Annotated in this window: 80 protein-coding genes, 1 tRNA gene and 1 pseudogene (1 of these 82 running past the window's edge); 48 read left to right on the forward strand and 34 right to left on the reverse strand. The window is 38.8% G+C overall.

Annotated features, from left to right (window positions below; genetic code table 11):
• Positions 1-375 precede the first annotated feature (375 nt).
• From AC2SLP_RS04405 to argJ, 6 genes are all read left to right on the forward strand, one after another.
• Positions 376-2,448: a mechanosensitive ion channel family protein gene (locus AC2SLP_RS04405; RefSeq protein ID WP_486535426.1), complete on the forward strand. Its 2,073-nt coding sequence runs from the start codon at positions 376-378 to the stop codon at positions 2,446-2,448.
• Positions 2,449-2,762: 314 nt separating this feature from the next.
• Positions 2,763-4,235 (forward strand): IMP dehydrogenase, encoded by a 1,473-nt coding sequence (guaB, locus tag AC2SLP_RS04410; protein WP_486535427.1) that lies wholly within the window; start codon positions 2,763-2,765, stop codon positions 4,233-4,235.
• 374 nt (positions 4,236-4,609) lie between these two features.
• Positions 4,610-5,965: a phosphoglucosamine mutase gene (glmM, locus tag AC2SLP_RS04415; protein ID WP_486535428.1), complete on the forward strand. Its 1,356-nt coding sequence runs from the start codon at positions 4,610-4,612 to the stop codon at positions 5,963-5,965.
• Positions 5,966-6,062: 97 nt separating this feature from the next.
• A complete protein-coding gene (gene pdxH / locus AC2SLP_RS04420; RefSeq protein WP_486535429.1) occupies positions 6,063-6,704 on the forward strand; it encodes a pyridoxamine 5'-phosphate oxidase in 642 nt (213 codons plus the stop codon).
• Positions 6,705-6,951: 247 nt separating this feature from the next.
• A complete protein-coding gene (gene xthA, locus AC2SLP_RS04425; RefSeq protein WP_486535430.1) occupies positions 6,952-7,776 on the forward strand; it encodes an exodeoxyribonuclease III in 825 nt (274 codons plus the stop codon).
• Between the two features lie 107 nt (positions 7,777-7,883).
• A complete protein-coding gene (gene argJ / locus AC2SLP_RS04430) occupies positions 7,884-9,173 on the forward strand; it encodes a bifunctional glutamate N-acetyltransferase/amino-acid acetyltransferase ArgJ (protein WP_486535431.1) in 1,290 nt (429 codons plus the stop codon).
• Between the two features lie 202 nt (positions 9,174-9,375).
• On the opposite strand, the gene AC2SLP_RS04435 is transcribed toward argJ, so the two are convergent.
• The 3 genes from AC2SLP_RS04435 to AC2SLP_RS04445 all read right to left on the reverse strand — a co-directional run bounded on the left by AC2SLP_RS04435 (position 9,376) and on the right by AC2SLP_RS04445 (position 11,772).
• Positions 9,376-10,323, reverse strand: coding sequence for an alpha/beta fold hydrolase (locus AC2SLP_RS04435; protein ID WP_486535432.1), 948 nt, complete (start codon positions 10,321-10,323; stop codon positions 9,376-9,378).
• 237 nt (positions 10,324-10,560) lie between these two features.
• The gene (locus AC2SLP_RS04440; RefSeq protein WP_486535433.1) at positions 10,561-11,526 is read right to left on the reverse strand and encodes an alpha/beta fold hydrolase; all 966 of its coding nucleotides are present in this window, start codon (positions 11,524-11,526) and stop codon (positions 10,561-10,563) included.
• A gap of 81 nt (positions 11,527-11,607) precedes the next feature.
• Positions 11,608-11,772 (reverse strand): rubredoxin, encoded by a 165-nt coding sequence (locus AC2SLP_RS04445; protein ID WP_486535434.1) that lies wholly within the window; start codon positions 11,770-11,772, stop codon positions 11,608-11,610.
• 340 nt (positions 11,773-12,112) lie between these two features.
• Here AC2SLP_RS04445 and AC2SLP_RS04450 point away from each other — a divergent pair, with 340 nt between their 5' ends.
• Complete coding sequence (locus AC2SLP_RS04450) at positions 12,113-12,646, forward strand: adenine phosphoribosyltransferase (RefSeq protein WP_486535435.1); 534 nt, start codon at positions 12,113-12,115, stop codon at positions 12,644-12,646.
• A 272-nt stretch (positions 12,647-12,918) separates the two neighbouring features.
• On the opposite strand, the gene AC2SLP_RS04455 is transcribed toward AC2SLP_RS04450, so the two are convergent.
• Entirely contained in the window at positions 12,919-13,866 is a 948-nt protein-coding gene (locus AC2SLP_RS04455) for a transaldolase (protein ID WP_486535436.1), read from the reverse strand.
• A 292-nt stretch (positions 13,867-14,158) separates the two neighbouring features.
• Here AC2SLP_RS04455 and pheA point away from each other — a divergent pair, with 292 nt between their 5' ends.
• The 6 genes from pheA to AC2SLP_RS04485 all read left to right on the forward strand — a co-directional run bounded on the left by pheA (position 14,159) and on the right by AC2SLP_RS04485 (position 21,715).
• Positions 14,159-15,379: a prephenate dehydratase gene (gene pheA / locus AC2SLP_RS04460; RefSeq protein ID WP_486535437.1), complete on the forward strand. Its 1,221-nt coding sequence runs from the start codon at positions 14,159-14,161 to the stop codon at positions 15,377-15,379.
• A 118-nt stretch (positions 15,380-15,497) separates the two neighbouring features.
• A complete protein-coding gene (gene hisC, locus AC2SLP_RS04465) occupies positions 15,498-16,601 on the forward strand; it encodes a histidinol-phosphate transaminase (RefSeq protein ID WP_486535438.1) in 1,104 nt (367 codons plus the stop codon).
• A gap of 174 nt (positions 16,602-16,775) precedes the next feature.
• Entirely contained in the window at positions 16,776-19,070 is a 2,295-nt protein-coding gene (locus AC2SLP_RS04470; protein WP_486535439.1) for a bifunctional prephenate dehydrogenase/3-phosphoshikimate 1-carboxyvinyltransferase, read from the forward strand.
• Positions 19,071-19,377: 307 nt separating this feature from the next.
• Complete coding sequence (gene rarD / locus AC2SLP_RS04475; protein WP_486535536.1) at positions 19,378-20,304, forward strand: EamA family transporter RarD; 927 nt, start codon at positions 19,378-19,380, stop codon at positions 20,302-20,304.
• 136 nt (positions 20,305-20,440) lie between these two features.
• On the forward strand, positions 20,441-20,818 hold the full coding sequence (gene folB / locus AC2SLP_RS04480) for a dihydroneopterin aldolase (protein ID WP_486535440.1): 378 nt from the start codon (positions 20,441-20,443) through the stop codon (positions 20,816-20,818).
• A 261-nt stretch (positions 20,819-21,079) separates the two neighbouring features.
• Positions 21,080-21,715, forward strand: coding sequence for a hypothetical protein (locus tag AC2SLP_RS04485; protein ID WP_486535441.1), 636 nt, complete (start codon positions 21,080-21,082; stop codon positions 21,713-21,715).
• Positions 21,716-21,790: 75 nt separating this feature from the next.
• Here the strand turns inward: AC2SLP_RS04485 and cysE are convergent, their stop codons facing one another.
• The 3 genes from cysE to AC2SLP_RS04500 form a co-directional block, all read right to left on the reverse strand.
• The gene (cysE, locus tag AC2SLP_RS04490; RefSeq protein WP_486535442.1) at positions 21,791-22,714 is read right to left on the reverse strand and encodes a serine O-acetyltransferase; all 924 of its coding nucleotides are present in this window, start codon (positions 22,712-22,714) and stop codon (positions 21,791-21,793) included.
• A 152-nt stretch (positions 22,715-22,866) separates the two neighbouring features.
• The gene (locus AC2SLP_RS04495) at positions 22,867-23,766 is read right to left on the reverse strand and encodes an RNA methyltransferase (protein WP_486535443.1); all 900 of its coding nucleotides are present in this window, start codon (positions 23,764-23,766) and stop codon (positions 22,867-22,869) included.
• Between the two features lie 124 nt (positions 23,767-23,890).
• Positions 23,891-24,775: a LysR substrate-binding domain-containing protein gene (locus AC2SLP_RS04500; RefSeq protein WP_486535444.1), complete on the reverse strand. Its 885-nt coding sequence runs from the start codon at positions 24,773-24,775 to the stop codon at positions 23,891-23,893.
• Positions 24,776-25,263: 488 nt separating this feature from the next.
• Here AC2SLP_RS04500 and AC2SLP_RS04505 point away from each other — a divergent pair, with 488 nt between their 5' ends.
• From AC2SLP_RS04505 to AC2SLP_RS04530, 6 genes are all read left to right on the forward strand, one after another.
• Positions 25,264-25,746: a RidA family protein gene (locus tag AC2SLP_RS04505; RefSeq protein ID WP_486535445.1), complete on the forward strand. Its 483-nt coding sequence runs from the start codon at positions 25,264-25,266 to the stop codon at positions 25,744-25,746.
• A 174-nt stretch (positions 25,747-25,920) separates the two neighbouring features.
• A complete protein-coding gene (locus tag AC2SLP_RS04510) occupies positions 25,921-27,375 on the forward strand; it encodes an aldehyde dehydrogenase family protein (RefSeq protein WP_486535446.1) in 1,455 nt (484 codons plus the stop codon).
• 54 nt (positions 27,376-27,429) lie between these two features.
• On the forward strand, positions 27,430-28,452 hold the full coding sequence (locus tag AC2SLP_RS04515; protein WP_486535447.1) for a membrane dipeptidase: 1,023 nt from the start codon (positions 27,430-27,432) through the stop codon (positions 28,450-28,452).
• A gap of 117 nt (positions 28,453-28,569) precedes the next feature.
• Positions 28,570-30,387 carry a BCCT family transporter gene (locus tag AC2SLP_RS04520; RefSeq protein ID WP_486535448.1) on the forward strand — a complete coding sequence of 606 codons (1,818 nt, stop codon included), beginning with the start codon at positions 28,570-28,572 and terminating at the stop codon, positions 30,385-30,387.
• Positions 30,388-30,460: 73 nt separating this feature from the next.
• Complete coding sequence (locus AC2SLP_RS04525; RefSeq protein ID WP_486535449.1) at positions 30,461-32,314, forward strand: hypothetical protein; 1,854 nt, start codon at positions 30,461-30,463, stop codon at positions 32,312-32,314.
• A 97-nt stretch (positions 32,315-32,411) separates the two neighbouring features.
• Complete coding sequence (locus AC2SLP_RS04530) at positions 32,412-33,200, forward strand: DUF3726 domain-containing protein (protein ID WP_486535450.1); 789 nt, start codon at positions 32,412-32,414, stop codon at positions 33,198-33,200.
• Positions 33,201-33,260: 60 nt separating this feature from the next.
• Here AC2SLP_RS04530 and dnaE read toward each other — a convergent pair whose 3' ends face one another.
• Together dnaE and AC2SLP_RS04540 are read right to left on the reverse strand one after the other, a co-directional pair.
• Complete coding sequence (gene dnaE, locus AC2SLP_RS04535; RefSeq protein WP_486535451.1) at positions 33,261-36,956, reverse strand: DNA polymerase III subunit alpha; 3,696 nt, start codon at positions 36,954-36,956, stop codon at positions 33,261-33,263.
• A 396-nt stretch (positions 36,957-37,352) separates the two neighbouring features.
• Positions 37,353-37,428, reverse strand: a tRNA-Arg gene (locus AC2SLP_RS04540).
• Positions 37,429-37,911: 483 nt separating this feature from the next.
• On the opposite strand from AC2SLP_RS04540, the gene AC2SLP_RS04545 reads away from it, so the two are divergent.
• The 4 genes from AC2SLP_RS04545 (at position 37,912) to recD (ending at position 50,477) form a co-directional block, all read left to right on the forward strand.
• The gene (locus AC2SLP_RS04545; protein ID WP_486535452.1) at positions 37,912-38,091 is read left to right on the forward strand and encodes a hypothetical protein; all 180 of its coding nucleotides are present in this window, start codon (positions 37,912-37,914) and stop codon (positions 38,089-38,091) included.
• A gap of 251 nt (positions 38,092-38,342) precedes the next feature.
• On the forward strand, positions 38,343-43,130 hold the full coding sequence (locus tag AC2SLP_RS04550) for an exodeoxyribonuclease V subunit gamma (RefSeq protein ID WP_486535453.1): 4,788 nt from the start codon (positions 38,343-38,345) through the stop codon (positions 43,128-43,130).
• Positions 43,131-43,231: 101 nt separating this feature from the next.
• Complete coding sequence (locus AC2SLP_RS04555; protein WP_486535537.1) at positions 43,232-47,815, forward strand: UvrD-helicase domain-containing protein; 4,584 nt, start codon at positions 43,232-43,234, stop codon at positions 47,813-47,815.
• 232 nt (positions 47,816-48,047) lie between these two features.
• Positions 48,048-50,477, forward strand: a complete 2,430-nt coding sequence (gene recD / locus AC2SLP_RS04560) for an exodeoxyribonuclease V subunit alpha (protein ID WP_486535454.1) — start codon at positions 48,048-48,050, stop codon at positions 50,475-50,477.
• A gap of 171 nt (positions 50,478-50,648) precedes the next feature.
• Here the strand turns inward: recD and AC2SLP_RS04565 are convergent, their stop codons facing one another.
• Positions 50,649-51,215, reverse strand: coding sequence for a hypoxanthine-guanine phosphoribosyltransferase (locus tag AC2SLP_RS04565; RefSeq protein ID WP_486535455.1), 567 nt, complete (start codon positions 51,213-51,215; stop codon positions 50,649-50,651).
• A gap of 108 nt (positions 51,216-51,323) precedes the next feature.
• A complete protein-coding gene (locus AC2SLP_RS04570; RefSeq protein ID WP_486535456.1) occupies positions 51,324-51,989 on the reverse strand; it encodes a hypothetical protein in 666 nt (221 codons plus the stop codon).
• A 313-nt stretch (positions 51,990-52,302) separates the two neighbouring features.
• Here AC2SLP_RS04570 and AC2SLP_RS04575 point away from each other — a divergent pair, with 313 nt between their 5' ends.
• Positions 52,303-54,174: a hypothetical protein gene (locus tag AC2SLP_RS04575; protein ID WP_486535457.1), complete on the forward strand. Its 1,872-nt coding sequence runs from the start codon at positions 52,303-52,305 to the stop codon at positions 54,172-54,174.
• A 26-nt stretch (positions 54,175-54,200) separates the two neighbouring features.
• Positions 54,201-55,886, forward strand: a complete 1,686-nt coding sequence (locus AC2SLP_RS04580) for a hypothetical protein (protein ID WP_486535458.1) — start codon at positions 54,201-54,203, stop codon at positions 55,884-55,886.
• Positions 55,887-56,021: 135 nt separating this feature from the next.
• Here AC2SLP_RS04580 and AC2SLP_RS04585 read toward each other — a convergent pair whose 3' ends face one another.
• The 3 genes from AC2SLP_RS04585 to AC2SLP_RS04595 all read right to left on the reverse strand — a co-directional run bounded on the left by AC2SLP_RS04585 (position 56,022) and on the right by AC2SLP_RS04595 (position 60,056).
• Positions 56,022-57,788 carry a DUF3482 domain-containing protein gene (locus tag AC2SLP_RS04585; RefSeq protein ID WP_486535459.1) on the reverse strand — a complete coding sequence of 589 codons (1,767 nt, stop codon included), beginning with the start codon at positions 57,786-57,788 and terminating at the stop codon, positions 56,022-56,024.
• Positions 57,789-57,857: 69 nt separating this feature from the next.
• Entirely contained in the window at positions 57,858-59,219 is a 1,362-nt protein-coding gene (locus AC2SLP_RS04590) for a DUF2868 domain-containing protein (protein ID WP_486535460.1), read from the reverse strand.
• A gap of 78 nt (positions 59,220-59,297) precedes the next feature.
• Positions 59,298-60,056 carry a GNAT family N-acetyltransferase gene (locus AC2SLP_RS04595; RefSeq protein ID WP_486535461.1) on the reverse strand — a complete coding sequence of 253 codons (759 nt, stop codon included), beginning with the start codon at positions 60,054-60,056 and terminating at the stop codon, positions 59,298-59,300.
• A gap of 303 nt (positions 60,057-60,359) precedes the next feature.
• Between AC2SLP_RS04595 and dsdA the strand changes: the two genes are divergently transcribed.
• From dsdA to umuC, 3 genes are all read left to right on the forward strand, one after another.
• Positions 60,360-61,625: a D-serine ammonia-lyase gene (dsdA, locus tag AC2SLP_RS04600; RefSeq protein ID WP_486535538.1), complete on the forward strand. Its 1,266-nt coding sequence runs from the start codon at positions 60,360-60,362 to the stop codon at positions 61,623-61,625.
• 181 nt (positions 61,626-61,806) lie between these two features.
• The gene (umuD, locus tag AC2SLP_RS04605; protein ID WP_486535462.1) at positions 61,807-62,265 is read left to right on the forward strand and encodes a translesion error-prone DNA polymerase V autoproteolytic subunit; all 459 of its coding nucleotides are present in this window, start codon (positions 61,807-61,809) and stop codon (positions 62,263-62,265) included.
• A 209-nt stretch (positions 62,266-62,474) separates the two neighbouring features.
• Entirely contained in the window at positions 62,475-63,821 is a 1,347-nt protein-coding gene (umuC, locus tag AC2SLP_RS04610) for a translesion error-prone DNA polymerase V subunit UmuC (protein ID WP_486535463.1), read from the forward strand.
• A gap of 381 nt (positions 63,822-64,202) precedes the next feature.
• Here umuC and prpF read toward each other — a convergent pair whose 3' ends face one another.
• The 11 genes from prpF to AC2SLP_RS04665 all read right to left on the reverse strand — a co-directional run bounded on the left by prpF (position 64,203) and on the right by AC2SLP_RS04665 (position 76,437).
• Positions 64,203-65,450 carry a 2-methylaconitate cis-trans isomerase PrpF gene (gene prpF, locus AC2SLP_RS04615; RefSeq protein WP_486535464.1) on the reverse strand — a complete coding sequence of 416 codons (1,248 nt, stop codon included), beginning with the start codon at positions 65,448-65,450 and terminating at the stop codon, positions 64,203-64,205.
• Positions 65,451-65,563: 113 nt separating this feature from the next.
• Positions 65,564-65,824 carry a Txe/YoeB family addiction module toxin gene (locus AC2SLP_RS04620; protein WP_486535465.1) on the reverse strand — a complete coding sequence of 87 codons (261 nt, stop codon included), beginning with the start codon at positions 65,822-65,824 and terminating at the stop codon, positions 65,564-65,566.
• 9 nt (positions 65,825-65,833) lie between these two features.
• Positions 65,834-66,136 (reverse strand): type II toxin-antitoxin system Phd/YefM family antitoxin, encoded by a 303-nt coding sequence (locus AC2SLP_RS04625; RefSeq protein ID WP_486535466.1) that lies wholly within the window; start codon positions 66,134-66,136, stop codon positions 65,834-65,836.
• Positions 66,137-66,443: 307 nt separating this feature from the next.
• The gene (gene acnD / locus AC2SLP_RS04630) at positions 66,444-69,092 is read right to left on the reverse strand and encodes a Fe/S-dependent 2-methylisocitrate dehydratase AcnD (RefSeq protein ID WP_486535539.1); all 2,649 of its coding nucleotides are present in this window, start codon (positions 69,090-69,092) and stop codon (positions 66,444-66,446) included.
• A gap of 163 nt (positions 69,093-69,255) precedes the next feature.
• Entirely contained in the window at positions 69,256-69,543 is a 288-nt protein-coding gene (locus AC2SLP_RS04635; RefSeq protein ID WP_486535467.1) for a hypothetical protein, read from the reverse strand.
• A 21-nt stretch (positions 69,544-69,564) separates the two neighbouring features.
• Positions 69,565-70,695 (reverse strand): bifunctional 2-methylcitrate synthase/citrate synthase, encoded by a 1,131-nt coding sequence (gene prpC / locus AC2SLP_RS04640; RefSeq protein WP_486535468.1) that lies wholly within the window; start codon positions 70,693-70,695, stop codon positions 69,565-69,567.
• A gap of 129 nt (positions 70,696-70,824) precedes the next feature.
• The gene (locus AC2SLP_RS04645; protein WP_486535469.1) at positions 70,825-71,424 is read right to left on the reverse strand and encodes a DUF2059 domain-containing protein; all 600 of its coding nucleotides are present in this window, start codon (positions 71,422-71,424) and stop codon (positions 70,825-70,827) included.
• 156 nt (positions 71,425-71,580) lie between these two features.
• Positions 71,581-72,471 (reverse strand): methylisocitrate lyase, encoded by an 891-nt coding sequence (gene prpB, locus AC2SLP_RS04650; protein ID WP_486535470.1) that lies wholly within the window; start codon positions 72,469-72,471, stop codon positions 71,581-71,583.
• A gap of 330 nt (positions 72,472-72,801) precedes the next feature.
• Positions 72,802-73,827, reverse strand: a complete 1,026-nt coding sequence (locus tag AC2SLP_RS04655; protein WP_486535471.1) for a LysR family transcriptional regulator — start codon at positions 73,825-73,827, stop codon at positions 72,802-72,804.
• A 217-nt stretch (positions 73,828-74,044) separates the two neighbouring features.
• Complete coding sequence (locus AC2SLP_RS04660) at positions 74,045-74,731, reverse strand: hypothetical protein (protein ID WP_486535472.1); 687 nt, start codon at positions 74,729-74,731, stop codon at positions 74,045-74,047.
• A 452-nt stretch (positions 74,732-75,183) separates the two neighbouring features.
• Positions 75,184-76,437, reverse strand: coding sequence for an NRAMP family divalent metal transporter (locus AC2SLP_RS04665; RefSeq protein WP_486535473.1), 1,254 nt, complete (start codon positions 76,435-76,437; stop codon positions 75,184-75,186).
• A gap of 638 nt (positions 76,438-77,075) precedes the next feature.
• On the opposite strand from AC2SLP_RS04665, the gene AC2SLP_RS04670 reads away from it, so the two are divergent.
• Positions 77,076-78,050: a hypothetical protein gene (locus AC2SLP_RS04670; RefSeq protein ID WP_486535474.1), complete on the forward strand. Its 975-nt coding sequence runs from the start codon at positions 77,076-77,078 to the stop codon at positions 78,048-78,050.
• Positions 78,051-78,159: 109 nt separating this feature from the next.
• Here the strand turns inward: AC2SLP_RS04670 and AC2SLP_RS04675 are convergent, their stop codons facing one another.
• Positions 78,160-78,738, reverse strand: a complete 579-nt coding sequence (locus AC2SLP_RS04675; protein WP_486535540.1) for a TetR/AcrR family transcriptional regulator — start codon at positions 78,736-78,738, stop codon at positions 78,160-78,162.
• A 268-nt stretch (positions 78,739-79,006) separates the two neighbouring features.
• On the opposite strand from AC2SLP_RS04675, the gene AC2SLP_RS04680 reads away from it, so the two are divergent.
• The 8 genes and pseudogenes from AC2SLP_RS04680 to AC2SLP_RS04715 all read left to right on the forward strand — a co-directional run bounded on the left by AC2SLP_RS04680 (position 79,007) and on the right by AC2SLP_RS04715 (position 91,213).
• Positions 79,007-80,158, forward strand: coding sequence for an acyl-CoA dehydrogenase family protein (locus AC2SLP_RS04680; RefSeq protein ID WP_486535475.1), 1,152 nt, complete (start codon positions 79,007-79,009; stop codon positions 80,156-80,158).
• A gap of 191 nt (positions 80,159-80,349) precedes the next feature.
• Positions 80,350-81,558 (forward strand): acetyl-CoA C-acetyltransferase, encoded by a 1,209-nt coding sequence (locus AC2SLP_RS04685; RefSeq protein ID WP_486535476.1) that lies wholly within the window; start codon positions 80,350-80,352, stop codon positions 81,556-81,558.
• Positions 81,559-81,655: 97 nt separating this feature from the next.
• The gene (locus AC2SLP_RS04690) at positions 81,656-83,827 is read left to right on the forward strand and encodes a 3-hydroxyacyl-CoA dehydrogenase NAD-binding domain-containing protein (protein ID WP_486535477.1); all 2,172 of its coding nucleotides are present in this window, start codon (positions 81,656-81,658) and stop codon (positions 83,825-83,827) included.
• Positions 83,820-84,881, forward strand: a complete 1,062-nt coding sequence (locus tag AC2SLP_RS04695) for a CaiB/BaiF CoA transferase family protein (RefSeq protein WP_486535478.1) — start codon at positions 83,820-83,822, stop codon at positions 84,879-84,881. The genes AC2SLP_RS04690 and AC2SLP_RS04695 overlap by 8 nt, the downstream gene beginning before the upstream one ends.
• 196 nt (positions 84,882-85,077) lie before the next feature.
• Entirely contained in the window at positions 85,078-86,772 is a 1,695-nt protein-coding gene (locus AC2SLP_RS04700; protein WP_486535479.1) for an AMP-binding protein, read from the forward strand.
• Between the two features lie 439 nt (positions 86,773-87,211).
• Complete coding sequence (locus AC2SLP_RS04705) at positions 87,212-88,897, forward strand: AMP-binding protein (RefSeq protein ID WP_486535480.1); 1,686 nt, start codon at positions 87,212-87,214, stop codon at positions 88,895-88,897.
• A 110-nt stretch (positions 88,898-89,007) separates the two neighbouring features.
• Entirely contained in the window at positions 89,008-90,204 is a 1,197-nt protein-coding gene (locus AC2SLP_RS04710) for an OmpP1/FadL family transporter (RefSeq protein ID WP_486535481.1), read from the forward strand.
• A 308-nt stretch (positions 90,205-90,512) separates the two neighbouring features.
• Positions 90,513-91,213: pseudogene (locus tag AC2SLP_RS04715) on the forward strand (DarT1-associated NADAR antitoxin family protein).
• A 68-nt stretch (positions 91,214-91,281) separates the two neighbouring features.
• On the opposite strand, the gene guaD reads toward AC2SLP_RS04715, so the two are convergent.
• From guaD to xdhA, 4 genes are all read right to left on the reverse strand, one after another.
• The gene (guaD, locus tag AC2SLP_RS04720) at positions 91,282-92,682 is read right to left on the reverse strand and encodes a guanine deaminase (protein WP_486535482.1); all 1,401 of its coding nucleotides are present in this window, start codon (positions 92,680-92,682) and stop codon (positions 91,282-91,284) included.
• A gap of 131 nt (positions 92,683-92,813) precedes the next feature.
• The gene (locus AC2SLP_RS04725; protein WP_486535483.1) at positions 92,814-93,791 is read right to left on the reverse strand and encodes an XdhC family protein; all 978 of its coding nucleotides are present in this window, start codon (positions 93,789-93,791) and stop codon (positions 92,814-92,816) included.
• Between the two features lie 138 nt (positions 93,792-93,929).
• Positions 93,930-96,608: a xanthine dehydrogenase molybdopterin binding subunit gene (xdhB, locus tag AC2SLP_RS04730; protein ID WP_486535484.1), complete on the reverse strand. Its 2,679-nt coding sequence runs from the start codon at positions 96,606-96,608 to the stop codon at positions 93,930-93,932.
• A gap of 70 nt (positions 96,609-96,678) precedes the next feature.
• Complete coding sequence (xdhA, locus tag AC2SLP_RS04735) at positions 96,679-98,241, reverse strand: xanthine dehydrogenase small subunit (protein WP_486535485.1); 1,563 nt, start codon at positions 98,239-98,241, stop codon at positions 96,679-96,681.
• Positions 98,242-98,526: 285 nt separating this feature from the next.
• On the opposite strand from xdhA, the gene AC2SLP_RS04740 reads away from it, so the two are divergent.
• The gene (locus AC2SLP_RS04740) at positions 98,527-99,822 is read left to right on the forward strand and encodes an NCS2 family permease (protein WP_486535486.1); all 1,296 of its coding nucleotides are present in this window, start codon (positions 98,527-98,529) and stop codon (positions 99,820-99,822) included.
• A 618-nt stretch (positions 99,823-100,440) separates the two neighbouring features.
• On the opposite strand, the gene AC2SLP_RS04745 is transcribed toward AC2SLP_RS04740, so the two are convergent.
• Positions 100,441-101,907 carry an aminotransferase-like domain-containing protein gene (locus AC2SLP_RS04745; protein ID WP_486535487.1) on the reverse strand — a complete coding sequence of 489 codons (1,467 nt, stop codon included), beginning with the start codon at positions 101,905-101,907 and terminating at the stop codon, positions 100,441-100,443.
• Between the two features lie 431 nt (positions 101,908-102,338).
• Here AC2SLP_RS04745 and AC2SLP_RS04750 point away from each other — a divergent pair, with 431 nt between their 5' ends.
• Both AC2SLP_RS04750 and AC2SLP_RS04755 read left to right on the forward strand, forming a co-directional pair.
• Positions 102,339-102,998 (forward strand): LysE family translocator, encoded by a 660-nt coding sequence (locus AC2SLP_RS04750; protein ID WP_486535488.1) that lies wholly within the window; start codon positions 102,339-102,341, stop codon positions 102,996-102,998.
• 509 nt (positions 102,999-103,507) lie between these two features.
• A complete protein-coding gene (locus AC2SLP_RS04755; RefSeq protein WP_486535489.1) occupies positions 103,508-103,999 on the forward strand; it encodes a hypothetical protein in 492 nt (163 codons plus the stop codon).
• A gap of 108 nt (positions 104,000-104,107) precedes the next feature.
• Here the strand turns inward: AC2SLP_RS04755 and AC2SLP_RS04760 are convergent, their stop codons facing one another.
• A complete protein-coding gene (locus AC2SLP_RS04760) occupies positions 104,108-104,863 on the reverse strand; it encodes a M90 family metallopeptidase (protein WP_486535490.1) in 756 nt (251 codons plus the stop codon).
• A 74-nt stretch (positions 104,864-104,937) separates the two neighbouring features.
• Positions 104,938-106,200, reverse strand: a complete 1,263-nt coding sequence (locus AC2SLP_RS04765) for a DUF819 family protein (protein WP_486535491.1) — start codon at positions 106,198-106,200, stop codon at positions 104,938-104,940.
• A 235-nt stretch (positions 106,201-106,435) separates the two neighbouring features.
• On the opposite strand from AC2SLP_RS04765, the gene AC2SLP_RS04770 reads away from it, so the two are divergent.
• The gene (locus AC2SLP_RS04770; protein ID WP_486535492.1) at positions 106,436-107,851 is read left to right on the forward strand and encodes a uracil-xanthine permease family protein; all 1,416 of its coding nucleotides are present in this window, start codon (positions 106,436-106,438) and stop codon (positions 107,849-107,851) included.
• 63 nt (positions 107,852-107,914) lie between these two features.
• Here AC2SLP_RS04770 and AC2SLP_RS04775 read toward each other — a convergent pair whose 3' ends face one another.
• Entirely contained in the window at positions 107,915-108,562 is a 648-nt protein-coding gene (locus tag AC2SLP_RS04775; protein ID WP_486535493.1) for a TetR family transcriptional regulator C-terminal domain-containing protein, read from the reverse strand.
• Between the two features lie 218 nt (positions 108,563-108,780).
• Between AC2SLP_RS04775 and uraD the strand changes: the two genes are divergently transcribed.
• The 7 genes from uraD to alc form a co-directional block, all read left to right on the forward strand.
• The gene (gene uraD / locus AC2SLP_RS04780) at positions 108,781-109,305 is read left to right on the forward strand and encodes a 2-oxo-4-hydroxy-4-carboxy-5-ureidoimidazoline decarboxylase (protein ID WP_486535494.1); all 525 of its coding nucleotides are present in this window, start codon (positions 108,781-108,783) and stop codon (positions 109,303-109,305) included.
• Between the two features lie 53 nt (positions 109,306-109,358).
• Positions 109,359-109,742: a hydroxyisourate hydrolase gene (uraH, locus tag AC2SLP_RS04785; protein ID WP_486535495.1), complete on the forward strand. Its 384-nt coding sequence runs from the start codon at positions 109,359-109,361 to the stop codon at positions 109,740-109,742.
• An 86-nt stretch (positions 109,743-109,828) separates the two neighbouring features.
• Positions 109,829-111,172, forward strand: a complete 1,344-nt coding sequence (locus tag AC2SLP_RS04790) for a urate hydroxylase PuuD (RefSeq protein ID WP_486535496.1) — start codon at positions 109,829-109,831, stop codon at positions 111,170-111,172.
• 538 nt (positions 111,173-111,710) lie between these two features.
• Positions 111,711-112,388 (forward strand): GntR family transcriptional regulator, encoded by a 678-nt coding sequence (locus AC2SLP_RS04795; RefSeq protein WP_486535497.1) that lies wholly within the window; start codon positions 111,711-111,713, stop codon positions 112,386-112,388.
• Between the two features lie 99 nt (positions 112,389-112,487).
• Positions 112,488-113,918 (forward strand): NCS1 family nucleobase:cation symporter-1, encoded by a 1,431-nt coding sequence (locus AC2SLP_RS04800; protein ID WP_486535498.1) that lies wholly within the window; start codon positions 112,488-112,490, stop codon positions 113,916-113,918.
• Positions 113,919-114,059: 141 nt separating this feature from the next.
• Entirely contained in the window at positions 114,060-115,079 is a 1,020-nt protein-coding gene (gene puuE, locus AC2SLP_RS04805; protein ID WP_486535499.1) for an allantoinase PuuE, read from the forward strand.
• A gap of 68 nt (positions 115,080-115,147) precedes the next feature.
• Positions 115,148-115,343 carry the beginning of an allantoicase gene (gene alc, locus AC2SLP_RS04810; RefSeq protein WP_486535500.1) on the forward strand. 896 nt of this gene lie beyond the right edge of the window, so 196 of the gene's 1,092 nt are visible here — the first part of the coding sequence; it begins with the start codon at positions 115,148-115,150; the stop codon falls past the right edge of the window.

The raw sequence follows: 115,343 nt of genomic DNA on the forward strand, positions 1-115,343 counted from the left end.
TGTCTTCAAAGCTGCCAACGTGTTTGGCCATTTGTTCGGCTAGTTTTTTTAGTTCTGTTTGTTTTGTCATTGCTTATTCTCCTTTACTATGGATTATAAGCAGTTACACAAAGTTTGGGAAAGTCTCACAGACTCAAGTTTAGCCCGTCTCTTAAATGAACGGGCTTTTTTAATACGTATTCATAACAGTATATAAATCAAAATCTTGCTTTAATTCTTTATACTATTCAAATATAACCATAAGAATAATACTATTTATAGTTAGCTGCTTAGAGCGTATCTTCAATTGATACACCACTATATATTTAAAGATATAAAAATATCAAACCCAATAAATCTTATCAAATAATGATAATTGAATTGAAATAGGACGCTATGAATAACTGTACTGACCCAAAATTATCACCATGCAATTTAACCACAATAAAGTCGTCAAACATTACTTTATGGTTGAGGGTTCGACAAGTCTTTATTCTAGCTCTATTAATTCTTACAAGCTTGTGTTTATCATTAATATCCCCAACGTGTTTAGCATCTGATAGTAAGCTCTTTAGTTCTGGTAACAGTTCTGATAACAGTTCTAATAATAGTTTTAATAACAATGCAGACAACAATGAAGACACTAATGCAGACAATAATTCACAAGCGGCTCAATCCAAGTCAAATACGCCTCAAAAACAAAATTCAATCGATGAGGCTAGTCAAGGAGACGTTAAAGACGAACCTGAAAATATAATAGACTTCGTTGAAGATCAGTTTACAGATGATTCTAAAGAAGAAGAGTTCAAGGAAACAAAGCGTTTACAAGCGAATACCGAGCTTATTGGAGAAGAACAGGGCTACTATATGGTTGCAACCTTAAACGCTGGATTACCCGAATTAGTACCGCCGCCGAATCTTGAGACGCCGCTATCAACACTAGAGTTCTTTAGTACAACGACAGCCAACAAAGATTTCGCATTAGCATCATATGCCCTTAATCTAAACTCAATAGCTGAGGGTGAGCAAAAAAATGTGGCAGCCGATCTTGCCAAAAAGCTTGACTATCTATTGGTTGAAAAAGACCTCTATGTCTATGATAAATTCCCTGACCGTATTGATGGAATGATTGAGCCATCTTTAGGCAGTCAAAACCCTATTCAAGGCATTCCCAGACGTTCTCTTAAGTTGGGTTCTATAGATTATCGTGAGCGCAAAGTTTCTTTATATTTAGAACGCGTGAAAGTTGAAGATAAAGCACCAGTTTGGGTGTTTTCATCGCAAACAGTTATGAATATTGAGTCGCTTTACGCCATTCATAAGCCTGCAAAATTTGAACGGTATTTTCCCGAATGGATGAAAGCTAAAGTGTTTGGCTTAAGCATTTGGGAACTTATCGCGCTGCTTATTTTTATGATAATCACCATAGGTATTGGCCTCATCGTCAGCCGAATTGTCTCAAAGTTAGTGTATAGCTACTCAGATAAAGCAAAAGACTTAAGTTCTAAAAAGACCTTATCTCTACAAAGTAAAGGACTCACCGATCTTATTTCCAAAATTACAGTACCACTGACTATTTTAGTCAGTTTTTCTTTAATGTTCGCTTTAGTCACCGGAAGCTTACCTAAAGTTGAACCTATTGCCACATCTACGAAACCAATCATGTGGTTTGGATTGGTATTCAGCGGCTTATGGCTAGGTATCCGAACCATTAACTTCTTTGCTAATAGATATACCGATTTTAAAATTGATACCTTGTCTGAGGATCAATTTAGTACGCAGCGTGAACGAATGACGTACGTTTCTATATTTAGACGTATATTTATTTTCGTGATGGTACTCGGTAGTATTTGGATTGGGTTGGCAGAATTTGCCGATTTAGAAGGACTCGGCAAGACCTTACTGACTTCGGCAGGTATCGCAGGTGTGATTATTGGTATTGCAGCACAGCCGACACTAGGCAACATTGTTGCTGGTTTCCAAGTTGCTGTCACTCAGCCTGTGCGTATTGGCGATACCGTTATGATGGATGGTATATGGAGTGAGGTCGAGGACTTAAGATACACCTATGCGGTTTTAAAAACATGGGATGAAAGACGGTTGATCGTCCCAATGCGCCATTTAGTCAACGAGACTATAGAGAACTGGTCTCATACCAATACCAGTCAATCCAATGCGGTTTACCTTTATGTTGATTATGGGGCTGACTTTGATAGTTTAGAGAATAAATTTGTTGAGCTTGCTAATGAGCACGAGCTTTGGGATGAAGAAGTTACACCTGTGATGCAAGTAACGGCCGTCTCTGAAGATACCGTTACGGTACGGTGTAAGGTGAGCTCTGACTCTCCCTTAAATGCTTGGATACTGGGATGTGATATACGAAAAAGTATGCTTGAATATCTTAGTCAGGAACAACCACTTGATATTCCTACAGAGCGAGTTACGTTAACACCTAGAGGCCCTGCGTAAAAGAGTCTACAACAACTTTACCCTATTCTATAACCTGTATTAAATAAGTTGCTGTTATAACTCTAATATTCTAGATCGGTTGATTTAGATATCGGTTGATTTAGATATAGTCAGCGAAATACTAAACGGTTACAGCATTAACTTAGCTCGTCTTATTATAGTAGTACTTGTTATAGTTGTACTTGTTATAGTTGTACTTGCACTCGGTTGCCTTGTAACCATTGTATATTTCTTTGACTATAGAATAATTAACGCCTAAAATCGACATATTTTTGATATAATAAGCTGCTTATAATTATAGCCATGAGGTTTGTATGTTGCGAATCGTAGATGATGCCCTAACGTTTGATGATGTTTTACTGTTACCTGCATATTCAGATGTGTTACCAAAAACAGCGTCTTTATCAACGCGTTTAACACAAGATATTGATATAAATCTGCCAATCATATCTGCAGCAATGGATACGGTAACTGAATCAGAGATGGCCATTACGATGGCTCAACTAGGCGGAATGGGCATTGTTCATAAAAATATGGACATAGACCGCCAAGCCATGCAAGTTCGACGAGTTAAAAAGTTCGAAGCGGGTACTGTTGTTGATCCAATTACCGTAACGCCCGACATCAGTGTGGGTGAATTGCTACGTATTACGACCGAAAATAATATATCAGGTGTGCCTGTTGTAGAAACAGGAAGCGGTCAAGTAGTAGGTATTGTTACGCATCGCGATGTTAGGTTTGAGACCAATCACAATCAGCCTGTTAGTAACGTGATGACACCTCAAGATAAATTGGTAACAGTTAAAGAAGGCGAAAATAACGAAAATATCAAAAAGTTATTGCATGAGCACCGTATTGAAAAAGTATTGGTTGTTGACGACAATTTTGCCTTAAAAGGAATGATTACTGTCAATGACTTTAATAAAGCTGAAAACAACCCCAATGCGTGTAAAGATTCGCAGGGTCGTTTACGAGTAGGCGCTGCGGTGGGTACTGGCGCTGATACCGAAGCACGAGTAGAAGCATTGGTAGAAGCTGAAGTTGACGTTATCGTGGTAGATACGGCACATGGTCACTCTAAAGGGGTTATTGATAAAGTAGCTTGGGTTAAAAAGAACTACCCACATATTCAAGTCATCGGTGGTAACATTGCAACGGGTGACGCCGCTTTAGCGCTTAGAGATGCGGGTGCTAATGCTGTTAAAGTGGGTATTGGGCCAGGTTCTATTTGTACCACCCGTATTATCGCAGGTATTGGTGTTCCACAAATTTCTGCTATCGATAATGTCGCATCCGCTCTAAAAGACACCATTCCATTGATCGCTGATGGCGGTATACGTTACTCTGGTGATATGGCAAAGGCGATTGCCGCTGGCGCGTCATGCATTATGGTAGGGTCTTTGCTGGCAGGTACGGAAGAAGCGCCTGGTGAAGTAGAGCTGTTTCAAGGTAGATATTATAAAGCTTATCGTGGTATGGGCAGCTTAGGAGCTATGTCTGGATCAAATGGCTCGTCAGATCGATATTTCCAAGATGCTAAAGATGGGGTTGAAAAACTCGTTCCAGAAGGTATTGAAGGACGTGTCCCTTACAAAGGCCCGGTTAATGGCATCGTCAATCAACTCGTTGGTGGATTACGCTCTTCGATGGGTTATACAGGGTCTTCAAATATTAAAGAGATGCGAACTAAGCCTCAGTTCATTCGAGTGACTTCTGCAGGTATGAAAGAATCTCATGTTCATGATGTGCAAATCACTAAAGAAGCGCCCAATTACCGTGTTTCTTAAGTTCTAAAACTTTAAAATAGATTATTGAACCCAAGAATAAGCGTTTCTATACGTTATATTCATATCTTTGATTTTTGATATGATTTAGTATGGTATTACTTAATTTTAAATTTAGATAAATTTAAGTATTTTCTTTATTATATTCATTTTAATATATATACTTTATATCGACCAAAAGATAATATCTTTTGGTCTTTTTTATAGAGTATAGTTGTAGTCATAAAGAAAATTTACAGCGTAACCCTATTTAAGCCTACCCTAAGAGTAAGTACGCTTGGTTAATACTATTTAAATTGATTAACCATGACTCTATAAAATTTTGAATATGGCATAACACCAAAAATAAATTGATTAAGCACTATTGTGAGGACGATATGAGTTATTTTGGCACGGATGGCATTCGCGGTCTATTTGGTAAGTTTCCAATAACACCAGATTTTATCTTAAAGCTTGGATACGTTACCGGCCAAGTATTGGTTGAGAATAACAATAACCCAAACAAAAAGCCAAGCGTGATTATAGGCAAAGATACGCGTTTATCGGGTTATGTCATTGAAGCGGCATTACAAGCAGGCTTTAACTCAGCAGGTGTAGATGTACATATGGTTGGCCCTTTACCAACTCCTGCTATTGCTCACTTGACCCGCAGCTTTCATGCTGATGCAGGTGTCGTGATATCAGCCTCACACAATCCTTATTACGATAATGGCATCAAATTCTTTTCAGCTGATGGGCGTAAGCTTAGTGATGAAATGCAAGATGCTATAAATCAAAAGCTTGTGGGTATAGTTGAAGGTCATGCCAACTACGAATTAGATGATTCGTCAAACCTGGGAAAGCACCATCGAATTAATGACGCTAAGGGTCGTTATATCGAATATTGTAAAGGAAGTTTTCCATATCTATATGATCTATCCGATTTAAAAATCGTGATTGATTGCGCTAACGGGTCTGGCTATAGTGTTGGTCCAAGAGTCCTAAAAGAGCTAGGGGCTGATGTTATTCCAATACATAACAAACCTAATGGTATAAACATTAATGACAACTGTGGATCCACACATCCCGAATCTTTACAACAAGCGGTACTAGAGCATAAGGCCGACGTTGGTATTGCTTTGGATGGTGATGGCGACCGCATTATTATGGTAGATGCAAATGGTGAATTGATAAATGGCGATGGCATTTTATACATTCTAGCTACTAAAGCTGAGACTAAGGCTCAAGGGGTAGTTGGCACTAAAATGACGAACATGGGGTTACAACTTGCCCTACAAGCTGAGAAAATCCCTCTAGAGCGTTCAGATGTTGGTGATCGATATGTGATGCAAGGATTAGATTACAAAGGTTGGATCTTGGGCGGCGAACCCTCAGGTCATATCTTATGCCTAGATCAGAGCCGAACAGGAGACGCCATAATTGCGGGCATGCAAGTCTTAGGCATCATGGTTAAAACCAAAAAAAGCTTGAGTGAGCTAACCAATGGCTTTAAATTATTGCCCCAGTGCTTAGTGAATGTACGCTTAGAAGAGATGCGCAATCCTTATGATTTCCCTGAACTTGTTCGTATATTTGATGATACAACCCAGTCTATTGAAGGTCGCGGAAGAATTTTAATTCGCCAATCTGGCACAGAACCACTTATACGCGTCATGGTGGAGCTTGATAATGAGGATGAGTGTCATAAATTGGCTCAGCGTTTAGCAGAAGATGTAAAGCGAGTCATGGCTTAGTATAAAATACTTTACTAAAGTATTAGAATGAACATTCAAAGTGCATATGTTATAAGCAGACTCAGTATCATAAATTTGACTCAATTTAAGGATCATTATGGATTTATCTAATCAAAGACAATCTTATGATAAAGGTGTATTAAGCGAAGATAGCATACCTTCAAGTCCTATTGAACTATTAAAATCTTGGTTAAAAGAAGCCATTGACGATGATGTCACCGAACCTTATGCGATGAGTTTAGCAACTTGTGGAAACGATATGATGCCAGGCGTAAGGACGGTTTTATTACGTCAAATTACGAATGATAGTATCATATTTTATACCAATTATTTGAGTCATAAGGGCGTAGATATCGAACAAAACCCGAATGCTGAGTGTTTGTTTTATTGGTATGCGATGCAGCGACAAGTACGTGTGCGGGGTAATATTAGAAAAATCAGCCGAGAACAAACTGAAGCCTATTTTCAAAAAAGACCTTATGAAAGCCAGATAGGTGCTTGGGTCAGTCAGCCTCAAAGTGAAGAGGTTGCAAGTAGACAAGTAATTGATAATAAGTTTATAGAATTAAAACGTAAATACCCAGAAGGAACACAAGTGCCAACACCAGATTTCTGGGGCGGGTATGAAATTATTATAGATGAAGCGGAATTCTGGCAAGGCGGCGCAAATCGACTGCATGATAGAATCCTGTATTCAAATCGCGACACTAATTGGTCTACAGTAAGGTTATTGCCCTAATAAATTCGTTTTTATTTATTAGAGTTTTGTTTATACGTTCAGTTTTATAATGTCATTTATAGTCAAAGAACTTTAAAGTAGTCACAAGGCAACCGAGTGCAAGTACTACTTGGGTAGGCTTAACGAGGTTAACACCGTGACTCTTTATAAGTTCGCCGACTATAGCGGACTAAGTATTAGATTATCAACTTATCAATAAATTTTATATTAATATCATTTAAATAATAAATTTAGGAAATTAACATCTATGACACGTTTTGTTAGCTTTAATATTAATGGAATAAGAGCACGCCAGCACCAGCTTGAAGCCGTACGAGATATTATTGACCCAGATGTTATGGGACTTCAAGAAACAAAGGTTCATGATGAGCAATTTCCACTCAAAGCGGTAGAGTCTCTTGGGTATCACATCGAGTACTTTGGACAAAAAGCGCATTATGGTGTGGCTATGGTGTCAAAAGTAAAACCAATCTTTGTACATAAGGGCTTTCCAGAAGACCTAGAAGAATCGCAAAAACGCTTTATACATTGTCGTTATGAATTCGATGGTCACGAAGTTGATGTATTAAATGGTTATTTTCCTCAAGGTGAAAGCCGCAATCATCCTATCAAATTTCCTATGAAAAGAGAATATTACGCTTCTTTGAACCGATATATTGATGCGCTACATACAGAGGGGCGTAGTATCATATTAATGGGAGATATGAATATTGCCCCTGAAGATACCGACATAGGTATTGGCGAAATAAATGCAAAACGCTGGTTAAAAAATGGTAAAACCTCATTTCTGCCAGAAGAGCGTGAATGGTATCGTGAACTTATGAGCCGTGAGCTGTACGATACGTACCGTCTGTTTTATCCTGATTCGAATGAAAAGTTTAGCTGGTTTGATTATCGTAGCCGAGGATTCGATGATGACCCAAAGCGAGGTCTAAGAATCGACCACATCTTGTGCACAAAAGATATCAAACACAAATGCACCGATGCGGGTATCAGTTACGAGCTAAGAGCCATGGAAAAGCCATCGGACCATGCACCGATATGGGCATCGTTTGATTTCAAAAGCATTTAGCTATACGTTCGTTTAAGTTTATTTTGATTTAATATTATGTTTATTAAACTTTTGAGAATATGTTTATTTAACTCTTGATACATTTTAGATTATATATAAGGACTGCTATGCCTGTAGGTAATATTGCTCCACCAGATAAGATACACCCAATCAATGGTATTAGCCTGGGTGTCACCGCCGCTGGCGTACGATACAAAGATCGTAATGATCTGGTCGTATTTAAGCTTAGTCAGTCCACCAAAACTTCCTGTGTGACTACCACCAATCAATGCTGTGCTGCACCGGTTATCGTATTGCGTGAACACCTACAGTCATTAATGAGTGGACATCACTTACCGCGCTATCTGCTAATAAATACGGGTAACGCCAATGCTGCAACTGGTGAAGAGGGTTATAATCGCGCTATAAAAACCTGCCAGGCTTTAGCGAATAAAACCGATGTTAAGGTCCACCAAGTCCTTCCTTTTTCCACAGGTGTTATTGGTGAGGTAATTAATAGTGATGCGATCATTGAAGGTTTAGATGATTGTATAGCTAACTTGTCTGAAGATAATTGGTTAACCGCTGCAGATGGTATACGTACTACGGATACAGTTTCTAAAATTGCGAGTACACAAGTGGCGGTGAATAGCTCAATTAATAGCTCAGCCGACAATACAACTAATAATTCAACTGATCATGCAACGCTGTACAATATTACTGGCATCTCTAAAGGGGCAGGTATGATTCGGCCTAATATGGCGACAATGCTTGCTTATGTGGCCACTGATGCAACGGTATCGCAATTGGTACTCGATGAGATGCTAATGTCACTTACCAAACAGTCTTTTAACCGCATAACCATAGATGGTGATACGTCAACCAATGATTGCTGCGTGCTTATGGCAACTGGAGACGACAGTTCACAACTGATTGATTCTGACCAGCATCCTCATTATCAAGCGTTGTACGAAGGTTTAAAAGAGATATTTGTACGTTTGGCGACTTTAATCGTCCGTGATGGCGAAGGGGCGACTAAGTTCATAACGGTCACGGTTACGGGTGGACGTACAGTAGAAGACTGTTGTGATGTGGCGTATGCCGTGGCACATTCTCCGTTAGTTAAAACTGCTTTTTTTGCCAGTGATCCTAATTGGGGGCGTATCATCGCTGCAATAGGATATTCAGGTGCCAACGATATCGATCCTAATAAAGTGAGTGTTGCTATTGAAGACGTTGCAATTTGTACGCGTGGTCAACTTGATCAAGACTACAACGAAGAACGCGGGCAAGCTGTAATGAGCCGACCAGAGATTAAGCTTTCTATTGATTTAGGGGTGGGAGAGGCGACTGATACGGTTTATACCTGTGATTTATCTCATGAGTATATAAGTATAAACGCTGATTACCGAAGCTAACGTTGGCTGTTTTGAAATAGATTTATAATAAATTTAAATATTAAGCGTCTTTGATTTTAAACACTTATCAAACACTAATAAGCCTCTAAACCCATATTATTTATTCAATAATATAGTTTTAGAGGCTTATATTTTTATAGATAAAAGTTGTATGGTGATTAGTTTTATAGAAATAGGTTTTTGATTTAGACACAGCATACTGCTACTCTAATTTTGTAACGCACCCTTTATTAAAATGTTCAGCAAATTCATCGGCCAGATATCGAGCCAGCGTGTGTGGAATATCATGTCCTAAATCTGGTATTAACTTTAAAGACGCTTGCGGTATGGTTTTGGCTAAGCTATGCCCATGCGCAACAGGTAGCAGTCTGTCTTTTAATCCATGTACTATCAAAGTAGGCTGGGTGATTTTACGATCTATATCAACCAATGAACCCGTGGCAAGTATCGCTAAAAGTTGACGCTGTACCCCTTTTGGGTAAAAACGTCGCTCATAGAGTAGTGTGGTTTTGTTCAGTACGCGCTTTTCATCAAAATATTGCGGTGACCCAATAACCCGTTGTAGTTGTAACGCGTTATCTATAATTTCTTTATCGTCTTTACTATCTGATACGGGTTTGAGTAAAGCATTTAAAGCATCTAACTTCGGTAAGGGTAATAGAGGTTTATTATTGCTGGTGGCAAGTAACCCCAGTTTTAAGACCCTCTTTGGATATCTTGATGCTATGATTTGAGCGATCATTCCACCCATCGACATACCTATAATATGACAACGTCCTATTTCTAAAGCATGCATCAATTGATTAACGTCTTCTGCCATATCATATAGGGTGTAGGGTATGTTGTCCGATTCTAATTTGTAAGGTATGCCTAACTTAAATTTTGAAAATAAAGCTAATTTTTTTGACAGTTGTTTATATTCTTTGGTTAGTTTGTTCTTATGTTTTATTTTGCTCGATTTACCTATATCTCTATTATCAAATCTTATTACTTGAAAGCCATTGTGAATTAACCGCTCACAAAACACATTCGACCAAACTAAGGATTGAGCGCCAAGCCCCATAATGAGTAATATAATTGGATCATTTTCATTACCACCGCGCTCTAAATAAAACTTATATTTGGGGGTTCTTATTTTATATGCCTTCATAAAATGAGCATATTTAGATGGTTTTGATTTAATGCAATAAAGCGAATTTGAATCGGACATCATTTAAACCTAGTCTTATATGCATGAGTGAGGTTTTGGATACGTTATGGTTGTATAAGACTAGATGAATACAATGTCAGTTTCGTGACATTTAGACTGTTGACACAAGCGGTTAAAATATACAGTTAAATATACATAACTATAAGTAAATACTAATACAAGAGATGTACGATACGCTTAATGCTTTTGCAGCATGTGTTTTTTAAGTTCATTTACGATAAAAGGTTGAAAATATTCTGGTAAATCATGAGACATCCCTTTTATGAGCTTAAATCTTGCATTAGGAATGTCTTTTGCAACTGCTTTACCATGCGAGGGTGGTAACAGCCCATCATGACTGCCATGTAATACTAATGTTGGTGCTTGAATCTGTTTGCTATAAGTCTGAATAGATCCTGTCATTAGGATTGCTTTTAATTGCTGCACAGATCCTCGGGGGTAAAAGGAGCGTTTGTAACGCAGACGTGCCACATCTTCTACCGCTTTTTCATCAATATGACCTTGTGATCCTATGATTTTAATGAACCATTTACCGTGATTAACGATGTCTTCTTCAGCATAGCTATCTGGCCTTTTGATCAGCGTATACAATTGCTTAGGGCGGGGTGGTGCCAACAATGGCTTATTATTGGTGGAAAATATCAAAGCTAAGTGGCTCACCAGCTCGGGATATTTCGCCGCTAATATTTGAGAAATTATTCCTCCCATCGATGCGCCTAATACGTTCACTTTCTGATAACCAAGGGCTTTAATCAATCCTGCGGTGTCTTCTGCCATATCATGAATGGTATAGGCAACTGGCGTTTTGGTATTATCTAAACCGAATTGCAATTTAAACATGGCCGAAATCGTATTCACATTGGGTAAATCACTACGCTTTATTTTAGTAGAAAGACCTATATCTCTATTGTCAAAGCGTATTACGTAGAAACCTGCATCAATCAAACGCTTGATAAAATTCTCTGGCCAGAAGATCAGCTGAGAGGCTAATCCCATGACTAATAATAAAGGGGGGTTATCAGGATTGCCGCCAACTTCTACGCACAGTTCAATATCTTCAGACACAGGAATAATGGCTTGTTGCATGAGTGAAGATAAGGGTGAAGGGTACCACTCAAACTTTGATTGTTTGTGCGCTTGCATGATAACGTCCTTTTATAAATATTATTAACTACATCTTTTATATATTTTTACTACATTTAATACTCTCTATTTATCAATAGATTAGAGCTCTACCATTTCAAATTCAAGTTTGCTTACACCACAATCGGGGCAAGTCCAATCATCTGGGATGTCATCCCATTTGGTACCTGGTAAGATGCCATCTTCAGGGCTGCCTAAGGCTTCATCATATATCCAACCACAAATAATGCATTCCCACTTTTTCATTTAATACCTCTTGTTTATTGTACTTAAATTTTCGATGTACTTAACCATTGAATCGTACTAAAACTATGGCGTCGATTATAGCAAATTCTTTTAAATTAAAATTGAAGAATGTCACAACAGTGCCAGATAGTCAAAGAAGTCTGAAATGATTACAAGTCAACTGAGTGCAAATATTATTTATGTAGTTAGACTCTGCAAAGCTCATTTCAACTTAACGAAGCTCATATAGCCTTAATTAGGCTCATATAAGCCTAGAAGGTTAGCGCCGCAACCGATTATTAGTTCGCTGACTATAGTTGTGTGTTAAAATAAACGTTATTTTATTTAGCTGGAAACCCGTATGAACAACCAAGCACGAGCTTCTACAACCTCTCATCCTTTATGGAACGCTATACGTACCGTTCCAGACTTTCCAAAGCCTGGCATTGATTTTTACGACATTACGCCTTTATTACTTGGGCATATTAACGAAGTCATAGATGCGATGTTAGACGCACTGCCTGATGGCCTACTTGATGAGGTGGATTATTTAGTGGCGATTGAAGCACGTGGTTTTGTCTTTGCAAGTTTGCTTGCAGGTCGTTTAGGTAAAGGCATGATATTATTACGTAAGCCAGGTAAACTGCCGCCGCCAGTCGCTAATAAAGCTTACTCTTTAGAGTATGGTAAAGATACGTTAGAGATACAGTCTGATTTATCTGAATCAAATGTACTGCTGGTAGATGACATTTTGGCAACAGGGGGTACTTTAAAAACGGCCTATCAATTATGTATCGACGCAGGTCATATCGTTGCTGGTGTGCTCGTATTATTAGACCTGACGGAATTACATGATAAATTTCCTGTTCCTATCTATACGGTACTAGAAGGCTAATGGTTGGAGCATTTTCTATAAAGAAATTATTCATGGTTCATATATCCGTTGTACGTAAAATAATGACTTAGTTATAGCCTCAAAAATAACCAAAAAAAACTCTACCAAACGGTAGAGTTTTTATTGATTAATTCGTTAAGACAAGTATTAGTAGTTATATAAAGTATGAGCATTTATGGCAAATATTAGTCGTTATGACAGCTACTATACGAACGGTTAAAGCAAGTGCCATGTACTAAGGGCGCATCCTAGCAATGCGTCTTGGTATAAAGCTATCTATTGAGTTGCTTAAGGGCTTTGGCCAATTCATCTCGAGCTGATATAAAACCATCGATACCTTGAGGCAGAAGCGCTTGAGTGATGCTATCTTTTTCATACGCGTCGTTAAAATCACGAGCATCTAGACTTACTTTCGGCATTGGTGCGCTTTGCATATTAGGAGATAGTTGTTGGGTAACTTCAGTATCAAGCTGTGCAAGCTCATCAAGAAGATTAGGCGCTATGGTAAGCAGATCACACCCTGCCAGCGCTAAGATTTGATCAATACTGCGAAAGCTTGCGCCCATTACCTGCGTCAGGTAACCATGCTGCTTGAAATACTGATACGTACGCTTAACAGATTGAACGCCCATGTCATCCTCTACAGGAATAATTTGACGGTTTTGCTCACGTTTTTGCCAATCTAAAATTCTGCCAACAAATGGAGAGATAAGCGTAACGCCCGCATCAGCACAAGCCACTGCTTGATGTTGTCCAAATATTAATGTCAAATTACAGTGTATGCCTTCTTTTTCCAACTGCTCAGCAGCTTTGATGCCTTGCCACGTTGCGGCAATCTTGATTAAAATTCGATCCTTATCAATACCAGCTCGTGAATAAGCTGCCATAAACTCATGCGCTTTTGCTATCGTAGCTTCTGTATCATATGACAGTCTTGCATCTACTTCGGTTGATACGCGACCTTCAATAATTTGCAATATGTCACACCCTACCTGAATAGTCAGGTTATCAATAACATTATCAATCATTTGATCGCCATCATTTGAAAAACGATTCAATGTATCTGATAACATGGCCTGCTTGTCTGGGTGGGTCAACGCCTTCGTGATGAGGCTAGGATTGGTAGTGGCATCAACAGGCTTTAATCTTGCAATTGCATTCAAGTCACCTGTGTCTGCAACAATGGTGGTCATGGTTTTAAGTTGAGATAAAGCGCTCATATTAGTCCTATCTTGATTTATTTATAAGGGTGTAAATGATGTTAAATAGTGAACTACTCGTGTTAATTGAATCGTATAACCATTAAAATTTTGTTATAACCCAAATATTCAGTTATTTATCAAATCTCATTAGTAGAGTTAATTAGCAACAGAGTTATGGCTAAGTTTGTACTAGTGTTGGTAAAACTGCAGTGAAGTTTGATATAGTATCATCGTAAACACTTCAAATAAATAAGTAAAACAGCTAACTAGGTTTACCTTATATAGTAAAACCATAAATACAGGCCATCCTATGACGTCGACATCAAATAGTAATTCTAATCAAAATCTAAGTACGGATAGTGTTGATACAAATAATGAAACAAATGTCGACATATCAAACGAGACTGAAAATACCTTGGGCGAGCTACGTCAGCAAATTGATTCGGTAGACGCTCATATTTTAAAGCTTATAAACAAGCGAGCAAAGCTCGCTCAAGACGTAGGTACTTATAAAAAAGAACGTTTAGCAGAGTCAGAGATATCAAATGATTCAAATCATAAAACCGATCCCGTGTTCTATCGTCCTGAACGTGAAGCTCAAGTTCTTCGTAATATTATGTCGCGTAACGAGGATGAAGACAGTCCCATAAGTAATGAGAAAATGGCACGTTTGTTTAGAGAGATTATGTCAGTATGCTTAGATCTTGAAGCACCTCAAAAGATTGCTTTTTTGGGTCCAGTCGGAACTTTCACCCACGCCGCCGCGCTTAAGCACTTTGGGCAAGCAGCGACTACTGTACCGCTTACAACTATTAATGATGTATTTCGCGAAGTAGCTTCTGGTACAGCCTCTTATGGCGTCGTGCCAGTCGAAAACTCATCAGAAGGCGTTGTGAATCATACCCTTGATGGGTTTTTGTCCTCCGATTTAAGAATTATAGGGGAAGTTGAGCTTCCTATTCATCAAAATTTTATTGTCGCTGAACATACTAAAGTAGATAGTCTAAGTCGTATTTATTCACATCAGCAATCATTGGCGCAGTGTCGTCATTGGCTTGATGTCAATTATCCAAATGTAGAACGCGTGCAAGTTTCAAGTAATGGGGAAGCTGCCCGTCGTCTTAAAAATGAGTGGCATTCCGCTGCCATAGCCGGTGATGTAGCCGTTGCTGAATATGACTTATATAAGCTACACGAAAATATAGAGGACAATCCAAACAATACGACTCGTTTCTTAATTATTGGACGCGAAGAGATTGAACCCTCAGGGCATGACAAAACCTCTATATTAGTCTCTGCTCATGATAAAGCTGGCGCATTAATTGAGATATTAAAGCCTTTATCCAAATATGGCGTTTCAATGACCAGTATTGAAACACGGCCAGAACGCCCAAACAACTGGGCATACGTTTTCTTTATCGATATGGAAGGACATATTAAAGACGATAATGTTCGAAATGCTATTGAAGAGATTCGTCCGTTAGTGAGAGATGTACGTATCTTAGGATCATATCCAAAAGCGGTTATTTAGAATTGCTGCCATCTATCGGCTGTTTATTTACTATCCATCTCATTTAACAGCTATTCTTAGAATTTTAGCTATATTACAATTAATGGATTAATTGGGTTTGAATAAATTAGGTAATACTATGAGTCAAAAAACATTTGCTACACCTGCTTATCTCAGTATTTTAGAGCTACAAGCTTATGAATCTGACAAACAAGTCGAAGAGTTGGCGCGAGATTATGAGTTAAGCGATGTTTTAAAGCTGGCTACCAATGTCAATCCTTTAGGCTGTTCACCCTATGTGACCCTCGCTATCACAGAGAAGCTTGGTAAGCTTTCAAGATATCCTGATTCCAAAGCGGTAGAGCTTAAAGCCGCCATTTCTAAATTAACCGGTAAAAAGTTAAATCAGCTCACTTTAGGTAATGGCTCTAATGATTTACTGCACATTATTGCAACTACATTTGTGAGTAATAATGATGCCATTATTTATAGTCAATATTCGTTCAATACTTATAAAACGTTGACTAAAAAGCTCGGCGCAGAGGGTGTTGAAGTCCCTGCAGAGCGGTATGGACATGATCTTGAAGCAATGCAAGATGCTGTTCAAAACACATCGAATGCGCGCATGGTGTTTATCGCAAATCCTAACAATCCTACTGGGACACTTCTATCCAAAGATGACATCTATCAGTTCGTTAAAACCGTACCAGAACATGTCTTAGTGGTAATAGATGAATCGTATATAGAATATGCGTTTGATGAGAATAATAGTGCGCTCGTTGATGAGTTTGATAATCTTATTATAGTACGAACCTTCTCTAAAGCATATGGATTAGCGGGCTTGCGAGTTGGATATGCAATATGTCATATCGAGATTGCTAAGGTTATCAATCGTATCAGGCAGCCCTTTAATGTCAGCTTGCTTGCTCAAGCGGCGGCAACATCGGCAATAGAAGATCAGCTATTTATAGAGCAGACTATTGAGCTTAATGAGGGTCAGAGACGCTGGATATGTAAGCAATTTGATGCCTTGGGTCTTGGTTTTGTGCCATCAGCGGCTAACTTTGTGATGGTGAACGTCGGTGATGCACAAGGTATATACGACGCACTACTCAAACAAGGCATCATTGTACGACCTCTAAATGACTATGGGTTGGATGAATGGCTACGTATTACTGTTGGGAGTCCCGAAGATAACACGCGATTGATAGACACATTGAGAGATACCTTAGAATCATTTTAAATGTTCATTGTTTATCTTTCGTATTGTATAGACTTTTAAAGCCTAGACCTTTAGATATCTTGGTTTTTATATTTGAGTTATAGTCTTAACGATATGGTTATGATAGTGGAAGATGTTATTAAATTATACGTTTTTAGCGCTACCCGATTTAGGTTATTAGGAAGATAGAAAGATATGCTTTTTGAACAGGTTTGTATTGTCGGTTTAGGACTAATAGGTGCAAGCCTTGCACAGGCAATTAAAGATAGAGGCCTAGCCGCGCGCCTCGTCGCAGTAGATAATCATAAGCCTAGCATTGAGGCTGCTATAGAAGATAAAGTAATTGATACTGGTGGCGATAAATTAAGCGAGGTGGTTCAAGGCAGTGATTGTATTGTTATTGCCGTTCCTGTCAAAGCAGTCAGCTCTATCTTTAAAAAAATACACTCTGTAAAACAACAAGGTCTACTAAATGACACTTGCATTATTACTGATGTGAGTAGTACCAAGCAAAATGTGGTTAAGTCAGCAAAGGATATTTTCGGCGAATTACCAGAAACCTTTGTGCCAGCGCACCCAATAGCAGGGGCAGAGCGTTCTAGTTACACCGCAAGGGTTGCCACACTTTTTGAAAATCATAAAGTAATTGTGTGTGAATTAGACAGTACCAATATAGTCTCAATTGATAAGGTCAGTGCCTTGTGGGAAGCTGTGGGCGCTACCGTCATGAAAATGGATGTCGAGCATCACGATGCGGTATTGGCTTATACCAGTCATCTACCTCACTTATTGGCCTTTAATCTAGTTGAGCAGCTCTCAAGTCACGACGATAATATGGACATATTCCGTTATGCCGCGGGCGGGTTTAGAGACTTTACCCGCATTGCAGCCAGTGACCCTATGATGTGGCATGATATCTTTATTGCTAACAAATCTTCATTGCTACATGCATTAGATGAATACAGCGACTACCTATCTAAAATGCGGCTCATGATAGAGCAAGAAGATTCAACTAAGCTTCTTGGCTTACTAGGTCGCTCGCAATCTGCAAGGCAGCATTTTGATCATATGTTAACCAGCACCCCTTATACCAAAATACTATCAGAGCATTCGACCACGGATAAATATATGACTACTACCCCTTCAAGTTCGTTCATCATCACACCATCTACGACCATAAAAGGCTGCATTAAAGTCCCTGGCGATAAGTCGATATCTCATCGTAGTATTATGTTTGGTAGCTTAGCGGAAGGCATTACCAAAGTAAGCGGCTTTTTAGAAGGTGAAGACGCACTGGCAACGCTGCAGGCTTTTAGAGACATGGGGGTGACCATCGAAGGTCCTGAAAATGGCGAAGTAACCATACACGGTGTGGGAATTAATGGATTAAAGCCTAGTCGAACCCCTCTATATATGGGTAATTCTGGCACTACCATGCGTCTTTTATCTGGTATCTTATCAGCACAGACCTTTGACAGTGTACTAACTGGAGATGCCAGCTTGTCAAAACGCCCTATGGAGCGAGTAGCTAAGCCGCTGCGTCTAATGGGAGCTTCATTGCAAACTACTGGAGAGCGTGGCACGGCACCAGTTAGTATCACAGGTAGTGATAAGCGAGGCACCACGCTAAATGGTATCACTTACACCATGCCTGTGGCTTCAGCACAAATTAAATCTTGTTTAATACTTGCAGGATTATGGGCTGAGGGTACAACCACCGTCATTCAACCTGAAATTACGCGAGACCATACTGAACGCATGCTACAAGCGTTTGGATATGATGTGGATGTCGATGGCAATAAAATTAGTGTGTCAGGTGGTGGGAAGCTCACAGCCTGCGACATAGCCGTTCCTGCAGACATATCATCAGCTGCCTTCTTTATGGTTGGAGCATCTATCGCGAAAGATGCTGAGATTACCATTGAAAAAGTAGGCATGAACCCGACGCGCACAGGCGTGATAGATATTTTAAAACTTATGGGTGCGGATATATCACTCACTAATGAAACCTTCGTTGGGGGTGAGCCTGTTGCCGATATCACCATAAAGTCTGCACCGCTTAAAGGTATTGAGATTCCAGAGCATTTAGTGCCATTGGCTATTGATGAGTTCCCCGTGATGTTTGTAGCGGCCAGCTGTGCACAAGGTCAAACTGTATTAACTGGCGCAGCAGAGCTCAGAGTTAAAGAGTCGGATAGAATTGCGGTAATGGCAGAAGGTTTGATTCAATTAGGCATAGAATGTACCGTAACGGACGATGGTATTATTATCGAAGGTAAAGGTAATGAGGAATCGCATGATGCTATATTTGGTGGTGGGGATATTTATTCACACCATGATCATCGTATAGCCATGAGTTTTTCAATTGCAAGCTTAAGAGCCAATGACACCATTACCATTAATGGAGTTGAGACAGTGAATACGAGCTTCCCAAAGTTTGCAGAGTTAGCAAATCGAATTGGTATGAATATCGCTACTAAATCTAATTAATTATTTGATACTGTTCACACTCTTAATAACTTAATATATTAAGCAGCCATCCATAAGAGGGTGGCTTTATTTATTATTTAAAATGGAACAATGATTTAATGATAGTCAACGAAAGGTAAAGTCATCGCACTATAGTCAAAGAAGTCTAAAATAGTTACAAGGCAACCGAGTGCAATTACCATTCATGAAGGTTTAACGAGGTTAACATTGTAACCGTATAGTAGTTCGATGACTATTCTTAGCCGTATAATTGTGGAATACCTATATGTCAAACCATCCTTCTAAAAGCACTCTTTCAAAACAGGGTATGACTACTAAGGCCAAACCCGCTATGATCCAAACGACAACCAAAGGGGTTTTGACTGCTTTAGCTGCTTTTTCGATATGGGGTTCATTTCCATTTTATTTTAAACAGTTAAGCCAATACAATGCTGTCGAGATTATAGGGCATCGTATTGTTTGGACATTTATATGCTTACTGATTGTACTGACTATTAGTAAACGCTGGGATTGGATAAACACTCTAAAACGTCATCCAAGACTTATTTGGATTACTTATTTATCTGGTTTGATTATTGCCATGAACTGGTTGACCTACGTGTGGGCAGTCAATGCCAATCAAATTTTAGAAGCCAGCTTAGGGTATTTTATCAGTCCATTAGTGGGTATTTTACTGTCACTTATCGTATTAAAAGAGCGTCTAAGACTGCTTCAATGGATAGCGGTAGGTTTTGCAGCGGCTTCGGTTTTGATTCAAGTGGTGATGTTAGGTAGTCTGCCTTGGGTTTCTTTGATTTTGGCATGCTCGTTCAGTGTGTATGGGGTGATGCAGCGTAGAACGCCTTTAACAGCGCTAGATGCATTATTTTTAGAAACGGCGCTATTAGTACCGATTTGTATTTACTGGTTTATGACTGCAGATGTGGTCAGCTCCAACCTTTCATTTTGGTGGAGTAATAACATATGGTTCTTAATGCTGGCCGGACCTGTGACATTGATACCACTATTATTATTCAACAAATCAACCAAGATGGTCGCCTTTAGTATTATTAGCTTTATGAATTATCTAACACCTACGATTATATTTTTGGTTGCCATATTCTATTATCACGAACCTTTTGATTCTAAGCGATTGATGGTGTTTGGTTTAATTTGGATAGGATTGTTATTGTTTAGTATTGATTTATGGCGGCATAGGCCGAGTAAGCTATTAAACAAACCGAAATCCGCTTAAAGACTATTTGCTTACTGTTCAAATTTATGACGGTTCAAATTAAGGACTGATCAAAAACAAAAATAAAGCCAAACGGATTTTCAATTAATTGCACAAATGTACGATCAAACAAATCTATAAAATAAGGCAGAATTATATGCGTCATTCGGACAAGGTATATATCAAAGGGCTCAAAGTAGATGCTGTCATTGGCGTATACGATTGGGAGCGCGCAATCACCCAGCCATTAGTTATCGATGTGACCATGAAAACTGACATTAATGAGGCAGCTAATACTGACAATATCGAACACACGATTAATTATAAAGCGGTATGCGATGATATAACTGCATGGTGCCAAGACACCAAAGCGATGCTTATAGAGCGTTTGGCTGTATTAATTGCAAACAATATAATCGAAAATTACGAAACCGATGAGGTTGAAATAAGCATCGGTAAACCGACAGCTATTAAAGAAGCAGATTTGGTTGCCGTGCAGATTGTACGTAGTCGACATGGAAACCAGAATAAGTAAACTCTAAGTAAGTAATTTTTAAGTAAGTAGGTTCTACATTACAAATTTTAGATAATTTAATTATAGATAAGTAGCTGCTAGGTAAGTAGCTGCTAGGTAAGCAGGTGATAGGCAGGTAGTAAGTAGGTTAGTAGGTGATAGGTAATAAGATTCCAGGTGGTGAGGTTTTATAAAGTCATCGTTTTTTATATTTCGATAAACCGATGCATTAATTAAGATAGCCATTATATAAAAAGACGAATAGGTTGAGGACACACTTAGATGAGTGGTCAAAAAATTTTAGAAACAAACGAAACTAACCTTAGCATAAAGGGCAGTAGTTCTGATACCTATCAAATAAACCTGCCTTTCACGGCTTTGAAGTCTTTAAGCAAACAAAGCGATCAGGTTACACATGCGGTCTTAATAGAACTCGGAAGTAATACAAATACTGAACGGCATCTGAAGCGAGCAAGAGAGGAGCTTGAATCTATTTCAGATTTTACAATATGGTCATCTGAATTCGTTAATCAAGACTATACGGCCACACCAGATAATCCAAAACCAGATTATACCAATCAATGTGGATTTCTAATACTAAACACTCATAAATTCAATAATATATATAACTTAGGTGATGACGCCATAAAATTGGGGGAGTTTGTTAAAACGACTAAAGTTTTAGAAAAAAGAATACAAAATGATTATTATGCCGCCGAGCTTATTAGCAAATTAGACACAAAGGTTTTTATTAACCATATAAAAGCACCTAAGGTACGTCAGGTTATCATAGATATAGACGTTTTAGCATTTAAAGGAGAGGATAATCAGCTGATAGCGATATTAGAGCGGTACCCTTTCAAGCATCATGAATGGGTCGGTATAAAAGAGCTCATCAAAGCGCAAGCTTTTGTATAAATGGGTTAAAATCATTTCAATTCTATAGGTTTGCGATTCTTTTAAGCCCTCTTATATGATTAGAATTGAAGCGGTCTAAGAGTTTCTAATGAGGTCCAAATCCTCTGAAGTCAATTTGTCGCATTCAGTTGCCTTAAACTTTGGGTCAAGCCTACAAACAGCTTTTTGTAGTTCATTAATGCGTATTTCTGATTGCTGAATGTGATCGAGCATTTTTGCGAAAGCTTCAGCCACAGGGTCTTCTGAATTTGGGTTTAGGCCGTAAGCGCTAAAGTCAAAACGTTCTTTAATCGGTATCGAGGTAGCCTTTGTCTTATCTGTTTGGGTACGATATGAAATAGTACTGTCTGTTTTAGAGCTGTCTGTTTTAAAGTTATCTGTTTTAAAGCTGTCTGTTCTGGTACCGTCAGGGCAGGAGTTTTTTATTAAATCCATTTTTGAAGAACTTTGGGGTTCACTTGTTTGGGTGATCATACGTGCGGCACTACCGACCATAGTTGCTTCCTGAGGTACTGACTTAACCACGACAGCATTAGAGCCTATTTTAGCGTTTTTACCGACGGTAAAGGGTCCAAGTACCTTGGCGCCTGCCCCAACAATAACACCATCTTCTAAAGTAGGATGACGTTTACCATTTCCGAGCGACACACCGCCAAGCGTAACGCCATGATACAAGGTAACATCGTTACCTATTTGAGCGGTTTCACCTATCACCACACCCATGCCATGATCGATAAAAAACCGTTTGCCAATCTGTGCAGCAGGATGAATCTCAATACCAGTCAACATGCGCGAACCATAAGAAAGCGAGCGAGCGCAAAATTTAAAATCTTTGTTCCATAAGTAATGTGCGCCTCGATGCATAATTAGCGCGTGTATACCTGGGTAGGTCAATAACACTTCTAAACTATTGCGCGCGGCGGGGTCACGATTAAATACAGAAGCAATATCTTCTTGTAATGAGAACTTGGCTTTTTGAATGGCTTTAATGAGTCTCATATCACAGTCTTATAATAGATTAAGTTTAAAAGTTAGCTTAGGCGCATTTGCGGATTATTTTTTATGTTTTTTATGAGTTTTAAAGGGTCTAAACATTGATAGATCTTATTATACGCCTTTATTTAATAATAAATATGAGTATATTATCTACATTATTTATCGATAAGTTTACGACTAATTTTAGCAATTATAGCACTTATAATCTCATATTCCTTCTGATCGAGTTGAACCCTAGATATTAATCGTAAAAGTCGGCTGGGTAGCTCTCTAAGCGTATCGTTATCGGTGCTTTTGATAAGATCCAATTGATACATTAGTTCAATAAGTCTAGTTTCCAAAGCTGCTTTTTGTTCATGACTAATGGCGGGAGTGTCCCATATCTGACGAATGACCACATCAATTTGCTTTGACTCGGCAATTTTATCTGGTGTTGAATTCAATGCTGTATTAGATATGGCTAGCGAGCTTGGCGTATTTAACACATTGCTAAATTGATGCGAGAACTGGCTATAAATAAAACTTGAAATAACTTGAATAGCAGATGCCACGTTGAGTACTGGATAGTTAGGATTGGCATCAATTTGAATATGATAATCTGCTAAGGCAAGCTCATCATTAGTTAATCCTCTGTCTTCACGCCCAAATATAATGGCTATGTTAGAGCTATCCAAAGGTCTTGAAATCATGATTTGAGCTGCCATATCGGGAGAGACTACAGGACGCGGCAAATGGCGTTGACGACTACTGGCAGCAAATACCAGTTCACAATCTTGAATAGCTTCTGCCAGAGTATCTACGATATTGCAATTATTTAGAACGTGCTGCGCACCCGCCGCATGAGCGGCGCTGTCTGCATCAATAGGACGTGCAGGGTCTACAACCATCAGATCTTCTATACCCATAGTATACATTGCCCTTGCAGCCGAACCTATATTGGCAGGCAGGGTCGTATTGACCATAATGATTCTAATGCGGCCGAGTTGTTCATGTAACGCAGTCGAGTTCTCATTAGATAAAGGTTGGTTTTGATTTTCTACATTAGGCGCAGTCATAACTTCTCATAGTATTGTTTATTATTAGGTGTTAATAAGTCTTAGGTATTGATAAATTAGGTATGTCTTAAATCTTTTACGAGCCATCTTGGACGATTATTAGCTTTCAATTTAAGGCTTTCTTTTAATCGCTTAGTGTCTGCACGTAGCTTTCACATAGTTCTGTAAATATCTGAGCTTGGGGCGATAACGCTCTATCTTTTACGCTAAAGATTCCAATTTGGCGTTTAACAAGTGGTTCGAGTAAAGGTATCCATACTAACTGAGTATCATACTCAGGAAATGCAAGTTTTGGTAATGTGGTAACGCCTAACTGATTACGAAGTAATGAAAACAGAGAGGTTATATTGGCAACTTCATAACGGGGGTTTTGATTGATTTTATACGCTGGCGTATGGTCAAGTAGATGACACGTACCATTGAGTATAAAGGATTCAGACATTAACTCTTGCCAAACAACCCCTTTTTTATAAGCCGCTAATCGATGCCCTTGGGTACAAACCACGCCGATGGCATCTTCAAGTAATAACGAAAATACAAATTCCTCTTGATTGAGTGTGCTTAAGTTACCCAGTGCGATATCCACCTCACCTGCCAGCAAGCGTTTACAGACTCCTACTGAATTGTCATCCACAATACTAATTTCAACATCTGGGTATAATCTTGAATATTCTCGAAGAACATTAGGTAGCAATCTTGTGGCTAATGACGGCACTGTGGCAATCCGAATCTTACCAACTTTTCCTAAAGCTTCCGTGCTTATGTCTAATTCTAAGTTTTTATAAACTTCCATAAATCGCTGTATTTTAGGTAAGCAAGCGCGGCCAAACGTTGTCAGTTTTGTATGATTACCTCTTTCAAATAATATGCTGCCTAATTCATTCTCAAGTGCTTTTATAGAGGATGACAAAGTTGCTTGCGATCGATTGGCTTTTGAAGCCGCCGCTCTAAATCCATCTTCTTGGACGACATATAAAAAATGTCTCAGCTGTTGCAGCTTTATATTCATAATGGCTATCTTGATTTTGTTTAGACCTATATCTATAAGATTTATTATAAATATACTGATAGATTTTATCTATCATAATTATAATTTAATTTGTTAGATAAATCACATTTTAATACTTATCATAGGTGCATATAGTCAAAGAAATCTAAATTGGCTACAAGGCAATTGAGTGCAAGTACTACTATAGTAGGGCGAGCGAGGTTAAAACCGTAACCCTTTAGTATTTCGCTGACTATAAATAAGCTTTAATACGTGTTCAACTAAATTAAATAGAACTCATTTTATACACTATGATGGTCTTAAATGATCTGATGCACATAATTAGTTTTAATGCTAATAAATAGATTTTATTTGATCAATCCCAAGCTTACATTCAACTCTATCTATGAGCTCATGTTAAGAGCTTTCTTTAAAAACAACTATTAAGAACAACTATTAAGAAAAATTATTTATAGCCTTGCTAAACCTTCAAGAAAATGGATAACCTCATGACTTCAAATAGTTCTTTAAAACAATCTGAACAATCAAAACAAACTGAACAGACAAAGCAAACTAATCTGGCGAATGAAGCAAACGTTCAAAAGCAGCCTATTCAAACCCAATTATATGCTTCAAAAGCACCTTTGGAATGGGCAGTAGTCAGTAACGGAACTTTGTATACTTCGCAAATCCCGATTGATGATACAGGCGCCGTTGTTGATGGGGGTATTGAAGCACAAACGCGTCAAACCTTTAAAAATCTAGAACATACGCTCGACTGTGCTGGCGTGACTATGGATGCCATTAATCAAGTACTTATCTATGTGACTGAGCGTGAATATTTGACGACGGTCAATCAGATTTATAGTGATTACTTCAATGCGCCATATCCAAATAGAGCTGCAGTAGTTGTAGCTGGACTGGCGCGAGAAGAAATGCTCGTAGAATTTGTGATATATGCATCAGTGCCTAATAGCGGAACTAAAGAATAGTATTAAAACTAATTTAATGTATCCAATGATTTTGATTTACTAAACTTTTAGACCTAGGTTATATGAAAGAGCTTTATGAAATTTCTTATACTCTTATTACGCCTATAAGTCCTAAACAGAATTTTAACCACATATATTAACAACTTACCTTTTGGATGACGCAAGGATCGCATTATGACTAACTTACCCACTACCAATGCTTTATACATCAATGGTGAATGGCGGGAGGGGTCGAACACCATAACCAATATCAACCCGTCTGATATAACCGAGACAATAGGTGACTTTGCTCAAGCCGATGAGTCTCAGGTCCAAGAAGCAATAGACGCTGCGCGCCGTGCACAGCCAGAATGGGCGAGTGTCCCTATGGAACGTAAGCAAAGTATATTGCAGTCCATCGGGGATGAGTTAATAGCGCGATGTGATGAGTTAGGGCGTTTACTGTCTAGAGAAGAGGGCAAGCCCTTTGCTGAAGGCCGCGGTGAAATATATCGCTCAGGTCAGTTTTTTCATTATTACGCAGCCGAGGTGTTACGCCAAATGGGTGATCTGGCTGATTCGGTACGCCAGGGCGTTAAAGTTGAAGTAACAAGAGAGGCGGTCGGTGTTGTCGCCATCATATCGCCATGGAATTTCCCTACAGCAACGGCGGTTTGGAAGATTGCGCCTGCATTGGCATACGGTAATAGCGTTATATGGAAGCCTGCCAACTTAACTCCAGCCAGTGCGGTTGCATTAACCGAGATTATTCATAGGCATGGCTTGCCCGCTGGCACGTTCAATTTAGTATTGGGCGGCGGCGGCGGTATTGGCGATGCACTCATTAACGCCACAGATATTGATGCCGTCAGCTTTACAGGATCGGTTGAAACAGGGCGTAAAGTAGCGGCCGCAACTGCGCCCAACTTCGTACGTTGTCAGTTAGAAATGGGAAGTAAAAACGCCTTAGTTATTGCCAATGATGCCGATATGAATACTGCCATTGACGCCTCTATTGCAGGGTCATTCTCAGGATCTGGTCAAAAATGCACGGCATCGTCTCGCTTATTGGTGATGGATAGTGTTTATGATGAATATGTTGAAAAACTACTCAAACGAATTGAATCATTAAAAGTAGGCCATGCGCTAGAAGAAGGCATATTTATGGGGCCAGTGGTAGATAATACCCAACTAAAATCTAACTTAGATTGGGTTGCCAAAACTAAAAATCAGGGCGCAGAAGTTGCTTGTGGTGGCACGCGTTTGGATATGCCACACGATGGCTATTATATGGCGCCTACCTTACTTCTAAATACTAAAAACGATTGGGACATTAACCAAGAAGAGGTGTTTGCACCGTTAGCGTCTGTTATTCGTATTAGCGACGATATTGATGAAGCGATTGCCATGACTAACGCCACACGATTTGGTTTAACGGGCGGCATTATTACCCAAAGTTTACGCAATAGTGCATTATTCAAAGAAAAAGTCGAGGCGGGGTGCGTTATGGTGAATCTAGCGACAGCAGGCACGGATTACCATGTGCCTTTTGGTGGCCGCAAATCATCGAGCTTTGGTCCTCGAGAACAGGGTCAATACGCCAAAGAATTCTATACCATTGTTAAAACCGCCTATCAAAAAGCTTATTGAAACATTAGATATATATAAACACTAGATATATAAAGCGAAGCTCAAGGAAGAACCATGTTTGAAGATAAGATCGTAATTGATGGACTTCAATACTCTAATTGGAATAGAGACTATTTTTTGATGCTACAGGCCAGTGGCATTCACGCCGTTCATGCAACTTTGGTCTATCACGAAAATGCAAGAGAGACATTAACTCGGTTTGCCGAATGGGAGCTGCATTTTGAACAAAACGCGGATGTCATCATGCCTATATATACGGCTCAAGACATCGATACAGCCAAGCGTTTGTGTAAAGTCGGCATTATATTTGGCGCACAAAACTGCTCACCAATCGATGATGAGATTGGACTGATTAGTGTCATGAAAAAGTTAGGTTTAAGTATCATGCAGTTGACTTACAACAATCAAAGTTTGCTAGCGACCGGATGTTATGAAAAACATGACTCTGGAATTACACGTTTTGGAGAGCAAGTAATAAAAGAGATGAACCGAGTCGGAATGATTATTGACATGTCGCATAGTGCTGAGCGTTCAACTCTTGAAGCCATTGAGCAATCTGTACGTCCTATATGTATTAGCCATGCCAACCCATCTTTTGCCCATGATGCACTACGCAACAAATCTAATGAGGTCATCAAATCATTGATATCGAAAGGCGGACTACTGGGGTTTAGTTTATATCCTTTTCACCTACCTAATGGTAGCGATTGTACGCTAAATGATTTTTGTGTCATGGTTGCCAAAACGGCAGAGATGGTGGGTGTTGATGGACTAGGGATAGGCAGTGACTTGTGTTTGAATCAACCTGTCTCTGTGCTTGAATGGATGCGTAATGGCCGCTGGTCAAAGAAAAAAGACTATGGCGAAGGGTCTGCCAATAACGCAGGCTGGCCAGAGTCACTACCTTGGTTTGCGGGTAAAGACGGTATGCACAATATTTATGAAGGACTTCTAAGAGTCGGGTTTGATGAGGTAGAAGCTGGTCAAATTATTGGAGGTAACTGGTATGCGTTTCTTGACCAGTCATTAAAGACTCAAAACCAAACTGACCCTAATAATTTCAACTCAACAACTTAAATAAGCCTCATCGATATAAATAAAAATAGGTAAAAACCGCTTCATTATGTAGAGAAGGAATCTTTATAAATGAAGTGCCTGTAGGTCAATATAACATTCATATAAGGATATAAGACAATGACTGATAAGGATATCACCCCAAATAACTCTAAAGTTGACTCTGAAATTTATTCTAAGACGAATAACAATGGAACCAGCGCTGTCGATAAGACCGTCATTAATAAAGACACATTAGGCTTGTCTAATCCGGCCTTATGGTATAGCGGCGGATTTATTTTAATGTTTGTATTACTAGCCGTCTTTAACCAAGAGTTATTGGCTCAAATCGTAGAAGTAGGATTCAACTGGACTGTTAAATTCTTCGGTCCTGTCTGGCAAATTTTATTGTTAGCGACGTTTGTTATTGCCTTGGTTGTTGGGGCGGGACGAACAGGACGGGTTATATTAGGCAATATGGCCAAACCTGAGATGGACAGCTTTAAATGGATGGCAATATTATTCTGCACCCTATTAGCAGGTGGGGGCGTCTTTTGGGCAGCGGCAGAGCCTTTGGCTCATTTTGTAACGCCGCCGCCTTTATTTGCTGAAACGGCTGATATTCAGCAGCAAGCATTTAATGCGTTATCCCAATCATTCATGCATTGGGGGTTTTTGGCTTGGGCTATTGTAGGTAGTCTGTCCGCAATAGTTATTATGCATTTGCATTATGATAAAGGCCTACCGCTTAAGCCGCGTACTTTTTTATATCCTGTATTTGGAGATCGTGTGCTAACAGGGCAGACGGGTGCAATTATTGATGCTTGTTGTATCGTTGCCGTGGCTGCTGGAACTATCGGACCAATTGGATTTTTAGGATTGCAAATTAGCTATGCGTTCAATGTTTTATTTGGTTTACCAGATACGTTCACCACACAGCTTATCATCATTTTATTTGCCGTAGCCATGTATACCTTGTCAGCTATAAGTGGACTTACTCGAGGCATGCAGTTATTGAGCCGCTTTAATGTCATGCTCGCAGTAGCATTAATGGTATTTATACTTATATTTGGCCCTAGTAACTTTATCGTTAATGGTTACATTCAGAGTTTGGGTAGTATGGTGGACAACTTTATACCGATGGCGACCTTTAGAGGAGATGAAGGCTGGCTTAGTTGGTGGACGGTGTTTTTTTGGGGATGGTTTTTAGGATACGGCCCCATGATGGCAATCTTTATCGCGCGTATTTCACGCGGACGCACGATTAGACAATTAATCACCACCGTCTGCTTAGTAGCACCTGTCGTAACCTGCTTTTGGTTTACGGTAGTAGGCGGAAGTGGACTTGCTTTTGAAATTGCAAATCCAGGAAGTGTAAGTACAGCCTTTGAAGGATTTAATCTGCCTGGTGCGCTACTGGCCATAACTCAGCAGTTACCATTTCCTATGATCGTGTCCATTCTATTTTTAATTCTTACGACTGTTTTTATTATCACAACTGGCGATTCAATGACGTATACCATTAGTGTCGTAATTAGTGGTGAGCGTGAGCCAAATGCGCTTATTAGAACCTTTTGGGGTATTATGATGGGTATGACCGCTATTGTACTTATCTCAATTGGCTCTGGTGGTATTACAGCACTTCAATCATTCATTGTGATTACGGCGGTGCCAGTGTCTTTTATTATGATTCCAGCCTTATGGAATGGGCCGCAAATAGCGAGACAAATGGCAAAAGATCAAGACTTATACCGCCCCAATAGTATGCTGACTCAAAGCTTAGAGACTGAGAGACTATTAAACAGCAATATAATCGATAGCAACAACAATATAATCGATAGGAACAACAATTTAACTTCCGATCACATCGATAATGGTGCCCTTAATAAGAGTCATCCAGCGGAATCAGCCACAGTTAAACCATTAGCTAGTGAGCCCATGGACAAACATACGCCATAATTTTACAACCAACAACAAGGAGAGCTTTAAGATTTTTATAAATATCTAAATCATGGATGAAGGAGAATAAAGCATGGCTAATGGTATTAAGGATAGAGATAAGGATAAAGATAATAAAAACGTTGCAAGTAATATAAACGGTGCAACTGAAGCTGATGTTATCAATGCTGAGGATACACAGGTTTCATGTATCGATGAGTTTTTAAACAAGTCTATAAGTAAGTCTTTAAAAGAGACTTTTAACGACTCTACTAATAAGGCTCACAAAGAGAAGGTCGAAGCGTCTATAAAACTACGCGATCCGAGTGTCGTTATGAGTCCAGATAGACTCGGCGCCATGCATCAAACTCGTCTGAGCTTTGTTCGCACCTTACTTAGAAAAATCTACCGTGAAAAATGGCAACTAAACTTACAGCGGTGGTGGTTGACCTCAGAAGGTGTGGGTCACGCCATATATAGATTAACTACTCAAAACGGCATCTATCATCTCGTGATATTTTGTGATGATATCGCCGATGAGGAGCGTAACGATAGAGTGATTGCACAGCGCTGGGATGTCACGTTTTGTATGGTAAAAGGCGAGGTGCCTGAAGATCTGCTTCATCAACTTGAAAAAAACGTACCACTGCAAGAAGCGGGCAGAAATACCAATAAGGTTATCGTATTGGCTCGCGCTAACAAAAGTGTGCGCGTGTTCAATCACGTGGTGGATAGTTTGGCCCAAGGCATTCAACCCGATCCTAATGTTCTGGCTCAAGTTGGCTATATTTTAAGAACTACCGCCGTATACGGGAATGGCAAATTCGGAATTCATAATTTTAAACCTTTAGAGAGCTCAAGTGATTTCGGGCAGTCTTTTAGCGCGCAGATGTGCGCCGTGTACTTACTTAGAGAGTTTAGTATAGACTGGGTTGAATTTTTAGCTAGAAATAAAGGAGGGTGTAAAACGGTCGGACTCGATCCACGCCTAAAACAATATTTAGGCGTCGGTAATGCAACGGGTCTAGGTATGGCGCCTTATTTAATTAATCATCCCAGTATCGTCGATCAATGGCTGAGCACTAGAGAAAAAGCATTGGCATCCGTTCTTAAAACTAACATAGATGAATCTAAACTCGATATCCTAAAGTCACTATTAAATAGAGCGTCAAAGCATTTGAATGAAGTGATTACGATTAACGAGCTGCAAAAGTATAAGAATGAAATCGCATCCAAGGAGGTGAGTGATATAGTTAATCATTTTAATACCATAAGCTATGGTTCTTGGGCTAACATGCTTGAGGCCATAAATTCGAAAAGTTTTGAAACTCAAGAAGTGTTTATCGCCTGTTTACTAGAGCTGTATCCCGATAAAGTTGATGCATTTGAATATAACATGAATGCCGATGAAACAATGGAGATGCCGATTGGAAAAAAAGTAGCTGACGTTATCGAGGTGTTAGAGTCACGATATCAATGGGCAATCAACATAGATTTTGATGATCCTCAAAATAAATACTGGTTTTGGTATCGCTCAGAGGACAAAGAAGAACCCAGACTAGGCGTTAGAGGGAGTGAAGATGGTGTAGAAAAGGAACTTGCATTAGATATAGGTCGCCAAGCCCAAAATTTATACGCATCGCTAAGGCAGGTTGATCCGAATCAAAAAATGTCGGAATTTATACTCAAGCATCCAAAATACAGATACATTACGCGTAGAGTATGGACTATGGGTAATAAACAAATGGGCGATATTCAGATGAATGTCCTGCATAAAGAGGCGTTGCCAATCGATTTACTACGCTGCAAGTTATCCTTATTTGGAGCCACTAAGTTCGATCCCAGATCGGATAGGTGGGTAAGAATTACCTTATTCCAAGGCGCGCCAACCTTTAAAGAAGTTAACGATGAAGAATGGCTGTTTCCGTTATTACCTGAATTGAAATAAGACTCAACCGACCCTAGACATTTTTAGATTAATAATATTTATACATGCGACTAAGTCTTTACATCATAGCGTTAACTGTTAGAGAATGGAGCACAACATGATCGTCTCTCATAATGAAATTATAAATTTAGTGCAAAAGGCCTTTATAGGGACGCGCAATGAATATGGTGAATGTGAGCTGATTGCAAATATGGTGGCAGAATTACAAATGGCAGGTTTGGATGGCGTAATGCATTTTAATAATGCCAGTGATTATCTATTTAATGAGACAGAGACTGAAGTGGAGATTGATGTTCTAAATAACGATATTATCGACGATGTCGTATCAAACAATAACGATAAAGCAACGGCATCCACTTTAACCCTAAGTTTTGATTTTCATAATAATAGCATCTCCTATCATCTGCCAGCAGTTCTTGATTATGCTTTGGAGCACTTTGCTAGCGGCGGGCTTCAGCATATCAAATTAAAGCTTAGAAACTGTCATAATCGCTGGCTTGCTTATGGTGAATTATTAAGAATAGCAACCAAAGGCATTGCTTATGTCACCAAGTGGGATAATGGAAGCCATCCGAGACACACACTGTTTGCACTAAAGCTTGGTAATATTTATCCAGATTTATATTTACTATACGATCAGCAAATATCTTCTATGAATGAACAAGATATGATTATTGAGTTATCAACCAGTAATTTTGAGCTTGAAAAGTATGTGCAAGGGTATACCAAATATTTAAGCGCAGAAGACATCATTGATAGACATCAACAATCTTGGGACTTAGGTATTGAGGTAGACGATCTTGAATGGCAAAAACTAAAACAAACCGCCAAGCTAATGCTCGTCAAAAATAGCGCAGCGTCAGAGCAAGGCGCTGGCGGTAATTAATCTAAATGTTCTTAAGATAATTTATGTTTTAAACGTTATACAGCCCCTAATCAAGCGCTATTATGAATAATGAAAGTGCAAATGATCATCCGCCACGATAGTGCTGAGCTGCATTAGATTGTCATCACTAGGATACATACGCCAATCCTCATTGAGATCCACATTAGCAATAGCAAAGTCGCAGAACACATTCAGTGATAGTGGAATACATCCATCATTTATAGTTGGGTTCATATTAGAAGGTACGTTGTCGGGCATGTAATTGTGCATAACAGGCGTCACTGCACCGTTTTCATGACTGTTCTGGTAACCGTTTTCGTAATAGGCATTGGACATATCTTGCCCGTTGACATCATCCATGTCATCATCAAAACTTGAGGATTCAATAAGCGCTGAATCTTGACGTGGAATAATATCTGCTTGAGCGGTCTTTAGTAGCGGCTCTATCGAGTGTAGCAACTGCTCATCATGAGTATGAATCTTAATGGTGATTTTTTTGATCCAGCGCTGACGACATTCTAGTAGCGTATAAGCATTATCTAACCGAGCGAATATTCTGCCATCCTTATCACGAATACCGCCTTTAATCACAATCACTTCATCTATTCTAAGCTTGTCTTTGATACGGTTAAAGCGTTCTGGATAGCAGCTGACTTCAAGTCGTGCAGTGCCGTCGTCGAGGGTGATCACGCAGCGGTTGCCAAAGTTTGCGATATCCATGATTAAACCCGCAAACATGGTACTACCGTTATAGCCTGTGTCCGCTAATCTATCTAAGCGGGCATTATTGGTATAGATGGCCACTTCTTTACGATACTGATCGAGGGGATGTCCAGTCAGATATAGCCCTAATGTGTCTTTTTCAGCTTTAAGACGATGTTTGTCTCCCCAGATCAGATCAGCATCAGTAGGGAGAGGGGGAGCAGTGGTCGCGTTATCAACTTCACTGAACAAGTCCATCATCCCCAGTTCATCATTTTGACGTTGCTGCTCGGCCGCTTGTACGGCACTTGGCAGCTGCTTCATCAAAGCACCGCGAATTTGATGATGCTGATCTGTATCTAAATCAGGACGCAGCGTCATCGCAAAGTCATCGAAACATCCTGATTTGATCAATGCTTCCAACGTTCGTTTATTGACCTTTTTAATATCGACACGGCGACAGAAGTCGTATAAATCAGTAAATGGCCCGCCTATCTGTCTTGCGTGTACTATGGACTCTACTGCACCTTCACCCACACCTTTAATGGCGCCCAGTCCATAAATAATATTAGTAGGTTTATCAGCTACAAAATGCCATTCGCTTCGATTAACCGAAGGGTTGTCTACAGTTAAATCAAAGTTTTCACGGCAGTCATTGATGAAAAATACCACGTTATCAGTATTGTTCATATCGGATGTGAGCACTGCCGCCATAAATTCGGCAGGATAATAGTATTTTAGGTAGGCAGTTTGATACGCCAACACCCCATATGCCGCAGAATGTGATTTGTTAAAACCGTAACCGGCGAACTTTTCCATCAAATCAAAAACACCCCCAGATACCACTGGATCGATGCCTTGATTGGTAGAACCCGATACGAAGATATCGCGCTGTTTGGCCATCTCTTCTGGTTTTTTCTTACCCATCGCGCGGCGCAGCATATCCGCCCCGCCTAGACTATATCCAGCCATAACCTGAGAGATCTGCATGACCTGTTCTTGATAGACGATAACGCCATTGGTATTTTCTAAAATTGGCTCTAGGTTTGGATGATCATATACCACCTTTTCACGGCCATGCTTGCGGTCAATATACATCTCTACCATGCCGGCATCTAAAGGACCAGGTCGGTATAATGCACACATCGCGATCACATCTTCGATATCAGTTGGTTTAAGCTTAGCCAGATATTTCTTCATGCCAGAGCTTTCTAATTGGAATACCGCAGTGGTTTTGGCATCTTGTAAAAGTTTATAAGCATTTTGATCATCAAGCGGTAAATCTTCAAGCTCTATGGGCGGCTGGTTTTCACGAGCACGTCTTTCGTTAATATTTTTGACAGCGGCATTGATAACGGTAAGGTTACGCAAACCTAAAAAATCGAATTTGACCAATCCTACAGATTCAACATCGTCTTTATCAAATTGACTAACGCGGTGACCTTCTTCATCACAATAAATAGCGCTAAAATCAGTAATTTTATTAGGCGCAATCAATACACCGCCGGCATGTTTACCGACGTTACGCGTAATACCTTCAAGCTTTAATGCCATCTCCCAAATCTCATTGGCATCTTCATAATCCATATTGTCTGGATTGGAGATTAGATCTTTGAGTTGAGGCTCCTCTAATAGCGCATCTTGTAGGGTGATACCGGGCGTTTTGGGAATAAGTTTGGAGATTTTGTCAGCCAAACCGTAGGATTTACTCTGAACGCGAGCCACATCACGTACCACCGCTTTGGCGGCCATCGTACCAAAAGTAATGATTTGTGATACCGCTTCTCGGCCATACTGACTGGCCACATATTCAATAACGCGATCACGGCCTTCGATACAAAAGTCAATATCAAAGTCGGGCATAGACACCCGTTCAGGATTCAAGAAGCGCTCAAACAGCAAATCGTAATGTAACGGGTCTAAATCAGTAATATTAAGCGCATAAGCAACTAATGATCCCGCACCTGATCCACGTCCTGGACCTACAGGGACACCGTTGGCTTTAGCCCAGCGAATAAAGTCCATAACGATTAAAAAGTAACCGGGGAATCCCATCTTTAAAATGATATTGAGCTCGTGCTCTATACGCTCATCGTAGGGCTTACGAATCTCAGGCCAGGTATCGTCACGTTCTTCTACAGGGTAAAGTTTATCAAGCCTTGCATTAAGACCACGTTTGGATTCTGAGCGAAAAAAAGACTCGACTGTTTCGCCCTCTGGAACCGGAAATTCAGGCAATACGTTAATACCAAGGGTTAAATTAACGTTGCAACGCTGCGCGAGTGTGACCGTGTTTTCTATCACTTGAGGTATGTCAGAAAATAACTCGACCATCTCTTGTTGAGTTTTTAAATACTGCTGGTCTGAATAGTTACGGGGCCGATTTGGATCTGCTAATACATAAGAGGTTGCAATACAAACACGCGCTTCATGAGCATCAAAATCTTCTTGTTTTAAAAATCGAACATCATTGTGCGCAATAATAGGAATCGCGTATTGACTGCCTGCATATATTGACTGTTTGATAAATGCATCTTCACCGGGGCGGTTGGTGCGCTTAATTGCAAAATATAAACGATCACCAAATGTCGATTTGTATTCCTCTATCAACCGATAGCCACGTTGTGGATTTGAACCTGTTAAAGCGTGGCCCACATCTGAATGTTCGGTGAATAATACAATGACCCCCTCATTGTTGTCTAAGATGTGTTGCTTGTTAACAACAGGAACTCCTCTATTATCGGGGTTCATACGCCCTTCAGTGAATCCAAGTGATACAATACGGGTGATACTTTTATAGCCTTCGTTATTCATGGCCAATAAGGTTAATCGAGTAGACTCGTCATCAAGTATAATCTCTGCACCAATGATGGGCTTTATACCGGCGCCCAAGCACGCTCGATAAAACTTAACTGTGGCATATAGATTAGATAGATCCGTCAATGCCAACGCCATTTGACCGTCAGCGGCGGCAGCTTTTACCAAAGGTTTGATGCGAATAATCGAGTCTGTAATTGAAAACTCACTATGAATACCAATATGTACAAATGCCATAAACGACCTGATTGTCTAAATTTTAATAGCTCAATATAAAAGCTTAAAGAATAGGGGGGAAATACAACAACATTATTTAACTTAATGAGAGGTATAACTATAAACAGTAAAAAAGTTAAATTTAATCATAAACTTAAAAGGTTTAATTGACTGGATTGTTTAGTGAGCTAAGATAGTAAAACGGGTACACTAACGATCTAAAATGAGAGATAACTATAGCACTTTTTGAAACATTGAGCCATCAAAAATAGGGGAATGCCCTAGCTCATTTTGGAGTGATATATAAAATAATAAAAGAACTAATCATAATTTATTGAAAGATAGGGTAATGAATGGTCTAAGTTCAAAATTGATAAATAAACCTTTTGAAATACTAAATTGTCTAAGTATAAAAAGTGGTGTGCTTACAGGGACTCGAACCCCGATCGATCGCTTAGGAGGCGACTGCTCTATCCTGTTGAGCTATAAGCACCAAAGAAACAATTAATTTATACTTTTTTAAAGTGTGAGCTGTTAATTTGTGTTCTAAATTTTACCTGCTTGCGGTATTTACGGCAAGTTTTGCTATTTAAACTAATCTTATCATCACCATTATAGGCAGTTCTATCAATAAATCACCCTCGATGAAAGTCATTGAATTTAATAGCATTAATATTGATAACGTCAATGGGCAATGGGTGGGACGTTTGACTATTATTTAGCCATAATATACCAATGACTATTATAAGAAGTAGAATAAACGCAGCACATGTAACTAAAAAATAAAAATAAATAGACTTTTTCGTGTTTGCCATAAGGTTTATTCACTAAAGATTACGGATTAATCAAGTTTTAGGGTCTGTTGAACATTCAAATATGGAACTGGCGGCGGTTATTTTTTAGGCAATATGCAGGGAAGTTTTAGACACTTAGTTATTCTAAGTTAGAACTCCTAATTATTGAAAGTCACAATATAGTGACAAAAAATAGACCCGCCCCTGAGAACGGATTAAGCAAAGCAATGCTTAACCTTGAGCATAGCTCTCGTCTTGTGCTCGGACAAAGCAATGCTTTGCTATATCCTCGCTCACGTTCGCAAGGCGAGAGCTGTGCTCGAGTGAGGCTGATGCTAAGATTGCCCCAAACGTTGTTGTAAACCTAGTTAAAGTCCAATACGCTTCGGGCATTATCGTCGGTTTACGCTTTGTTTAGAACACAGCTTTGATTAATTGGTAGCTATTAGCAGTCCTAATATTTGAATGTTCAACAGACCCTAAATACAATTAAATTTATCAGATGCTAACTATACGACATTTATTGACGCATTATTTAAAATTTAGCTCATATATGCTTAATTATTAGGTATGCTACAACAAGTTAGGCCAAATTAAAAAAGAAAAACAACTTATGTTCAAAATCATCCAATCTCACCGCACTGAAAATCTGGTAGAGCGTCTGCTCGAAGAATATCAGTCACAGCAGCAGTCTATTTTTGATCCGTTTGTGGTTATTGTACCCTCAATGGTATTAGGTGATTGGCTGGATAAAACCATAGCCAGTCGAGCAGGGATTAGTACGTTGGTAATGACTAAGTTTTGGGGTCAATATCAGTGGACGCTGATGCAAGAGGTATTAAGTTGTCATAATTCATATATGCTGAGTCAAGATTCAGAAGCAAAAACCTTAAATGTACCCGAAGTTGCGGTACTTTCACCCACAGTGATGCAGTGGCGCATCTTTGGCTATCTAACTTATTATTTGCCGCTTATTCTTCGTGATAACAAACACCCTTTAAATGCCATTGTGGATGCTTTAATTGAAACCAACATTAGAACTGATACTGAAGATGACACACAAGCGCAGTCTGATGTGAATGGTGAAGCAAGGATTCAAGATACACAATCTAGCATCTCTAAATCCTCTTCTTTAACCTCTTCTGCTAAGTCTCAACAAGATTCAAGACTGTGGCAGCTGGCGAATGATTTGGCGCGGGTATTTAATCGCTATCTGACCCATAGAGAAGATTGGTTACTGCAGTGGTCGTTTAATAAAAAGCTTGATGTAGAACAGATGATAGCTGAAAAGGATGCCTTATCGCTGCATTTTGATGAATATTCGCGTGGGACACCTTATTGGCTGGTCGATCATTATGCAGAGCTTGAAGAGGCGCAGCGGTTTTTGTGGTTTAATCTTTTCGCTGATGTACACCAATACCGAGTGGCATTAGAAAAGCAATTTTGGAAGGCGCTAGAGTCAAATAATGCAGGCGAGCGGGATAAGCTGCCAAAACAGCTGCGTATATTCACCATACAACAACTGCCGCAAACTGAGCTTGATTTCTTACAGCAGTTGTCACTTTATATGGACATTACATTACTGCATTACAATCCTTCACAGCTGTTCTGGGCAGATATTGTCGATAAGTCTTGGTTGCAGCGTCAACAAATCATCAATCCTGAGAGTGTGTTTCTTCGGGATTATGGTCATAGTTTATTATCTCGCTTAGGCAAGCAGTCTCGCGATACGTTTGCTATGCTTGCAAATTTATCAGGTAATGAGCAGTTTGAAGATGCTGTGGTTGATTGGCATGATGATTTTAATGACGACTTTAGCAAAAGTTATATGACTCATGATAACGTTGAATTTAAGGATAGTTTAGATGATATAGATGAGACTAGAGTTGTTAATTCAGATGACGCTCAGCATAGTTTTAAATTAGATAACGAGCCAAGTCTTCTACGCCGATTGCAACATGATGTGTTGATGCTTGATGAACGCGGAACTCAGCAAGCTGCCGCAGTTACTGTCTCAAAGTCTATTAGTCAGCAAATCGGACAAGACAATGACTCAGTTATAACCCAATCTACAGACGATTCAAACTCATCTAATCAAACCCCTTGGTATGAAGAAGAGGCCTTAAAGAACAAACGATTTTCAAAGCATCGACAATGGAATTTTGCTCAAGATAACAGTTTATCTATTCATTCATGTCATAGTCTACAGCGCCAGCTTGAAGTCTTACGCATTATGATTGGACGCTGGCTTAATGAACCTACCAAACCCGATGAGAAAATACGTCACATCTCTGATATCGTTGTTTTATTACCCGATGTAGAGCGCCATCATGCTCTTATTAGCTCCATTTTTGTCAGTGGTAAAGGACAAGATGGGTTAACCTTGCCCGCAAAAGTGACCGGTGTCGTAGATGCCTCTATTCGTCAGTTGTGGGAAGCCGTTATTGGCTTTTATAAACTTCTTGGTAGTGACAGTGCTCGCTTCGAGGCCGCTGAAGTACTGGATTGGCTAATGTTGCCACCATTATTTGAAAACTTTGGGCTGACTCATGATCAGATGAGTCGGGGTTGTGATTTACTGGTTGAGGCTGGATTTATACGTGGTTTTGATGAGCGTCATCTTCAGCAAACGTTAGATAATAAAGATTTCGATTATCGATCTACCTTCGCTTGGGCGTTGGATCGATTGAGCTTAGGTTTACTTATGCCAGAAGCTGAAATTACCGACTGTTTATACCCTATTGAAGAAAATCAATGGCCATGCTCTGCCATTGCAGAAAAAAGCTTGCCCCTGCCTCAAGTTAGTCTTAATGATGCGCCTATTATCGAAGCTTTATGCCTTATCTTTATAGGGCTAAATGAGCGCCGTTATGATTATAAAGTTAAGTTCAAAGCAGAAGAGTGGTTGTCTCAAATTGAAACCAATGTGATACATCGCTACTTTGAAAAAGTCGATCAGACTCGAAGTATGCGCGCCATATATAATGCCATGAATGGGTTTAAATCCAGCCTACGTGCCAACCGTCATTATCAGCAATACGCATCAACAACGGCTGACACCGATACCATTACCAATGATACGAGTGCAGATTTAAATGATAAAGAGTTGGAATCCAAACTTGCTAAGGTTGAAAAGCTCCCATTAAAGCTAAGCTTTATGCTCGACAGTATCGAGGCTGAGCTTGAGAGTCAACAAGTTAGTGCTGAGCCAACTGGCGTCATTACCTTTGGTCGCTTTGGCGCACTCAGAAACGTACCCTTTGAGCTGGTCGTCATGCTCAATATGAATCTGTCAGAATTTCCGAATCGAGATCGTGATAATCGATATGATTTGATGAAAGCAACTATTGCGCGCCGCGGCGATAGGGTCAGTGAAGATGACGATAATGGTGCATTTTTAGATGCGCTGCTATGTGCGCGAAATGGATGTTGGATATTTTATAACGGACAAAGTCTAACTGATACGCATGAGCATCTACCAGCCAATCCAGTAAGCGAGTTATTACAGTTTTTACAAGGAGAGGTGCAGTGGCAGGTAAATTCGTTGCAAGAATTACCCGAACAAGTTGATGCGACAGCTGAAAGTTTGAAGCGATCGCTACCACGGTTAGTAAAAAAGTGGTTAGTAACTGAGCATCCTGCCTTGCCTTTTCATCACAGTTTATTTCAAGAAGAGACTGATCCAGAAGGCTATGATGATGAAGGTCAGTCAGCATTTGATAGGCAAGGCAATCAATACGTCCAGACTGACCTGTTCCAAGCTTCAAATAATGACGCTGTAAAAACTAAAGAAGCAATAGAGCAAGATTTGGATCAAATATTAAATCATGCAATGGCTAAAACTAAACTTGAACAAAAAAAGCAGTTTCCACCTGCACCTATATGGCAGGCAGTGTTTGATACGTTAAATTCGCGTAATTCGGTTAAATCCATGCAGCGGGTTAAGTTGATTACTGAAAAAGAATACAAAGTTATTGCTGAACTATTGGGTAATCATAGCGGTCAGCTGGGTAAGCTTGATAATCAGGTTTTATCTGCATTAATGAATATGTTTAATTTAGCTGGCAATACCTATTTAGAAAAAGCCAGTTTGAAAAAAGACAGTTTAGAAAAGCAAAGCCTAGCAACGTTATTATTTAATATTACAGAGATCGATATTGAATCTGACCTTATATATCAGGTCCGCCATCCCGCAAAAGCCTTTTTACGCCATCAAAAAGTTCATGTACTTCGAGGTGAAGAAACAATGGCGGCGCAGGAACCATTATTTTTAGACCATTTATCCGCATATAAAATCAAAGAACATTTAATTCATGATTTATCAAGAATGGAATTTAAGCCATCTCATGACTTAGAAACAAAGTCCGTAGCACAGCAAGTCTTGATCTTTAAAAATATAATGCCAGCTGGCGTCGCACGTCAAACCACAATACCTAATGAAGTTCAACATCTGCATCAGCAATGTTTGCTATTTAGACATCAGATTGAAGACTATTGCGCTAAACAACATATAGAACTTGATTATGTCGCTGATGAGTCTAAACTCACTTCTGACACTAGTCATTCAAATAAGAATAATAGGTCAAATATTATATCAACTCTTATAGCACCTACGGCTGAACACCCTGTTCGTATTGAATTGAGTTCTATCATGAATCAATTGACCGATAATCAGCTGATGAATAATGTAGAAAATTGGCGACAGTGGTTACCTGATGTTATCAAGATAAAAGGGTTGGTACCATTTAAATTAAACTTAGAGTCCTTATCAGAAACTAATCAAGAATTAACAAGGTCAAAATCTGCATACAAGCAGTCCGGTCTAAGTTATGCGCAGCAATCACCAAAACAGTGGCTTAATATATTACCTAACTCCGCAAGTCCCCGCCATCTGTTAAAGTTTTGGTTATCACATCTGTATTGGCAAGTGGCTAGGCAGACAACGGTGAATCAAGTGGAATCAAATGATGGTATAAGTATTTGGTGCTTTAATAAAAGCAGCTCAAAGTTAGACGCTTATAAGTCTTGTACAACCTTTATGCTAAAGCCCGTACCCTATGAACAAGCAGTTGCAGAGCTAATAAAGTGGTCTATCTTCGGTAAGCTAGCCAGTGTTATGCCTCTGACACTTTTACCCGAGTATGCCTTGCTATACTTAGAAAAGAATCAAAAGGCTATTGATAAAGATCAAGGCAATTATTGGCCCAATCGTTCAGATTTTGCGGAATGGTTATCCCCTAATTATGGCAATGACACAATATATGACACCTGTTCGCAGCATCCAATATGGCAATATTTACTTCGAGATCAGGATGTTTTTAAAGCTTTAACAGCATCGTTAAATCATTTATCTAAGTCATTATACGAACCAATGTATAGCCGATTAGAGGGTCTAGAATGAGCGAAGATCGTAGTTTATCAGATTCCCAAACCACTACTCACACTCTAGATAACGTGAGTAATTCAAACTCGAACTCAATAGATATTGATCTTAAAATCGAAATGGTTCCTGCTGTTGAAGTGGCATTATCAGGTCAGCATTTAATAGAAGCTTCAGCAGGTACGGGCAAAACGTGGACGCTAACTGGTATTGTTCTGCGTTTACTTATTGAAGCTCGGCGTGCCCCAGAGCAAATAATCGCCACCACGTTTACGCGTGCTGCAGCAGCTGAAATGAGACAACGTATACATGATCGTCTTGTAGACTTTTATCAGTTGTTGCAGTGGATAAAGGGCTTAAGTGCTAATAAGGATAACCTAGCATATTTATATCCAGATATTCTGCAGATCGTTCCTCAAAGCTCAGATGGTTCTCATAAAGGCTCTGATAAAGAATCTAAAGTTGATACTAAAAAACGTGATAACGAGCCTAATATAAATAATCTATCAAAAAATGGCGCTTCAAAGATCGACTTATCAACAATCAAAACATCTAACAAAACAACCAAAAACGATCCAGCCGATAATGATAAAAACTTACTGCAACAATTAAAATCACAAGCTCAAAAGCATCGAACGGATTGGTTGATAAATCAGGCATCAGCAGCTCGTTTAGATTCAATCATGCAAGATCCGATTAACCTTCATTTGATTAGTTATCTATTAGACAATACTAAAACGTACTCATTAAATGAGGCAATAAAACGTACTGCATTAGTACTAACCACTTTGGATCAGCTGTTCGTAGGTACATTAGACAGCCTTGCGCAAAAGTGGTTGTCTGAATATAGTAGCGAGACTGGTCAACAGCAGAATATGTCTATTATAGAAGACGCCAGGATTGAGCAGGTTACTGACAGTATTATTCACGATGAGCTGCGTAAGTTTCAAAGTAAGCTATATCATGAGCAGCCTAAGCTATATGAGCTGATGGCTCAAAAAGGCGCTTTGACAGATATGGATAATCATAAGAAATACGTGTCACGGTCATTAAACTTTTTCTCTGCGCCTATTGATGAGGTGCCTATTGTAGACGGATTCAACTTTCAGATTTTCGAAAGTTTACTAGATAGGTTCGCGCAGCACGATTTAAACGATATCCAACCATATTTGAATCCTGATTACAGAAAGTCTCAAGGTTTTAATAGTCGCTCAAGCTTACATACGCGATTTGACTCAATACTAGATATACATCAGCAAATTAAGGAACATAAACTAGCTTTTGAAAGCTATTTAAACGAGGATGTTGTTAAATTTTTAAAGTCTTTGATTGATGCAAGATACCCTACAGATGAGGGTAAGATTAAAAACTTTAATAAGAATAAAGAAAAACAGCATCAACAATTTTATGAGCTTCAAACCATTGACCTATTGATGTCTATTGTTGATATGGTAGAAGGTTTAGATCAGTATATTAATTTTTTACTAGCTAACCTTAATCGTAAAATAATACTTACGGTACGAGAGACTTTACCAATTACGTTAGAAGAGCGCTCAGAGACTACTTTTGGGCTGCAAATGGTGAGATTAAATAACGCATTAACGGGGAGACAAGGTCAAAAATTAGCGCGTTATATTCGTCATCATTATCCTGTGGCTTTAATAGATGAATCACAAGATATTAATGGCGAACAAGCGACCATGATTGAAAGTATTTATCTGGCTAAACCTCAATCAAATAATCAATCAAAAGCAGGCGCCAATAATGAATTCTTACTCTTAGTCGGTGACCCAAAGCAAGCGATATATGGGTTTCGCGGTGGTGATGTTGCCAACTACAATCACATGAAGAATAAATTTGATCATAAGAATATATGGACCCTGGATATTAATCGCCGATCCAATAGCGGCTTGATAGATTCTTTAAATCATTGGTTTGGAATGCCTAAGTCAAACTCTAAAAACAATAAATTGGCTCAGCTGGGTGAGGGTATCTATTATCAGCATATCAAAGCCCATAACACTAAGAGTGGACTGTCTTGGTTTGATTCAAATAAAGTCAGTAATGACTCATTTATTGAGGATGTATTGTCCGCGAAGCCAACCAGTATCATTCATCTGCCATACGATAAAGAAAGTGAGATTGATGAACATGAAACAACAGCACGGCACATCGCTGCTTTATTAAACAGCGGTGAAACCTTAAAAGGAAAGCCAATTCAGCCAAGTGACATTGGCGTATTAGCCAAAGCCAGAAAAGATTTAAAACGGGTAGAAGATGAGCTCATTAAGCTTAAAGTACCTACTTTAACTACCAGTGATGTGAGTATTTTTGAAACGGTGATGGCACAAGATGTGGCTGCCTTACTAAGCGCAATGTTATATCCATATCGGCATGACATGATTAATAGAGTGTTGACCAGTCATCTATACGGACTGAGCATAAGTCAAGTTCAAGCAATGATGACAGATCACGAATCGGGGGTATCACAGCAGGCTGAGGCAACTTTCAATCATTCACCTATTGGCAATAATGCTTCTAATAAGAACAATAGCGATAAGAATAATGACTATAAAAGCTATCAGGACTTTATTAGCTATCTAAAGCAAGGCGCACTTAATTGGCAGGATTACGGTATTTTATCAGCACTCCATTTTTTGTTCGATAAAAGTCCAATTCAACCTCAGGGCGTATGGCAATCGCTTGCAGCCCTACCAGAAGGTGATCGTCACATCATGGATCTACGTCAGGTTACTGATGTCTTGGCTCAATACGGCGCCGGCATGGGAGAGCATGAGCTGCTAAGTTGGTTTAGGCAAAATATAGAAGCTGCGCCCAGTAGTGATTGGGCGAAGCAGTATCCTCTTCCTACGGACTCTGGGGTTCAGCTTATGACCATTCATAAGTCTAAAGGTCTAGAGTTCCCAATTGTATATGTGCTGGGTATGGATAAAGCAAGTCGTAAATCAGGCAACAAAGAACAGTATGGACTGTATTTATACAACGCACGACAAGCTGCTTCAAATGCGGCTTCTTCTAGTCAGCCATCTTCGATTCAGCCATCTCTAATTCAAACATACTCTAATCAGCGAAGGTTTTCACCTGTAAAAGGCACGTCAACTGATGACAGCTATTATACTGATATCGAAACCCAAGAAGGATTCGATGAGTTCAGAAGGTTAGGCTATGTGGCGTTCACTCGCGCCAGTGAACAGCTTTATATCGTCTTACAAGACCCAAAAGATAAAAAGTATATGGATTTAAAACCTATGTTTTATTGGTTTGATTCAGATGAAGCCAAATTTGAAATACCCGACAGGCTAATTCAACATATTGGCATGATTCGAGCCTCTAATATCTATGCTTATAGCGATGCCGGTACGGTTACGAATTCAGAGTCAGATTTAGTTAAGGCGGGACACAAAAATAGACATAATGTTAGACACAAAGATAAAAGCAACAAAACCCAACAAGTAAAATTAGAACAAACTAATGCGCCTATTATTAAACCTATTGAGTATCAGCCTTTTGCAGAAGTTATGCAAAAACAATACTTTTTTGGTTGGGCTAAAACTAGTTTTACCGCGCTGGCACGTCAATTAGATGAATCCACTCAAGCCCTAGCGATAGCTGATGAGCGAATTGACGATGCCACAGAAATTGATATCAGTGCTATAGCGTCTGATCAAACTACTGAACTACTAACAAACGATTCAAATCTACCTGTTATTTCACATGTTGATACCAGTGAAATTAAGCCAGCAGATGATATTCGCTTTAGCTTTGTGCGCGGCGCTAATGCAGGTACTTTTCTGCATGAGGTTTTTGAAAAAATAGATTTTAATGATAATCAATTATGGTCTGCTGTTATAGATAGGGCTGTTAGAAGTTATCAGTTACCGTTGGTCTATACCAGCACTGAGCAGCAGCTGCGCACGTTAAGTTTAGCTCATATCGCTGATACAGATACTAATGTTGCTAACAACATAATTGATAATCCACATCATGTTCATGACCAAAGCCAACATGACTCAATAAATATTGATATTGACGGGGTGCAGCCCGAAGCCTTACAAAATTGGATTGCAGAAGTCTTACATACACCTCTTATGGCGTCAAATCAGCGTTTGGTAGACATTGCACCTAATAGACGCTTTGAAGAAATGAGCTTTAATATGGGACTATCTGAGAACTTCAAAGCTCAAGCTATTACCGAAGTGTTTAAACAATATTTGAGTGATGAGCCTGATAAACATGTCAGCTTAATTGCTCAAGGCAATCAAGGTCTATATCGATACTTGAGGGGAGAGATCGACTTGGTCTATGAGCATGAAGGTAAGTTTTATGTGGTCGACTACAAAAGTAACTATCTAGGAAATAGCCTAAACAATTATTCCCAAAATTCTTTAAAACAAGCCATGAGTAAAGCAGGCTATTGGCTTCAAGCCGCTATTTATCAAGTCGCTTTGCATCGTTTTTTAACAATAAGAATTAAAGACTACATTGGTAACGAGCATAAATATTTAGGTCCAGTAGAGTATGTGTTTTTGCGTGGTACTTACGATCTTAATAATGATCAAAGCTTAGGGTTAGATGCAAATGAGCTAAGCAATAGTATTGATGATGGGCGCTACGGTTTGGTAACGTGGGATATACCTATAGAATTTGTTAAAGCCTTAGACCATCTTTTTGGTAAGCCCCAATGAGTCATAATCAATGAGTAATTTTTAATAAGATAATGAGCTTATAAAACTAAGTGCATAGTAGAATAAATGTTTCAAAAGATAACGTATAAAAGTCTAAGTGTTAGTAAGCTAAATTAGTTAAAACAATTTGAAGGTAGGATATAACGTTTACATGCAGAATAAAAAAAATAGCAACACTAATAACAAATTGAATAGAAACGTGAATAATTCTCAAGTTAGTTGGGCGAGCACTGTGAGCGATTATATTTTAATGCGAAGACGGCAAACGTATTCAGCGTATGTTAATGAAGATACGGCAACCTCGCAAACAAGTATTACTACTCAAGCAAGCGTAACTTCACAAGCAGACAGTACTAATGAAACTGATGACGCATCACTAAAAGATTATGTAAGTTTAGATTTTGAGCTTGCATTTAATACCCATGACTGGTTATTTAAGTCAATATTTATGACTTTAGTAAAACAACTGGAAGAGGGTCATACTGTCTTAATATTAAAGGCGTATGATCGTGAGCCTCCAATTCAGGGTTTAGTTGGACAAGAAACTGTAAGTCTTTATCAGTGGCAAATTAAACTGTTAGATATATTAGCGGGACCCTTATATGATGTTGTCGATAGCTCAATAATAGCCTCGAATAAGACGTTCAGTATTCAACAAAGTCGAGATAGCGCTCCTATTTATAACTTGATTAATACGTTGTTGAGTAGGGGGACTCAATTATGGCTTCAATCTAATTTATCTAGAAGTGAAAAAGCTAATCTGGTTGAACGGTTCACACTGATTAAACGCAATTACGAGTTAATGCAACAGCTTAATTATATTGACGGCCGTTTGATTACATCTATAGATAGTTTAAAAAACTTTCAACACATCGTTGCTAGACAACCCTTATTCTCGTTTAATACGTCTTCATTAGACAGTATGAAGAATAACAAAACGAATAAAATTAAAAATAGCCTAAGCAAAAATTCATATAAATCATTCGAAAATACTGCAAATCAAACACCAATTATATATCAATCCCTACAATTAAATTCAGCTAAACCTACCGAATACACTTTGATTTTTTGGCTGCATAGAACTTGGCAAGCAGAGTACAATCTGGCCAACAACATTATCAATATTTTGAACAAGCCTGTAACACCGTTACCGATACAAATACCAGATAATTTAAATTTAGAACAAGTGGCAGCAGTACAAGTTGCCAATAAAAACGCCTTTAGCATCATTACCGGCGGCCCTGGCACAGGTAAGACCTATACCGTTGCTCAGCTGGTTATAGCCCTACAACAAGCACAAGATATGCAGGAGAGTTCTAAATCAGCAGAGCAGTCGCCTACAATTAGATTTAGTACAGATAATGCAGGGTTGGCTTTAGCAGCACCTACGGGTAAGGCGGCACAGCGAATGCAAGAATCCTTACAAGCCGCTTTAAATCACGCTAATGTTGAGGTGCAGCTGCAAGAAGCCAAAACTATCCATAGACTACTAGGAATAGGCCGTGATGGAAGACCAAGATATCATGCCAATAATCCTTTGGGTGAGGATATTATAATAGTTGATGAGGCGTCTATGCTTGGGGTAGAGCTTGCCAACTATTTAGTAAGCGCAGTAAAACCTGAAGCCAGACTAATTCTATTAGGCGATGATAATCAGTTAGCAGCAGTTGATGCGGGCGCTGTGCTAGCCGATCTATGTCATATACCTATGCTAAGTCAGAATCATGTACAGCTGCAAGACAGTAAAAGATTTGATTCTGAGTCTGGTATAGGTAAGCTTGCCGCTCAAATTAATAATCCATCGACTGACGTTCATCAAGTATGGCAACTGATAGACAGTGATCCATCTTTAAGTTTTCAATCGGTTATTTTCAATAATAGTTCTTCAAGTACTAGTTCATCAAGTAATAGTTCTTCAAGTACTAGCCCTTCAATAGCATCGAAGCAGCAAAACTCCAAAGAAACTACGCAAGAGTATAATAAAGATGAAACAAATAGCCTAAGCGATAAAAAATATTTGATGTTACTTTCTAATCAATATAAAGAATATTTATCAAAAATCGAAAACTTACAAAAAACACCTATTGCAAAATCCATACCCATAGAGGTCACTTCGACTATCTCTGAACTAATGACAGCGTTTAATAGATTCCGAATACTGAGTGCAGGTCATCATGGTGATTGGGGAGATGAAAATATTAATGCCTATCTTACGAATTGGCATATCACAAGTTTAAAGCTACCTCTTGGTAATAGTCGTTGGTATCACGGTCGTCCAATAATGGTATTGCAAAATAATTATGAATTGGGATTGTTTAATGGAGATATAGGGATTTGTCTGTTAACTGAGGTGGAGGGTAGTCAATTAGAGGTTTTCTTTGAAAACAAGACTCAAGGAATTGCGGTTAATTTACTCAATGAGGATTTGGTTTCTACCGCATATGCGATGACCATACATAAGTCTCAAGGTTCAGAATTTGATCATGTTGCTATTACCTTCGATACAAACCATGCAAGGCTATTGAGCAAAGAATTAATATATACCGCCGTCACTCGTGCCAAAAAACAAGTCACGATATATAGCACTAAGGCAGCTTTTGAAACAGCCATCCAAACCCCAACAGAAAGGCACACTGGATTAGGTTTGCAATTTATGACATAAATAGCAGTTTCCAAATTGCTTATTAACTCACATGTTAAGTCATTACGTCACAACAAATAAAGCACCTAAGCATAAAGCTAGGTGCTAATTAATACTCGCATATTACTATTTAAAACTGTTATGTACTCTAATATGTACTAGATACAATTATTTAAAATATTAAAACGCTAACTAAGTTAGTTTTTCTTCTTTAATCGCATAGATACCAGGTAGATGACGTAGGTAACCGTGAAAATCCATGCCACAGCCATAGACATAGCGATCGTCAACATTAAGACCTACAAAGTCCACTTCAAAATCTTTTACTTTGCGATCATGTTGTTTGTTTAATAGGACGCAGCAATCTACTGAAGCAGGTTTTTCCTTTTCAAGCTCTTCTACAATAGCTTTTAAAGTAATACCTTCATCAAAAATATCATCAACTAATAATACATGCTCGCCAGTAATATTAACATCTGGTTTGAATTGCCATGATAATTCATTGGTACCTTCGTTGTCACGATAGCGCGTCGCATGAATATAATGCATGCGATGATAAAAAGTTAAATGAGTTAACAATTGACCAGCTGGGATTAATCCACCATTCATCACGACCATAACGATGGGATTCAAACCTGCATAATGAAGGTTTAGCTGGGCTGCTAAACGCTCATAGGCGGCAGCAACTTCGATGCTACTTATCAAACATTCTGAATTACGAAGGGTTTGTTCTATCTCTTGATTGCTAATCTGAGTCATAGTAGATATACACGTAGTTATAAAAGGATGTATTTTAACAGGAATTTGCCACTCGGGCTAATCCTGTTAAACTAAGACATAAAATTTAGATTTATAACTTAGACTATCCTAATCCTTATCAACAATAAAAGTGCGATAGAAGTTAACGAGTCTATTCAGTGCATCATTAGGTAGCTCCGGCAGAAGCTTATTAATAGCAATATCTAATGCTTTGTTAATACCTGCTCTTGCAACAGGAACTGCTTTGCGTTTAAACATACCTAAAGGTAGCGTCTCTGAAAAACGAACTATGAAATGATCGACAACAGCATGGTTCATTGCGGTTAATGCGGATTTGAGCTTATGTTTGTCAACAGAATCTTCTGTAACTGAATCAAAACCATCCATAATCGTCTTTGCTCTATCTTCATCGAGCAGAAATCCAATACGGCGAATACCTGCATTATCTTCAAAAACCGTCTCTTCTTCCAAATAGCGCAAATTGACCATGACTTGTTCATTAGTATCTTTACCGAGCAAGATATTGAGCATGGTTTCAGTCGCACTCTCGATTTTAGTAACGATATTTTTCATTTTTGCTTTTCGTTCTTCATCTGGTATGACATTAATTAGATTCACCAATAGATTTTCAATAATCTCATAACCTATCTGCTGAGAGATATCATTACGTATAGGGTAGTATGGTTCAGTGCTACCTGACTCAACTTTTTGATATGCTTCATCGATCATATTAGAAAGTTTATCAGTTGGTTCAAATCCAAAATAGTGAGCCATTTTAAGTCCTTTTAAATTAAATAAGAATAGTTAAAGAAACATTTATGATTTTTTAATAATTAGTTAAATGTAACTTAATGTAGTCAAATATTGTGCTAATATAACTTAACTATTTTTAGGTTACACATAATTACGATAGATGATTAGGTCATCAATTCGTAATAGTACCCTAAAATTAAAACTTTGTGTTGTTAAACAATTGTTGTTTATTAGATTTATTGACATTTTAATATGACGTATTTGATTAACATATAAGTATGTTCGTTACTATGTCATTCATAGCATCAATTCTTGTTAGGATTTTCTAAATATTATGAAAAATCGTCCATTCATGTCTAACCATTTCTTACCGTCTGCAAACCTTCTCATTCTACCCTTTATCGGTGGAAGTTTATTGTTAGCAGGCTGTCAAACCAGTTATCAACCCCATACTACTAATGATTATATTTTAGATCAGCCTCTAACGAGCACCGCTGAATATAAACGCGATCTTAAAAATACCTATGCAAGCTATGAGTCTCAGTTCGAAAATAACCCAAACAACAATCCTGATATAAGTGCACAAGATAAGTTAGTTAAGGCAGTGCAAAGGCAGCTTTATAGTCCTCATGTTTCAGTATCACTAACCAGAATGCATGACAGTCCCTATATCAAAAAGGGCAGTGTTGATGAGAACTCTGATAGTATTTATTTAACGCTTATGGAATACGTTGTTGATTTTGCGGATGATTATTCAAGTTCATCAGACTATGACGACTATGACGACTACGATGATTACGATGATGAATACGATGAGCATGATGAATACAATGAGTATAACGATGAAGTGGCGCAAGCCGTAGAAGATTCTAATAGTGTGCTAGTATCCGATGAACAATACCATATCGAAGATGCGTACTATGAGGAGTACGATGAAAATGTCGATGAGGGTCTTAACGAAGAAGTGTACTATGAAGGAGACTATAATGAAGGAGACTATAATGAGGGCGACTATAATGAGGGCGACTATGATGAGTATTACTGCGATGAAGATGAGTATAGTGATTGTGAATTTAGTGAAGACGAATATGAGGTAGAGGAAAATTCGGAGCTTAAAGAAATTGTAGATATGCTATATAAATACTATCAGCGTACACCTGCTCAATTAGAAGCTGCGAATTATTACATTAATAAAAACACCTTATTAAGTCGTGTCACCGCTTTTAATCCTAATAATCGGACTGTCAATACCGTCTATAGCTACGATTTCGTATCACCTACCTCAGCTTATTCAATACAGCTTCCCGCTGCGCTTGATTTTAATCACGCTAAATTAACGGTCGATCCAAGTGCATTTTTTGGATTAATGGCGCTTATATCGCCCGAGAACACACCGCTTCCTGGAGAGCTTGAAGCTACAACTATCGCATTCAAACTGCCTAATGAGATCAGTCAAAAAATACCCCCAACAGTCATATATGATGCTTTTATAGCCGCTGTAGCGCATAGTTTGACTGAGCTTGAAGCGAGCAGCTTTACGCCATTAGATATTTCAAATGATGAATACGCTAAAAATTTAGGAGCTAGATCTGCTGTTAAGCTTAACCTCAATAGTCATCAAAGTGGAAAGCTAATTGGCGTTGTTGTTAAACATATGGGCAACCATTTAAAAGAATATGTAGATTTACATCCTGAACTTTACTCAGATTATGATATTTTCAATGTGTCAATCAACAAATGGCAGGATATGAATACTAAATTTCATACTTCTGATTTAGGTTCCTTCTTTCAGCTTATTGAAGCTGTCGCGCCGTTCAGTTTTAACCAAAATAATTATTACTATCTTGATGCTAAAGGCAGCTTATTAGGGTCGCAAACTGCGATTTCAATGAGTGGGGATATCCTCGGAGCCAATACAACAATTTTAGAACAAACAACCTATAACAAAAGACAATTTAATTCGCACCCTCTTAATAGCTTGTATCAAGAATCATTCGGTATTCCCTTCGAGAATACACTACCTAATAGTGTCGATGGTAATGATTGGTTCTCTAAAATAACTGATCGCAATAAAAAACTACGTGAAGCAAATTTGGCACGCTATGAGTATTCAATAGACGACTCAGAATACGCATCTGATACGGATGACTATACGCCTTCAGTGACTATCGAAGATGCCGGAAACGTAAACGATTATTTTAATTAATAGCTATAAAAAATTTAAGGTCAGCGATGAAAACTCAATCTAATAAAACCAATCTATCTACGGGTACCAAAACGGGTACAAAACTGGCATCCTTGTCTATTCTAATACCCCTAGGCATGACTGCATGTCAAACTGTGCCAAATAGTAACACTGCACACTTAACTCAATCGGGAAGCATGCCTGCACAGCATCAGTCTCAATTAGCTAAAACCACGCTGATTGAAGCACTACGTAGCCAGCGAACAAGTAGCTATGCATATCATGTTAACGTTTTAGGATCGAATGATCAAAGAAGAGCAGATTTAGCTAATGCCACATCGCATCAACTTGCTATGAGTGACGATCCTAGTACTCACTGTGAACATGTGCATGATGAAGCCTATGCCGACCTACTTACTGAATTTGAAGCTGCTGGCATATCAGACAGTGACCCTTCTTATACTGCTCAAGAAGCAGTGATTAAAAATAATTATCTCAGTTGTAGCGCAGCATACGACCAGTGGTACGATGCGCGGACACTTGATGAATACTCTAATGACTCAGATAACTCGTATGAGTATGATGACGATGAGTACGAGTATTCCAGCGAATATAACGAGAACGATGAGTTTTTACCCGGTTATGATGCTTCGCATACTAAACTTGATGCTCGCAAAGCAAATCTGATAGATGCTTATTTATTTAATCCAACGAGCATAACGGCCTCAGGGGTTTATCGACCATTACGAGGTAAAATTAGTATCGCACCAAACTTTGCTTACAAAAGCCGCAATTTAAGCTTATCAAAAACTGATTTGATTTATATTGATGCTAAAAAAGGTGAGATTTATATTTGGGCGGATACACTCGCATTAATTTTATCTAATTATTTTGATAAAGATCTTGGTTTGGGCATGCAAAACAAATGGTTAAAACTAGATCTTGTTGATGACAGTTTGTCCGATAGCTTTGCTCAAGATTTGATAATGGCTCATATTAAAGCTAAAAATGAAGTTCAAGCTAATTCAAGTCACAACCAATATCGTTTTTTATCCACCAATCAATTACTTAGTGGCACAAACAAACCTGATGATAAACATACGCCATATCTAAATAGGGCGTCAGTAATTATTGAACACAATATTCCTAAGAATAAAATTGAAGAAGATATAGACAACTATTCTGCTATCTTGCATAAAGAGATGACTCAAAAATATCCTCAACTCCTCGAAAATAATACGGATATTAATCCTGATGATCTCTCAACCATAAATAGTTTGGCTATATTCCAAAATCTATTTAGTCTCCTAGGTTTGACTGCCGAGCCTGATACCATAAGTATCGATGAAACTGAAGAAACTCCACGGTTTGATATTAACCAATCCGTTGATTATGCTGTGCGTGATTCTGATATGGCTAAAGATAAATGGGTGTGGCGTAATGTATATGGGCTAGATAATCAACGACGTATAACGTGGTATTTGGCTCAACGCCAAATGGATGCTTCAACCTATGGTGATGATGATACATTTAAAGACGTCAAACTTGAGGCGTTAACACGGTACTCTAATGTGTCATTGACTGCCCCCATGTTTGAGTCGCTTCCTGATGGTGCTCAAATGCCCAATAATAGCAATACTATTGATGCTAAAACATACTTTTATGATTTGCTAGACAGGTATGATAATGGTGAAGGAACGGTATGGGGTAATATGATATTGGGCGCGTTTTAAATAGGGCAATTCAGTCTAAATCTATTAAAGTTCGTGAAACTAAGGTACGTTTAATTAAGGTACGTTAAATTAAGGTACGTTAAATTAAGGTACGTTAAATTAAGTTGCGTCTAAGTGCGCGAAATGGCATTAGAGCTAAGCCTTTGGCTGTTTACGCGATTTTTTCAATTTAGTCGATAATGACCATGCCATATCCGCTCTTAACTCTATCGCATGCTCACTTTTACCACTTGCAAGACTACTCCATTGGGGTTTACCACGTGCTTTTTTAAGCTCACTTGGTAACTTATTTGGATCCCATGGCGGTAGGGTAGTTTCTTGTAGCTCAGTAATTGGGGTACCAGGTTTGGCCGCGTGACCCCGGTGACGCAGTGATGCTAGCAAGTCTAACGAGCGTGTTGCAAGTAAGGTAATGGTTGCGGGGTCAATATATAATCGTTTTACTCCCGTAAGTTTGTCAGCAATACTACTGGTATTTGACAATATACCACCTGCGATACCACCGATAGCTGCACCTAAACCTAACGTAGTACCTAACGCTGCAGCATCTAAGCCTAGTCCTAGCAGTGCACCTGCCGCAGCGCCCGATGTTGTGCGTAGCCCATAACTTTTAAGCAGCTCTGGATCAAAGGGATCTTGCTGATACTCATTGAGCTCAAGTGGTGTCACAACTGAGGTATTGTCGTAGAACTTATATAGGTTCATAAGTTTACTTTGCATTGCCCGCTCTGACTGACGCACCGCTTCTTGCATCTCATTTAATACAGGTAATGGGTCATCTTCATCATCTATTTCGCGCACATAAGCACTGACTTCTATTAAAAAATGCGCAATGATTATGGTGGCCTGTTCATACAATTGATGCCAGTCTTCACGGCGTCTTTCGATAAGTCTGTCCAAAGTTTCAGAATGCGTGAGCATGGTGGCTAAGTTAGACCATAGCGTCATCTCATCTTCAAACTCAAACGCCACCGAATCAAACCGAGTAGATATGTGCAAATTGCGACGTGCCAGCATGGTTTGCCACTCATCGATATTGGCGTCTTGACTGTCAGTAAAGTTAAATACGGGCATCACGGGTATAGCCGACCACGACAATACGGTTAATTCGTCCTTATATTTACCCAGTACAGGCTCTCGAGCGTCAATCACATAGATGGCCATATCACTTGCCAGCAATTGACGGATAACTTTAGCTTCTTGTGAATAGTCATCAAATGAATCAACGACAGTACCAAGTTGTTCATTACTTATGGCAATATCACTTGCCAAAAACTGTTGTAGACGCTCAATACCATCACGGCGACTGGCAGTATTATCCTCGAGCCAGTCCATGAGCCCTGACGCATCTTCAAGTCCGGGGGTGTCGAATAAAGCAACTAATGCTTCTTCAGTTTGACTGTCGCTTATCACAGCACGTTCAACATGACGCGTTGTGGCTGCTTCATCTTTTACTTCACCAAAATACATATCACGCAGTAGGGTTCGGAGTATTGAGGTCTTACCAGTATTGGTATGACCTACCACGGCTAATTTTAATGCTTCGCCGCCAGCAACTGTTGTTTTTTGAAGTAATGTCTCTTGACCTGCTGTAGTTCGATTAGCATCACCAATAGCCCCAGCCTTGACATGGGTTTCGCTCTGCGATAAACCGCCTTGTTTATGGGCGCTAAGCTTAGTAGTTTGATCAGCAGAATGCACGTTATTGGAGTTTAAATGGCTGCGTTCGCTATCAGTAACTTGAGATGATGAAGGTTCAAAGGCTTTATCACTAAATAGCCCTACTTTAGGTTTTTGTTCTATCTTGTTAGCAGTACTACTAGTGTCATTATCGTTATTGACGTCGTGATTACCACCGTTATTAGCGTCCATATGACTATTAAGCTTATTATTATTATTCATTGATCATCCAATCCTAATTAACTCGTTCTAATTGACTTGTTCTAATCAACTAGCACTAATCTATTAGCCCTAATTTACTAGGCCGATATGTCGTTCAGCTAGAGCTGTTTGCCACTGATTATGACGAACAGCGTCTTGAGTGTTGTCTGTCTTTTTAATATCTAAGGCATGATCTTTACTTTCAAGCAATTGAACAATTAAACCTTGCTTTGCAAATTTAGCAATATTATCAAGCTTACGCATCGTGCCGCGGTCGGGCAGGGCATTGGCATGAACCCCTAGCAATACCTGAACATCATTGTTTTCGAGATACTCAACCATGCGGTCCATGTCATCTCTATCATCTAATATACCAAATAGCTCAATATTATCTTGAATAAATTCATTGCCAGTAGCCACATACCAATCCTCCTCATAAGGTGGATATTCTAAAACGGCCACGAGCTTTTTACCCTTAGTCACTGTAGCTACTGGTGCAACGGGTTGAACCTTTTCAACAAAATCATCTTCGTCGACCACTTTGCGTTGCCAAAAGCTTAATATCTTTTGGTAATACGGCCGATTGATATCGAGCTTCATTTTTTTACGTTTAAACATTACGGCGCAAAACGCCCAAGCTATGGCTCTCGGAACAATACCGTACATAAGTAAGCTGCCAATTAATAAACTGGCCCATTGCCGAGCTACCGATAATGGCATGGTTTCGGTCGCCAATCGGCTCTGGACGATAGCTTCAGAATCAGGTACAGCAAAACCGACCATACTCGGTAACCATCCCAGTACACGAGTTAATCCAACGAGCGCTTCATTAGACAACAACGTTGATTCCCAGCTAAAGCTGTATTGACGTACAATAAGCAGAAAAATTATGGCCATTAACATGCCAGTCAATGTGGCCAGCCATAATTGGTGACTAAAACGGCTTAAGTACCACCGCATACCTGTATGATGGAGCTGTTTATCATACAGCGCTACAGCAGCTTGAGTCGCGTCATCTTTACCTCGAATAAGTGCTTTGGGACTTATAAAGCTTGTAACAATACTGGGTGATTGGCTGCCACGATTTATCACTGTCAGTATTATCCATCCGACTAACATGATGGTATGGAAACCTAACAAGCAGACCAGCACATAAAAAAAGTTAACCACATTGGTTTGTAATAAAGCAAACAAACCTAAAAATCCCGAGATACACCAAAGTATACTCATGATCAATATAATGCCTTTGATGCGACCATCTATTCTACTCAGAATATTAGATAACGCCCCGTTACTATCAACACGCTTAGCACGTCTATGAAGTTTTTCGATAGCTGTGCCTGGTTCATCTTGCATTTTTTCTGTAATCAGCAGCGGGTCTGTCGCAAACACATGATTATTAGTCTCAAGTTCACGAACCAATTCTGTTAGTTGATCTTGTTTAGATAGCATTTGGGGCGTTTCCTACTCTTATTTAACCTTATAGTAGCATTTAACATGCACTGAGAATATGCGCTGAATAACAACCCATTAAATTAAGATATATAGCGTTCCGACTAAGCCAATAGCAACGATTAAGAGCAAAATATTAAGTATGAGGTTAGATCCGCTGCCTTCACCCATCTTCGGTAGTGACATCGCCTTACGTTTTGGTGTGGTTAAGCGCATATCGATATGTTTAATGCCATCTTCTAAATATGCGCCTGATATAGGCTCAAAACCCAAAGATTGATAGAACTCGACAAGATACGTTTGTGCAGCGATACTGATGGGCTTCTTTTTATATTTGCTGCGGCAATACTTGATAGCACGCGTCATCATTTGACGTGCAAGCCCCGTATCGCGATGTTCTGCTACTACAAGCAAACGGCCTATGCGGCAATCTCCCTCAATATTTTTATGCGGTGTTTGTCGTTGATAAGAATGCATAACCTCGGTGCTATCGTCATACTGGTTACCATACTGATCATTATATTGGTTGTCATACTGGATGCTATCATCCTCTATAGTATCATCCTCATTACTGACAAACTTATGATCTGTAGCGTAGTCGGTTGCAGTTCTAGGCGATGATGGCATAGGTGTATTAGGTAGGATAATACGGCAGTATCCGATTAAGGATTGATCCTTATGCGCAACCATATGCAAACAGTCAAAATCAATATCATCAATATCTTGATACACGCATTTTTGTTCTACCACAAATACTTGTGAGCGTGCTTGAAGAATGTAGTACAAATCAACAGCACTTAATTCATCGAATTTTTTGATTGAATAACTTATTGCCATGGTTTAAATCTTAGTAAGGTCTGTTTAGAATTCAGGTTTATTATTAGGGTTATTTTTAAGTCTTAATTATAAGCGGTATGTTTTTAAACTGTATAATAGGTCATTATAAACTTAAACACCTTTGGGTTATATATTTTTGCTCTAACGCATTTTATAGTATAGATATAAATAGTATAGATATGAAATGTGTTATTAAGTTTGGTTTCATAGCTAGTTTTGAATAGCTCAATTTAATAGCTGATTTTTAATGTCAATTTTACTAGCCAGTCCAATGACAGCTTATAAGGGGATAAAGTGTCACATATCATATTGAGTCATTATAAAGATAAAAATAATGAGCTGCTAAATAAGTTGCGCGATTTGATACCTGTATGTTGGCACAATCCTAAGCTAACAACTTTTAAGGAAGCCATTGAAGATGTTGGATTAACTCAAGAAGATGTGGATGCTACACATGCTAGGCTAGAGCGATTTGCCCCTTATATACAAAAAGCGTTTCCAGAAACCTCTCCAAATAACGGTATTATCGAGAGTAACCTATATCAAACGTCGCATCTACAACACCGATTGGGCTTAGATTTAGATAAAGGTACTCTTTATATCAAAGCTGATAATGAGTTGCCAATATCAGGATCTATTAAAGCGCGAGGTGGTATTTATGAAGTATTACAATATGCGGAAAGACTTGCTTTAGATCATGGTTTATTAAACCGTACAGATAACTATAGCAAGCTTGACTCCGATAAATTCAGAACTTTCTTTTCACAATACTCGATTTCGGTAGGTTCTACAGGTAATTTGGGACTATCTATCGGTATTATTTCTGCGAAATTGGGGTTTAATGCGCAAGTGCATATGTCGGCAGACGCGAAACAATGGAAAAAAGACAAACTAAGACATCATGGTGTTCAAGTGTTTGAATATGAAGGAGACTATGTCGAAGCGGTTGCCAATGGTCGTCGTCAAGCAGAGCAGAATCCTTACGGCTATTTTGTTGATGATGAAAATTCACGTCACTTATTTTTAGGATACGCAGTAGCGGGTGCGCGTCTAAAGCATCAATTGAGTCATATGGATATCACGATAGATGCTGATAGACCACTGTATGTCTATTTACCTTGCGGTGTCGGCGGTGGTCCAGGTGGTGTTGCTTTTGGACTAAAACTGGCTTTTGGAGATCATGTTCACTGTGTTTTTGCCGAACCTGTACAATCGCCTTGTATGTTGTTAGGGATTTATACCGGCTTGCACAATGGCATTAGTGTAGAAGATATCGGACTTAATAATAAAACGCTCGCTGACGGTCTAGCTGTCGGCAGAGCATCGGGCTTTGTAGGACAGGCAATGCAGCGCTCTTTAGATGCCCTTTATACTGTAAAAGACGACACGCTACTTGATGACATGCAAACTATTTATGACACCGAACATTTAAAACTCGAACCTTCAGCCTGTGCTGGTCTTGCTGGGGTTAACTACTTCTCTCATGTTGATAATGCCGTACATATCGTTTGGGCAACTGGCGGCAGTATGATGCCAGATGAGGTTTTTGCAGAGCTTTTAGCACGCTAACACTCATTCATACTTATGATTTTCTTAAAGTGATACCTTTGGTCATCTAGATTTCTTTTATTACTCTTGGTGTTAGATTATGATGTGACCCTATAAGGTCAATTATAAAACGAACTGTGCAATCAAACTGTGTAATCAAACTATGCAATTAAACTATGAAAACAAACGATTAAAATAAATTATGAAAACTAAAGTACTTGGTAAGTTAAATCCTCAAAGCTATACACCCCTACCATTCTTTATTGAGAAGGTTCCTGCGGGGTTTCCCTCACCAGCTGCAGGATACGTGGAAGCCAGTATTGATTTAAATGAATTATGCATTAGCCATCCCAATGCCACCTTTTTAGTGAGAGCAGGGGGGTTATCAATGATTGATGCAGGCATACATCCTGAAGATTTGTTGGTAGTCGATCGCAGCTTAGAGGCTCAGCACTGCGATATTATTGTGTGTGCAGTTAATGGGGAGTTTACAGTCAAAGAGCTGTGCCTTGAACCTACCCCCAAGCTCGTCGCTTATAACCATGACTACGATGATATTATTTTAGATGATGATATAGATTTTGAAGTTTTCGGAGTGGTAAAAAACATCATTCGTGAAATTAAACGCGGCCGCGGTCAGAATCGCCGACCTGATTTTTAAACCTTAGATTTATAGGCATAAATATATAGACATAAATGTCGTGGCGCATTTAAGAATACTCAGCCCGATAAGCACTCTATGCGACAACCGTCGTCGTTAATTCATTTTATTCACTATGATAAACCTGCTTTAGTCTGTTACCTTAAGTTTATTCCCTTTAAGCACAGCTTTAATAAATTTACCCTAACGCCACCTACTGGGACATTCCCATGTATGCCCTTATTGACTGCAACAGTTTTTACGCTTCTTGTGAAAAGCTATTTAGACCTGACTTAAAATATAAGCCAGTCGTGGTGTTATCAAACAATGATGGCTGTGTAGTCGCCCGATCCTCTGAAGCAAAAGCGCTAGGTATAAAAATGGGCGTGCCGTATTTCAAAGTGAAAGACTTTTGCAAGCAGCATAATGTGACCGTATTTAGCTCAAATTATGCGCTATACGCAGACATGTCACATCGGGTAATGAGTACTTTAGAATCCTTATGTCCTACTGTAGAAGTATATTCAATTGATGAGGCTTTTTTGTATCTTGGCGACTATCCGGTTGCGATGCAAGATCTTGACGCCTATGCCACAAAGCTTAAAAACATCGTTGAGCAATACACAGGTATTGCCGTCGGTGTGGGCGTTGGTCAAACAAAAACCTTAGCCAAGCTTGCCAATCATGCCGCCAAAAAGTTCCCTGCGACAAAAGGTGTTTGCATCCTAACAAACCCACGCTGGATACGCAGGCTGATGCAAATTACAGATGTTAAAGAGGTCTGGGGTGTAGGCCGCCGTTATGTACGTAGGCTTAATGCGCTAGGTATTGAAACTGTGTATCAACTGGCGATATGCGAGCCGGCCAAAATTCGTCAGCATTTCGGTGTGGTGCTCGAACGCACGTGCTTAGAGCTTAACGGACAATCTTGTCTAGGCATCGAGCAAGCAGAACCCAAAAAGCAGATTGTATCCTCTCGCTCATTTTCTAAACGAATCACCTGCCAGCAAGATTTAGAACAGGCGATATGTAGTCATGCCTCAGCAGCAGCAAGTAAGCTGCGCAAACAGCACAGTGTCTGCGCCACCTTAATAGTGTTTGCTAAAAATAGCGCCTTTAGTGAGCGAGAAAAGTACACACCTATATCGGGGCAATATCAATTTTGCGCGCCAACGGCAGACAGTAGAATCATGGTCAGTGCCGCACGAGAAGTGCTACATAAAATATATAAAGAGGGCGTCAGATACGCCAAAGCAGGAGTGATGTTATCTGATATTTGCCAACATGATGAAATACAGCCAAACCTATTCGATCAATCCGCTATCAACGATGCAAACGCAAACGCTTCAGGTGCAAATACTGAAAACACCAAAACGTATGATGATGAACAAAGGCAGACGGCTTTGATGGCAGTGATGGATGAGCTAAATAGCAAGTTTAGACACGATCGTAATCAGCAAGCGACCTTATTTGTGGCCAGTGAAGGTATTAAAGATAAGCAATTGTGGCAGATGAACCGCAATTTTTTGAGCCCGTGCTATACGACACGTATCAGTGATGTCTTAATCGTTAAATAAAAACCATCAATAAACTGAATATATAAAAGTCTGAATTTTAAGTTGAGATTAGCGTTATTTAATTGATTTCGATACTTATAGATATTACTAACGTTTAACCATTCTATTTTAACCTTGATAGCCCATATTCCATAGAACCCAAGTGTATAACGCATGTATAGTAGCAAAATAAAAAAAATAAAAGATAGACTTAGCATCAGCTTATTTAATAGGGGAGAAATATGCCTAACATAGGTAGTCTATTTTTATAGACTCCACTCAGTGCTCGTCCCTCGCACAAAAGCCAAAGCCCAAATCAATATTGACTTGGGCTAATAATATAGTATCTGGCCAACTAAAAAAATAATTTCAATGCGCTTAAAACACTAAATGCAAATAAGATTAAAAACTATCACTTGGTACAAACACCTGACCGACCATAATACGGCGAGCAGAACGGCTCATTGACACCTTTTTAGCCTGCCAGCGACCATTGACTTGCTCTGTTTTACCACCCACAAGTAACGTCCCAGACGGATGTCCAAACCGAACTTCTGATAAGCTACCACCGCCTGCTGCATGATTGACCAAGGTGCCTTGTGTGGTTGCCGCCGCTGCAATCGCTACAGCAGCAGTACCCATCATAGCATGGTGTAGTTGACCCATACTCATCGCACGTACTACCAAATCAACATCAGAAGCGTTAACCATTTTACCGCTTGAAGCTGTATAGCTTTGCGCTGGGGCTACCCATGCAATTTTGGGAATATGCTGGCTTTTTTCAGCATCACTAATATCCTCAAAAATCCCCATAGCCACACCACCTTTGGCACGGATGGTCTCAAGTTTAGTCTGTAGCTCTGGATTACCATTGACATCAGATTGTAGCTCAGTGCCAGTAAAGCCCAGATCTTCGGCCTTCATAAAAATAGTAGGAATACCGGCATTAATAAAGGTGGCTTGAACCGTATCTTTATCCAGACCACAGCCTGAGACATCAAAATCATCTACCAAATTACCAGTAGGGAACATCTCACTAGAGGCATCAACAGGGTCGATAAATTCAATTTTAACTTCAGCAGCAGGGAAGGTGACCCCATCTAGCTCAAAGTCACCTGTTTCTTGTACCTGAACTTGACCCGCTTCATCTACATAGACAGGAACGTGGGCAATGATAGTCTTGCTGATGTTTTGTTGCCATATTCGCACTTCACAAATACCTGACTCGGCACTGGCTGCCACTTTATCAGCATCTACCAACCCCATATTTATAGCACAAGCACCAACTGCCGCCGTTAGATTGCCGCAGTTACCATTCCAATCAAGCATAGGTTTTGTGATATTAACTTGACCAAATAAGTAGTTCACATCATGGTCATCTCGGTCTGATTTAGAAAGGATAACCGTCTTTGAAGTACTTGAGGAACCGTTACCTAATCCATCAATTTGTTTGCCATAAGGGTCTGGGCTACCGATAACCCGTAAAAGAAAATTATCTCGAGCTGCCCCTGGCTGCTGACAACGCTCTGGTAATTCAGATAATTTAAAGAACACGCCTTTTGATGTACCACCACGCATATAAGTAGCGGGAACAGGTATTTGGGGTGGGTTATTATTTTGGGGGGCATTATTATGATGAGTTTGAGACATGATTAATCCTTTAATTATTAATCTGTAGATACGATTGTATGAGTCTAATTTGATTTAAGTAGCTAAAAGAGTGTTATGTAGTCATTAAAAATGGAAATTATTAGTGATAAAAATTAATAATGATACCGACAAGCAATAATCGTCAGATAGTTATCATTAACGGCGTATACCAATCGATGTGTCTCATCGATACGGCGTGACCAAAATCCAGACAAGTTTTCTTTGAGTGCTTCTGGTTTTCCAATACCTTCAAAAGGAGTACGTTTGCACTCAATAATCAACTTGTTTATGCGCTTTAAAGTTTTTTTATCTTGAGTTTGCCAATATAGATAGTCTTTCCAAGCCAAATCTGTCCACGCCAGCTGTCTATTCATAAATATAAGCTATCCATTATCACAAGCGACATCATCACGCGTTTCGTCAGCATCCAAATTTTGTTCTATCAAATCTTGGGGCTTAACATCACCTGACTGATATTGGGCAATAGATTGAGCAAGGTGTGCTGCGTTAGCTGGAGACTTTAATAAATGTACCGTTTCCATTAAGCTATTGTAATGGTCCAAAGATAATACTACCGCATCTTCGGCATCGCGCCGAGTCACAATAGTAGCATCTACATCTTCTACTACGGAATCTAATACGTCTTTAAGATGACGCCTAGCTTCTGTAAAGGTAACGACTTTCATCGTAATTATCCTTATGGTTAAACAAAATTTAAAACTATCGATAATAATATGTACAGTATATGGTACATATTATGGCACAGTTCAATAATTTTAACTAGGATCTGTTTATCATCGCTATTTATAGAAATTAGTAGTCAGCGCTATTTATATCCCACAGGAAAATAAAAGCCATTAAGTATGACCAAATTTTAAGAATGAAACCGTTTAAAAAAAGCATAAACACCAGGTTTATGCTTTAGTAAACTCATAAATTATACTAGGGTCTGTTATCTCTAATATTCTTAGTATCTATATCTTCTAAGATATTCTAGGCCACTTCGCCAGCTAAGAACTCTTTAGCGAAACGTTGTAGCATACCGCCAGATTTATACATCTTAACTTCATCTGCAGTATCTAAACGGCAGATAACCGGCGTTCGATCTATCGTTCCATCAGTGCGATGAATCACTAGAATCATCTCGCCACCCGCAGAAACTTCGCCTTCAATATCGAACATTTCAGAACCATCGATGTTCAAAGTTTTACGTGTAGTACCTTCTTCGAACTGGACAGGTAGGGCACCCATGCCGACTAAGTTTTGACGATGGATACGTTCAAAATCTTCTGCCACGACACATTCAACGCCAGCCAAACGAACCCCTTTGGCAGCCCAATCTCGGCTTGAACCTTGACCATACCCATCACCAGCGATAATGATCAGTGGCTGTTTACGCTGCATATAGGTTTCAATGGCTTCCCACATACGCATAACTTCGCCTTCTGGCTCAACACGTGCTAGTGACCCTTGGATGACTTCACCATTTTCGTCCAGTACCATTTCATTCAATAACTTTGGGTTAGCAAAAGTTGCACGTTGCGCGGTTAAATGGTCACCACGGTGCGTCGCGTAAGAGTTATAATCTTCTGCGGGTAATCCCATCGTATCTAAATATTCACCAGCGGCACTGTCAGGCAAGATGGCGTTAGAGGGGGACATATGATCGGTGGTAATGTTATCGCCCAATACTGCTAAGGGACGCATACCTTTAAGCTTATTCGCTTCAGCCATTGCTCCTTCCCAATATGGAGGGCGACGAATATATGTACTAAGTTTACGCCAGTTATATTGAGGGTCAGTAATGGCATCATGACGTTCTGCATCTACTTTGCCTTCATCAAACATAGGAATGTAAACTTTACTATATTGTTCAGGCTTAACAGCGGACTCAACGATAGCATCTACTTCGGCATCATCAAACCAAATGTCTTTTAAGTAAACATCATTACCGTTTAGATCTTTTCCTAATGCATCCTTTTCGATATCAAAACGTATTGACCCGGCGATAGCGTATGCCACTACTAGAGGCGGTGACGCTAAGAAAGCTTGTTTGGCATAAGGATGGATACGTCCATCGAAGTTACGGTTGCCAGATAGTACCGCTGTAGAGAATAAGTCACGTTCAATGATCTCTTCTTGAATCTCAGGTTCTAAAGCGCCACTCATACCATTACAAGTCGTACAGGCATATGCCACAACGTCAAAACCTAACTTTTGTAGATCAGGAAGTAGATCAGCTTCTTCTAAATACAGTTTAACTGCTTTGGAACCCGGTGCTAAAGAGGTTTTTACCCAAGGTTTACGCACCAGTCCTTTTTGAACGGCATTGCGAGCCACAATACCTGCTGCAATCATATTACGAGGATTGGAGGTATTGGTACAACTGGTAATAGCGGCGATAATAACAGCGCCATCGGGCATGAGACCATCTTCAGGTACTGTAGGATCAAAGTCTTCTTGAGCAATGCCCACATCCACTAAATCAGTTGTAGACACTCGTGCATGAGGCTTTGAAGGTCCAGCAATATTACGAACAACAGTAGACAGATCAAAATGCAGCACGCGCTCGTATTCGGCGTCTTTCATACCATCAGCCCAAAGCCCTGTTTGTTTAGCATACGCTTCAACAACCTTGATTTGCTGTTCGGTACGACCTGTTAACCGTAAGTAGTCTATAGTCTGCTCATCAATAGAGAACATAACTGCCGTCGCACCATACTCTGGCGTCATATTAGAAATCGACGCTCTATCACCGACTGATAAGCTTCTTGCACCCTCACCAAAGCACTCCACATAGGCAGATACCACGCCTTCTTCTCGCAAAAACTCGGTCATCGCCAATACTAAATCGGTACCAGTGACGCCTTTTTGTAATTTACCAGTAATATGTAAACCTACAATATTTGGCAGACGCATATAAGAGGGATTTCCTAGCATGACACTTTCGGCTTCTAAACCGCCAACACCAATAGAGATAACACCTAATGCATCTACCATTGGCGTGTGACTATCTGTCCCAACTAGAGTATCGGGATAAGCAACAACATCACCTTGTTGATCTTTAATGACTTGAACAACAGGCGACATTTTTTCAAGATTAATTTGATGCATGATGCCGTTACCGGGCGGGACAACGTTTACATTGTCAAAGGCGTATTCACACCAATTGATAAAATGAAAGCGATCTTCATTACGGCGCTCTTCAACTTCACGGTTTTTTTCAAAAGCGTTTTCTTCATAGCCTGGGTGTTCAACTGCTAAAGAGTGATCAACAATTAGCTGGGTAGGTACTATAGGATTGATTTTAGAAGGATCGCCGCCTTCTTCAGCAATTGCATCACGAAGCCCTGCCAAATCAACAAATGCGGTCTGACCTAAAATATCATGACACACAACTCGGGCAGGGTACCAAGGAAAGTCAATTTCTTGTTTGCGGTAAATATGCTGAGATAATGCTTCGGTAAGATCTTCTGGAGGACAACGTCGTACTAAATTTTCACAAAGTACTTTTGAGCTAAAGGGTAATTTAGCATAAGCATTAGGTTCAATCTCGTTTACGGCTTGCTCTACATCAAAATAATATAAACCACTCTCGTCCCCATTTGGAAGAGGAAGCGGTTTTTTATAATCCTGATTCATAGGCTGCGGATGCTTATGAGTTAATATGGGCTTGTCTGTATTTTGGGTTGGCATTATGGGCTATCCTTGAATTCTAAAAAATTCATTTTGAATACTAAAACTTAAAAACTTAAACTTATAAAATTGTTGAAATTTTAATAAGATATAAACGGTGTGATTCTGATTATTTGTAAAGTTTACGAAATAAAAATATAACTACAATGATAAGAGGGGCGATCAACCAAAACATACCTATTGAGATAAATAACCATCCTAAAATACCTAAAACTCCTAAAGGTATTAGCAATAGAGCTTCAGATAATAAACCCTCAATCAGTTCACCTAATAACTGTCTACAACAGCTTTCTTGTTCAGGCTGATCTTCATGAGTCTGTTGATTGCGAACTTCTTTAGAATCTGATGAAGAATCTTTAGAAGTTCGACTATTGAGATGTTCAGGTTGATGATCCACTTTTATTAAGTACTCTATGTATTAACCACGCTCAATAATAGGGGGCACTTCTCTAGGCTCTTCACCAATATACTCGGCGCTTGGACGAATAATACGGTTGTTAGAACGCTGCTCAAATACGTGCGCTGCCCAACCTGTTAATCGTGAACAAACAAAGATAGGCGTAAATAGCTTGGTTGGAATACCCATGAAGTTATAGGTTGAAGCATGGAAAAAATCTGCGTTACAGAATAACTTCTTCTCACGCCACATCACTTCTTCACAGCGCACAGATACCGGATAAAGGACATCGTCGCCTACATCTTTAGAAAGCTTTTCTGCCCATTCTTTAATAATAACGTTACGAGGGTCAGATTCACTATAAATAGCATGACCAAAGCCCATGATTTTATCTTTGCGCTCAAGCATACCCATTAAGCCTGCTTCAGCATCGTCTGGTGAATCAAAACTTTCAATAAGCTCCATTGCTGCTTCATTTGCACCACCATGTAGCGGTCCACGTAGCGTACCGATTGCACCAGTGATACATGAGAACAGGTCTGATAGGGTAGAGGCACACACACGTGCAGTGAAAGTTGATGCATTAAACTCGTGCTCGGCATACAAAATTAACGACACATTCATCACACGTTCGTGCAGTTCGCTTGGTTTTTCATCTTTGAGCGTTTGCAAAAAGTGTCCGCCAATGGTATCTGCATCAGTTTTGCAATCAATTTGCACACCGTCATGACTATAGCGATACCAGTAGTTGATGATACTTGGGAACGCTGCCAGCATACGATTGGTTTTATCAAGCTGCTGCTCAAAACTGTCTTCTGGTTCTAGATTACCGAGCATAGAACAACCGGTACGTAGAACGTCCATTGGGTGCGCGTCTTTTGGAATGCGCTCTAGAACTTCTTTTAACGATTGCGGTAAGTCGCGCAGTTGCTTTAATTCTGCTTTGTAGTCGTCTAGTTGAGACTGGGTCGGTAGCTCACCGTATAATAATAAATAGGCGACTTCTTCAAAAATGCAGTTTTCCGCTAAATCTTTAACGTCATAGCCACGATAAGTTAAGCCAGAACCTGACTTACCTACGGTTGATAGCGCGGTTTGTCCTGCAACTTGTCCGCGTAGTCCTGCGCCTGAAAGTTTTTTGCCTGCTGCCATTATTTTATCCTTAATTAAAATTGAGTTTAGTGTTTAATGTTTAGTGTTTAGTGTTTAGTGTTTAGTGTTTAGCAAATAGATTAGATTTAATACAACTATCCAGATGTGACTTTATTTTAACTAATAATTTTAACTGCCGTTATTTCTTAGACTATCAGTTATGCCACACTCATCTATTTTTACAAGTAATAATGGTTGAATTAGATTTTGAAGGCTACCTTCGCCTTGTTGTAAAGACGATTGAGTGTATTTGATCATAGCAGGATCTTGTGACATTTGCGCAGCCTTCATAACCTCTTCTTCGGTTGGCGCCTCTGACGGATCGGGGGCTTCACCACCAAATGCTTGCAACATCTGTTTACTTTGGTAGTTCGAAACTTTCTGACCATAGTCCGAAGTATAAAAATCATTAATAGTACTCAATTCGTCATCGGTATAATTATTCTTGAAATATACTTCTAACTCTTCAGCTGCAAATTTATTATCGATATTATTTAGGCATGATTTTTGTTCATCATTTAATTCGACCATACTATTTAAGGCGCCGATGGCACCCATTACACTATATTGACTCGTTATTAAAGATACTGGCATATATTGAGATTGCGCAGCCAGTTCACCTGGCACACCTATTGTCTGTTCTGATACTTCCTCATTTTCTACTTCTGCATCAACCACTACCTCTTCACTTTCTGAATTGGTCTTGTCGCAAGCTGATAATGATGCCATAGCAACTATAGTCGCCGTTATGAAGATATTTTTTTTAATAAAATTCATTGTTTAATCTACTATATAAGAGACATTATATTAAAATTTAAAAATTACGCTGCTTACATGAGCTCATTTAACTTTATTAATAATTAGATCTTAATTAGTTATTAGATCTTATTTATTGGCAAAAAGCTTATCTAATGTTTGCTCAAATTCATGATAATTTAAGAAATCGTACAATTCCATACGCGTCTGCATCGTATCGACTACTTCTTCTTGAGTGCCATCATCTAACAGATGCTGATATACATTAAGCGCAGCTTTGTTCATCGCTCTAAATGCAGATAACGGATATAAAACCATATCAACACCTACACTATATAACTGCTCAGTGGTGTATAAATCGGTTTGGCCGAATTCTGTCATATTGGCCAATACAGGAATGTTTAGCACATCGGTAAACTTGCGATACATCTCAATATCGGTAAGCGCTTCAGCGAAAATCATATCTGCGCCAGCCTCTTCAAAAGCAACTGCACGTTCAACAGCCGCCTCTAATCCTTCCACTGAAAGCGCATCGGTACGCGCCATAACTACAAAGTCAGGATCAACCTTAGCATCTAAAGCGGCTTTTAAGCGATCTACCATTTCACCGGTAGAGACAATCTCTTTGTTGGGACGATGACCACAACGTTTTTGCGCCACTTGATCCTCAATATGAACGGCGGCCACACCTGCTTTTTCCATTTTCTTGATGCTTTGAGAGATATTAAATGCACCGCCCCAACCTGTGTCGATATCAACTAACAAAGGCGTATCAACGGCATTTGTGATACGGCTAGCATCTTCTAGCACGTTGTCTAGACTGGTCATACCTAAATCTGGTAAACCATATGAGGCATTAGCCACGCCTGCACCTGAGAGATAAATGGCTTTATGGCCAACTTCTTTAGCCATCATTGCTGTATATGCATTGATGGTACCCACTATTTGCAGGGGTAAATCTTTTGATTTTTGTTCAGAGATAGCGTCACGAAAACGCTTGCCAGCAGAATGTGAAGTCATATTCTTTCCTTAGAACTTATACGATGAATAAAAGACAGGGATCTAACCACCTGTTAAAAATATAAATTTATAGAGTGGCGAACTAAATTGTGTTTATAGATTACGCCTAATTTGTAAATATTAAAAGGTACAAATAAAAGGTTTATTTAATTTAAATTAAAACAATATTAAAATCATTTAAAGGTATTTGTGTATTGAATAATGTTATGCATAATTTCATAGTTTCATGCAACTATTATTCATTTTTAAGTTATAAATAATTAATGACGAATTGAATATTTACATTTAGTTACACTATTTATAATACTTATTCAATTTCTCAGTCTTATTTCATTTTGTCTTATGATTGCGATAAGTAATACCACGTATCTCATATATATCATAAATGACAGTGAGCAAATCATTAAATGCTGGATGAACGGGAGATTCTAAGGTACAAATGTAAATAGGCGAGGTTGCATCTTCATGAACTAATTTTTGATAACTAATTTGCTCGGAACGAACTGTTTTAAGGCTATCTGGTACTAGCGTTACACCTTCACCTGCTGCAACTAGACTTAGTGCAATTTGAATATCACTCACATATGTTTTGCGATGGGGAAGGGCAGATTGTTTTGCGAATAAGTTTAATAACGGCTCTCTAATTGACGATTGGGGTTTTATTTGTATTGAAACAGAATGACTATTGATCGAAGAGGTTTTTGAAGGATCATTACGTACTTGATCCGCGAATGAATCTGTTTGCGAAATAGTGTCAAAAGGCAAAAGTGTCTGATGATAAAGAATAACTTGTTCATTTTTTAATTGATTTAAATGTATGTCGTCTTCGTCTATCAGCGCATGGTCTTTGGGTAGGGCTGCGACGTAACGTTCATGGCGAAGGAGCAGTTGATTAATATCAGGGTCATTATGAACAAAACGTCCAAACCCAACATCAATCTCGCCTGCTTTTAGCGCCTCAACCTGTTTAAAAGAACTGATTTCCTTTAAATGAACGTTTAGTTCAGGCAGTTTTGATTTTAAATTTGCAATAATAGCAGGTAACAACCCATATAATACCGAAGGCACAAATCCTATATTCAATGTATTAGTCGGATGGGCTAAACGCTGTGTTAGCGTGATCGTGCTTTCAATGTCTTTAAGTATAATATCAATTCTATTATAAAAAAATTCTCCAGCTGCAGTAAGTTGTAGCGGCCGATGATATCTGTCAAAAAGTTGAACACCGATATTGTCTTCAAGTTGTTTGATTAAACGGCTCAAAGTAGGCTGGGACAATTGAGTGAAAGAGGCAGCTTCACTAAAGCTTTTTAACTGGGCAACCACATGAAAAGCTTTTAATCTTTTTAATTGCATTCTAAGCTCATATCGTATAAATAAAGAAGTTATTAACGTGAATAAGTATGCCTAGATCGCACATAGTGATAGTGCTTCATATATTGTACGCTTCGTATACTAAATCTGATTGTTTAAATAGCTGTAAATATTAAATAGGGATTATTTACTAAATTAGTTATAAGCTAATACTGCGATAGATTGATATGACGCCTTATCATATTTTTATACTTATAACTTATTCAAAGTCTATGTCATCCCCATTTTCAAAAATCATTCGACCATCAGAGACATCTACTTCAATCTCTTTATTAGTGCTAATGGCTTTTGATATTTTAGGATCTGATAATGTGAAATCCACATCAATATAATCAGTACCATTTGGCGCTATAGCTGGATCAAATTGAGTTAAAGGAATGACTACCGGTTTTGGCTGATCAAAAGTTGAGTCTTTAAGTAGTAAAGTACCCTTAAAGCTGCTAATAGCTACATCGCCACGATTGGCTAACACAAACCTAAGTTTAACATTGGTTAGACTGTCATTTTCACTCGCTTTACTCGGTAATAGTGCGAATGAAAAGTTATTTTGTTCTGTGCTATTTAGATTTTGATCTATAGGTCCGGTAGGGCTTTGGGGGTGCAGGTCTTCATATTCTCGCTGTTGTTCGATAGCCTGCTTGATCGTTGTTCTTGTCATAGCGCCTTTTTCATAAGATTCACTAGAGCGCATTCTAGTCATATACCGATTTAAAAGCTCTCTATCAGGTTGGGTAAGTTGATTTAAGGTATCACCTAGTTCGTCTTGCCACTGTTCAGAGTCAGTAGAAATAGTTTGCTGCATAGGATCTTCGGTATTGGAGCTGCAACCTGATAGCATGACGCAACCCATAAATAGTGGCAGTATATAATAAAACGGACCCTTCATAACTTTCTCCATTCATAGGTAGCTGTTTGGAATTCATTTAGTTTTTTATTCATGTACTTGTATTTAATACGATATAAATACCGCCTTAAAACTATACCCTTTAATAATGACCCGATACAATACAAATTTGATTGTTTTATATTTATTTCTTTATCTATTTATGAAATTTAACTTACTCTCAACACATTGCGTAAGCTGTGGCTTTAGCTTAGCATATAAAATTAATAGATACGTATTTATGGACTAAAATCACCAGCCTACAATGGATTGTCTTAAGTTAAGAGTGGGGTAACTTTATAATTCATTTAAGCATTGTATATGTTTTAAAAAAAGGCTGTCATATATTAATGACAGCCTATAATCTACATCTAGACAATTACTTATAGATGTATACTCTTAAGAAATCACTTATAAGCAAACTTTACACTTATACATCTACGCATTAACACTCATTAAACTATGCCCAACTGCTGAAGTATAAACAGCAGAGCAATCCCGCCTAAGAAAATCAAACCGGCAATACTATATAACTTCATACCGCTTGATAATTTTTTGTGATTTTTGGCTAATGAATAGTTCAACCAACCAAATATTGGTGCAGATACAAAAGCACTGATCATGGCAAACTTAAGCATGGCTCCTAATTGACCAGTAAAGTAGGTGATAAGAATAAAGCCGCCCCACGCACAGTACGTTGTCCATAAAAGAATATGGGTTTGCGATAAGCTTTTATCACCTTTGATTAGGCGCCAGCTCTCTGCATTGATACGTCCATAACCATCAGCACAAGTGATGGTTGTTCCAAACATCACCATAAAGGCCACAAATGCTACCAATAAGCGTGACCATTCACCAATAGTATCGATATACATATTGATAAGCTGTCCCACATAGGCACCGCCCGTGGTTTTAATTTCAACACCTGACCCATATTGAACGTAGACACCCAAGGCTAAGAACAGCAAGGCTAGAATCGATGTTGAAATAAACCCTACATTAAAGTCGACAAGCCCTTGGCGATGTGTCGTGTGATCTGCTTTGATTTTTGCAGAAATCCACATCGAATTAATCGCTGAGAACTCAAGAGGTGCAGGCATCCAGCCCATTAAAGCGACAATAAACCCAAGCGTTGCCATATCCCATGGTGAGGTGACCACAAAATCTGGTGAAATGATAGCAGGTTTGCCCGCAGCGATGAATACGGCCGCTATAGTTGCCAAAGTCAAAATTACCATGATCCATTTGGTCACTCTATCTAGCAATTTATAATGACCTAGTATTAGAAATAACCGCGATACGGCCAATACTATCAATGATACATTGGTGGTAGACAGACCTATGCTTTCAGGCAACATAATACCGAGTATAACCGCAGCCAAGAGGGCAACGGCGCCTGTACTGATAACTGAAGCTGCTAGAGATAGAATGAAAAAGGCCCAAAGATAAAATTTAGATTTTTTAGCGTATCCAGCTATTAAAGATTCACCTGTTTCATAGACGTAATCTGTACCGAATTTGAAGAAAGGGTACTTAAAAAAATTGGCTAAAATAATCATGATAGCCAACTGCCAACCATAAAGCGCGCCAGCTTGAGTAGATGATATGAGGTGTGACCCACCAATTGCCGCAGTTGCTAATAAAATACCCGGTCCAAAGTTTTTCCAACTTGAACCTTTGTTGGTCGTTTCGGTAGCAGTAATACTCATTTGTTATCGTCCTTTAATATCATTTAATTAACAGACCCTAGTACGATGTTCAATAGATAGCATTTTAATAGGCTTTTTTATAACTTATTCAGCATTTATAAAGCTTCGATCTTTAAGATATGCGTCGCTCATAAAAAATTCAAATGAGTTATAATCCGGTATATACTTAAATTTTTAATATATTTTAGTCAAAATTATGATTTAAAGATGAGCCGTTAAGTTACAAAAGCATAATATAATATCATGTAACTTAAATAACACAGAAACAATTCTGATTTAATCCATATTTATGTATTATAATTTTATTTATTTTAAACTTAATAAAAAAAGTTTTGAACAATGTATTTATTAATACTCAAAGCTTTGAATCTAACACTAAATACTTTATGAAAGCTAAGCTTTGGGTAGATTAACTTCAAGGATTAGGGCATGTCCCTTTTTGTAAATGAAATAAGGTATGGTTTAAAAATCCAAATTTGGACACACCCTAATCCTTTCACAATTAAATCATTTATAATCTTAATCGTTTAAAACCTTTAAGCAGTCAAGTTATTTTATCGGTAAAGTTTATAAGTCTCTTTTAAATGTGACTGATCAAGATATGACTGTTTAAAATGCAGATAAGGTAAATGCAAATTATGGCGCATAACAAACACAATCCGTTATTTTTGGAGTCCAATACTTTGGATGAGACGAACAGGAATCATAATATGCGTCATAGTGATCACACATCGGCTGACGAACTCAAATTAACTCATAATAAATCTAATACACCCACAACCAAAAGTTCAGATAACCTCACCTATTCTACAAACGTAAAAGATGATGAGACATTCGATAAGGCATATACTTCCACTATAATCAATTCGGAAATAGACCCATCTAATATAAACAATTATGATATAAAAACTTCTGATATAAACACTTCTAACTTAAACGCCCCAAATAGGGGCGCTGACAATTTAGACGCTTCTAATATTTTGATACCCACTTCAGATTTGAGTAAAAAAACAGATAGAAAACGGTTACGCACCATACTTTATATTATATTTTTAGTTATATTGCTCGCTGCACTTATAGGATTACTGCTAAATCACAATACGCTATCTAATAGATTAGTGAATAATGATGACAATCATTTGACCCAAACCAGTGAACAAGATTCTGCTGTGGTTGAAAACAGTGAAGTTAAAAGTGCATCTAATGGAGACTCGGTAACTGTTGTACCAAATAGTTCTGCTGAAAGTGAAACACTTAGAAATAGCTCAAAGCAAAGCAACGAAATTGACACTGAATCTACTGTAGAACTTAATACGAATCCAGAACAAGATCCAGCAGTAAAAGCAGCAATTGCTGCTGCTTTGGGAGAAACGCAATCTTATGATGTGCCGTACGAACCTATTCAGCCTCAGTATGACCGTCAAGCGTCACCCGATGGTTCATACGCTTCAAGTGAAATAAACTATATTAATAATCAAAATAACAAAGTGAGTTACGAGGATTTTATTCAGTCTGCCGAAACGCCGATATTTGTTGAAGGGCAGGAAGATAGCAATGGTACTACCAATAACAATATGAAAGACACAATTAACGATGAAATTAATGAACGATAGTATTAAAGATGCTATTAAAAACGAAGTTAAACAATCCAACACACCCTTACCGTTTAAATAATTTTATTACTTTTATGTGTTCATGCGATTGACTGTTAAAATTTAAAGATTAATATGTTTTAGGTTTTGACAGTGCGCGCCAAAGAATAATAAATAAATCATCAAAACTGTCAGTTAACAATTTATCAGTTTGGCGCACAACCTGCATCATGCCAATACGCATCACAAACCCCATAAAAACATCAAAAAGCACGTAAAGAGGAACATCATCATTTAGTACCCCTCGATTCTGCCCATCGGATAGTACACTTGTGAATGCATTGATAAGCTCCTCATTTTCATAGATAGATATCTTGCGTATGTCCGTTGCAGAAACAGTGGTCAATACTAGAACGGCTTTTGAATTATTATCAACAAAATCAAAAATAACCCAAAGTGTTTTTCGTATTCTATCTTCAACACTATCTATCCCATGTAAATGATCCATCATACGTAGAGCCAGTCTACCTAGCACTCTATCCATAATCGTTTGGAATAGAGTTTGCTTATCCCCAAAGTATTTATACAAAGTTTGAAGGGAAACATTGGCACTTCTTGCTATTTGAATCATGGTGACATCTTTAGCGTTGTTTATAGAAAAAAGCTCATGTACCACTCTTTCTATGTTATCTAATGTAGCTGGTCGCATTTTTGACAAAGGTGCTAAGGCTTTATTATCTTTGCTTTTAGATATGATATCTACTTGGTTATATGAATGGCTCACATACACTCCAACAATAGGGTAATTATAATTACTATTTTTATAGCTTTCATTGATTTTGTAAAATTACTTTTGTAGTATAAATTCCTAATACATGCAGTTACAAGCTTTAATTGCTATAAACTGTACTTTATTAAAGGTAATACTGATTACCATTATAAATTATTTAAATGTTTAATTGTTAAGGAATGACCTTATGAGTATTGATGCTTTTAAAAGTAATTGGATGACCGAAGAACACGAAATGGTATATGAAAGCGCCTTCAAGATGTTTAAAGATTGGGAAGAGAAGGACGAAGGATGGCGCGGCAATGGCATGATTGATCGCGAAGCTTGGAATGAAGCTGGTGACATGGGTTTCTTATGTGCGTCTATGCCAGAAGAATACGGTGGCGGTGGCGGCGATTTTGGTCATGAAGCGGCTATATTACTTGCCCAAGCACACGCTAACCAAGCAAGCTATGGCGGTATGGTACATTCAGGTATCGTAGCACCTTATATTTTGAATTTGGGTACAGAAGATCAAAAAAAGAAATGGTTACCTAAAATGGCGACTGGCGAATATGTGGGTGCCATTGCAATGACAGAACCTACAACCGGTTCTGATTTACAAGCCATTAAAACATATGCAGTAAAAGATGGTGATGACTATATCATCAATGGTTCGAAAACCTTTATAACCAATGGGCAGCATGCCAATATTATAATTTTAGCATGTAAAACTGATCGTGATAAAGGCGCACAAGGCGTTTCTTTAATCGTTGTCGAAACAGACGGACTTGAAGGGTTTGAGCGTGGTCGTAACCTTAAGAAAACCGGGTTAGCGGGTCAAGATACTTCAGAATTATTTTTCAGTAACGTTCGTGTACCGCAATCTAACCTACTTGGCGGTCTTGAGGGGTTAGGCTTTATTCAGATGATGCAAGAGTTGCCGCAAGAGCGTCTAATTATTGCATTAAGTGGGTGTGGCGCTATCAAACTGGCATTAGATCTTACTTTAGACTATGTTAAACAACGCGAAGCATTTGGTCGTCCTATTTGGAAGTTCCAAAACACCCGCTTTAAATTGGCAGAAATTCAAGCAGATTATCTGGCAGTACGTGCGTTATGTGACGCGGCTATTGAGTCAATGATAGAAGGTAAATTAACCGCAGCGCATGCTTCATTAATTAAGTACTGGGTAACGGAAAAGCAATGTAAAGCAATGGATGAATGCTTACAGTTATTCGGCGGTTATGGTTACATGAGTGAGTACCCAATCGCTCGTATGTATGCTGATGCCCGTGTTCAGAAGATCTACGGCGGTACTAACGAAATTATGAAAGAGCTAGCCTCACGTTTTATGTAATGCATCCGTTAAACTAATCTTTGGTGACTTGAACACGATATCAGGTCATCAAATCGTTACGCTTAAAACTTTTATATTTGGCTTAATCTACTATCTTTAACATGACCTAATATGGTAATGTTAATTAACTGTTTTGATGTAAACAAACAGCTCTAAAATAAATTATTGTAATAACGAAAAAAGGGATTTTTATGACTGAAGTTGCCTATATTTACGACGCCATTCGTACACCTCGCGGTAAAGGTAAAAAAGATGGTTCATTGCATCAAGCCTCTCCTATTTGGCTGGTTCGCACGCTATTAAAAGAGATGCAGCAGCGCCACAACCTAGATACCAGTTTAGTAGACGATATCGTATTGGGCTGTGTTACCCCAGTCGGCGAGCAAGGTTCTGACATTGCGCGTATTGCTGCTATTGACGCTGAGTGGCATGAGAGCGTGGCAGGATTAACCCTATCACGCTTTTGTGCTTCTGGTCTTGAGTCAATTAACTTGGCTGCTACCAAAGTGATGTCCGGTATGGAAGATTTAGTGGTTGCCGGCGGTGTTGAGTCTATGAGCCGTGTGCCAATGGGCTCTGATGGCGGTGCTTGGTATATGGATCCGCGCGTAAACGTATCTACCGAGTTTGTTCCTCAAGGTGTTGGCGCAGATACCATTGCTACTCTACGCGGCTTTAGTCGTGAAGATGTTGATGCCTTTGCTACTGAATCGCACAAAAGAGCGACTGCTGCTTGGGAGAAAGGCTATTACGATAAGTCAGTGGTTCCAGTCACCGATATAAATGGTCTTTTAATGTTGGACAAAGATGAAACTATCCGTCCTAATACTTCTGTTGAAACCCTGTCCAAATTAAACCCATCATTTGCTATGCCTGGCAAAATGGGCTTTGATGGCGTTATTCTTGATAAGTACACCACAATTGAAGACGTTATTCATGTCCACCATGCCGGTAATTCATCTGGTATTGTTGATGGTTCAGCCTTATGTTTAGTAGGTAGTAAAGCGGCTGGTGATAAAGCCGGTCTAAAACCACGAGCTAAGGTTACCATGGCATCTGTTATCGGTTCAGAGCCTACAATTATGTTAACGGGTCCAACACCAGCTTGTCAAAAAGCCCTAGATAAAGCCGGTATGACGGCTGCAGATATCGATCTTTGGGAAATTAACGAAGCCTTTGCAGCCGTACCAATGAATACTGCTGCTGACTTTGGTATTTCACTCGACATAGTAAACGTTAATGGTGGTGCTATTGCCATGGGTCATCCATTAGGAGCTACAGGCGCTATGTTAGTGACCACCGTATTGGATGAATTAGAACGTCGTGACTTAAGTACTGCCATGATTACATTGTGTGTGGGTGGCGGTATGGGTATTGCGACCATTATTGAGCGTGTTTAATCCGCAACCTATCAACAATATGGTTTCACTCTTCTAAAGTCTAAATACGGACAGAATATACGCCCTATATTAAGTGTAGAAATAATAAGGATATAACATGAGCACAAACAGCGTAAACGCCATTAATGAACTAAATAATTTTTCGGCAGAAGCAGACAACGGTATTATCACCGTTACCATTGATCAAAGTGATCGCAAAATGAACGTGATTGGCGATGGCTTCAATGAAGCTTTTGCCACTTTGACTGACTCATTTATTAGTGATGAAGAGGCTAAAGGTCTTATATTAACTTCTGCCAAATCCACTTTTGTGGTTGGTGCTGATATTGATAAGCTTGCAAAAGTAGAAACTGCACAACAAGCATTTGATCTGGTAGAAGACTTAAAAACCAGTCTGCGTAAACTTGAAACTGCAGGCAAACCAGTAGTAGCAGCCATTACCGGCACGGCATTGGGCGGTGGGTTGGAGCTTGCTTTGGCTTGTCACTACCGAATTGCTATTGACTCTCCAAAGACCAAACTGGGTCTACCTGAAGTAAAACTGGGTCTATTGCCAGGCGGCGGCGGTACTCAGCGTTTACCTCGTTTGGTGGGTATCCAAAAATCGCTTGAATTGATGACTCAAGGCAAAGAGCTTCGTCCTAAGCAAGCCGTTGAAATTGGTCTTATTAATGACACTGCTAAAGACAATGATGAGCTAATCAGCAAAGCTAAAGAATGGATCAATAATAATCCTAAAGCCAGCCAGCCTTGGGATGAAAAAGGATTCAGAATCCCAGGTGGCGATAGCAAGAACCCTAAAGTGGTTCAGGTATTTTCAATTGCTCCGGCAATGGCGAATCAAAAATCGCATGGCAATTACCCAGCTATTACACATATATTATCTAGTGTGTTCGAGGGCTGCTTAACTGATATTGATAATGGTCTGAAAATTGAGTCACGTTATTTTGTCGCTTGTGCCTTATCTGATGTTTCTAAAAACATGATTAATACCCTTTGGACTCAGCTAAATAACATCAAGAAAGGTCAGTCACGCCCTGATGGGTTTGAGCGCTCTAAAGTGAGCAAGGTTGGTATTCTTGGTGCCGGTATGATGGGTGCTGGTATTGCTTATGTTTCTGCCAAATCTGGTATGGATGTTGTGCTTTTAGATACATCTATTGAAGGTGCTGAAAAAGGTAAAAACTATTCTACCAAAATATTAGATAAAGCCATTAGTCGCGGTCGTTCTAATGAAGACAAAAAGCAAGCCTTATTAAATAAAATTAAGACTACCGTATCTTATGACGACCTAGAAGGCTGTGACTTAATTATCGAAGCGGTATTTGAAGACATAGATATTAAAGCGGCTTGTACCCGTAATGCTGAAGCAGTCATTCCAGAAACTGCCGTTTATGCTTCAAATACTTCGACGCTACCCATTACTGAACTGGCAAAAGCGAGTAAACGTCCAGATCAATTCATCGGATTACATTTCTTCTCTCCGGTAGATAAAATGCCATTGGTTGAAATTATTGTTGGTGAAGAGACAGATGATGCCACGTTAGCCAAAGGTTTTGATTATGTGGGTCAAATTGCTAAGACGCCAATCGTAGTAAATGACAGTCGCGGCTTCTACACCTCTCGCGTTTTTGGTACCTATGTATCAGAAGGTATAGCAATGTTGGCTGAAGGCATTCATCCACGCAGCATCGAAGTTGCCGGTTTAAAAGCGGGTATGCCAATGCCGCCTTTAGCTTTACAAGACGAAGTATCGCTAAGCTTGTCGTTACACGTTATGCAGCAGACTAAACTTGCTTTAGAAGCTGAAGGTAAGACCTTTACCCCACATCCTGCTATGCCAGTAGTCGAAAAAATGGTGAATGAGTTGGGACGTGAAGGTAAAAAAGTAGGTAAAGGCTTCTATGATTATCCAGAAAGTGGTGAAAAACGCTTATGGCCTGAGCTGACTGAGCTTTATCCGACTAAAGATGAGCAGCCATCACAGCAAGACTTAGTAGATCGTTTGCTTTATGTTCAAGCTAATGAGACTGCCAAATGTTATGAAGAAAATGTGGTACGTTCGGTAGCGGATGCTAATGTCGGATCAATATTTGGTTGGGGCTTTGCACCAAACCAAGGTGGTACGTTACAGTTCATTAACTCAGTTGGCGTTGCTAAGTTTGTAGAGCGTAGTAAAGAGCTTGCTGCTGCATATGGAGAGCGTTTTGCACCTGCTAAGATTCTAGTAGAGATGGCAGAGAAAGGTCAGGAGTTTAGCGATGAGTAGCTCACTACTGGATCAAATGTCAGACTGCCTTAAAGGTGTAAAAGTAGTGGATCTAACCCGTAATTTGCCTGGTCCATTTGCGACTAGGCTACTTGCGGACCTTGGCGCACAAATTGTTAAGATTGAACCGCCGAATGGAGATCCTGCTCGTGCCTTTGGTGAGTTATTTACCTCACTAAATCACGGTAAAGACACTCAAAAAGTGGATTTCCGTGACAAAGCGGGTATTGAGACTATCAAAGAGCAGATAAAAGACGCCGACGTTATGCTTGATAGCTTTCGCCCTGGCGTACTTGAAGCCACAGGGTTAAGTGCTGAGACTCTACTAGAGCTTAATCCAAAATTGGTTATGGTGTCTATTACTGGTTATGGTAAAGCTGATGGTGAAACGGTAAATCATAACTGGACTCAAAAAGCGGGTCACGACATTAACTTTATGGCGATGAGTGGCGTGCTTGATCAGTTAAAGACAGCGGATGGTGGGCAAGCTATGCCCAATATTCAGTTTGCTGATTTAGCAGGTGGTAGTGATACCGCAGTCATCGCACTATTGGCTGCGGTTATCGCTGCCAAAGCTACTGGCAAAGGCCGTCATATCAATATTAGTATGACTCACAGCTTATATAACCATATGGTTATGCCGAAGTCTACCGGTAAGCTGATTGAGCAGATGACTGGTAAAAAACCAGTTCCTCAGTATGACTTCTTGGGTGGTCTGTTACCTTGCTACCGCCTATATAAGACGTCAGATGAGCGTTACATGGCAGTCGGATCGCTTGAGCTTAAGTTCTGGCAAGGGCTTTGTGATGTACTTGAGTTAGCAGATTTAAACAATATTCACTGGCAGCGCGGTGTACTGCCAAATACGCCAGATAGCCGTGCCGCTATGCAAACCCTAGCTGATAAATTTGCAAGCCAGCCATTAGCGCATTGGCAACAAGTCTTTAATGACGCCGATGTCTGCGTGACCCCTGTATTAACCTTAGCAGAGGCTCAGCAGCATCCGTTATTTGCTCATCAAGATCAGTATGGCGCTACTGCAGGTTGGCAATAGATTAATTAAATTATATTTCTTCTAGACATTTTACTGCGCTTATTATAGTTTATTAGTTATAACAACTAAACTCATTATGTAGTTAGTTGTAAACTAACTGTTTGATATTTTTAATAGTAAATTGAGCAGCTTATATAAAGTTAAGACTAAAATGTTCCAAGGAAGGAATATGAACGTATACTATGGAAGGTAAGTAATGACTAAGTTTTGGACACAATACTATCCTGAGGGTGTCGCAACTGACATTCCCGTCACTGATGATACGCTTGTTGAATTCTTCGACAAAACGCTCAGTGAATTCTCTAGCAATAAATTTTCCTCAAATATGGGTGTAAGCTACACCTATGCAGATATAGATAACATATCACTTTCTATCGCCTCCTATTTGCAAAGTTTGGGACTGCCTCAAGGTTCCTCGATAGGTGTGATGATGCCTAACGTAAACCAATATTTACCTATCGTTATTGGAGCTCTGCGCGCAGGCATGGTATTAACTCTAATTAACCCTTTGTATACTGAGCGTGAACTTAAACACCAGCTCATTGATGCTGAGGCTAAAGTATTATTTATCTTAGAACCATTTTGTAATACCTTAGATACCATTATAGATAAAACACCGCTCGAGCATGTTGTAATTAGTAGTATTGGTGATATGCTCAAATCCAAAGGTACGATAGTAAACCTTGCTGCTAAGTATATTAAAAAAGCAATTCCAAAATACGCTATCAAGGATCAAGACGACTGTGCTGTAACTCATTACAAAAAAGTTGTTGCATTGGGCAGAAAGCTGACCTATTCACGTCCAATCATTAAACCTGATGATATAGCCATGATTCAATATACGGGCGGTACCACGGGGATTGCAAAAGGTATTCTAATTACCCATCGAAATGCAGTGTATGGTAGTAGTCAATACGATGCATGGTTGAACTCGATTTTTCGTAATCAAGACAATGTGGATCAGCTAACATGTGTGGTTGCACTGCCTATGTATCATATCTTTGCATTTATCATCTCGCTGCTTGGTATTCGTACCGGTCAGCATCTACTATTGGTTACTAATCCACGAGATGTAGACAGCTTCGTTAAGATACTTAGCAAAGAAGAGTTTCATCTTTTGCCCGCGGTTAATACGTTGTTTCAAGCACTGCTCAATCATCCTAAATTCAAAGACATCGATTTTTCTTCGTTACAGTTGACCCTAGCAGGTGGTATGGCAGCCACTCAGGAAACAGCTCGAAAATGGTTTGATATTACCGGTGTTCACATACTCGAAGGTTGGGGTATGTCTGAAACACTTGGAGTGGGAACTGCTAATCCGCTTACTTCGACCGAATTTAACGGTACTATTGGGATGCCACTACCCGGAATAGATATTAAAGTAATTGATGATAACGGGGATAAAGTAGCAATAGATGAAGAGGGTGAGATTGTTATAAAAGGAGCCAATGTTATAAAAGGCTATCATAATCTTGACAATACTAAGTTCTTTACTGAAGATGGCTACCTTAAAACAGGCGACGTCGGCACTCTTAATGAGCAGGGATATGTAAAACTTTTTGATAGAAAAAAAGATATGCTTATTGTCAGTGGATTCAACGTGTATCCAAATGAAGTCGAAAGCGTTGTCGAGATGCATCCTAAAGTTAGAGAGTGTTCTGTCGTTGGTGTTGAGGATGAGCTTCAAGGGCAATCTGTCAAAGTATTTATCGTCAAAGATGATAAAAGCTTAAGCAAAAAAGATATCCAAGAATTTTGCAAAAAAAATCTGGCAGGGTACAAGCGACCACGCCATATTGACTTTATAGATGAATTACCAAAGTCTACTGTTGGCAAGATTTTGAGGCATGAACTTCGTTCAAAGAATCAAGACGTAGCTGAAGAGGCTTGAATGATATATTACTAATGCTTAAGAAAATGTCTTGGAATATTGTAACTTGCAGATAATAAAGACCCATATAATTTTTTGGTAAAAAACAAACATGGTTTTTATGATGGGTTCTTATCTTTAAAAAGGGCTAAATCATTAATATATTATTTAGCCCTTTTAAGTATTTGAAACTGATTAAATGAGGGTGTATACGGTAGGAATCTATTTAAACAATAAACCCATATTGCATTTAGTTTCGTTAAACTGATGAATATAAATTAAGTATTAAATAACTTAAAAAAGAGTGAAAAAACATTATTTTTTGGCTATTATAAATAAGTTGAACAATTTTTAGAAATTAGTGTCTTATATAGACATAGATTATTGAAGGTTTGACATTTCAAATGCCTCAATGAAGAGGCGAGCTTAATTAAGCTTAATTACCAATGGAAGGTGAACAATGGATAAATTTTGGACCCAGAACTACCCTGAAGGTGTCGCCGCTGACGTACCCTTTGATAATGATACTCTGATCGATCTATTTGAAAAATCGTTAGATGAGTTTGCTAAAGATAAATTCATGACGAATATGGACGTATCTTACTCATATAATCAAGTCGGTCAGATGTCTCGTAACATAGCTGCATGGATACAAAGTACTGGACTACCTGAAGGTTCAGTCATTGCAGTCATGATGCCAAATGTTAACCAGTATCTTCCTGTAGTTATTGGGGCCTTAAGAGCCGGTATGGTATTGACTTTAGTCAATCCTTTATATACCCCACGTGAACTTAAGCATCAACTTATAGATTCTGATGCCAAAATGATATTTATTTTAGAGCCCTTTTGCCATTCTATGGATAGCATTATTGAAAAGACACCTGTCAAGACAGTCGTTGTAAGTTCAATAGGGGATATGTTAGGTACTACCAAGGGCGCCGTTATTAACTTTGCTGCTAAATATATTAAAAAAGCAGTACCTAAATACAATATCAAGACCACCTCTGAACATGCCGTACTTCACTTTAAATCCATTTTAAATGAGTCCAATAATTTAACATATACCCGCCCTCAACCAAAGCCTGATGACTTAGCGATGATTCAATATACTGGCGGGACGACAGGTGTTGCTAAAGGTATATTAATTAGTCATCGCAATGTGGTATATGGGACCAAACAGTACGACGAATGGTTTAATCCAATATATGATGATTTAAATAATATGGGCCAGCTTACGTGTGTAGTTGCTCTGCCGATGTATCATATTTTTGCCTTAATCATATCTTTCTTAGGAATACGTAAAGGACAACACCTTCTACTCGTCACTAATCCGAGGGATATTGATGCCTTTGTGAAGCTGTTAAGTAAAGAGCCGGTAAATTTGTTTCCTGCCGTTAATACCTTATTTCACGCATTACTTTTACATCCAAAATTCAAAGATATTGATTTCTCCCAACTTAAGCTCTCATTGGCTGGAGGGATGGCAGCGACACCTGAAATGGCTAGAAAATGGTATGAAGCAACTGGCGTACCTATTATCGAAGGTTGGGGGATGTCTGAAACCCTCGGCGTTGGTACCGCAAATCCCTTAACGAATACGGAATTTACAGGGTCGATAGGTATTCCCTTATGTGGTATCGATCTTAAAATCTATGATGATAATGAAAATCCGCTAGGTATTGGCGAGATTGGCGAGATTGTTATTAAAGGTGGTAATGTTATCTCCGGCTATCATAACTTAGATAATAGTAAATTTTTCACCAAAGATGGTTACCTTAAAACAGGGGATGTTGGATCTATCGATGAAAAGGGTTATGTCAAACTCTTTGATAGAAAAAAAGACATGATTATTGTGAGTGGGTTTAACGTCTATCCTAATGAAGTTGAAAGTGTCGTTGAAATGCATCCTAAAGTAAGAGAGTGCTCTGTAGTTGGAGTGGATGACGAGTCCCAAGGTGAATCAGTCAAAGTATTTATCGTTAAAGATGATAAGAGCTTAACTGAAAAAGAAGTTTACGAGTTCTGTAAGAAAAATCTAGCTGGTTACAAATGTCCACGCCATATTGAGTTTATTGATGAGTTACCCAAGTCTACTGTCGGTAAAATATTAAGACATAAATTACGAACATTAAGCAATAAAGAATAGATAAATTAAACAATGAGTCACCTAAGGTCAATAGCTCATTATTCACCTTCAAAAAAACCCTCATTAGTCGCAATGGATGTGGCTAATAATACTGCAATGGAGAATGTACAATGTCAAAAAATTTCACTCTAAATCAATTAGCTGGTGCTTTAGCATTGGTGTCTTTAGCTTCAATGGCTGGCGCTGCTGGTCTTGATCGCTCTGGTCAACCTAGTGCTGAGTTTACTAAGGAGGGTACTTATGCTTATGCAAGTGCTTATCGTATTAGCCCAGAAACCAAGGGAGAATATACTGATAACGGCGTTACTAGAAAATATGACGAAGTTGCTCAAGATTATAATGGCTATGGTTATGGTGTTAAAACCGATATAAACGATAAAGTTAGTGTTGGGGTTTTCTATGATCAGCCCTTTGGTGCAGAGATTGAAGTTAAAGGCGATAACAACCCGCTCGTTAATGGAAATGTCCATACCAAAGCAAGTGTAAAGTCAGATACCTTTACGGGTTTAGTTAACTTTAAGCTTGGTCAGAACGACAACTTTAGACTTTATGGTGGCCCAGTCCTAAGCAAGCTTGAAGGCGATCTCAATTTAGCGAGCGGAGAGAGATCTGGCAGTTTACGTAGCTTAGCTGCGATAGATGGATATACTTTGAGTCTTGATAAAAATTCAGACTATGGCTATATGGTTGGTGCTGCATATGTTAAGCCTGAAATTGGTTTAAAAGCAGCGGTGACTTATCGATCTGAGATTGAGCATGATATTAATTTCCGCGAGAATATGCCAGCTTTTGGAGCCTCACAATCTAAAGAAGCGACTTTGGAGCTACCAGAGTCGATTAATATTGATTTTCAGACTGGCCTAAATCCTACGACTTTGATGACTGCAAAAGCACGCTGGGTACCTTGGGGTGATTTTAAAATCTCTCCACCTTTGTTGTCAGATAATGTAAAAAGACTTACGGGGGCTAAGGAAGCGCCTTTAGTTGCCTACTCTGATGATTCTTATATGCTTGAGTTAGGTTTAGGTAAGCGTCTATCACCAGCACTTGCGGTTTCTGGAACTATTGGTTGGGATAAAGGCGCTGGAAATCCTGTAACAGTTTTGGGTCCCGCTGAAGGATATTACAGTATTGGTTTGGGTGCTAAATACAATGTTACTCCAGAATGGTCTGTTGCGTTAGGGGGTAAGTATCTTATGTTAGGTGATGCAGATACACAGTTATCGTCAACCAAAGCACCAATGGGTAAGTTTGAAGATAACGATGCCTATGTGGTCGGTATGAAATTAGAATACGCTTCTAAATAGCAGATTAACTAAGCTAGTTAACTAAACTATTCAACTAAACTATTGAATAATTTTTAAAACCACTTAGTTTGGCTGTATTTGTATAGAATATAAAACCAGGGTTGTTGCCTTGTGTTATACAAATACAGCCATTTAAGTAGTTGTTCAAAATTTAGTCAGACAATTATAATAAGTACTTCTTTGACTTTTTTCTATAGTCCAAAAAACTCCTCAAGATAAATCACTCAGAATAAGTTAAACTGCCTTGCTAAGATGACATGATATTTATTTATTGATACCAAGTAAATTAGAGTTAAAGGCACCTCGTTATGAAATTAGCATCAACCGCTTCCGAACAAAAACCAGTATTTATGCCTAGGGTTGGTAGTGATAATCTTGTTAAAACAGATATGGTCAGAATTGAGAGACATTCAGGATTCGCTAGCAGACAAAAGAAAAAGACCATCAATGACCTACATCAAGTTATTCGTAAAAAGTACGGTTTCAAAAATGTACTAGAGCTATCGACTAAATCTGGTAATAAGTTAAGTTTTCTACTCAGCCCTTATAGCCTGAAGATTTTTAATAAAAACGGTGATCAGTTTAGTGTTGAAAATGCTTTTCAAAGCAGTAAAGTCTTTGAAAAAGGTGGTCCATATATTGATCTATTGACCGCCAAACCTCGTCAAGCCAGAAATGATGACAGATTAATCTCATCTGGAGAGCTAACGGGTTATGATTTTTTCGGAATGTTGAACCCTTAACAACTTTTTATGATTGGCTTTATATTAATGCTTTAAAGCAACATTCTGAACTTCATGAAGAGGTGATGCACTATCAAGCATTTACTGATATTACCTTTAACCCTAAAAGAACCATACATTGTGCTGCGTACTCTCTTGCCATGTTTGTAGCACTGTATAAAAGAGAGCTGCTCGAAAAAGTAGAAAACCCAGGCGAATTTTATGATTTGCACACCGAGTTTAAATTGAGTAATACTGAGCAGCTTTTAGAAGAGGGATGGTTCTGATATGTACATAATGCAATAATTCTAGAAAATTTTGTAATAATTTTTATTTAAATATCTTTTTTTAAATCTCATAACATATCATCAATTTTCTTGTATCGACAAACCCCTGCTATGTAAGTTTGTTTAATGACTCGGTCATCACCCATCATCATAAGTACAAAGAGTGTCTCTTCAAGCGTATTGGTATGAGACATTCTTTGCTCAAGTAGCCGAGTGGCATCGGTATCAATGATTAAAAAGTCAGCCTCACTTCCTACTGAAAGATTACCAATTTTATCTTCTAAACATAAAGACTGTGCATTACCTAAGGTTATTTGATACAAACCCTGATGCGCGGACAAACGATTGCCTTGTAGCTGCTGGACTTTATAGGCTTCACTTAATGTGGTTAATAAACTTAGACTCGTACCAGCACCAACATCCGTTGCAATACTTACTCCGGTGTAACTTATAGTTTTGGGTAGATCAAATAAGCCACTGCCCAAAAACAAGTTGGATGTTGGGCAATGTGCTATTTGAGTACCAGTGTCTTTTAAGCGTAGATACTCAGAGTCATTTAGATAAATGCCATGCGCAAGCGTTGTCTTACTACCCAATAAGCCCATCTTGTCATAAACATCCAAATACCCATTGTAGCTAGGATACATCTGCTTTACGGCCGCTATTTCATCCTTATTTTCCGCTAAATGCGTTTGAAGATACACGCCTTTATTATCAGCATAAAGCTCTCCTGCCAAAGCTAATTGCTTTGGGGTTGAGGTAATCGCGAAGCGGGGAGTGATGGCAACGTGCTGACGACCATTATCATGCCAGCTATTAATTAGGGTTTGCGTATCTTGTATACCTTGTTTGGCTTCAACCAATAATGACTCAGGGGCATTTTGATCCATCAATACATTACCGCAAATCATTCTCGTGTTTAGCTCAGCGCTTACTTTAAAAAATTCATCAGCTGAGGTTAAGTGACTGGTTGCATATACCATGGCACTGGTGGTGCCATTAGCCAATAATTGATTTATAAAAAATTCTGACTGAGCGTATGCAAACTGTCGATTACCGAAACTGGCTTCTGTGACGTAGGTATAATTATTTAACCAATCTAATAGCTGATCCCCATACGCTGCTACCATGTCCAGCTGAGGGTAATGAATGTGCGTGTCTATAAACCCTGGCATGATCATATACTTTTTAAAATCATGTACCTTAACTTCTACTGTACTATATGCAGGTTCATTTATAGAAGGTTCATTTATAGAAGGAGTGTTTACTGAAGGTGCGTCTAAATCAGCTGAATTTTGAACCCCTTCACGTTGGCCCGAATCTTTTTTGGATAGTTGGTTATTCAAGTGCCTTGGGAGAATCTCATTGGAATGACCATAATCTATAATTAGTCCATTACTATCATCAACTACCAAAGCACCTTGTTGTATATATTCTGGAAATATTTTATACCCTTTATTAATCGGCATAAGGTCGATAGGCAAGTCTATAAGGTATGCATTTGATTTTTATTAGATTTGTCTTCAATAGGGTAGCTAACGTAATGCAATACTTTGGCTTGATAAATGTGTAAGGTCATGTAGATCCTAAAATGAAACAGCTATTGATTATTATATTCTTGTAGTATTTGTGCCATGATTGATACGGCAACTTGCATAGGCTCTTTACCCCCTATGGGCAGCCCAATTGGCATATGAAGTTGCGCCATATCCCTATCAGCTATATGACGCTGAGACAATTGGTGTCTGAATCGTTTGGCCTTAGTCTGTGAAGCAATACAACCAATATAAGTGAAAGGTTTTTTATTATTGTGGTGCTGATTTACTTCAATGGCCTTTTTTACTAATGCAAAATCCAAACCATGATCATGCGTCATGATCAGTACAAAATGAGGGGTAGGGTAGGATTTAATGAATTCAGTAGGATCATCAGTAATATGTGTTTTTATATGAGCGGGTAATAAGCCATCTTGATCATTAATTTCAGAATCGGTGTTTTTAAGATTTTGTATTAAAGAATCTGTTTGGTTATTAAACATAACCGGCCGATTATCAATCCAACTCACCTGACAAGTTGTCTGAGCCAACATGCTTACCAACGCATTAGCAACGTGACCTGCACCAAATATTAATAAAGATAAAGTAGGTTTAATATTAAATACTTCAAAACTCACGGTAACGCTACCACCGCAACATTGCCCAAGCTTCGCGCCTAGTGGATAATGTTTGGAAAATACGGATTGGTGTTGGTTAGTTAAAGACTCTTTGTTACCAGTAACCTTTTTTTCCTGAATCTTAATGTTTAGCAGCTCATTTTGGACGTTATTTGGCACGTTAAGTTTATTGGTTATTTGTCCGCTCAAAAGCTCCTTTGCAGTGTTGATAACATCAAACTCAAGACCACCACCTCCAATCGTATCGAAGCTGTTCGTTTGGGTAATAACCATTTTTGCCTGTAGATCACGTGGTGCTGATCCACTTATTTTCACAATAGTAACCAGTACATGAGGAATACCGTTAAGTTGGCATTCGTTCAACGCCTCATACCATTTTATAGGCCTTCTTAGATTATGAGTCATTTAAGTTTGCTTCATTGATTAGCTTGATATGATATTTGAACATACATTGTTATAGATATTTTTAGTCAGTGCTGCCGATTGATATTTTGGAGTTTTCAAAAGACCCTAGTCTACATTATCTTAATATACACCCTTTTACTAAACGCTGTGAGCAGGTCCTCTTGAGACTTCCAAATTAGCATCATCTATAGATTGAGTATTGTCTATACTTAAAGGTTGATTTAAAGACACATAAGGTGGTTTAGTCTGAGTATCATGATCAACATAAGGCGTTAATAATTTCAAATAGTTCATATAGGTATGCGTGCTATTATTACTTATAGGTGTTGCGAACCTTTTATCAAAGTTCGATTCTACAATCAATTTATTTACCGTTTCATCATCGTGACTACTGTTTGTAATTTCCCATTCGCTACCTTCAAGCTTAATGATTGATTTTAAAACCGCTTCAGGGGTAGCAGGCATAGACAGTTCAGGGTTTTGTTGATAATCTGCAATACTTGCAATGGCATTATTAATGGCACACCATACGCTGCCAGCCAGCATAAATGGAGGTTCGCCGACGGCTTTTGAATTATAGATGGTTTGTTCTTTATTTTTTCGATTATAAAGCTTGACGTCCCATTGTTTCGGCATATCATGGGCCGTCGGAATTTTGTAATTAGCTGGGCTATTTGACGCTAGAGATCCGTTTTCATTCCACAATAGCTCTTCTTGGGTTAACCAGCCCATCCCTTGAATGAATCCACCTTCAATTTGACCAATATCAATATCTGGATTAATGGATTGACCCACATCGTGCAAAATATCGCAGCGTAAAACGCTATATACGCCTGTGGTTGTATCAATTTCAACCTCACTACACGCCGCCCCAAGTGAATAATACAAGAAGGGTCGACCCCAGGCTTTATTGCGCTCATAGAATATTTTGGGCGTTTTATAGAATCCAGTTGAAGATAAGCTCATTCGGTGTCGATAGGCAAGGGTAACAAAATCTGAAAAGGTGAGCACCATAGTTTTACCATCTGCATCGTCTTGATTATTTATGGTACTCACGTGGGTGTTTTGTTGAACAGCCTCAATATAAACGTGATTATTTTTAAAACTAATATCTGATTCATCTACCTTAAAGAAGTCACTAGCAAACTCAATGAGTCTTGATTTGATAGTTTGGCACGCATTTTGCGCCGCTTTGCCATTTAAGTCTGTGCCAGATGAGGCGGCAGTAGGAGAGGTGTTAGGAACTTTATCAGTACGGGTTGCAGATACCTTTACCGTTTCTAAATCAACATCGAATTCATTGGCAACTACTTGGGCTATTTTAACAAATAAGCCTTGACCCATTTCAGTACCACCGTGATTTAGATGAATACTGCCATCGGTATAGATATGAACCAGAGCGCCTGCTTGGTTCAAGGTTTGAACGGTAAAGGAAATACCAAATTTAACTGGTGTTAATGCGATACCACGTCTTTTTGGACAGCCTTTACTATCTGCTTTTTTATTACTTTCAATTATTAGTTGACGACGTGCTTTATAATCGCAATCGTTGGCAAGCGTGTGCATTAAGTCTGCAAGATCAAAATGTTCAATTGTCTGACCGTAGTGAGTTTGCTGACCATCTTTATATAAATTATTAAGACGTACCTCTAAAGGGTCTTTGCCTATAGAATAGGCAATATGATCCATCAAATATTCGGCAGTCATCAGACCTTGAGGCCCACCAAACCCTCTATAAGCAGTGCTTGAGACAGTATGCGTCTTGCAACGATGACCAACTACCTTGGCAGTAGGATAAAAGTAGGCGTTGTCGCAGTGGAACATGGCCCTATCGACAATCGCGTCAGACAGATCGGGGGAGTAGCCGCACAAAGCTGCTAACTGTATATCCACTCCCTGTACTTTTCCAGACTTATCTATTCCGATCGTATAAAGGTTTGAAAACTCATGTCGCTTTCCAGTCACTACCATGTCATCTTGTCTATTTAGGCGCATACTCACAGGTAGATTCTGACGCTTTGCCACGACTCCTGCCAAACACGCCCATGCAGCTGCTTGGGTTTCTTTACCGCCAAAGGCACCGCCCATACGACGTACGATGGCATTAACACTATGAAAGGGCAGACCTGTGACTTCGGCAACTAGCTGTTGCACCTCGCTTGGATGTTGAGAAGAGGTATGTACCTCAAGACCGCCATCATCGGTCGGAATAACAAACGCGACTTGGCCTTCAAGATAGAAATGCTCTTGACCCAGCATGCGTATAGATCCCTTGATGATAGTCGGTGCATTTTTGAGTGCATTTCTATAATCTCCTCGCTGCATGGTATAACTTGGTCGGACAAACTGTTTTTGTTTTAATGCCTCATCAATACTTAATATAGCAGGAAGAACTTCATACTCTACTAGCGCTTTTTGTGCAGCTTTTTTGGCTGCGATGTGAGAGGTTGCAGCGACGGCAAATAAGGTTTGACCCACATACTCGACCTTAGTATCTGCTATAAGTGGATCACCATCAAACACTGGGCCGATATCAGTTTGAGCGAGTAAATCCTCAAACGTAATAACGTCTACTACACCTTCGGACGCTCTCACAGCATCAAGGTTAAGGTGTGTAATACGAGCATGAGCCATTTCACTTTTACCGATAGCAATATGCAGTGTGTTCTTGGGTTTGGCAATATCATCAACATAGATAGCGCTACCCATAACGTGGCTAACGGCACTGTCGTGTTTGGCAGACGAGCCAATTTTTTGCTTAGGCGGACGATTACGCCTTGCTGCATAGGTATCAAATAATGGAGATTGGTGACTCATAGCGCTGTCTCGAAGTATTTATTAATAAGTTTTTTTACTTAAATTTGGTATATTGAGCAAATACGCAAATTTAACTACTCGCATATTGGTTAACAAGCTGCTTTCCACTTTGTACTATCAAACGTTGTACCACTTTCATTCGATATTCACGACTGGCTCTCACATCACTCAGTGGGGTCACATCTTCACTTAGTACATCTGCCGCACGTTTAAAACTTTCTACATTCAATTCAGAGCCAATTAATTGACGTTGAGAGTTTGTAGCCAATAGCGGAATCGCGGCCATTCCACCTAGGCCTATACGTGCATCAACAATAGTGGTCAAAGACTCATCCAAATCGATACGCATAGCCATCAGGCAAGCTGAAATATCATCTTCATAACGCTTACTGATTTTGTGAATGACAAGTCTTTGCTGAACAGAGAGTAAGGGGACGTGAATGGCGGCAATATAGCTGCCTGATTTAAGTTTGGTCTGTTTATAAGCTATGAAAAACTCTGCTAATGGAATAATCTCGTCACAATATTGGTCAGCACAATGCCTGATATGGATCTTCGAATCCAGAGTAAGCAGAATAGGGGGCAGGTCACCAATAGGGGATGCGTTGGCGATATTACCACCGATGGTGCCCATGTTACGAATCTGCGGAGAGGCGATACGATGAAGTATAGCTTCAAACTCTGGCATATACTGTTTTAATACTGCAGATAGCTGATGATAGGTCATTCCAGCACCAAGTATTAACGTATTATCGGCACAAGACCACTGTTTAAGCGCTTCAACTTCAGACAATTGAATAATAGTTTTAAAGTCCATAAATTGCTGCGTAACTGCTAGTCCCAAATCGGTACCACCTGCCCATAATATAGCATCAGGGTGTTGGTTCAACGTTTTATCTAAACTGTCTAACAACGTAGGCATAAACAACTGAATATCATTAAGGTATAACGCGGGTTGGACTGCTTCAATTGAGTTAAATACATTTTTATTAGTACTAAATTCACATTCATTTGTACTAAATTTATTCTTGAGCGTACTGGGCTTATCAAGATCAAACATTTTGATGCCCGCATCTACAATTGGACGATACCCTGTGCACCGACACAAGTTACCCGATATTGCCTGTATGACATCATCCTTATCTACTTTTGAATGTGAAGACTCTATATGTTCGGTGGTGTTATTTGGTTCGCTGATAGTTTGATGATTCGCGATATGTTCATTTTCATACAAACATGCCAATGACATGACAAATCCAGGCGTGCAATAGCCGCATTGTGACCCATGACACTCAACTAACGATTCTTGAGCAGGATGAAGCTGAGCTTGTTTTGGATGATTGGTTGGGTTATTCGCAAGATAAGATGCTGTAAATAGCGCTTTTCCATGAACTAGAGATAAAAGCGTGATACAAGAATTAAGCGTATAGAATTGAGAGGGGCTATTGGTATCAACCCTATGGTCTTTTTGCATATCGCGAACCATAATAGTGCAAGCACCGCAGTCGCCGCTACCGCATCCTTCTTTTACATCGATTATATCTAAATGATTCCTAAGGTAATTTAGAACGGTAGTATTTGGATTTATAGTATCGACACGGTGAGTTATGCCGTTTAGTTGAAAAGTGATCATAGGGTTCTCAGGCTATTACATTTAGAGAGATATACTTGCTTTATTTAAAGATTGACGAGTAGTGTATTAAAATTTGTTATACCGTAAACTTATTTACTGTTAATATAACAGAAGATTAAATATTTACACTTCAATAAACAAACAAAACTATCTATAGCAGATTTAATATAAGCGACAAACATACCATTGTATACATGAATAAATTAATTTGTACACAATGGTATGTTTTTTGCTGTCATTGGTTTAGTGATATTATTTATTTCAAATTAAATTTGAGGGTAATGTATGAGCGCAATTGAAAGGTATTTCGGTATAGCCGAGAAGGGAACTAGTGTTAAAACAGAGGTTATAGCGGGTCTCACCACCTTCTTAACTATGACCTATATCATATTTGTTAACCCAATGATCTTGTCGGATGCTGGTATGGATCAGGGAGCTGTATTCGTAGCAACCTGTATAGCAGCTGCAATTGGGTGTTTGATTATGGGTCTATACGCAAAGCTTCCTTTAGCATTAGCGCCAGGTATGGGTCTAAATGCCTTCTTTACCTATGGTGTGGTTTTGGGTATGAACCACAGTTGGCAAACCGCTTTGGGCGCTGTTTTCTTGTCTGGTTGTATTTTCATACTATTAAGCTTATTCAAAGTACGTGAATGGGTTATTAATTCGATTCCACATACACTAAAGCAAGGCATTGTTGCTGGTATCGGTGCTTTTTTAGGGTTCATTGCGCTAAAAAACGCAGGTGTGGTCAGTGCCAATGACGCCACGTTTGTATCATTGGGTGAAATAACCACTTTTGGTCCTGCAATGGCAATTTTAGGCTTTATCGTTATAGTAGGCTTAAGCTATCACAAAATACCTGGTGCGGTAACGATTGGTATTTTATTAACCACAGTATTGGGATTAATATTCGGCGATGTGGCATTCGGCGGTATTATGTCTATGCCACCGCCGATAGCGCCTACACTCATGCAACTAGACATTGCTGGTGCATTTGATGTGGGTATGATTAGCGTTATCTTCGCATTTTTGTTTGTTGATTTATTCGACACTTCAGGCACCTTGATTGCTGTGACAAAAAGGGCAGGGCTTATGAAGGATGATGAGCAAGTACCTAATCTAGGTAAAGCGCTTATAGCGGATTCAACAGCGACCGTAGCAGGTGCCTTAGTCGGTACTTCATCAACAACAAGTTATGTCGAGAGCACCGCTGGTGTTGCTGCTGGTGGTCGCACTGGACTAATGGCGGTGACTGTTGGTGTTCTGTTTTTATTAAGCTTATTCTTTGCGCCATTGGCCGGCATGATTCCTGCGTATGCAACTGCTGGTGCCATATTTTACGTGGCCGTATTGATGCTATTTACTTTAAGAGATGTTGAATGGGATGATTTAACAGAAGCAGCTCCTGCGGCAGTTACGCTGATACTCATGCCTTTAACGTTTTCGATTGCAGACGGTATTGCATTAGGCTTCATAACGTATACCGCTGTAAAACTTATCACTGGCAAACTTAATCAAATTAGTATTGCAGTGTGGGTGATTACAATCATCTTATTATTAAAGTATTTGTTTGCATAAAAAGCTAGGTCTTGCCTAAATATAAATTATATGTAATCTATATAGTTAATGAAGCCGCAATCAAAAGATTGCGGCTTTTGTGTTTGAGATAGGTATTATATTATTCTTAATCTGACTATAATTAAATATAATAACGCTCTAATTTGCACAGAACACAAAAAGTAGGGTGATAGTGCTGTTCTGTGTCAGAGTATTTAAATCAATTTCGTATAAAATCTTAAGTTTAAGTATTATTATTAAGAATATGAGCTTTAAAAATTATTAGTTCAAACAAATTGTACAAAAAATTTATAAGTTAAATAGGTTAAGATAGGTAGTACTTTATTACAGTCTATTTAACATAATATACATTATGCGAAAACAAACCAATCGCTTTTGGAGCGTTTATTCATCGCTTAATCACAACTTTATACTATCATTCATTTAGAGTTAAATATCAGCGCCAACATACAAAAGCTATCCATTTAAATCACTAGTTAAACTCATAAACAGTAAACACAAATCGATTGACAATCACTACGTTTAATATTTGAAATCTACCAAGGCAAGCCTTACCTTGTGACCATTATCAACGACCAATGGACGGTTTAATGTTGATTTAAAGACTCTTGCTAGTCTTTATTTGGTCTCATTATCTATATAAGCTTTTAACCACTGTAGAAACGCATCACTGGTCGTTGCAACATTAAGTCGCAAATGTGTTGAATAATCACCTTCAGGATTAAACAACTGACCTGGAGCTACTAGCCAACCTTCATTATGTGCAGACAATGCAAGTTTAGCAGTATCACAGCCTACATCGACCCATACGAACAATCCAGGCTGTGTATGCTCTGGATACTCTAGACCGATGTTGGTAAGCTTTTGACGTAATTGTTGATGCGCCTCATATAGAAGGTTTTGAAGTTTTTTAAGTTGCCGTCTACTTTCACCATGTGTCCAGAGCTTATGAATGACACGTTCTCCAAATTCTGGTGTAGTCATGTTATTTAAGGTCTTTATACCAATAATTTCATCTACAAACCTATCAGGACTGACTAATAATCCAACACGCCAACCTGATGCCATGAACTTAGAGAATCCTGTCGCATAAAATACCCGTTCAAACTGATCCAAACTAGAATATCTGAGTGCATTATTTTCAGGTAATAAAGCGGCATATAAGTCATCTTCAAAAATATAGGCATCATATTTATGAATTAAATTAAGCACTTGATGAACGCGAGCGGGATGTAGATTGTATGAGGTTGGATTATGAAGCACACTATTTGTTAGATACATTTTAGGTTTGTATCGTTCAAACAAATCTTCCATCTGCTCAATTTTAGGCCCCATATGATCCCTTTGTACGCCTATTACTTTAAACCCCATATTTTGCAAACTGCTCGATAGCCAGAACCAGCCAGGTTCATCAACTAGTACTGCATCACCCTCGGTAAGTAGAAGCTGGGCAACAAGAATGACCGCGTGTGAGACCCCAGAAGTTGTTATAACGTTATCAGCGGTTGTTTGCATGCCAAGGATACCTAAATACTGAACCAATTGCTGACGTAAGGGTTCAAATCCTTGAATAGCACCGTATTCATATATAAAGCTTTTAGCTTGAGATGTGATTTGTCGTATCGCCCATTCCATTTTTTCATTACGTATCCATTCTTGAGGTAAGACGCCTGAACCTGGTGATTTATCAATCGAAATATCACTAAACATCTGGCGTACTAGCCATTTAGAATCTATAACGGTACTCGGTATCTCTCTATCACGTGAGCTCGTTTTCGCATCAGTCATTAAATTAGTGTCGTACTCAGTATTTAATTGGCTGTCATCTGAACGATTGCTTTTTAAGCCGACTGAATTCACATAATACCCAGACCCCTGTTTAGCCAATAGTACATTGGTAGCAACCAATTGCTCATAGGCTTGAGAGACAGTAAAACTTGATACCCCTACTAATTTAGCAAGTTTTCTAACCGATGGTATGCGCTGATTAGGTTTATAGACCTGCCATTCGATACGCTCAGTTATCCATTCTATAACCGCTTCTGTTTTGGTTAAGTTTGGGTTAAGGCGGTACGTAGACTCCATTTTTTAAGTCCTTTTGATGGTTTAGTTGAGTTATATAAATGACAAAATATCTAATTTAGTAAATGTAGTGCCATTTTAAACGTATAAAACCTCATACTTTCTAAATGTTTAACTTCATTCAGTTTCACTTGATTCATAAGCTGATTAGCCGCAAAGCTGTATAGAGATGTTCACGCCCACAGATATGTATAAATCTATAATGCACACAATACGCAACTAATATCTGTTATATATCTGTGTAGTTATATAGACCATGACACCTTGATAATTGTATTTATTACTTTATAAGTACTTTATAAGTACTGTATAGGTACTGTATAGAACTATAAGTATATAGTTAAAAGTATAAATCTATAAATTTATTGAAATTTACTAAACCTAGCAGCTTTATAAACTGTTTAAGCGCAAATAATTAATAATGGATGGGAATAATGGAAGAGTTACAAGGCAGTGTGGCTGCATTAGCTTTATTTATGATTATAAACTCAATAACAACTGGCCCTAATAACTTAATGCTACTACAAGGGGGGCTAAAAAAAGGCTATTGGGGGTGCCGCTGGCATATGCTTGGCATCTCTTTTGGTGTAGGAATTATGCTTTGGCTTAGCTATTGGGGTGTATCGACACTTATCGTTCAGATTCCTATATTAATGATTGTCATTAAGGTATTGGGAACGGGGTACTTGTTGTGGCTTACCTACGTGATGGCTACTAGCGACTTCAAAGCAACGATTAATAACGCTTTAGTTAACCGAAAACTAGAGAACTCGCCATTTGCCCAGAATAAAAAACGCTTTGGCGAGCTGCCGCTTACTTTCGTACAAGCAGCTATTTTTCAATGGTTAAATCCAAAAGCATGGACGATGACTATGGTTGCACCCAGTATATTCATGATGACAAACGCACGGCCTTGGTTTGATAACTTACCGTTAGTATTAATGTGCATGTGTATAAATATAGTTTGCATTAGCTTCTGGTCGGCAGGCGGGCAATCGCTCAGATCTTTGGTACATCATTCTAAGTTATTGAAGATAGTACACAGTTTGATTGTCATCATGACGTTGTATTGTGCTGTTGCAATGTGGTTTTAACAGATTAATAGAACTTAATGTGTTCATCGCTTTTACACAATCATTCAATTTAATTTCCATCCTGGCTTTACAGATAAAGATTATAGTAAATAGACACCTGTAACATTCTCAATCCCCTTCACTTGGTATATATCTATGCAAGCCTCTACCCTTAAGCGTTTTACACTCTTTATTATTATGCTGATCACATTATTATTAATCTCAGTAGTGGTTATTACTTCATTGAAACCAATCGTATTGAATTAATAAAAATTAAAGAAGGAGTCTCCAAAGTTGTTGAATATATTGAAGTTGAATCAAATGCTAAGGAACGCTTAACCTATAACAGCTTATTCACTTTAGATAATAACGTTATAACCACCCCGCCAACTACTGCAATAGCTTATAAAGATGCCATGAGTTCTATTGAACATAAACGTACGCAACTTGGCAGTGCATTTCGGAACGCTGACTCAAAACGCGATAAAATTCAAGTGATATAAGAAGCACGAGTTTCCTATGTAGAATCCATGACCACCCTCCTACCCTATTGGTATGGTACTGCATGGGACTTTAATGGCACTTCCACTACGCCACAACAAGGACAAATAGCTTGCGGCTATTATGTATCGACTGTACTTGAAGATAGTGGCTTAAGAGTTGAGCGTAATAAATTAGCACAGCAAGCATCAGAAAATATCATAAAAAGTCTTACGACGGAAAGTCATATAAAACGTTTTAGCAATAAATCATTATCAGAATTTGTAGATGCCATAGATGAATGGGGAAAAGGATTGTATATTGTAGGTCTAGATTTTCATGTGGGTTATATTTGGCATGATGGTCAAGACATTCACTTTATACACTCAAGCATTCAACCGACCAGAAGTGTAATATCAGAATCAGCTAGAACCTCTGATGTCCTTGCTAACTCGAATTATCGGGTATTAGGTAAAATTTCAGAAGATGATGAATTGATTAAAAAATGGTTGGAACAATCAGTTATCCCTACATTGTCTTAATTTTAAATAAGGGTATTATTAAATGAATTGCATTAAAGAGCAATTGAATTAAAGAAGTAAATAATAAAGTGAAAATAATAAAGAAGAAATTAACAAAGACAAATATTATTAAAGCGGACTTTGCTGAAAAAATGCTTCAAACAATTTATAAATCTCAGGATAGGCGTCCATTAAGTCCTGTGGTTTTTCAAAAAACACTTCACTTAACACGGCCAAAAATTCCGCAGGATTGGTCGCACCATATCTATCAATGCCAGGTTTGGGATTGACTTTAAAATCATTGAACCCTCGCTCCATAATTTGAGTCCATTTTTTTGGATCTAAATCTTCATGTAGTGAAGGCTGCATAGGTGGAAAACCATTGGCTCTGCCGTTTAACATATCAAGCTTATGCACAAACTCATGAATAACCACATTGTTGCCATCTGCTTCTCCTGCGAGCTTAATGTCTTTCCAAGATAACACCACCGGTCCTCTGAGCCACGCCTCCCCGCTACGGTGCTGATGACCTTCATGAACTATACCGAATTCATCTGTCCTAGTAGTCTTGGTGGTGTAAGACCTTGGATAAACGATGATAGAGCTCCACCCTTTATACCACTCTAATCCTAAATTCAATATTGGTAAACAAGCTTGAAGTGCAATTGAATGCTTCACCTGATGGGTAATTTCAAATTCATTCGCCCCTTTAATAGATTTATCTTCCAAAAATAAGATTGCTAGCTCTACTAGCCTATCGAGTTCATCTTTTGATAATCTATCTAATATAGGTATATGTTTAGCACTATCTAATAAGCTGTCTTTGGTATAAGAGCTATTATCAATGATTCGCTGGTCATACCAGTCTTTTATTTTGTCGAACATGATTATCTCTATTTATATTAAATTTGTATAAATTCAATCAAAACCTACGACTAATTAGCTGCTAATAACAGTACTTAACCACCAACGACAATTCGCATCAATTGAGTGCTTATATACCCGCCAATAGTACCAACCGCGTAACCTAGAATACCTAAGAACACACCTACAGGTGCTAAAGAGGGGTGAAATGCGGTTGCTACAATGGGGGCAGATGATGCGCCGCCTGTATTAGCGTTTGAGCCTACTGCTAAAAAAAAGAAAGGCGCCCGAATGAGTCTTGCTACCATAAATATTATCGCAACGTGAATAGACATCCATAGTAGGCCTATCAATAATAAACGCCACTGTGATACCAAGCCATTAAGATTAATCTGCATACCTATGGCGGCAATCAAAACAAAGATAAACACTGTACCTATCTTTGAGGCCCCAATATGATCCAATCTGCGAATCTTTGTGAATGAAAAACCTACCCCAATCAGCGTTATGATGACTACCATCCAGAAGAATGAACTTGCAAAGCTATATTGAACCGCCCAGCTATAGGGTGAAAAGAAGTCTGCGATTTGACCACCTATAAAGTGCGCCAAACCAACCATAGCAAAACACAGGCCGAACATCACCATCAAGTCATTTAAGCTTGCCGGACGAGCATGATCTCGCTCATAGCTTTCTACAGCGGTAACTAATGTATCGATACTATGAGTATCAGCACCTAAAAGCTTATCTATCTTCGCGCTATGCTTTGCCATCACTAAAATGGCTAATAACCATAAGGATGCATTGGTAGTGTCGACTAAAATCATCATACCAAATAAGTCATCACTTACCCCGAACAGCTCTTTCATTGCTGCTTGGTTTGCCGCGCCCCCTATCCAGCTACCTGCTACTGCGGAGAATCCTCGCCACATTGTGTCATCAGTAAACATCTCTGGTGACATCCATTTAGCGATACTAAGGCTGATCGGACCACTCACTATGATCGCAAAACTTGCAGCAAAAAACATCGCTATCGCTTTCCAACCTAATCCTAGAATCTTAGGCACATCCATAGAAAGGGTCATTAACAATAAGCTGGCAGGGAGTAGATACGTGGCAGTAAACCCATATATCTGCGGGCCTACACCTTGTGCAAATACGCCTACGCTATTGAGGATTGCAGGTATAAAACAACATAAAACGATGCCGGGTAAGACCGCATAAAACCTTCGCCAGAACTTACCGGGTAGCCCTTGGGTATAAAACACCAGGCCTATAATAGCCATGATAATGCCAAACGCTAATGGCAGGCTTTCAATCGCTAAACTTGTAGTAGCAAATGGTGATGTATCTGGCATTAATGGCTCCAGCAAATTAATAAATATTATGTATTTTAAATATTATTTAAATTTTAAATCATTTTTTAAAATAAAATTAATATATTTTTTGTTTGGCATAAGAATTGCTTTAATGTAATAATAGCTGACCATTTGGTCAGATTTATAGGCAATTTGATAAGTAGTTTATTATTGTTAGATTGTGTCATTAATCAAAATAGCCCATCCACTACTGGATGAATACAGGAAGTTATATATGAATTTGCCCTCTTCAAATCAGCCACCCTCCAATCATGGCTCAACAGCGGTACCTCAACTTCAAAATACCCTATTGTATGGTCTGAACGACAAACCTGAACCTGCAAAAGCAACCTTAGCAGCCATTCAGCATGTATTAGCCAGTTTCGTTGGTATTATTACACCATCGCTTGTTATCGGTGGCGTGCTTGGTCTTGGGGAACACATTCCCTATCTTATAAGTATGGCACTCGTTGTTTCTGGTGTTGCAACTTTCATTCAATCCAAAAAGATCGGGCCAGTAGGTTCAGGTTTAATGTCTGTCCAAGGCACAAGCTTTGGTTTTTTAAGTGCTATTTTAGCAGCAGGTTTCATTGTTAAAGGCAAAGGGGGCAGCTCGGAGGATATTCTTGCAGTTATCTTCACAGTGACCTTTCTTGGTGCATTTATAGAGATTTTATTTAGTCAGTTTATTACCAAACTTAAAACGTTCATGAGTCCGCTGGTCACTGGTTGTGTCATTGTTACTATTGGTTTATCGCTTACCAAAGTAGGTTTAACAGATTTGGCTGGCGGGTTTAAAGCTGAAGACTTTGGTAGCTTAAGCAACTTAGCCTTGGGCGGAAGTGTTTTACTTATAGTCATACTGGTTAGTGTGTTTAAAAATAAGTATATCCGTTCAAATGCTATTTTTATTGCGCTTATATCAGGACTCCTCATATCAATATTCATGGGTAAAATCGATTTTAGTAAGGTTGGTGAAGCCGCAATGTTTACGGCGCCAATTCCATTTAAGTATGGTTTCTCTTTTGATTTACAAGCATTTATACCTGTTGCTTTGATGTATATCATCACAACGATTGAGACCTCAGGCGACTTAACAGCAACGTCTGTTATCTCAAAAGAGCCTATCAAAGGACCTGTGTATAAAGAACGTATTAGAGGCGGTGTATTGGGTGATGGTGTGAATTCATTAATTGCTGGTATGTTCAATACCTTCCCTAACACAACGTTTAGCCAAAATAATGGCGTTATCCAAATGACGGGTGTGGCCAGTCGTCATGTCGGTATGTATGTAGGTGGCATCCTTTTATTAATGGGTATGTTCCCTTTTATTGGTGCCATTTTTACCCAATTACCTAAGCCTGTGGTTGGTGGTATCACGCTACTGATGTTTGCTACCGTTGCTACGGCGGGTATTCGTATATTATCAACTGTTGAATTTAATCATCGTAATATTTTGATTATTGCCACTACCCTAGGATTGGCACTTGGTATCGCATTTGTTCCAGATGTACTGTCACAAATGCCGAAGATGATCCAAAACATATTTGGTTCAGCCGTTACCGTAGCTGGTATCGTTGCTATTTTCTTAGATACCGTACTTCCTAAAGACTATGGTAAAAGTTTAGACGCTCAAAGAGTAGACGTTTAGTTTTAGACAATGAGAGCCTAGCCATTTAAAGGTTAGTCTCTTTTTGTATTTGAAACGCGATGCTTAACTCAGCCCACATCCCCGAAGGATGAAGGACACCAAGAAATCTTCAATTCTTTGTTTATCTTTGGCATCGTAAGAAGGTTTATTGATTAATTTTAATATCTCGGTATCAAACTCAGCGTAACGCTGGGTTGTGGTCCAAATAAGTATTAACAAAAGTACGGGGTCATTAATGGCTATTTTACCTTGTTCGTACCAGCTATTAATGACCGCTGACTTAGCTAATGCCCATTCATTCATCTGTTTATTCATAAATTCTTGTATGTACGGTGCGCCATTAATAACTTCTAACGCAAACAACTTATGACGGTTTGGTTGTTCAAAAGCGCTATTCAATTTGATACTAATAAAATTCTCAATACTTTCCTTAGGATCACTGTCCTCATTGATGTCATCTAAACCATTATTCCATTCATCAATAATAGTCGTTAGAACCGTAAAGTAGAGATTTTTTTTATTCTTAAAGTAATAATGAATATTGGCTTTGGGTAATCCTGCCAAATCCGCTATCGCTTGCATGGTAGCACCTTTGTAGCCATTGGCTACAAATACAGATTCAGCCGCTTCGATGATAGCGTGTTTATTTTCAGACCGTATGTTTTGATGAGTACGGGGTTTTTTTAAGTCGCTCGTTCTGGCAGAGGTCATTTATATTCCTAATAGGAAAATTGAATTTATTTTGAAGGTAGCTACTTATATTTTAGCTACTGCACTTTATTTGTGCATATTTACCCAAATTGTCCATTTTTAAACTTAAAGTACAACGACTAAGTTTAATTTAAATTTTATTATTAAGTTTATATTTACCTATTTAGTTTTTTTTAATCCACAACTTATATATATTTTAGTTTTAGGGTATCACAACTATGTCCATCAATCTTAATGAGTTTAATGCAATGTCTGCTCAAGATGCACTTCACCATTTGTTAACGTGCTGTACCTCTGAAAGTTGGGCGAATAACTTAATAGCGGCTCGGCCATTTGACACGTTAAATTCGTTATTACAACTGAGCGACAAGATTTGGGCAGGTTTGACAACTAAAGATTATATGCAAGCATTTGAAGGTCATCCCCAGATTGGAGATGTATCTACTTTAAAGAAAAAATATCAAAATACCATAGGCAGTGCTTCTCACGAGCAATCCAAGGTAAATCATGCCGATGATAAAACCTTACAACACCTCGCTGAAGCCAATCGTGCATATTTAGATAAATTTGGTTTTATCTTTATTGTCTACGCTACCGGTAAGTCAGCTAAACAGATGCTTAATATTTTAAACGACCGTTTACCCAACACTAAGGCTGAAGAGATAAACAATGCAGCGCGTGAACAAAATAAGATAACCCGATTACGCCTCACTAAATTGTTTGAAGTGCCAGCAGCTTTATAGTCTAGCTGCTATGTATTCTAGAAATTAAAATCATCAAAACATTAAGGATCATCATGACTGCCACTTTATCATCACACGTATTAGACACTCACTTAGGCAAACCTGCCTCAGGCATAAACGTAGTATTGTACAAGGTAGTAACCAGTACGAGTGAACCTGATAATTCAGAGAATGTACTGTTAGCAGAAGCACAAACGGATAATGACGGACGTATCGGTATCAACGCTTGGAATATTGTTAACGAGGAAACAGACTCTCTTGATTTAGAGGCTAACGAGTATTGTTTGGTTTTTCAAACTAACAAATACTTCACACAGCTTGATATAGATGTATTTTATCCCAAAGCGACTATCAATTTCGTAATTAGAGACAATAGCCATTACCACATTCCTCTTTTGTTGAGCGCACATGGCTTCAGTACTTATCGCGGATCATAAGTATATAAATGCTCTCAAAGTTATTCACAAACTAAGATCACACATATTTAAGACACGTAATATTAATATAAGATAGGATTAAAAAGATGGGCGCATATTTACTAGACTGGTTACAGCTATTTTTTAGATGGTTCCATTTCATCGCTGGCGTGGCGTGGATAGGCGCATCCTTTTACTTTGTATGGTTGGATTTAAGTCTACAAAAGCCGCCAGAATGGAAGAAGCAAAAAGGTATCTCAGGAGACTTATGGGCAGTACATGGTGGCGGTTTTTATGAGATCGCAAAATACAAACTTGAGCCTGAGGAGATGCCCAAAAAGCTGCATTGGTTTAAATGGGAAGCCTATACCACGTGGTTGACTGGTATGGCGATGCTATTTGTGGTCTATTATTTCAATGCCACAGCCTATCTTATTGACCCAAGTAAAGTTGCTTTTAGCTCAAACGTCACAGCCATTGCGACAAGTCTATTATTTATATTTGGTAATTACTTTATATATGAAGCCATCGTTCGTAGTGACTTAGGTAAAAATGCCTTTATATTTAGTGTGCTTATATTTATCTTAATGGTAACGGACAGCTGGCTGGCTTACCAATTATTTAGCGATCGAGCGTCATACATTCATATGGGTGCTATATTAGGTACCATTATGGTTGGTAATGTATTCTTTGGTATTATGCCGGCACAGCGCGCTTTGGTCGAGTGTGTGCGTAACGGAGAAAAGCCCGGCAAAGAAGTTGCCGAACTGGCACTCCAAGCCAAAAACCGTTCTTTAATGAACAACTACTTTACCCTACCCCTAATTTTCATAATGATCAGCAACCATTACCCTATGACTTATGCGCATGAGTCTGGATGGTTGATTTTGGTTTATATATCCATTATCACGGCCATTGCCCGTCATTATTTCAATCAAAAGCATTTAGGTAATAAAAAGCCGCGTTATTTAGTTATACCTGCACTACTCACTATCGTACTTATTTTCTGGATGCGTCCAGAACCTATTGAGCCAGTTGCTAAGGTACAAGCGGCGTCCAGCACTGGGGTTTCTACTATACAAGCTAACTCAAATAACGATGTAACAGTATCATTAAATAATACAGCAGCAAATAATACAGCAGCAATTAATGCAAAAGGTACTGCTGCAACAAATGACGATCAAAGCATTCTTGAAGCAAGTTCAGTTGCAGATGCGCATATTCTAAATGTTGTGAATGAAAGATGTAGCACATGTCATGCGGTCGCCCCCACTCAAACTGGCTTTAGCGCTGCACCGCAAGGTATAGTATTACAAAACGCTGATGATTTAAAAACTTATAAAACTCAAATCATAACAGCGCTACGAACCAACTATATGCCGCTGGCGAACTTAACTCAGATGACTGATAACGAGCGACAACAATTAATTGACTACGTGTCATCATTATAGTTTTATTTGTTTATTAAAGCTTTAATGCTGAACTAATAACTCATTCTATTATAAAGACCAAGCCGAATCAGCTTGGTCTTTTTTATTAAAATAATGGTACACATAAACTTATAGTATAAGTTTCATATTATTAAAAATATAAATCTTCGAATTAAATTGTATACAAATAATTTTATAGAACACTGTATTTTGATAGATAGAACAGATTTAAACTCATAAAGTTATTATAAATAATTTATTATTAGTAAAATACCTTAAATTACAGTTAAATTTAAGCTTATACACAGTATCGTTATTACTAAATCTTATTATGCTCAAATAATTTTATTTTCTAATCAGATTGGATAACACAAATTTAAATTTAGTGTTGTATACAATCTTATAATTAGCGTATAGTTATTAAATCAGGAAAAACAATTAATTAACGTGTTTAGATAATAAATGTATTCAAATCTATAGCTTAAATTTAAACTATTATTCATACCCTATATAGTCATCCATTTATTTTAATCGTACCGTTAACTAAAAAGAATTTAACATGTCAAAACTTAGTGACCATCAAATTTATAATACGTTGTTTAAAGCCATACATGAGCATCATCTACTTCCCGATACTCATTTACCAGAAGATGAGCTCGCAAAAAGCTTTAATGTGAGCAGGACACGGATTAGAAAAATATTAGAACAGCTTATACATGAGCGTTTGGTTGTCAGATTGACTAATAGGGGCTGTTTTGTAGAATCTTTAACACCCAAACAAATAAACGATGTTTTTGACGCTCGTAAGATTATTGAAGCAGGCGTTATTGAGCTTTTAAAGTTTCCATTAACATCTGATCAAATTGAACATTTAAATCAGCTTTGTATTTATGAAAACGCGGCGATTAAAGCAAATGATTATAGTCGAGCTAATACTTTATCAGGTGACTTTCATATTGAACTTGCTAAATTGACCAATAACGAGACCTTAATCACCATGGTAAAACAGCTCATTGCACGTACGTCGTTAGCATTGGCTGTCTACAACAAACCAACGACGATGCAATGTGACAATGGCTGTCATCATCATTTGGTCAAATTATTTAAACAAGACAATCAGCAAAGCATTAAAGAATATATGGTTGAGCATTTGAGCAAACTTGAAAACAATTTGAATATACAATCAGATCCTTATAAGACGGTCGACTTCTCAGAGCTTATATCGCGAATCTCTTGAAAACTTAAATGATCTATCTACCTTTTAAAACTAGAATGTTATTTAAATCCCTAATCACAGCTTAACCTTTCAAACCACCCCACCCTAAAGGAGATAGACATGCTATCAGATAAAGAGTTGACAATTGTCAATGAACATTCCAGTTTATACAATGAAGATCTTGCACCGACGCTAGAAGAAAAGCGAAATTGGGGCTGGTTTGAAATTTTTAATATTTGGTCTAATGACGTTCAAAGTCTTTTTGGCTATACATTAGCTGCTTCATTGTTTTTGACTTATGGATTAAGTGGTTGGTGGGTAATGGCTGCAATAATGCTGGCTGGTATCGTTGTGATGTTCATGGTGAATTTAACCGGGCGTCCTGGCGTAAAATACGGCATACCTTTCCCAGTCGTTATTAGAGCAAGTATGGGGATTAAAGGGGCTAACCTTCCAGCGATGCTACGTGCCATTATTGGTATCTTTTGGTACGGCGTACAGACCTATTTTGCATCCACAGCGGTCGCTATATTATTAACAATGATGATAGGTGATTCATCAGGAACATTCTTAGGCTTATCCTCTACAGCTTGGATATCCTTTGTGATTGTTTGGGTTTTCCAAATTATGCTGTTTTGGGCAGGTATTGAACCCATCAAACAGTTTTTGAACTGGGCAGGCCCACTAGTATATGTGGTTATGATAGCGTTAATGGGGGTCGTTTGGTATACGGCAGGCTCTGAATTACTACCTGCAATAAGTACCATATTTAGCGAAAATAACACGTATGAAGGCACAAAGTTTGATGCATTTACCGCTATTGTCGGAACGATGATTGCTTACTTTGCTGCAGTTGTAATCAACTTTGGCGACTTTGCACGATTTGTAAAAAGCGAAAAACAGATGAAACTAGGTAACCTCATAGGGTTACCCTTTAACATGGTCTTCTTCTCTTTTATTGCCCTTATTATCACTGCAGGTACGCTTGTATTATTCGGCGAGCCGTTGACCAATCCATCAGATATTGTTGCCAAGGTTGATGCTTTACCGTTAACCATTGTATCGGCATTGACCTTTTTTGCGGCCACCGTTGGTATTAATATGGTCGCTAACTTTATACCGCCAGCATACGATTTGGCCAATTTATTCCCAAAACAAATTAACTTTAGACGTGGCGGGCTCATCACAGCGATCATAGCCTTCTTCGTTGGCGCATTATGGCTATCCTTTATTAGCCAAGTTGGTATTGTTGGATTTGTTAATATCATTGGTTCAATCATCGCACCATTCTTTGGCATATTGGTGATTGATTATTATATAATTAAGCGTCAAACCCTTGATGTGCAAGCGTTGTTCGACGATTCACCTTCTGGCAAGTACTATTACCAGAACGGCTGGAATATGAAAGGTGTAATTGCCTTTGTTGTTGCAGGCATTGTGTCCGTGATTATTTCATTAACACCATCGCTTACAGCGCTTGAAGGCTTTGGATTTCTTATAGGTGCAGCTTTAGGCGGCTTAATCTATTGGTTGTTAATGCGTAATAAATAAATTATACGTTCTATTAAGAATGCATATAGCAATATAAAGCTATATGCATTTATAGTTAATAAAGCGGTCGATACACTCTATTTTTTATAAAATTGAGTGTTCAGCAGACCCTAATAATACGAATAAAAAACGAGGTGAAAGATGTCTAAGCAAACATTTAAACATGTCACATCAGATTTTGATATGGATAGCTACCCCAGAGATTTAAAAGGTTATGGTAGTAACCCGCCAGATCCCAAATGGCCAGGTGGTGCAAAGATTGCAGTGCAATTTGTATTAAACATCGAAGAAGGTGCTGAAAATAGTGTTATTCATGGTGATGCCCAATCTGAAAAATTCTTATCGGATATTTTAGGGACACCTGCATTTGATAACCGCCACCAATCGATCGAATCAGCTTTCGAATATGGTAGCCGTGTTGGTGTATGGCGTGTGCTTGATACGTTTAAAGAGTTTAACTTTCCTATCACAACTTTTGTCTGCGCGGCTGCGGCCGAAAAAACACCTCATATTATCGATAGAGTTCTAGATGATGGTCACGAAGTGGCAAGTCACGGACTACGCTGGATAACATATCAAAATATGTACCGCGAAACTGAACGTGAACACATTCGTAAAGCCACCGAAATTTTAAAAAAAATGCTAGGGTATCAGCCTTCAGGCTGGTATACCGGTCGTGATAGTCCAAATACGCGTGAATTAGTAGTTGAACAAGGCGGTTATACTTACGACTGCGACTCCTATGCCGACGAATTACCTTATTGGGTGAATGTTAAAACCGAACAAAATAAAGGCGATGTGATTGAAACGGTTAGAAAACCGCATTTGGTTATTCCTTATTCATTAGAAACCAACGATATGCGTTTTGCTTCAAGTCCTGGATATACCAATGCTGAGCCTTTCTATCAATATTTAAAAGATAGCTTCGATACACTTTACGCTGAAGGTGAAATAAATGATGGCGCACAAGTGCCCAAAATGCTGTCGATAGGCCTACACTGTCGTATGATTGGCCGTGCCGGTCGAATCGTTGCGCTTAAAAAGTTCTTAAAATATATCAGTGAAAAGCCAGATGTTTGGGTATGTCGCCGCGATGATATAGCTAAACACTGGTATGAGAACCACCCTGTAACTGAAGATAATATTTCAGACTGGCTTTAAGTTTTAGCTTGAATGTTTACGTCCCTTAATTAATTACCAAAGTAATTTTAAATTTTGTTGAGAGAACTATGTCCCAAAATACGATTGAACCTGGAAAAATTATACTTCCAGATAACCTACCAGATGTACTGCCTGATTTTGTCAAAAGAACCAACGTAGCAGATAGCCGTTTGGGTGCCAAAGTATTGTTTGCTACTGATGATTTTTTTGCCCCTAAGGATCGCTTGATTAAGCCTGAGCCACCCGTTTTTATCGTGAGCAAGT

The sequence above is a fragment of the Psychrobacter sp. CX21 genome, from assembly GCF_057396255.1.

Excerpts from the sequence above, each read along its gene's own strand:
- AC2SLP_RS04790 (WP_486535496.1), top strand. The coding sequence starts at position 109,829 with ATGGGCGCATATTTACTAGACTGGTTACAGCTATTTTTTAGATGGTTC.
- AC2SLP_RS04495 (WP_486535443.1), bottom strand. The coding sequence starts at position 23,766 with ATGACTGCGCCTAATGTAGAAAATCAAAACCAACCTTTATCTAATGAG.
- AC2SLP_RS04710 (WP_486535481.1), top strand. The coding sequence starts at position 89,008 with ATGTCAAAAAATTTCACTCTAAATCAATTAGCTGGTGCTTTAGCATTG.
- pdxH (WP_486535429.1), top strand. The coding sequence starts at position 6,063 with ATGGATTTATCTAATCAAAGACAATCTTATGATAAAGGTGTATTAAGC.
- AC2SLP_RS04695 (WP_486535478.1), top strand. The coding sequence starts at position 83,820 with ATGAGTAGCTCACTACTGGATCAAATGTCAGACTGCCTTAAAGGTGTA.
- AC2SLP_RS04625 (WP_486535466.1), bottom strand. The coding sequence starts at position 66,136 with ATGAAAGTCGTTACCTTTACAGAAGCTAGGCGTCATCTTAAAGACGTA.
- rarD (WP_486535536.1), top strand. The coding sequence starts at position 19,378 with ATGACTACTAAGGCCAAACCCGCTATGATCCAAACGACAACCAAAGGG.
- AC2SLP_RS04620 (WP_486535465.1), bottom strand. The coding sequence starts at position 65,824 with ATGAATAGACAGCTGGCGTGGACAGATTTGGCTTGGAAAGACTATCTA.
- AC2SLP_RS04700 (WP_486535479.1), top strand. The coding sequence starts at position 85,078 with ATGACTAAGTTTTGGACACAATACTATCCTGAGGGTGTCGCAACTGAC.
- prpB (WP_486535470.1), bottom strand. The coding sequence starts at position 72,471 with ATGACTTCACATTCTGCTGGCAAGCGTTTTCGTGACGCTATCTCTGAA.
- AC2SLP_RS04690 (WP_486535477.1), top strand. The coding sequence starts at position 81,656 with ATGAGCACAAACAGCGTAAACGCCATTAATGAACTAAATAATTTTTCG.
- guaB (WP_486535427.1), top strand. The coding sequence starts at position 2,763 with ATGTTGCGAATCGTAGATGATGCCCTAACGTTTGATGATGTTTTACTG.
- AC2SLP_RS04795 (WP_486535497.1), top strand. The coding sequence starts at position 111,711 with ATGTCAAAACTTAGTGACCATCAAATTTATAATACGTTGTTTAAAGCC.
- AC2SLP_RS04750 (WP_486535488.1), top strand. The coding sequence starts at position 102,339 with ATGGAAGAGTTACAAGGCAGTGTGGCTGCATTAGCTTTATTTATGATT.
- AC2SLP_RS04555 (WP_486535537.1), top strand. The coding sequence starts at position 43,232 with ATGGTTCCTGCTGTTGAAGTGGCATTATCAGGTCAGCATTTAATAGAA.
- AC2SLP_RS04675 (WP_486535540.1), bottom strand. The coding sequence starts at position 78,738 with ATGCGACCAGCTACATTAGATAACATAGAAAGAGTGGTACATGAGCTT.
- xdhA (WP_486535485.1), bottom strand. The coding sequence starts at position 98,241 with ATGATCACTTTTCAACTAAACGGCATAACTCACCGTGTCGATACTATA.
- hisC (WP_486535438.1), top strand. The coding sequence starts at position 15,498 with ATGAGTCAAAAAACATTTGCTACACCTGCTTATCTCAGTATTTTAGAG.
- AC2SLP_RS04550 (WP_486535453.1), top strand. The coding sequence starts at position 38,343 with ATGTTCAAAATCATCCAATCTCACCGCACTGAAAATCTGGTAGAGCGT.
- AC2SLP_RS04450 (WP_486535435.1), top strand. The coding sequence starts at position 12,113 with ATGAACAACCAAGCACGAGCTTCTACAACCTCTCATCCTTTATGGAAC.
- AC2SLP_RS04470 (WP_486535439.1), top strand. The coding sequence starts at position 16,776 with ATGCTTTTTGAACAGGTTTGTATTGTCGGTTTAGGACTAATAGGTGCA.
- prpF (WP_486535464.1), bottom strand. The coding sequence starts at position 65,450 with ATGTCTCAAACTCATCATAATAATGCCCCCCAAAATAATAACCCACCC.
- AC2SLP_RS04755 (WP_486535489.1), top strand. The coding sequence starts at position 103,508 with ATGACCACCCTCCTACCCTATTGGTATGGTACTGCATGGGACTTTAAT.
- glmM (WP_486535428.1), top strand. The coding sequence starts at position 4,610 with ATGAGTTATTTTGGCACGGATGGCATTCGCGGTCTATTTGGTAAGTTT.
- AC2SLP_RS04570 (WP_486535456.1), bottom strand. The coding sequence starts at position 51,989 with ATGGCTCACTATTTTGGATTTGAACCAACTGATAAACTTTCTAATATG.
- prpC (WP_486535468.1), bottom strand. The coding sequence starts at position 70,695 with ATGGCAGCAGGCAAAAAACTTTCAGGCGCAGGACTACGCGGACAAGTT.
- AC2SLP_RS04645 (WP_486535469.1), bottom strand. The coding sequence starts at position 71,424 with ATGGCATCATTATCAGCTTGCGACAAGACCAATTCAGAAAGTGAAGAG.
- uraH (WP_486535495.1), top strand. The coding sequence starts at position 109,359 with ATGACTGCCACTTTATCATCACACGTATTAGACACTCACTTAGGCAAA.
- umuC (WP_486535463.1), top strand. The coding sequence starts at position 62,475 with ATGTATGCCCTTATTGACTGCAACAGTTTTTACGCTTCTTGTGAAAAG.
- AC2SLP_RS04680 (WP_486535475.1), top strand. The coding sequence starts at position 79,007 with ATGAGTATTGATGCTTTTAAAAGTAATTGGATGACCGAAGAACACGAA.
- xdhB (WP_486535484.1), bottom strand. The coding sequence starts at position 96,608 with ATGAGTCACCAATCTCCATTATTTGATACCTATGCAGCAAGGCGTAAT.
- AC2SLP_RS04525 (WP_486535449.1), top strand. The coding sequence starts at position 30,461 with ATGGCTAATGGTATTAAGGATAGAGATAAGGATAAAGATAATAAAAAC.
- AC2SLP_RS04530 (WP_486535450.1), top strand. The coding sequence starts at position 32,412 with ATGATCGTCTCTCATAATGAAATTATAAATTTAGTGCAAAAGGCCTTT.
- AC2SLP_RS04745 (WP_486535487.1), bottom strand. The coding sequence starts at position 101,907 with ATGGAGTCTACGTACCGCCTTAACCCAAACTTAACCAAAACAGAAGCG.
- AC2SLP_RS04665 (WP_486535473.1), bottom strand. The coding sequence starts at position 76,437 with ATGAGTATTACTGCTACCGAAACGACCAACAAAGGTTCAAGTTGGAAA.
- AC2SLP_RS04515 (WP_486535447.1), top strand. The coding sequence starts at position 27,430 with ATGTTTGAAGATAAGATCGTAATTGATGGACTTCAATACTCTAATTGG.
- AC2SLP_RS04500 (WP_486535444.1), bottom strand. The coding sequence starts at position 24,775 with ATGAATATAAAGCTGCAACAGCTGAGACATTTTTTATATGTCGTCCAA.
- AC2SLP_RS04660 (WP_486535472.1), bottom strand. The coding sequence starts at position 74,731 with ATGAAGGGTCCGTTTTATTATATACTGCCACTATTTATGGGTTGCGTC.
- AC2SLP_RS04440 (WP_486535433.1), bottom strand. The coding sequence starts at position 11,526 with ATGCAAGCGCACAAACAATCAAAGTTTGAGTGGTACCCTTCACCCTTA.
- AC2SLP_RS04580 (WP_486535458.1), top strand. The coding sequence starts at position 54,201 with ATGAAAACTCAATCTAATAAAACCAATCTATCTACGGGTACCAAAACG.
- AC2SLP_RS04575 (WP_486535457.1), top strand. The coding sequence starts at position 52,303 with ATGAAAAATCGTCCATTCATGTCTAACCATTTCTTACCGTCTGCAAAC.
- AC2SLP_RS04445 (WP_486535434.1), bottom strand. The coding sequence starts at position 11,772 with ATGAAAAAGTGGGAATGCATTATTTGTGGTTGGATATATGATGAAGCC.
- xthA (WP_486535430.1), top strand. The coding sequence starts at position 6,952 with ATGACACGTTTTGTTAGCTTTAATATTAATGGAATAAGAGCACGCCAG.
- AC2SLP_RS04405 (WP_486535426.1), top strand. The coding sequence starts at position 376 with ATGAATAACTGTACTGACCCAAAATTATCACCATGCAATTTAACCACA.
- AC2SLP_RS04455 (WP_486535436.1), bottom strand. The coding sequence starts at position 13,866 with ATGAGCGCTTTATCTCAACTTAAAACCATGACCACCATTGTTGCAGAC.
- AC2SLP_RS04435 (WP_486535432.1), bottom strand. The coding sequence starts at position 10,323 with ATGAAGGCATATAAAATAAGAACCCCCAAATATAAGTTTTATTTAGAG.
- AC2SLP_RS04685 (WP_486535476.1), top strand. The coding sequence starts at position 80,350 with ATGACTGAAGTTGCCTATATTTACGACGCCATTCGTACACCTCGCGGT.
- puuE (WP_486535499.1), top strand. The coding sequence starts at position 114,060 with ATGTCTAAGCAAACATTTAAACATGTCACATCAGATTTTGATATGGAT.
- AC2SLP_RS04505 (WP_486535445.1), top strand. The coding sequence starts at position 25,264 with ATGACTTCAAATAGTTCTTTAAAACAATCTGAACAATCAAAACAAACT.
- AC2SLP_RS04670 (WP_486535474.1), top strand. The coding sequence starts at position 77,076 with ATGGCGCATAACAAACACAATCCGTTATTTTTGGAGTCCAATACTTTG.
- argJ (WP_486535431.1), top strand. The coding sequence starts at position 7,884 with ATGCCTGTAGGTAATATTGCTCCACCAGATAAGATACACCCAATCAAT.
- AC2SLP_RS04775 (WP_486535493.1), bottom strand. The coding sequence starts at position 108,562 with ATGACCTCTGCCAGAACGAGCGACTTAAAAAAACCCCGTACTCATCAA.
- AC2SLP_RS04760 (WP_486535490.1), bottom strand. The coding sequence starts at position 104,863 with ATGTTCGACAAAATAAAAGACTGGTATGACCAGCGAATCATTGATAAT.
- AC2SLP_RS04510 (WP_486535446.1), top strand. The coding sequence starts at position 25,921 with ATGACTAACTTACCCACTACCAATGCTTTATACATCAATGGTGAATGG.
- AC2SLP_RS04800 (WP_486535498.1), top strand. The coding sequence starts at position 112,488 with ATGCTATCAGATAAAGAGTTGACAATTGTCAATGAACATTCCAGTTTA.
- AC2SLP_RS04590 (WP_486535460.1), bottom strand. The coding sequence starts at position 59,219 with ATGCTATCTAAACAAGATCAACTAACAGAATTGGTTCGTGAACTTGAG.
- AC2SLP_RS04765 (WP_486535491.1), bottom strand. The coding sequence starts at position 106,200 with ATGCCAGATACATCACCATTTGCTACTACAAGTTTAGCGATTGAAAGC.
- AC2SLP_RS04585 (WP_486535459.1), bottom strand. The coding sequence starts at position 57,788 with ATGAATAATAATAATAAGCTTAATAGTCATATGGACGCTAATAACGGT.
- AC2SLP_RS04705 (WP_486535480.1), top strand. The coding sequence starts at position 87,212 with ATGGATAAATTTTGGACCCAGAACTACCCTGAAGGTGTCGCCGCTGAC.
- umuD (WP_486535462.1), top strand. The coding sequence starts at position 61,807 with ATGAAAACTAAAGTACTTGGTAAGTTAAATCCTCAAAGCTATACACCC.
- AC2SLP_RS04725 (WP_486535483.1), bottom strand. The coding sequence starts at position 93,791 with ATGACTCATAATCTAAGAAGGCCTATAAAATGGTATGAGGCGTTGAAC.
- AC2SLP_RS04520 (WP_486535448.1), top strand. The coding sequence starts at position 28,570 with ATGACTGATAAGGATATCACCCCAAATAACTCTAAAGTTGACTCTGAA.
- acnD (WP_486535539.1), bottom strand. The coding sequence starts at position 69,092 with ATGAATCAGGATTATAAAAAACCGCTTCCTCTTCCAAATGGGGACGAG.
- dnaE (WP_486535451.1), bottom strand. The coding sequence starts at position 36,956 with ATGGCATTTGTACATATTGGTATTCATAGTGAGTTTTCAATTACAGAC.
- AC2SLP_RS04770 (WP_486535492.1), top strand. The coding sequence starts at position 106,436 with ATGAATTTGCCCTCTTCAAATCAGCCACCCTCCAATCATGGCTCAACA.
- folB (WP_486535440.1), top strand. The coding sequence starts at position 20,441 with ATGCGTCATTCGGACAAGGTATATATCAAAGGGCTCAAAGTAGATGCT.
- AC2SLP_RS04595 (WP_486535461.1), bottom strand. The coding sequence starts at position 60,056 with ATGGCAATAAGTTATTCAATCAAAAAATTCGATGAATTAAGTGCTGTT.
- guaD (WP_486535482.1), bottom strand. The coding sequence starts at position 92,682 with ATGCCGATTAATAAAGGGTATAAAATATTTCCAGAATATATACAACAA.
- AC2SLP_RS04655 (WP_486535471.1), bottom strand. The coding sequence starts at position 73,827 with ATGCAATTAAAAAGATTAAAAGCTTTTCATGTGGTTGCCCAGTTAAAA.
- pheA (WP_486535437.1), top strand. The coding sequence starts at position 14,159 with ATGACGTCGACATCAAATAGTAATTCTAATCAAAATCTAAGTACGGAT.
- AC2SLP_RS04565 (WP_486535455.1), bottom strand. The coding sequence starts at position 51,215 with ATGACTCAGATTAGCAATCAAGAGATAGAACAAACCCTTCGTAATTCA.
- uraD (WP_486535494.1), top strand. The coding sequence starts at position 108,781 with ATGTCCATCAATCTTAATGAGTTTAATGCAATGTCTGCTCAAGATGCA.
- AC2SLP_RS04485 (WP_486535441.1), top strand. The coding sequence starts at position 21,080 with ATGAGTGGTCAAAAAATTTTAGAAACAAACGAAACTAACCTTAGCATA.
- cysE (WP_486535442.1), bottom strand. The coding sequence starts at position 22,714 with ATGAGACTCATTAAAGCCATTCAAAAAGCCAAGTTCTCATTACAAGAA.
- AC2SLP_RS04740 (WP_486535486.1), top strand. The coding sequence starts at position 98,527 with ATGAGCGCAATTGAAAGGTATTTCGGTATAGCCGAGAAGGGAACTAGT.